The 112,489-nt window shown below is 41.5% G+C and carries 123 protein-coding genes, 1 pseudogene and 1 riboswitch (2 of these 125 running past the window's edge); of the genes and pseudogenes, 27 read left to right on the top strand and 97 right to left on the bottom strand.

The genetic code is table 11. The features are described 5' to 3' along the window. Both P8P68_RS08180 and P8P68_RS08175 read left to right on the top strand, forming a co-directional pair. Positions 1 to 948: the 3' portion of a tyrosine-type recombinase/integrase gene (locus P8P68_RS08180; protein ID WP_001291561.1), read on the top strand. 270 nt of this gene lie to the left of the window's left edge; 948 of the gene's 1,218 nt are visible here — the last part of the coding sequence; its start codon lies off the left edge, out of view; it ends in the stop codon at positions 946 to 948. Between the two features lie 269 nt (positions 949 to 1,217). Further along, positions 1,218 to 2,096 carry an AraC family transcriptional regulator gene (locus P8P68_RS08175; protein WP_070569312.1) on the top strand — a complete coding sequence of 293 codons (879 nt, stop codon included), beginning with the start codon at positions 1,218 to 1,220 and terminating at the stop codon, positions 2,094 to 2,096. Between the two features lie 596 nt (positions 2,097 to 2,692). Here the strand turns inward: P8P68_RS08175 and P8P68_RS08170 are convergent. The 3 genes from P8P68_RS08170 to leuS all read right to left on the bottom strand — a co-directional run bounded on the left by P8P68_RS08170 (position 2,693) and on the right by leuS (position 6,512). Then, a complete protein-coding gene (locus P8P68_RS08170; RefSeq protein WP_278275858.1) occupies positions 2,693 to 3,109 on the bottom strand; it encodes a GNAT family N-acetyltransferase in 417 nt (138 codons plus the stop codon). Positions 3,110 to 3,120: 11 nt separating this feature from the next. Then, positions 3,121 to 3,816, bottom strand: coding sequence for a GNAT family protein (locus tag P8P68_RS08165; RefSeq protein WP_084945075.1), 696 nt, complete (start codon positions 3,814 to 3,816; stop codon positions 3,121 to 3,123). A 194-nt stretch (positions 3,817 to 4,010) separates the two neighbouring features. Then, a complete protein-coding gene (gene leuS / locus P8P68_RS08160; RefSeq protein ID WP_000011730.1) occupies positions 4,011 to 6,512 on the bottom strand; it encodes a leucine--tRNA ligase in 2,502 nt (833 codons plus the stop codon). Positions 6,513 to 6,830: 318 nt separating this feature from the next. Between leuS and P8P68_RS08155 the strand changes: the two genes are divergently transcribed. The 3 genes from P8P68_RS08155 to P8P68_RS08145 are packed head-to-tail and all read left to right on the top strand — an operon-like array spanning position 6,831 to position 10,623. Beyond that, a complete protein-coding gene (locus P8P68_RS08155) occupies positions 6,831 to 7,871 on the top strand; it encodes an ABC transporter substrate-binding protein (RefSeq protein WP_000753272.1) in 1,041 nt (346 codons plus the stop codon). 12 nt (positions 7,872 to 7,883) lie between these two features. Beyond that, positions 7,884 to 8,975, top strand: coding sequence for an ATP-binding cassette domain-containing protein (locus tag P8P68_RS08150; RefSeq protein ID WP_001289677.1), 1,092 nt, complete (start codon positions 7,884 to 7,886; stop codon positions 8,973 to 8,975). Further along, positions 8,965 to 10,623: an iron ABC transporter permease gene (locus P8P68_RS08145; RefSeq protein ID WP_000676642.1), complete on the top strand. Its 1,659-nt coding sequence runs from the start codon at positions 8,965 to 8,967 to the stop codon at positions 10,621 to 10,623. The genes P8P68_RS08150 and P8P68_RS08145 overlap by 11 nt, the downstream gene beginning before the upstream one ends. Positions 10,624 to 10,723: 100 nt before the next feature. On the opposite strand, the gene P8P68_RS08140 is transcribed toward P8P68_RS08145, so the two are convergent. The 51 genes from P8P68_RS08140 to P8P68_RS07890 form a co-directional block, all read right to left on the bottom strand. Beyond that, entirely contained in the window at positions 10,724 to 11,416 is a 693-nt protein-coding gene (locus P8P68_RS08140; protein ID WP_000049290.1) for a histidine phosphatase family protein, read from the bottom strand. A gap of 236 nt (positions 11,417 to 11,652) precedes the next feature. Then, a complete protein-coding gene (locus tag P8P68_RS08135; protein ID WP_000354885.1) occupies positions 11,653 to 12,990 on the bottom strand; it encodes a PFL family protein in 1,338 nt (445 codons plus the stop codon). A gap of 9 nt (positions 12,991 to 12,999) precedes the next feature. Next, a complete protein-coding gene (locus tag P8P68_RS08130; protein ID WP_000644133.1) occupies positions 13,000 to 13,266 on the bottom strand; it encodes an ACT domain-containing protein in 267 nt (88 codons plus the stop codon). A gap of 263 nt (positions 13,267 to 13,529) precedes the next feature. After that, positions 13,530 to 13,916, bottom strand: a complete 387-nt coding sequence (rplQ, locus tag P8P68_RS08125; RefSeq protein WP_000331493.1) for a 50S ribosomal protein L17 — start codon at positions 13,914 to 13,916, stop codon at positions 13,530 to 13,532. An 11-nt stretch (positions 13,917 to 13,927) separates the two neighbouring features. After that, complete coding sequence (locus P8P68_RS08120; protein ID WP_007520800.1) at positions 13,928 to 14,863, bottom strand: DNA-directed RNA polymerase subunit alpha; 936 nt, start codon at positions 14,861 to 14,863, stop codon at positions 13,928 to 13,930. Positions 14,864 to 14,905: 42 nt separating this feature from the next. After that, on the bottom strand, positions 14,906 to 15,289 hold the full coding sequence (rpsK, locus tag P8P68_RS08115; RefSeq protein WP_001118385.1) for a 30S ribosomal protein S11: 384 nt from the start codon (positions 15,287 to 15,289) through the stop codon (positions 14,906 to 14,908). A 17-nt stretch (positions 15,290 to 15,306) separates the two neighbouring features. Beyond that, entirely contained in the window at positions 15,307 to 15,672 is a 366-nt protein-coding gene (rpsM, locus tag P8P68_RS08110; RefSeq protein WP_000090781.1) for a 30S ribosomal protein S13, read from the bottom strand. 17 nt (positions 15,673 to 15,689) lie between these two features. Further along, positions 15,690 to 15,806: a 50S ribosomal protein L36 gene (gene rpmJ, locus P8P68_RS08105; RefSeq protein WP_001808836.1), complete on the bottom strand. Its 117-nt coding sequence runs from the start codon at positions 15,804 to 15,806 to the stop codon at positions 15,690 to 15,692. A 24-nt stretch (positions 15,807 to 15,830) separates the two neighbouring features. Then, positions 15,831 to 16,049, bottom strand: coding sequence for a translation initiation factor IF-1 (infA, locus tag P8P68_RS08100; protein WP_001029883.1), 219 nt, complete (start codon positions 16,047 to 16,049; stop codon positions 15,831 to 15,833). A gap of 116 nt (positions 16,050 to 16,165) precedes the next feature. Beyond that, entirely contained in the window at positions 16,166 to 16,804 is a 639-nt protein-coding gene (locus P8P68_RS08095; RefSeq protein WP_001050433.1) for an adenylate kinase, read from the bottom strand. 145 nt (positions 16,805 to 16,949) lie between these two features. Next, positions 16,950 to 18,260, bottom strand: coding sequence for a preprotein translocase subunit SecY (gene secY / locus P8P68_RS08090; RefSeq protein WP_000465385.1), 1,311 nt, complete (start codon positions 18,258 to 18,260; stop codon positions 16,950 to 16,952). Between the two features lie 12 nt (positions 18,261 to 18,272). Continuing rightward, positions 18,273 to 18,713 (bottom strand): 50S ribosomal protein L15, encoded by a 441-nt coding sequence (rplO, locus tag P8P68_RS08085; protein ID WP_000766089.1) that lies wholly within the window; start codon positions 18,711 to 18,713, stop codon positions 18,273 to 18,275. A 144-nt stretch (positions 18,714 to 18,857) separates the two neighbouring features. Beyond that, entirely contained in the window at positions 18,858 to 19,040 is a 183-nt protein-coding gene (gene rpmD / locus P8P68_RS08080; protein ID WP_000057241.1) for a 50S ribosomal protein L30, read from the bottom strand. A 13-nt stretch (positions 19,041 to 19,053) separates the two neighbouring features. Further along, positions 19,054 to 19,548 (bottom strand): 30S ribosomal protein S5, encoded by a 495-nt coding sequence (rpsE, locus tag P8P68_RS08075; protein ID WP_000874204.1) that lies wholly within the window; start codon positions 19,546 to 19,548, stop codon positions 19,054 to 19,056. Between the two features lie 17 nt (positions 19,549 to 19,565). Continuing rightward, positions 19,566 to 19,922 (bottom strand): 50S ribosomal protein L18, encoded by a 357-nt coding sequence (gene rplR, locus P8P68_RS08070; RefSeq protein ID WP_004251098.1) that lies wholly within the window; start codon positions 19,920 to 19,922, stop codon positions 19,566 to 19,568. 83 nt (positions 19,923 to 20,005) lie between these two features. Further along, a complete protein-coding gene (rplF, locus tag P8P68_RS08065; RefSeq protein WP_000086626.1) occupies positions 20,006 to 20,542 on the bottom strand; it encodes a 50S ribosomal protein L6 in 537 nt (178 codons plus the stop codon). 62 nt (positions 20,543 to 20,604) lie between these two features. Further along, positions 20,605 to 20,784, bottom strand: coding sequence for a hypothetical protein (locus tag P8P68_RS08060; RefSeq protein ID WP_000648250.1), 180 nt, complete (start codon positions 20,782 to 20,784; stop codon positions 20,605 to 20,607). Between the two features lie 164 nt (positions 20,785 to 20,948). Beyond that, on the bottom strand, positions 20,949 to 21,347 hold the full coding sequence (rpsH, locus tag P8P68_RS08055) for a 30S ribosomal protein S8 (protein ID WP_000245504.1): 399 nt from the start codon (positions 21,345 to 21,347) through the stop codon (positions 20,949 to 20,951). Positions 21,348 to 21,631: 284 nt separating this feature from the next. Next, a complete protein-coding gene (locus tag P8P68_RS08050; RefSeq protein WP_001085697.1) occupies positions 21,632 to 21,817 on the bottom strand; it encodes a type Z 30S ribosomal protein S14 in 186 nt (61 codons plus the stop codon). A gap of 17 nt (positions 21,818 to 21,834) precedes the next feature. After that, a complete protein-coding gene (gene rplE, locus P8P68_RS08045) occupies positions 21,835 to 22,377 on the bottom strand; it encodes a 50S ribosomal protein L5 (protein WP_000013542.1) in 543 nt (180 codons plus the stop codon). Between the two features lie 23 nt (positions 22,378 to 22,400). Continuing rightward, positions 22,401 to 22,706, bottom strand: a complete 306-nt coding sequence (rplX, locus tag P8P68_RS08040; protein ID WP_000497691.1) for a 50S ribosomal protein L24 — start codon at positions 22,704 to 22,706, stop codon at positions 22,401 to 22,403. 92 nt (positions 22,707 to 22,798) lie between these two features. Beyond that, a complete protein-coding gene (gene rplN / locus P8P68_RS08035) occupies positions 22,799 to 23,167 on the bottom strand; it encodes a 50S ribosomal protein L14 (RefSeq protein ID WP_000616545.1) in 369 nt (122 codons plus the stop codon). Positions 23,168 to 23,192: 25 nt separating this feature from the next. Beyond that, entirely contained in the window at positions 23,193 to 23,453 is a 261-nt protein-coding gene (gene rpsQ, locus P8P68_RS08030; protein WP_000440801.1) for a 30S ribosomal protein S17, read from the bottom strand. A 24-nt stretch (positions 23,454 to 23,477) separates the two neighbouring features. Further along, entirely contained in the window at positions 23,478 to 23,684 is a 207-nt protein-coding gene (gene rpmC, locus P8P68_RS08025; protein ID WP_000772918.1) for a 50S ribosomal protein L29, read from the bottom strand. Between the two features lie 9 nt (positions 23,685 to 23,693). After that, a complete protein-coding gene (gene rplP, locus P8P68_RS08020; protein WP_000960946.1) occupies positions 23,694 to 24,107 on the bottom strand; it encodes a 50S ribosomal protein L16 in 414 nt (137 codons plus the stop codon). 3 nt (positions 24,108 to 24,110) lie between these two features. Then, on the bottom strand, positions 24,111 to 24,764 hold the full coding sequence (rpsC, locus tag P8P68_RS08015; RefSeq protein ID WP_000529936.1) for a 30S ribosomal protein S3: 654 nt from the start codon (positions 24,762 to 24,764) through the stop codon (positions 24,111 to 24,113). Between the two features lie 12 nt (positions 24,765 to 24,776). Continuing rightward, positions 24,777 to 25,121 (bottom strand): 50S ribosomal protein L22, encoded by a 345-nt coding sequence (gene rplV, locus P8P68_RS08010; RefSeq protein ID WP_000818137.1) that lies wholly within the window; start codon positions 25,119 to 25,121, stop codon positions 24,777 to 24,779. 11 nt (positions 25,122 to 25,132) lie between these two features. Then, positions 25,133 to 25,414, bottom strand: coding sequence for a 30S ribosomal protein S19 (gene rpsS / locus P8P68_RS08005; RefSeq protein WP_000533766.1), 282 nt, complete (start codon positions 25,412 to 25,414; stop codon positions 25,133 to 25,135). Positions 25,415 to 25,517: 103 nt separating this feature from the next. Continuing rightward, positions 25,518 to 26,351, bottom strand: coding sequence for a 50S ribosomal protein L2 (gene rplB / locus P8P68_RS08000; RefSeq protein ID WP_000512910.1), 834 nt, complete (start codon positions 26,349 to 26,351; stop codon positions 25,518 to 25,520). A gap of 17 nt (positions 26,352 to 26,368) precedes the next feature. After that, complete coding sequence (locus tag P8P68_RS07995; protein ID WP_001055347.1) at positions 26,369 to 26,665, bottom strand: 50S ribosomal protein L23; 297 nt, start codon at positions 26,663 to 26,665, stop codon at positions 26,369 to 26,371. Further along, positions 26,665 to 27,288 (bottom strand): 50S ribosomal protein L4, encoded by a 624-nt coding sequence (gene rplD, locus P8P68_RS07990; protein ID WP_000024537.1) that lies wholly within the window; start codon positions 27,286 to 27,288, stop codon positions 26,665 to 26,667. Before rplD ends, P8P68_RS07995 begins: the two co-directional genes overlap by 1 nt. Positions 27,289 to 27,312: 24 nt before the next feature. Further along, on the bottom strand, positions 27,313 to 27,939 hold the full coding sequence (gene rplC, locus P8P68_RS07985) for a 50S ribosomal protein L3 (RefSeq protein ID WP_000160197.1): 627 nt from the start codon (positions 27,937 to 27,939) through the stop codon (positions 27,313 to 27,315). A gap of 82 nt (positions 27,940 to 28,021) precedes the next feature. Continuing rightward, complete coding sequence (rpsJ, locus tag P8P68_RS07980; protein ID WP_001284513.1) at positions 28,022 to 28,330, bottom strand: 30S ribosomal protein S10; 309 nt, start codon at positions 28,328 to 28,330, stop codon at positions 28,022 to 28,024. 265 nt (positions 28,331 to 28,595) lie between these two features. Beyond that, on the bottom strand, positions 28,596 to 29,222 hold the full coding sequence (locus tag P8P68_RS07975) for a phosphoribulokinase (RefSeq protein ID WP_151399972.1): 627 nt from the start codon (positions 29,220 to 29,222) through the stop codon (positions 28,596 to 28,598). Further along, positions 29,219 to 29,815, bottom strand: a complete 597-nt coding sequence (gene nrdG / locus P8P68_RS07970) for an anaerobic ribonucleoside-triphosphate reductase activating protein (protein WP_151399971.1) — start codon at positions 29,813 to 29,815, stop codon at positions 29,219 to 29,221. The genes P8P68_RS07975 and nrdG overlap by 4 nt, the downstream gene beginning before the upstream one ends. A 4-nt stretch (positions 29,816 to 29,819) precedes the next feature. Further along, positions 29,820 to 30,320 (bottom strand): GNAT family N-acetyltransferase, encoded by a 501-nt coding sequence (locus P8P68_RS07965; RefSeq protein ID WP_000423430.1) that lies wholly within the window; start codon positions 30,318 to 30,320, stop codon positions 29,820 to 29,822. A gap of 44 nt (positions 30,321 to 30,364) precedes the next feature. Further along, the gene (locus tag P8P68_RS07960; RefSeq protein ID WP_000521624.1) at positions 30,365 to 30,505 is read right to left on the bottom strand and encodes a hypothetical protein; all 141 of its coding nucleotides are present in this window, start codon (positions 30,503 to 30,505) and stop codon (positions 30,365 to 30,367) included. Between the two features lie 11 nt (positions 30,506 to 30,516). Beyond that, on the bottom strand, positions 30,517 to 32,724 hold the full coding sequence (nrdD, locus tag P8P68_RS07955) for an anaerobic ribonucleoside-triphosphate reductase (protein WP_000636179.1): 2,208 nt from the start codon (positions 32,722 to 32,724) through the stop codon (positions 30,517 to 30,519). A gap of 129 nt (positions 32,725 to 32,853) precedes the next feature. After that, positions 32,854 to 34,371: a hypothetical protein gene (locus P8P68_RS07950; RefSeq protein WP_001103715.1), complete on the bottom strand. Its 1,518-nt coding sequence runs from the start codon at positions 34,369 to 34,371 to the stop codon at positions 32,854 to 32,856. A 35-nt stretch (positions 34,372 to 34,406) separates the two neighbouring features. Next, positions 34,407 to 34,550: a hypothetical protein gene (locus P8P68_RS07945; RefSeq protein WP_000933183.1), complete on the bottom strand. Its 144-nt coding sequence runs from the start codon at positions 34,548 to 34,550 to the stop codon at positions 34,407 to 34,409. Between the two features lie 75 nt (positions 34,551 to 34,625). Further along, positions 34,626 to 36,158 (bottom strand): cardiolipin synthase, encoded by a 1,533-nt coding sequence (gene cls, locus P8P68_RS07940; protein ID WP_278275857.1) that lies wholly within the window; start codon positions 36,156 to 36,158, stop codon positions 34,626 to 34,628. A 284-nt stretch (positions 36,159 to 36,442) separates the two neighbouring features. Further along, the gene (locus P8P68_RS07935; RefSeq protein ID WP_000190388.1) at positions 36,443 to 37,594 is read right to left on the bottom strand and encodes an iron-containing alcohol dehydrogenase; all 1,152 of its coding nucleotides are present in this window, start codon (positions 37,592 to 37,594) and stop codon (positions 36,443 to 36,445) included. Between the two features lie 184 nt (positions 37,595 to 37,778). Further along, positions 37,779 to 38,234: an SP_0198 family lipoprotein gene (locus P8P68_RS07930; RefSeq protein ID WP_000853130.1), complete on the bottom strand. Its 456-nt coding sequence runs from the start codon at positions 38,232 to 38,234 to the stop codon at positions 37,779 to 37,781. A 90-nt stretch (positions 38,235 to 38,324) separates the two neighbouring features. After that, a complete protein-coding gene (locus P8P68_RS07925) occupies positions 38,325 to 39,575 on the bottom strand; it encodes a folylpolyglutamate synthase/dihydrofolate synthase family protein (protein ID WP_278275856.1) in 1,251 nt (416 codons plus the stop codon). A 310-nt stretch (positions 39,576 to 39,885) separates the two neighbouring features. Then, complete coding sequence (locus P8P68_RS07920) at positions 39,886 to 40,191, bottom strand: DUF1292 domain-containing protein (RefSeq protein WP_000017624.1); 306 nt, start codon at positions 40,189 to 40,191, stop codon at positions 39,886 to 39,888. Positions 40,192 to 40,206: 15 nt separating this feature from the next. Further along, on the bottom strand, positions 40,207 to 40,626 hold the full coding sequence (ruvX, locus tag P8P68_RS07915) for a Holliday junction resolvase RuvX (RefSeq protein WP_002876031.1): 420 nt from the start codon (positions 40,624 to 40,626) through the stop codon (positions 40,207 to 40,209). A gap of 3 nt (positions 40,627 to 40,629) precedes the next feature. Continuing rightward, entirely contained in the window at positions 40,630 to 40,896 is a 267-nt protein-coding gene (locus P8P68_RS07910) for an IreB family regulatory phosphoprotein (RefSeq protein WP_000507059.1), read from the bottom strand. Between the two features lie 86 nt (positions 40,897 to 40,982). Next, entirely contained in the window at positions 40,983 to 41,552 is a 570-nt protein-coding gene (locus tag P8P68_RS07905) for an SP0191 family lipoprotein (protein WP_000734686.1), read from the bottom strand. A 66-nt stretch (positions 41,553 to 41,618) separates the two neighbouring features. Further along, positions 41,619 to 42,017 (bottom strand): transcriptional regulator Spx, encoded by a 399-nt coding sequence (gene spx / locus P8P68_RS07900; RefSeq protein WP_000591165.1) that lies wholly within the window; start codon positions 42,015 to 42,017, stop codon positions 41,619 to 41,621. A 134-nt stretch (positions 42,018 to 42,151) separates the two neighbouring features. Beyond that, positions 42,152 to 44,812 (bottom strand): magnesium-translocating P-type ATPase, encoded by a 2,661-nt coding sequence (gene mgtA / locus P8P68_RS07895; protein WP_049489450.1) that lies wholly within the window; start codon positions 44,810 to 44,812, stop codon positions 42,152 to 42,154. A gap of 195 nt (positions 44,813 to 45,007) precedes the next feature. Then, positions 45,008 to 45,159, bottom strand: a riboswitch (M-box (ykoK) riboswitch). A gap of 55 nt (positions 45,160 to 45,214) precedes the next feature. Next, complete coding sequence (locus P8P68_RS07890; protein WP_044021487.1) at positions 45,215 to 46,276, bottom strand: Xaa-Pro peptidase family protein; 1,062 nt, start codon at positions 46,274 to 46,276, stop codon at positions 45,215 to 45,217. 147 nt (positions 46,277 to 46,423) lie between these two features. Here P8P68_RS07890 and P8P68_RS07885 point away from each other — a divergent pair, with 147 nt between their 5' ends. Further along, positions 46,424 to 47,179 carry a hypothetical protein gene (locus tag P8P68_RS07885; protein ID WP_044021488.1) on the top strand — a complete coding sequence of 252 codons (756 nt, stop codon included), beginning with the start codon at positions 46,424 to 46,426 and terminating at the stop codon, positions 47,177 to 47,179. Between the two features lie 37 nt (positions 47,180 to 47,216). Here P8P68_RS07885 and uvrA read toward each other — a convergent pair whose 3' ends face one another. After that, positions 47,217 to 50,042 (bottom strand): excinuclease ABC subunit UvrA, encoded by a 2,826-nt coding sequence (uvrA, locus tag P8P68_RS07880; protein WP_044021490.1) that lies wholly within the window; start codon positions 50,040 to 50,042, stop codon positions 47,217 to 47,219. Positions 50,043 to 50,178: 136 nt separating this feature from the next. On the opposite strand from uvrA, the gene P8P68_RS07875 reads away from it, so the two are divergent. The 5 genes from P8P68_RS07875 (at position 50,179) to P8P68_RS07855 (ending at position 53,740) form a co-directional block, all read left to right on the top strand. Beyond that, the gene (locus tag P8P68_RS07875) at positions 50,179 to 51,123 is read left to right on the top strand and encodes a magnesium transporter CorA family protein (protein WP_000815617.1); all 945 of its coding nucleotides are present in this window, start codon (positions 50,179 to 50,181) and stop codon (positions 51,121 to 51,123) included. An 11-nt stretch (positions 51,124 to 51,134) separates the two neighbouring features. Further along, the gene (locus P8P68_RS07870) at positions 51,135 to 51,812 is read left to right on the top strand and encodes a DUF1129 family protein (protein ID WP_278275855.1); all 678 of its coding nucleotides are present in this window, start codon (positions 51,135 to 51,137) and stop codon (positions 51,810 to 51,812) included. Positions 51,813 to 51,827: 15 nt separating this feature from the next. Then, the gene (locus tag P8P68_RS07865) at positions 51,828 to 52,175 is read left to right on the top strand and encodes a TfoX/Sxy family protein (protein ID WP_000331822.1); all 348 of its coding nucleotides are present in this window, start codon (positions 51,828 to 51,830) and stop codon (positions 52,173 to 52,175) included. A gap of 161 nt (positions 52,176 to 52,336) precedes the next feature. Continuing rightward, positions 52,337 to 53,371 carry a S66 peptidase family protein gene (locus tag P8P68_RS07860; protein WP_084856520.1) on the top strand — a complete coding sequence of 345 codons (1,035 nt, stop codon included), beginning with the start codon at positions 52,337 to 52,339 and terminating at the stop codon, positions 53,369 to 53,371. A 105-nt stretch (positions 53,372 to 53,476) separates the two neighbouring features. Next, the gene (locus P8P68_RS07855; RefSeq protein ID WP_000166112.1) at positions 53,477 to 53,740 is read left to right on the top strand and encodes a SemiSWEET family transporter; all 264 of its coding nucleotides are present in this window, start codon (positions 53,477 to 53,479) and stop codon (positions 53,738 to 53,740) included. Positions 53,741 to 53,822: 82 nt separating this feature from the next. Here P8P68_RS07855 and P8P68_RS07850 read toward each other — a convergent pair whose 3' ends face one another. The 3 genes from P8P68_RS07850 to P8P68_RS07840 are packed head-to-tail and all read right to left on the bottom strand — an operon-like array spanning position 53,823 to position 56,234. After that, on the bottom strand, positions 53,823 to 54,386 hold the full coding sequence (locus P8P68_RS07850; RefSeq protein ID WP_084856518.1) for a DNA-3-methyladenine glycosylase I: 564 nt from the start codon (positions 54,384 to 54,386) through the stop codon (positions 53,823 to 53,825). Between the two features lie 9 nt (positions 54,387 to 54,395). Further along, entirely contained in the window at positions 54,396 to 54,989 is a 594-nt protein-coding gene (ruvA, locus tag P8P68_RS07845; protein ID WP_084856516.1) for a Holliday junction branch migration protein RuvA, read from the bottom strand. 12 nt (positions 54,990 to 55,001) lie between these two features. Then, entirely contained in the window at positions 55,002 to 56,234 is a 1,233-nt protein-coding gene (locus P8P68_RS07840; protein WP_049484717.1) for an MFS transporter, read from the bottom strand. Between the two features lie 172 nt (positions 56,235 to 56,406). On the opposite strand from P8P68_RS07840, the gene P8P68_RS07835 reads away from it, so the two are divergent. Continuing rightward, entirely contained in the window at positions 56,407 to 56,904 is a 498-nt protein-coding gene (locus P8P68_RS07835; protein WP_084856514.1) for a helix-turn-helix transcriptional regulator, read from the top strand. Positions 56,905 to 57,044: 140 nt separating this feature from the next. Here the strand turns inward: P8P68_RS07835 and mutL are convergent, their stop codons facing one another. Beyond that, positions 57,045 to 58,994: a DNA mismatch repair endonuclease MutL gene (gene mutL, locus P8P68_RS07830; RefSeq protein ID WP_000018196.1), complete on the bottom strand. Its 1,950-nt coding sequence runs from the start codon at positions 58,992 to 58,994 to the stop codon at positions 57,045 to 57,047. Between the two features lie 208 nt (positions 58,995 to 59,202). Between mutL and P8P68_RS07825 the strand changes: the two genes are divergently transcribed. After that, on the top strand, positions 59,203 to 59,643 hold the full coding sequence (locus P8P68_RS07825) for a LytTR family DNA-binding domain-containing protein (RefSeq protein ID WP_049500056.1): 441 nt from the start codon (positions 59,203 to 59,205) through the stop codon (positions 59,641 to 59,643). Then, positions 59,640 to 60,098 (top strand): DUF3021 domain-containing protein, encoded by a 459-nt coding sequence (locus P8P68_RS07820; RefSeq protein WP_049500057.1) that lies wholly within the window; start codon positions 59,640 to 59,642, stop codon positions 60,096 to 60,098. The genes P8P68_RS07825 and P8P68_RS07820 overlap by 4 nt, the downstream gene beginning before the upstream one ends. A gap of 41 nt (positions 60,099 to 60,139) precedes the next feature. On the opposite strand, the gene mutS is transcribed toward P8P68_RS07820, so the two are convergent. After that, entirely contained in the window at positions 60,140 to 62,674 is a 2,535-nt protein-coding gene (gene mutS, locus P8P68_RS07815; protein ID WP_049500060.1) for a DNA mismatch repair protein MutS, read from the bottom strand. A gap of 50 nt (positions 62,675 to 62,724) precedes the next feature. Further along, a complete protein-coding gene (argR, locus tag P8P68_RS07810; RefSeq protein ID WP_049500062.1) occupies positions 62,725 to 63,171 on the bottom strand; it encodes an arginine repressor in 447 nt (148 codons plus the stop codon). Between the two features lie 154 nt (positions 63,172 to 63,325). On the opposite strand from argR, the gene argS reads away from it, so the two are divergent. The 3 genes from argS (at position 63,326) to P8P68_RS07795 (ending at position 66,978) form a co-directional block, all read left to right on the top strand. Further along, on the top strand, positions 63,326 to 65,017 hold the full coding sequence (gene argS, locus P8P68_RS07805; RefSeq protein WP_049500064.1) for an arginine--tRNA ligase: 1,692 nt from the start codon (positions 63,326 to 63,328) through the stop codon (positions 65,015 to 65,017). A 254-nt stretch (positions 65,018 to 65,271) separates the two neighbouring features. Further along, positions 65,272 to 65,517 (top strand): hypothetical protein, encoded by a 246-nt coding sequence (locus tag P8P68_RS07800; RefSeq protein WP_000084865.1) that lies wholly within the window; start codon positions 65,272 to 65,274, stop codon positions 65,515 to 65,517. A gap of 198 nt (positions 65,518 to 65,715) precedes the next feature. After that, positions 65,716 to 66,978 (top strand): NRAMP family divalent metal transporter, encoded by a 1,263-nt coding sequence (locus P8P68_RS07795; protein WP_049550190.1) that lies wholly within the window; start codon positions 65,716 to 65,718, stop codon positions 66,976 to 66,978. An 81-nt stretch (positions 66,979 to 67,059) separates the two neighbouring features. On the opposite strand, the gene nrdI is transcribed toward P8P68_RS07795, so the two are convergent. The 5 genes from nrdI to P8P68_RS07770 form a co-directional block, all read right to left on the bottom strand. Further along, positions 67,060 to 67,530: a class Ib ribonucleoside-diphosphate reductase assembly flavoprotein NrdI gene (gene nrdI / locus P8P68_RS07790; RefSeq protein ID WP_042903018.1), complete on the bottom strand. Its 471-nt coding sequence runs from the start codon at positions 67,528 to 67,530 to the stop codon at positions 67,060 to 67,062. A gap of 76 nt (positions 67,531 to 67,606) precedes the next feature. After that, the gene (locus P8P68_RS07785) at positions 67,607 to 68,140 is read right to left on the bottom strand and encodes a hypothetical protein (protein ID WP_000740039.1); all 534 of its coding nucleotides are present in this window, start codon (positions 68,138 to 68,140) and stop codon (positions 67,607 to 67,609) included. Between the two features lie 58 nt (positions 68,141 to 68,198). Beyond that, the gene (locus P8P68_RS07780; protein WP_049519237.1) at positions 68,199 to 69,485 is read right to left on the bottom strand and encodes a response regulator transcription factor; all 1,287 of its coding nucleotides are present in this window, start codon (positions 69,483 to 69,485) and stop codon (positions 68,199 to 68,201) included. An 11-nt stretch (positions 69,486 to 69,496) separates the two neighbouring features. Continuing rightward, positions 69,497 to 71,167, bottom strand: a complete 1,671-nt coding sequence (locus P8P68_RS07775) for a sensor histidine kinase (protein ID WP_080978827.1) — start codon at positions 71,165 to 71,167, stop codon at positions 69,497 to 69,499. Further along, positions 71,145 to 71,759 (bottom strand): DUF624 domain-containing protein, encoded by a 615-nt coding sequence (locus P8P68_RS07770; protein ID WP_049519238.1) that lies wholly within the window; start codon positions 71,757 to 71,759, stop codon positions 71,145 to 71,147. The genes P8P68_RS07775 and P8P68_RS07770 overlap by 23 nt, the downstream gene beginning before the upstream one ends. Positions 71,760 to 71,892: 133 nt before the next feature. Here P8P68_RS07770 and P8P68_RS07765 point away from each other — a divergent pair, with 133 nt between their 5' ends. Beyond that, a complete protein-coding gene (locus P8P68_RS07765) occupies positions 71,893 to 72,462 on the top strand; it encodes an MptD family putative ECF transporter S component (protein WP_049519239.1) in 570 nt (189 codons plus the stop codon). Positions 72,463 to 72,636: 174 nt separating this feature from the next. Here P8P68_RS07765 and dltD read toward each other — a convergent pair whose 3' ends face one another. The 12 genes and pseudogenes from dltD to P8P68_RS07705 all read right to left on the bottom strand — a co-directional run. Beyond that, entirely contained in the window at positions 72,637 to 73,809 is a 1,173-nt protein-coding gene (gene dltD / locus P8P68_RS07760; protein WP_049519240.1) for a D-alanyl-lipoteichoic acid biosynthesis protein DltD, read from the bottom strand. Positions 73,810 to 73,856: 47 nt separating this feature from the next. Further along, positions 73,857 to 75,011 carry a D-alanyl-lipoteichoic acid biosynthesis protein DltB gene (gene dltB, locus P8P68_RS07755; protein WP_049477566.1) on the bottom strand — a complete coding sequence of 385 codons (1,155 nt, stop codon included), beginning with the start codon at positions 75,009 to 75,011 and terminating at the stop codon, positions 73,857 to 73,859. Between the two features lie 158 nt (positions 75,012 to 75,169). Then, positions 75,170 to 75,862, bottom strand: a complete 693-nt coding sequence (locus P8P68_RS07750) for a methionine ABC transporter permease (RefSeq protein WP_000137507.1) — start codon at positions 75,860 to 75,862, stop codon at positions 75,170 to 75,172. 1 nt (position 75,863) lies between these two features. Continuing rightward, a complete protein-coding gene (locus P8P68_RS07745; protein ID WP_000085691.1) occupies positions 75,864 to 76,925 on the bottom strand; it encodes a methionine ABC transporter ATP-binding protein in 1,062 nt (353 codons plus the stop codon). Beyond that, positions 76,918 to 78,291 (bottom strand): M20/M25/M40 family metallo-hydrolase, encoded by a 1,374-nt coding sequence (locus P8P68_RS07740; protein ID WP_000231793.1) that lies wholly within the window; start codon positions 78,289 to 78,291, stop codon positions 76,918 to 76,920. The genes P8P68_RS07745 and P8P68_RS07740 overlap by 8 nt, the downstream gene beginning before the upstream one ends. Before the next feature lie 118 nt (positions 78,292 to 78,409). Continuing rightward, positions 78,410 to 79,264, bottom strand: a complete 855-nt coding sequence (locus tag P8P68_RS07735) for a MetQ/NlpA family ABC transporter substrate-binding protein (RefSeq protein WP_000694527.1) — start codon at positions 79,262 to 79,264, stop codon at positions 78,410 to 78,412. 154 nt (positions 79,265 to 79,418) lie between these two features. Next, complete coding sequence (locus P8P68_RS07730; RefSeq protein WP_000724972.1) at positions 79,419 to 80,261, bottom strand: amino acid ABC transporter substrate-binding protein; 843 nt, start codon at positions 80,259 to 80,261, stop codon at positions 79,419 to 79,421. 102 nt (positions 80,262 to 80,363) lie between these two features. After that, the gene (locus tag P8P68_RS07725) at positions 80,364 to 80,687 is read right to left on the bottom strand and encodes an AzlD domain-containing protein (protein WP_000253913.1); all 324 of its coding nucleotides are present in this window, start codon (positions 80,685 to 80,687) and stop codon (positions 80,364 to 80,366) included. Continuing rightward, on the bottom strand, positions 80,677 to 81,372 hold the full coding sequence (locus P8P68_RS07720; protein ID WP_000659756.1) for an AzlC family ABC transporter permease: 696 nt from the start codon (positions 81,370 to 81,372) through the stop codon (positions 80,677 to 80,679). Before P8P68_RS07720 ends, P8P68_RS07725 begins: the two co-directional genes overlap by 11 nt. A gap of 140 nt (positions 81,373 to 81,512) precedes the next feature. Next, positions 81,513 to 82,121 (bottom strand): hypothetical protein, encoded by a 609-nt coding sequence (locus P8P68_RS07715; protein ID WP_025172597.1) that lies wholly within the window; start codon positions 82,119 to 82,121, stop codon positions 81,513 to 81,515. Between the two features lie 91 nt (positions 82,122 to 82,212). Beyond that, positions 82,213 to 82,839, bottom strand: a complete 627-nt coding sequence (locus P8P68_RS07710) for a hypothetical protein (protein WP_000673207.1) — start codon at positions 82,837 to 82,839, stop codon at positions 82,213 to 82,215. Positions 82,840 to 83,101: 262 nt separating this feature from the next. Beyond that, positions 83,102 to 83,224 (bottom strand): annotated as a pseudogene (locus P8P68_RS07705) (MutR family transcriptional regulator); the annotation flags it as partial. Positions 83,225 to 83,660: 436 nt separating this feature from the next. Between P8P68_RS07705 and P8P68_RS07700 the strand changes: the two are divergent. Next, positions 83,661 to 85,949 carry a hypothetical protein gene (locus tag P8P68_RS07700; protein ID WP_000551495.1) on the top strand — a complete coding sequence of 763 codons (2,289 nt, stop codon included), beginning with the start codon at positions 83,661 to 83,663 and terminating at the stop codon, positions 85,947 to 85,949. Between the two features lie 134 nt (positions 85,950 to 86,083). On the opposite strand, the gene tsaD is transcribed toward P8P68_RS07700, so the two are convergent. From tsaD to P8P68_RS07680, 4 genes are all read right to left on the bottom strand, one after another. Then, on the bottom strand, positions 86,084 to 87,094 hold the full coding sequence (gene tsaD / locus P8P68_RS07695) for a tRNA (adenosine(37)-N6)-threonylcarbamoyltransferase complex transferase subunit TsaD (protein ID WP_000655082.1): 1,011 nt from the start codon (positions 87,092 to 87,094) through the stop codon (positions 86,084 to 86,086). Beyond that, positions 87,084 to 87,521, bottom strand: a complete 438-nt coding sequence (gene rimI, locus P8P68_RS07690; RefSeq protein ID WP_000569855.1) for a ribosomal protein S18-alanine N-acetyltransferase — start codon at positions 87,519 to 87,521, stop codon at positions 87,084 to 87,086. Before rimI ends, tsaD begins: the two co-directional genes overlap by 11 nt. Continuing rightward, the gene (gene tsaB, locus P8P68_RS07685; RefSeq protein WP_000865681.1) at positions 87,518 to 88,201 is read right to left on the bottom strand and encodes a tRNA (adenosine(37)-N6)-threonylcarbamoyltransferase complex dimerization subunit type 1 TsaB; all 684 of its coding nucleotides are present in this window, start codon (positions 88,199 to 88,201) and stop codon (positions 87,518 to 87,520) included. Before tsaB ends, rimI begins: the two co-directional genes overlap by 4 nt. A 254-nt stretch (positions 88,202 to 88,455) precedes the next feature. Next, complete coding sequence (locus P8P68_RS07680; protein WP_000492029.1) at positions 88,456 to 88,671, bottom strand: hypothetical protein; 216 nt, start codon at positions 88,669 to 88,671, stop codon at positions 88,456 to 88,458. A gap of 1,000 nt (positions 88,672 to 89,671) precedes the next feature. On the opposite strand from P8P68_RS07680, the gene P8P68_RS07675 reads away from it, so the two are divergent. Then, a complete protein-coding gene (locus tag P8P68_RS07675) occupies positions 89,672 to 89,905 on the top strand; it encodes a DNA-dependent RNA polymerase subunit epsilon (RefSeq protein WP_000639581.1) in 234 nt (77 codons plus the stop codon). 1 nt (position 89,906) lies between these two features. Continuing rightward, on the top strand, positions 89,907 to 91,586 hold the full coding sequence (locus tag P8P68_RS07670) for a ribonuclease J (protein WP_000331972.1): 1,680 nt from the start codon (positions 89,907 to 89,909) through the stop codon (positions 91,584 to 91,586). A 37-nt stretch (positions 91,587 to 91,623) separates the two neighbouring features. Here the strand turns inward: P8P68_RS07670 and mnmG are convergent, their stop codons facing one another. The 10 genes from mnmG to P8P68_RS07620 all read right to left on the bottom strand — a co-directional run bounded on the left by mnmG (position 91,624) and on the right by P8P68_RS07620 (position 102,708). Continuing rightward, a complete protein-coding gene (gene mnmG / locus P8P68_RS07665; protein ID WP_000221917.1) occupies positions 91,624 to 93,537 on the bottom strand; it encodes a tRNA uridine-5-carboxymethylaminomethyl(34) synthesis enzyme MnmG in 1,914 nt (637 codons plus the stop codon). Continuing rightward, complete coding sequence (locus P8P68_RS07660; protein ID WP_000989470.1) at positions 93,527 to 93,958, bottom strand: NUDIX hydrolase; 432 nt, start codon at positions 93,956 to 93,958, stop codon at positions 93,527 to 93,529. Before P8P68_RS07660 ends, mnmG begins: the two co-directional genes overlap by 11 nt. 8 nt (positions 93,959 to 93,966) lie before the next feature. Further along, on the bottom strand, positions 93,967 to 94,422 hold the full coding sequence (locus tag P8P68_RS07655) for an NUDIX hydrolase (protein ID WP_000193660.1): 456 nt from the start codon (positions 94,420 to 94,422) through the stop codon (positions 93,967 to 93,969). A 149-nt stretch (positions 94,423 to 94,571) separates the two neighbouring features. Continuing rightward, positions 94,572 to 95,003 carry an SseB family protein gene (locus tag P8P68_RS07650; RefSeq protein ID WP_000485110.1) on the bottom strand — a complete coding sequence of 144 codons (432 nt, stop codon included), beginning with the start codon at positions 95,001 to 95,003 and terminating at the stop codon, positions 94,572 to 94,574. A gap of 21 nt (positions 95,004 to 95,024) precedes the next feature. Continuing rightward, on the bottom strand, positions 95,025 to 96,146 hold the full coding sequence (mnmA, locus tag P8P68_RS07645; RefSeq protein WP_007520866.1) for a tRNA 2-thiouridine(34) synthase MnmA: 1,122 nt from the start codon (positions 96,144 to 96,146) through the stop codon (positions 95,025 to 95,027). 161 nt (positions 96,147 to 96,307) lie between these two features. Next, complete coding sequence (gene argH / locus P8P68_RS07640) at positions 96,308 to 97,699, bottom strand: argininosuccinate lyase (RefSeq protein ID WP_001125690.1); 1,392 nt, start codon at positions 97,697 to 97,699, stop codon at positions 96,308 to 96,310. A gap of 27 nt (positions 97,700 to 97,726) precedes the next feature. Beyond that, a complete protein-coding gene (locus P8P68_RS07635; RefSeq protein WP_278275854.1) occupies positions 97,727 to 98,923 on the bottom strand; it encodes an argininosuccinate synthase in 1,197 nt (398 codons plus the stop codon). A gap of 15 nt (positions 98,924 to 98,938) precedes the next feature. Continuing rightward, positions 98,939 to 99,745, bottom strand: a complete 807-nt coding sequence (locus tag P8P68_RS07630) for an ABC transporter substrate-binding protein (RefSeq protein WP_001045245.1) — start codon at positions 99,743 to 99,745, stop codon at positions 98,939 to 98,941. A gap of 228 nt (positions 99,746 to 99,973) precedes the next feature. Next, positions 99,974 to 100,603 carry an ABC transporter ATP-binding protein gene (locus tag P8P68_RS07625; protein ID WP_000593110.1) on the bottom strand — a complete coding sequence of 210 codons (630 nt, stop codon included), beginning with the start codon at positions 100,601 to 100,603 and terminating at the stop codon, positions 99,974 to 99,976. Next, the gene (locus tag P8P68_RS07620; RefSeq protein ID WP_000724248.1) at positions 100,600 to 102,708 is read right to left on the bottom strand and encodes a bacteriocin-associated integral membrane family protein; all 2,109 of its coding nucleotides are present in this window, start codon (positions 102,706 to 102,708) and stop codon (positions 100,600 to 100,602) included. The genes P8P68_RS07625 and P8P68_RS07620 overlap by 4 nt, the downstream gene beginning before the upstream one ends. Positions 102,709 to 102,870: 162 nt before the next feature. Between P8P68_RS07620 and P8P68_RS07615 the strand changes: the two genes are divergently transcribed. Next, positions 102,871 to 103,734 (top strand): helix-turn-helix transcriptional regulator, encoded by an 864-nt coding sequence (locus P8P68_RS07615; RefSeq protein WP_001268185.1) that lies wholly within the window; start codon positions 102,871 to 102,873, stop codon positions 103,732 to 103,734. 51 nt (positions 103,735 to 103,785) lie between these two features. Here the strand turns inward: P8P68_RS07615 and P8P68_RS07610 are convergent, their stop codons facing one another. Next, on the bottom strand, positions 103,786 to 104,421 hold the full coding sequence (locus tag P8P68_RS07610) for a LysM domain-containing protein (protein WP_070695958.1): 636 nt from the start codon (positions 104,419 to 104,421) through the stop codon (positions 103,786 to 103,788). A 241-nt stretch (positions 104,422 to 104,662) separates the two neighbouring features. On the opposite strand from P8P68_RS07610, the gene sdaAB reads away from it, so the two are divergent. From sdaAB to P8P68_RS07595, 3 genes are read left to right on the top strand one after another with little or no spacing between them, the layout of a single operon-like run. Next, complete coding sequence (sdaAB, locus tag P8P68_RS07605; protein WP_000555868.1) at positions 104,663 to 105,334, top strand: L-serine ammonia-lyase, iron-sulfur-dependent subunit beta; 672 nt, start codon at positions 104,663 to 104,665, stop codon at positions 105,332 to 105,334. 8 nt (positions 105,335 to 105,342) lie between these two features. Continuing rightward, positions 105,343 to 106,215, top strand: coding sequence for an L-serine ammonia-lyase, iron-sulfur-dependent, subunit alpha (gene sdaAA, locus P8P68_RS07600; RefSeq protein ID WP_049490500.1), 873 nt, complete (start codon positions 105,343 to 105,345; stop codon positions 106,213 to 106,215). 27 nt (positions 106,216 to 106,242) lie between these two features. Then, positions 106,243 to 106,872: an HAD-IA family hydrolase gene (locus P8P68_RS07595; RefSeq protein ID WP_278275853.1), complete on the top strand. Its 630-nt coding sequence runs from the start codon at positions 106,243 to 106,245 to the stop codon at positions 106,870 to 106,872. Positions 106,873 to 106,959: 87 nt separating this feature from the next. Here P8P68_RS07595 and P8P68_RS07590 read toward each other — a convergent pair whose 3' ends face one another. The 4 genes from P8P68_RS07590 to P8P68_RS07575 all read right to left on the bottom strand — a co-directional run bounded on the left by P8P68_RS07590 (position 106,960) and on the right by P8P68_RS07575 (position 110,578). Next, the gene (locus P8P68_RS07590; protein WP_000759535.1) at positions 106,960 to 107,175 is read right to left on the bottom strand and encodes a hypothetical protein; all 216 of its coding nucleotides are present in this window, start codon (positions 107,173 to 107,175) and stop codon (positions 106,960 to 106,962) included. Then, a complete protein-coding gene (locus P8P68_RS07585; RefSeq protein ID WP_000947294.1) occupies positions 107,150 to 107,572 on the bottom strand; it encodes a DUF805 domain-containing protein in 423 nt (140 codons plus the stop codon). The genes P8P68_RS07590 and P8P68_RS07585 overlap by 26 nt, the downstream gene beginning before the upstream one ends. Before the next feature lie 248 nt (positions 107,573 to 107,820). Next, the gene (locus P8P68_RS07580; protein WP_278275852.1) at positions 107,821 to 109,671 is read right to left on the bottom strand and encodes a nucleoside-diphosphate sugar epimerase/dehydratase; all 1,851 of its coding nucleotides are present in this window, start codon (positions 109,669 to 109,671) and stop codon (positions 107,821 to 107,823) included. Between the two features lie 76 nt (positions 109,672 to 109,747). Continuing rightward, a complete protein-coding gene (locus P8P68_RS07575) occupies positions 109,748 to 110,578 on the bottom strand; it encodes a glycosyltransferase (protein WP_001114309.1) in 831 nt (276 codons plus the stop codon). 221 nt (positions 110,579 to 110,799) lie between these two features. Here P8P68_RS07575 and P8P68_RS07570 point away from each other — a divergent pair, with 221 nt between their 5' ends. Together P8P68_RS07570 and P8P68_RS07565 are read left to right on the top strand one after the other, a co-directional pair. After that, the gene (locus tag P8P68_RS07570; protein WP_261049971.1) at positions 110,800 to 111,966 is read left to right on the top strand and encodes an MFS transporter; all 1,167 of its coding nucleotides are present in this window, start codon (positions 110,800 to 110,802) and stop codon (positions 111,964 to 111,966) included. A gap of 297 nt (positions 111,967 to 112,263) precedes the next feature. After that, on the top strand, positions 112,264 to 112,489 hold the 5' end (the start) of the coding sequence (locus tag P8P68_RS07565) for a retron Ec67 family RNA-directed DNA polymerase/endonuclease (protein ID WP_000160018.1). Its footprint extends 1,814 nt past the window's final position; 226 of the gene's 2,040 nt are visible here — the first part of the coding sequence; it begins with the start codon at positions 112,264 to 112,266; its stop codon lies off the right edge, out of view.

Genomic DNA, 112,489 nt, shown 5'->3' with positions numbered 1-112,489 from the left:
CAGAACGCTCAAAGACCAAAGGTTAGAAAAAACACTGAAACTGGACGCAAATATCTTATGGATATTTTGAAGAAAGACAAGTTAGGTGTAAGAAGTATTGACAGTATTAAGCCATCAGACGCTAAAGAATGGGCTATTAGAATGAGTGAAAATGGTTATGCTTATCAAACCATCAATAACTACAAACGTTCTTTAAAGGCTTCATTCTATATTGCTATACAAGATGATTGTGTTCGGAAGAATCCATTTGACTTTCAACTGAAAGCAGTTCTTGATGATGATACTGTCCCTAAGACCGTACTAACAGAAGAACAGGAAGAAAAACTGTTAGCCTTTGCAAAAGCTGATAAAACCTACAGCAAAAATTATGATGAAATTCTGATACTCTTAAAAACAGGTCTTCGTATTTCAGAGTTTGGTGGTTTGACACTTCCAGATTTAGATTTTGAGAATCGTCTTGTCAATATAGACCATCAGCTATTGAGAGATACTGAAATTGGGTACTACATTGAAACACCAAAGACCAAAAGTGGCGAACGTCAAGTTCCTATGGTTGAAGAAGCCTATCAAGCATTTAAGCGAGTGTTAGCGAATCGAAAGAATGATAAGCGTGTTGAGATTGATGGATATAGTGATTTCCTCTTTCTTAATAGAAAGAACTATCCAAAAGTGGCAAGTGATTACAACGGCATGATGAAAGGTCTTGTTAAGAAATACAATAAGTATAACGAGGATAAATTGCCACACATCACTCCACATAGTTTGCGACATACATTCTGTACCAACTATGCAAATGCAGGAATGAATCCAAAGGCATTACAGTACATTATGGGACATGCTAATATAGCCATGACGCTGAACTATTACGCACATGCAACATTCGATTCTGCAATGGCAGAAATGAAACGCTTGAATAAAGAGAAGCAACAGGAGCGTCTTGTTGCTTAGTAGTACAAATGAATTTACTACTTATTTACCACTTCTGACAGCTAAGACATGAGGAAATATGCAAAGAAACGTGAAGTATCTTCCTACAGTAAAAATACTCGAAAGCACATAGAATAAGGCTTTACGAGCATTTAAGAAAATATAAAAAGATAATTAGAAATTTATACTTTGTTTATATGAAAAAGAAAGCTTAAAACTCGAAAACTTCCTAGATAAGGAAGTTTTTTTGGTATAATAAAAGTAGTAATAGAATATTGGGAGGATTTACCATGGCAGACCGTTCACGTTTCTTACGAGATAACCCATCTGACTTCCCATATGATTTTGAAAAACAAATCTTATCCAAAACATCTCCTGACACAATCTATCATTGTCATCCTGAGCTAGAGATTATTTATGTTACAAAGGGTTCTGCCATCGTTCATATCAACTCAGAACGCTTTGAAAGTCGTGAAGGAGATATTTTTCTTATCCAACCGACCTCTCTCCATGCTATCTATTCTCACAAAGATCAAGAACTATTTTCTACTAGCTTTCGAATTCATCTAGATTATCTTGGGAGAAGTCAGATTGACAGCTTTAGCCAACGCTATATCCAACCCCTCCACTCTGGTCACTTTTGCCTAACTCCTCAAATATCACCAGGAGATAAGGCCTATGATCAAATTCAATCCTGCCTTCTTTCACTCTTTTCTATCCTTGAAGAAAAAGGCATATACTACGACCTACTCATAAAATCTAAACTATACGAATTGCTTCATCTTCTCTTTAAGTATAGATACGTCAATCGACACTATACAGATGATACCTACCAAAAATACCAAAAACTAAAAGAAGTGATTTGCTACCTTGAACAGCACTACTCAGAAGCCATTCATATTGAGCAACTGGCTGCAACATTTGGATATAGTAAAAATCACTTTATGAGTATTTTCAAGCAACATACTGGAGCCAGTTGTATGGACTACCTGCTCCAGTTACGTCTTGAGAAATCCTGTGAGAAACTCGTCCAAACCAACCTCAGTATTCAAGAAATTGCAAGCCAGGTCGGTTTCACCAACCTTTCAAACTTCAACCGTCAATTTAAGCAGCACTATTACCTAACACCTAGACAGTATCGAAACCAACAACTAAAAAAGAAAACATAATTCTTTCTCCTTAGTCTTTTCTAAGGAGTTTTTTCAAACAAAAAAGCCACCTGATTGGGTGGCCTCTTTAGGGAGATTATTATGAAAAAGAAAAGTTTAGGATTTCATTAAATAAAGGGTACTCAATGAAAATCGAAATCAGACTAGGCAGATAGACGCAAGTATAACTATAGTTAGCTAAGTCGACTCTAACGAAGTATGGTGAGATTTTCGAAGAGTATTAGGAGGTCTTTATTTAATGGTTATATAATACAAGATGAATCTTAAAGCTAACTTAACTTTTTCTCTGATTTATCATTTTTTTAAAAAATTCTTTTCAAATGGAATTTTCCTCTCCAAGCCACAAAAAAGCCACCTGATTGGGTGACTTCTTTAGGAGATTATGATGAAAAAGAAAAGTTTGGGATTTCATTAAATAAAGGGTACTCAATGAAAATCGAAATCAGACTAGGCAGATAGGCGCAAGCATAACTATAGTTAGCTAAGTCGACTCTAACGAAGGTTGATGAGATTTTCGAAGAGTATTAGGAGGTCTTTATCTAATAACTATATAATACACGAGGAGACTTAAACTTTACTTAAGAAAAATAATTTTTTTATCTTTTTCGATCCACCCAAATCATTCCTGTACAATCATAAGTAGATAAGGTTTCAAATCCCAGAGATCGATAGAATCCCAAGTTTTTTTCTGTCTGTTCGGTCACTAGTTGGACTTGATAGGTATCTTTGAAGTCACCTAAAGCCTCTTTCATCAAGTTGCTACCAATCCCTTGGCGCTGATAGCTAGGCAAAACGATCAAATCCTGGACAAAAATTGATGAAAAACCATCTCCGACCAAACGGACCAAGCCCACCACGGCATCACCATCAAGTGCCAGATAAATCGCTAAGGAGTGAGACAAGGCCTTCTCCAGCATCTGAGGTTGATGGGTATAATTTGTCCATCCAACTGCCTGATAGAGATGCAAAACATCCTCTAACTTGACAATTTCTTGCTTTTTAATAGTGATCATGTCAACACCTCTTAAAGTTCTCTCAAGCTCTTGTACTGTCGTCCATTTTTATCAAAATTTTCAGGAGCCAACCATGTTTCTAAACGATCTTTGACTTGAGGCCAGTCCTTATCAATCATAGACAGCCAATCCGTATCACGTGTACGTCCCTTATAAACAACTGCCTGGCGGAAGGTTCCTTCATAAACAAAGCCCAAACGCTCCGCAGCTCGTCTTGATGGCAGATTTAGAGCATCGCATTTCCACTCATAGCGACGATAGTTAAGCTCCTCAAAAACATAGCGAGCTAGGAGATATTGAGCCTCTGTCCCTATACGTGTTCCCCTTAATTCTGGAGAAAAAGTGACGGCACCCACTTCTATTACTCGGTTATTCTGGTCAATACGCATGAGAGAAAAAGTCCCCAAAGCCTTACCAGTTGCCTTGTCTATAATCGCATAGTAAAAACGGTCCTTACGAGCCAACATCTGATTTAAGACGGTAACCAGTTCCTCCATATCTGCCACCGGCTCCTGAAAGAGGTAGGTCCACATCTCCCGAGGAGTATCTGGACCATAAACAGCTAATAAATCCTCCGCATGCTTTTCCACCGAAAGAGCCTCTATCCGAGCGTAGCGCCCTTCTAAGAAATCAATGGAAGGCAATTCTCCTGGAGTATAACCTTCCATTGACTCACCAATCATCTGACCATATTCGTTTACTGGCATCGTTTTCTCCTTGATTCACTTTTCAAACTTTATAATTGCACATAGTATATCATACTTTCATGAAAAAATTCAAAAAATCCTTCAGATTCTACTCTGAAGGATTCATTTCTTATTTAATAACGATATTAACAAGTTTGGTTGGCTTCAATAGTCCAGTGTACTATTGAAGGTGGCAGATAGAGCTAATAAACTCGTTATTTCACAACAATATTAACCAATTTATTTGGTACACTAATCACCTTCACGATTTCCTTGCCGTCAATGTCCGCTTTGACTTTTTCGTCAGCCAGAGCAATTTCTTGCAATTCTTCGCGTGACAGGTCTTTAGCGACCATGAGTTTGGCACGGACTTTTCCTTTGATTTGGATGACGATTTCGATTTCGTCTTCAACCAATTTACTTTCGTCCCAAGTTGGCCAAGCCACGTAAGAGATGGATTCACCTGTTGCTGTAACTGTTTGCCAAAGTTCTTCTGCCAAGTGAGGTGCAAATGGGGCAATCAATTGGATAAAGCCTTTGGCGTAGTCCACATAGAGTTTGTCTTCCTTGTTAGCAGCGTTGACAAAGACCATGAGTTGGGCAATAGCTGTGTTGAATTTCATGGATTCGATTTGCTCAGTTACAGCTTTAACGGTTTCATTGTAAACCTTGTCAAGAGCACCATTGTTTTCCGCAACAATTTCTTTACTTGTGATCAAACGGTAAACACGGTCAAGGAATTTACGGCTTCCTTCCAGACCTTCTTCTGACCAAGCGATGGAAGCATCGAGTGGCCCCATGAACATTTCATAAACACGAAGGGTATCGGCACCATATTGTTCCACCACATCGTCTGGGTTAACAACGTTCTTGAGCGATTTAGACATCTTAGCAGGTGCTTGCTCCAGTTCTTCTCCTGTTTCCACATGGAAGAAAGAACCGTCACGTTTTTCAACCTTGTCAGTCGCTACAAGAGCTCCACGGTGGTCACGGTAGCTTGTTCCCAAAATCATCCCTTGGTTAAAGAGTTTTTGGAATGGTTCTTTAGTTGGAACAACACCGAGGTCATAGAGGAATTTGTGCCAGAAACGAGCGTAAAGCAAGTGAAGAACGGCATGCTCCGCACCACCTACGTAGATATCTACTGGCAACCATTGTTTGAGGAGGTCCTCATCAGCCAATTTCTCAGTATTGTGTGGATCGATATAGCGGAGGTAGTACCAACTTGAACCAGCCCATTGTGGCATGGTGTTGGTTTCACGACGACCTTTAACACCATCTTCACGCGTCACTTCAAGCCAGTCGGTCAAGTTAGCCAATGGGCTTTCCCCAGTACCTGAAGGGCGGATATCCTTGGTGACTGGCAAGACAAGTGGCAATTCACTTTCAGGAACAGCTGTTGAAGTCCCATCTTCCCAATGAATGATTGGGATTGGCTCACCCCAGTAACGTTGACGGCTAAAGAGCCAGTCGCGGAGACGGTAGGTAACCTTCTCTTGACCGCAACCTTTCTCTTCCAACCAAGCCACAATCTTAGCAATAGCGTCTTCTTTGTTCAGTCCATCAAGGAAGTCTGAATTGACATGAAGACCATCTTCTGTGTAGGCAGCGTCTGCTACATTTCCACCTTCAAGCACTTCTACGATTGGAAGGTCAAATTGTTTGGCAAATTCCCAGTCACGTTGGTCGTGGGCAGGAACAGCCATTACCGCACCTGTACCATAGCTAGCAAGAACATAGTCGGCAATCCAGATTGGGATTTCTTTGCCATTGACAGGGTTGATGGCATAAGCGCCCGTCCAAACCCCTGTTTTTTCCTTGGCAAGATCGGTACGAGCCAAGTCAGACTTGAGACTAGTTTGGTGTTTGTAGTCCGCAACTGCATCAGCTTGTTCTGGACTTGTAATCGCATCAACCAAGTCATGCTCAGGAGCCAAGACAGTGAAGGTCGCACCGAAAAGAGTATCAGGACGAGTGGTAAAGACGGTGAATTCCTTGTCAATCCCTTTCACTTTAAAGGTGACATTGGCACCAGTTGATTTCCCAATCCAGTTGCGTTGCATGTCCTTGATAGACTCTGGCCAATCCAACTCATCCAAGTCATTAAGCAAGCGCTCTGCATAGGCCGTGATTTTAAGCATCCATTGACGCATCGGTTTGCGGACAACAGGATAGCCACCACGCTCAGAAGTTCCGTCAGGAAGGACTTCTTCGTTGGCGATAGCTGTTCCCAATTCTTCTACCCAGTTTACTGGTACTTCGGCTTCATAGGCCAAGCCTTTTTCGTAAAGCTTGGTGAAGATCCACTGAGTCCATTTGTAGTAGTTTGGATCTGTTGTGTTGACTTCACGGTCCCAGTCGTAAGAGAATCCAAGCGCATTGATTTGACGTTTGAAGTTGGCAATGTTTTCTGCTGTAAATTCTGCTGGGTCATTCCCCGTATCCATAGCGTATTGCTCAGCTGGCAAACCAAAGGCATCCCAACCCATTGGGTGAAGGACATTGTAACCTTGGGCACGTTTGTAACGGCTAAGGATATCAGTCGCTGTGTAGCCTTCTGGGTGTCCTACGTGCAATCCAGCTCCTGAAGGATATGGGAACATGTCGAGAGCATAAAACTTCGGTTTTGATGCATCTGTTCCTGTCTTAAATGTATGATGTTCTGCCCAGTAGCCCTGCCACTTAGGCTCAATTTCTTTATGATTGTAAAAACTCATGGTCTCTCTCCAATTTTGTGATGTTACTATTATACCATTTTTGGGGGAATTTGAAAGACGAGAAATGTTCTTTTAGACTTGGATAACAAGAAATACTGAGTCGCAAATCCAACTTATTTAACAGGAAAAAAATTAGCTCCTAATCGGAGCTAACTTCTATTGATTATTTGTCTCTTGTAGCTACTTCCCCTAACTTCTTTAACTCATATTTCTCGTTTTAGATTTCTTTAAGGTTTTTATTATATGATGTAGAACTCTGTAATTGAAAACATTAGGTAAACAAACAGAGAATAATGTTCGTAAAAAAGGAGAAAAATTATGAAAAAAACACTATCACTTCTCTATTTCAGCTGGATATTTCTACTTTTGTCAGGATGTTCTTCAACAACAGAAGCTGAAACTAGCATTGAAAATGATACGGATAAGACTTTAGTTGTTTATTCGCCTAACCCTGAAGATCTTATTGAAGAAACAATCCCAGCTTTCGAAGAAAAATATGGTATCAAGGTTGATTTAGTCCAAGCTAGTACTGGTGAATTATTCAAGAAAGCTGAGGCTGAGAAAGAAGCTCCTGTAGCCGATGTCATTTTCGGAGGTTCCTACGCACTCTTCTCTTCTAACGAAAAGCTCTTTGAGCCGTATACTTCCCAAGAAAACGACCACATTATCCCTGAATATCAAAATAAAACCGGATTCTACACCCCTTATACACTTGACGTCAGTGTCATCATTGCCAATTCAGCTCTTACAAAAGACATTAAAATTGAAGGCTACAATGATTTACTCAATCCCAAATTAAAAGGAAAAATCGCTACTGCTGATCCAAGTAATTCTTCTAGTGCCTTTGCTCAATTAACAAACATGCTTGTGGATCAAGGGGGCTATGAAAATGAGCAAGCTTGGACATATGTGAAAAATCTATTTAGCTTAGTAGATGGGAAAATTGCTTCTAGTTCTTCAAATGTCTACAAATCAGTCGCTGACGGAGAAATGGCTGTCGGACTCACCTATGAAGATCCTGCATTGAAACTCTTAAACGATGGCGTTGATGTAAAAGTCATTTATCCAAAAGAAGGAACCGTCTTTTTGCCTGGTAACGCAGCTATTATCAAAAATGCCAAACACATGGAAAACGCTAAAAAATTTATCGATTTCCTTCTTTCTCAAGACATTCAGGATAAACTAGGAACTGAAACAACCATTAGACCCATTCGAAAAAATGCTAAAATCAATAAAAATATGAAAGCAATGACAGAAATCAATATCGCTACTGAAGATTCAGATTATGTCATCCAAAATAAATCAGCTATTCTTAAAAAGTACAATGATATTTTCACTAATATTCAATCGAAACAGTAAAAGAGGTTCACTATGAGTGAGATCAAAATTATTAACGCAAAAAAAATCTACCACGACATTCCTGTCATTGAGAATTTAAACGTTACGATTCCAAAAGGAAGTCTTTTCACCATTCTTGGACCTTCAGGTTGTGGAAAAACGACCCTTCTTCGAATGATTGCAGGCTTCAACAGTATTGAAGGCGGAGAATTTTACTTCGATGATACTAAAATAAATAATATAGAACCCAGCAAACGCAACATCGGCATGGTTTTCCAAAACTACGCTATTTTCCCACATTTGACTGTCCGAGATAATGTTGCTTTTGGTCTTAAACAAAAAAAGGTTCCAAAAGATGAATTAGTTCAACAAACTAATAAATATCTGGAACTAATGCAAATTAATCAATACGCAGATCGAAAGCCCGATAAACTCAGTGGTGGACAACAACAACGTGTCGCCTTAGCACGTGCATTAGCTGTTAATCCAAGTGTTCTCCTCATGGACGAGCCACTTAGTAACCTGGATGCGAAACTTCGCTTAGATATGCGCCAAGTTATTCGAGAAATTCAACACGAAGTGGGAATTACAACTGTATATGTGACCCACGATCAAGAAGAAGCGATGGCTATTTCAGACCAGATTGCCGTTATGAAAGATGGGATCATCCAACAAGTCGGACGACCAAAAGAACTCTATCATAAACCAGCTAATGAGTTTGTGGCAACCTTTATTGGACGCACAAATCTCATCCCAGCCAAACTACAAAAAAAGAGCGACAGTGCTTATATCGTCTTCTCAGATGGCTATGCCCTCCCTATGCCAGCTCTTGATCAAGCTAAGGAACAAGCTGTTCTTGTGAGTATCCGTCCCGAAGAGTTTATCAAAGATGAATCTGGAGATATTGAAGGAATCATTTCCGATAGTGTTTATCTTGGACTCACCACTGAATATTTTGTAGAGACTGCATTTTCTTCAAAAATACAGGTCAGCGAAGAATCAACTTTTGAAGAAGATCTTCAAAAAGGGGATCGAATTCGTCTACGAATCAATACTCAAAAGTTAAATGTCTTTTCTGCAGATGGTTCCCAAAATCTTATTACAGGAGTTGGCTATGAAAGGTAAAAAACTAAATATTTGGACAGCCTCCTCATTCTTCATCTTTCTTACCTATCTTATTTTTCTTGTTTATCCAATTATTATTGTACTCAAGCAAGCACTCATACATGAAGGTCAATTCTCACTCGCTAATTTTGAAGATTTCTTTAGTAAATCCTATTACTCTGAGACACTAGTAAACAGTTTTAACGTCTCCATTACTTCTACTGTAACTTCCCTAGTTTTAGGGACTTTATTAGCTTACCTCTTTTCTATATATGACTTCAAAGGAAAGAAATTTTTACAGATATTGATTATCATAGCATCCATGTCAGCTCCCTTTGTAGGTGCCTATTCTTGGATTCTACTTCTTGGTAGAAACGGAGTTATTACAAAATTTCTAACCAACACACTCCATTTGCCTGCTTTTGATATTTATGGCTTCAAAGGAATTGTACTTGTGTTTACACTTCAGCTATTCCCATTAGTTTTTCTATACGTGGCTGGAGCAATGAAAAGGATTGACCATTCCCTTCTTGAAGCCGCTGAAAGTATGGGGGTAATCGGATTCAAACGTATGGTAACAGTTGTTTTGCCTCTTTTAGTTCCAACTTTACTTGCTGCTACGCTACTTGTATTTATGAGAGCATTCTCCGACTTCGGAACTCCTATGTTAATTGGTGAAGGATATCGGACTTTCCCTGTTTTAATTTATAATCAATTCATTAGTGAGGTTGGCGGAAATTCTGCATTTGCATCTGCTTTAGCAATCATGGCGATTATCATTGCTTTAACAATCTTCCTCATCCAAAAATATATTTCAAATCGCTATAGTTTCAGCATGAATTCGCTCCATCCAATTGAGCCGAAAAAAACTACAAAAGGAAAAATGGCTGCTATTTATGCAACAGTCTACGGAATTATCTTGTTCTCTGTTCTACCTCAAGTCTACTTGATTTATACCTCTTTCCTAAAAACATCAGGTATGGTATTTGTCAAAGGCTATTCTCTAAATAGTTACAAAATTGCCTTCAATCGTATGGGATCTGCTATTTTTAATACGATTCGCATTCCTTTGATTGCTTTAATTCTTGTTGTTTTATTTGCAACGGTTATCTCCTACCTAGCTGTTAGAAAACGAAATTTGTTTACAAACTTAATTGATAGCCTTAGTATGGTACCTTATATTGTGCCAGGAACTGTTCTAGGTATTGCCTTCATTTCTTCATTCAATACTGGTCTTTTTGGAAGCGGATTTCTGATGATTACAGGAACAGCCTTTATATTGATTATCTCCTTATCTGTCCGAAGACTCCCTTATACAATCCGCTCATCTGTTGCTAGCTTGCAACAAATAACACCTAGCATTGAAGAAGCCGCTGAGAGTTTAGGAAGTAGCCGTCTCAATACTTTCAGTAAAATCACTGTTCCAATGATGTTACCCGGTATTATTTCTGGATCTATTCTATCATGGGTAACAATGATTTCAGAACTCTCTACTTCTATCCTGCTATATAATTCCAAAACAAAAACTATGACCGTAGCAATCTATACAGAGGTTCTCAGAGGAAATTATGGTGTAGCCGCAGCTTTATCCACGATTTTATCTATCCTAACAGTCGCTTCCTTACTATTATTCATGAAAATCTCTAAAAGCAATAACATTACACTCTAATTTTTCCCTATCAAAAACAGCCGAAAGGATGATCCTAGGCTGTTTTTCTAATCTCTTATCACAATACATGACCCGAAGTTCTGATGAACGTATTTACTGATTAAATAGAATTTTCTTCCATCTTCTCACGTCCCAGTTCCCGATAGCTACGGTCACCGACGATTTCAACAGTAAACTGACCGTTCTCGTATTCTAGAATGGTCACACTACCATTATCTAGACCATGCGGATGCATGCCATTAATGAGATAAACCATCGTACCAATGGTCATCCCGTGGCTAACAACCAAGGCATTGCCACCACCTTGTTCTTCCATTTCTTTGGCAATCGTTTCAAAACCTTCTCTAATTCGGCCACTAAGTTTTTCCCAACCTTCAGCCCAACCAGCAGTATCAACCTCTACCAAACCTTCAGCTAGCTCTGCATAGGATAACTGATGAACATGATCCACCTTGAAAACACGAGGAATGACCCCCATAAAGAGGTCTCCATCATAGGCCCCATCAAAACTACCAAAGCACCACTCACGGATTCGCTTATCCATGCGGTAAGGGATTTTCCCTTGTAAACCCAGTTCTTCTAGGATAATTCCCATGGTCTGAATGGTACGCCCTGAATCACTGGAATAAGCTCGGTCAAACTGCAAACCAGACTCTCTCAAGCCAATTCCCAACTCATGAATTCCCAACTCACCTTCTGCAGTTAGAGGCGTATCACTCCATCCTTGAGCACGTCCAATCGTGTTAAACATGGTTTTCCCATGACGGACTAAGTACAATCTTACTTTAGACATTTTCTATCCTCCATTTTCTTCTATTATATCATGGATCAAAGAAATATTTGGCTTTCAAAAGCAAAGCTCCTTCTCCTAATTTTGCCACAAGAAAAGCTACCCTCACGGTAGCTTCCCTAGGAGATTATTATGAAAAAGTTTAGGATTTCTATTAAATAAAGTTAGGAGGTCTTTATTTAATGATTATAGTATACACAGTCATCCTTAAACTCAACTTAAATCCTCTCACTTTTTTATTAATTTTTAAAACTATGGATTGGAGCTGGGATTTGGCCACCACGAGAGATGAAATCAACAGACGAAGCTCCGTTGACCTTCATAACTGGAGCTGTTCCTAGCAAACCACCAAACTCAATCATATCGCCTTCTTTGCCCTTTGGAATAATACGAACAGCCGTTGTTTTCATGTTAATCACACCAATGGCCGCCTCATCCGCAATCATAGCTGCAATGGTTTCAGCAGGCGTATCTTCTGGAATGGCAATCATATCCAGCCCAACAGAACAGATAGCCGTCATGGCTTCTAGTTTCTCTAAATTCAGAGAGCCATTTTGCACCGCAGCAATCATTCCCTCATCTTCAGAGACAGGGATAAAAGCCCCTGACAAGCCACCAACCTGGTTACAAGCCATGACTCCGCCCTTCTTAACTTGGTCATTCAAAAGAGCAAGGGCAGCCGTCGTCCCATGCGTACCAACTGTTTCTAGGCCCATTTCCTCAAGGACACGAGCCACAGAATCGCCAACTGCAGGAGTTGGTGCCAAGCTTAGGTCTACAATCCCAAAGTCAACTCCAAGTCTCTCACTAGCCATCTGACCAACTAATTGACCGATACGAGTAATCTTGAAGGCCGTTTTCTTGACTGTTTCCGCTACTACATCAAAGCTCTGTCCACGAACCTTTTCCAAGGCACGCTTGACCACACCAGGACCCGAAACCCCGACATTGATGATAACATCTGCTTCCCCAACACCATGGAAAGCCCCTGCCATAAAAGGATTGTCCTCAACAGCATTAGCAAATACGACCAACTTGGCCGCACCCATATCTGATAAGTTCGCTGTTTCCTTGATGATACGTCCCATATCTGCAACTGCAGTCATGTTGATGCCTGACTTAGTTGAGCCAATGTTAACAGACGAACAAACCTTGTCGGTCTCAGCTAGAGCGCGTGGGATAGAATTGACGAGAATCTCATCTCCTTTTTGGTAGCCTTTTTGTACCAAGGCAGAGAATCCACCAATAAAGTCAACACCAATCTCCTTGGCAGCCTTATCAAGAGCCTTTGCCAAAACAAGATAGTCTGTCGCATCAGTCGCAGCACCAATTAAAGAAATCGGAGTCACCGATACCCGTTTATTAACAATAGGAATCCCAAGTTCTGCAGCAATTTCATCTCCTACAGCCACTAGATTTGCAGCTTTAGTGGTAATTTTTTGGTAAATCTTTTCAGCAGCATGATTGATATCTGGATCAATACAGTCCAAAAGGGAAATCCCCATGGTGATGGTTCTGATATCGAAGTTCTGCTCCTCGATCATGGCAATGGTTTCTGTAACTTGTCTAATATCCATAGCCACCTCCTAGATATTATACATAGCGTCAAAAATCGCCGCACTTTGAATATTGATTTTGACATTCAAGGTCTGACCGAAAGTTTCAAACTCATTTCGTAGATAAGTGAAATCCTGTTTTTCGTCACTAGAAACGACCGCCATCATAGTAAAGTATTCATCTAACACCGTCTGAGAAATATCGTCAATATTCAAACCCAACTCTGCAATCTTAGTAGACACGCCAGCAACAATCCCAGACTTGTCCTTACCAACCACTGTAATAATAGCCTTCATCCTTATACCCCATTTCTATGATTTTTAGAAAACCTGAACGTTTTTGATTTTCTTTTTTCCTAGTATAGCATATTTCCATAGAAAATACTAAAAAACGCCTGCTTACGAAATTGTTCTTAAGAAAAAAACAATTTCGTAAACAAGCGTCTACCCTATCAAATGATGATGAGTGTTCCCGCTAGGACCGAAGTCCCAGCGGTAGACCAGAGCTAGACTAAGAGCACAAGACTCCATCATCATAACACTCAACAAAATTGATGATTTTATACTAATTCGATGATCGCCATTGGCGCAGCATCACCACGACGTGGTTCAGTTTTAAGGATACGAGTGTATCCACCGTTACGTTCAGCATAACGAGGTGCGATTTCTGAGAACAATTTTTGAAGTGCTGTAGTAGAAGTGTACTTATCAGTTGCTTCATCATAGTTTTCAGATGCGATTTCATTACGTACGAAAGCAGCTGCTTGACGACGTGCATGCAAATCACCACGTTTACCTAGAGTAATCATTTTTTCAACAGTTTTACGGATTTCTTTAGCACGAGCTTCAGTTGTCACGATTGATTCGTTGATCAAAAGGTCAGTTGTCAAATCGCGAAGCATTGCTTTACGTTGTGAGCTAGTGCGTCCTAGTTTACGGTAAGCCATGTATTCCTCCTTTATTTATCTTTTAATCCAAGACCCAAGTCAATGAGTTTGAGTTTCACTTCTTCCAAACTCTTGCGTCCAAGATTTCGTACTTTCATCATCTCTGCTTCAGATTTTTCTGTCAAATCATGCACAGTGTTGATACCGGCACGTTTCAAACAGTTGTATGAACGCACAGACAAGTCCAGTTCCTCAATCGTACGATCCAAAATACGATCGTCAGATTCAGTATCAGCTTCTTTCATCACTTCAGTTGACTTAGCAATCTCAGTAAGATTTGTAAACAAATCAAGATGTTCTGTCAAGATACGTGCTGAAAGCCCTAAAGCATCTTCTGGAATAATTGTTCCATTAGTCAAGATTTCAAGGGTTAATTTGTCAAATCCATCATTGCTACCTACACGAGCAGGTTCAACTTGATAGTTGACTTTTGTAACTGGTGTATAAATAGAATCTACAGCAAGTGTTCCAACTGGTGCATTATCTTTTTTGTTTTCATCAGCAGGTACATATCCACGACCACTGTTAACAGTCATTGTCGCTTTTAGAGAAGAACCTTCACCGATTGTAAAGAGATAATGATCTGGATTTACAATCTCAACATCACTGTCAGTCAAAATGTCTCCAGCTGTAATTTCAGCAGGACCTTCAACGTCAAGTTCAATGATTTTTTCGTCTTCAACGTATGATTTCACTGCAATCCCTTTAATGTTCAGAATGATTTGCATCACGTCTTCACGAACACCTGGAACTGTGTCGAACTCATGCAAGACACCTTCAATGTTGATAGATGTCACTGCTGCTCCTGGTAGAGAAGCTAGTAGTACACGACGAAGAGAGTTACCAAGAGTTGTACCGTAGCCACGTTCAAGTGGTTCGATTACAAACTTGCCATAATCTTTATTTTCATCAATTTTTGTTATATTTGGTTTTTCAAACTCAATCATTTAGTTACTCCCTCTTAAACGAAAAGCAGTGTAATGCGATGATTATACACGGCGACGTTTTGGAGGACGAGCACCATTGTGTGGCACTGGAGTCACATCACGAATTGCTGTTACTTCAAGACCAGCGGCAGCAAGCGCACGAATAGCTGACTCACGACCAGAACCTGGACCTTTTACAGTAACTTCAACTGATTTAAGACCGTGTTCTTGTGCAGATTTAGCAGCAGCTTCAGAAGCCATTTGAGCAGCGAATGGTGTAGATTTACGAGAACCTTTGAAACCAAGAGCACCAGCTGATGACCAAGCAATTGCATTACCATGCACATCAGTAATCATAACAATAGTGTTATTAAATGTAGCGTGAATATGAGCAATACCAGATTCGATATTCTTTTTCACACGACGTTTACGTGTTGGTTTAGCCAAGACTTTTACCTCCTATATTATTTTTTCTTACCAGCAATCGCAACAGCTTTACCTTTACGAGTGCGAGCGTTGTTTTTAGTGTTTTGTCCACGGACAGGAAGTCCACGACGGTGACGAATACCACGGTAAGAACCGATTTCCATCAAACGTTTGATGTTCAAGTTTACTTCACGACGAAGGTCACCTTCAACTTTGATTGCATCCACTTCACGACGGATAGCATCCTCTTGATCTGATGTAAGGTCACGTACACGAACATCTTCTGAGATTCCAGCAGCAGCCAAAATTTTCTTAGATGTTGCAAGTCCGATACCATAAACGTAAGTCAATGAGATTACTACGCGTTTGTCATTTGGAATGTCAACTCCAGCAATACGAGCCATTTTTTCTCCTTTCTATCTTATCCTTGACGTTGTTTGTGTTTTGGATTTGCTGGGCAAATTACCATAACACGACCATTACGACGAATTACTTTACAGTATTCGCAAATTGGTTTGACCGATGGTCTTACTTTCATTTCTTATCCCTCCAAGTTTTTCGATTATTTAAAGCGGTAAGTGATACGTCCACGTGTCAAGTCATATGGACTCATCTCGACAGTAACACGATCTCCCGCTAAAATACGAATATAGTTTTTACGAATTTTACCAGAAACTGTTGCTAAAATCTGATGTCCATTTTCAAGTTCAACCGTAAACATTGCGTTAGGCATTGTATCGACTACTTTGCCTTCAACTTCAATCACATCGTCTTTTGCCACGCAAAAGCACCTCCATAAATTTCGATTCGATGCCTCTGAAAACAGAGACAACAATTATAAGTCAGACTATCTCAGTATAACATTTGTAGCGATTTTTTGCAAGTGTGAAAAACGCTTTATTTCAAATTTGTCAATACTTTTTCGATGTCTTTGAACACATCATTGATATCTTGATTTCCTTCGATATCGTGGACCAATCCTTTGGCACGGTAGTGAGCAATGATTGGTTCACCTTGGGCGATATTCACATCCAAACGACGCTTCACTGTCTCAGGTTTATCATCTTCACGTTGGTAATAATCTTCCTCTTTATAGTCAACTGGTGGGTTGAAAACTTTGTGGAAGGTTTCACCTGTTTCGCGGTGGATGATACGACCACTCAAACGTTCCAAGAGACAATCTGGGTTCACTTCGATATTGATCACGCCTTCTAGTTCGATACCAAGTTCCGCCAATGTTTTGTCCAAGGCATGAGCTTGTTCAATCGTACGTGGGTAACCATCCAACAAGAAACCTGTTTCCTTGATGTCGTCCTGAGAAAGGCGTTCTTTAACAATTCCATTTGTAACTTCATCCGGAACCAACTCACCTTTGTCAATATATGACTTGGCAAGTACACCCATTTCAGTTTGATTAGCCATAGCAGCACGGAACATATCTCCAGTTGAAATGTGTGCCACGTGGAATTGCTCCACAATTTTAGCTGCTTGCGTTCCCTTACCTGCTCCAGGTAAGCCCATAATCAAAAGATTCATGATAGGATCTCCTTATTTTGTATTTAAATAGAAGCAGAAATTCGTTTCAACCCCTATTTAAAAACAAAATAGAAGAGGGGAGACGAAAATCTCTCTGATAGATAGACCTTCATACTCCACTCTCTAAGCAAAAATAATTTTGCTTTTATTCTGTTTTATCCATGAAACCAACATACTTACGTTTCAATAGGTAACCTTCAAGTTGTTTGATTCCTTCGATACCGGTTGAGATAATGATCAAAAGACTAGTTCCCCCAAAAGCAACAGCTTCTGAAAGACCAAAGACATCTTTTGCCACAATCGGCAAGATTGAAATCACACCAAGGAAGATTGATCCGACAGTCGCAAGGCGACGAAGAAGTTTCGACATGAACTCTTCAGTTCCCTTACCAGGACGGACACCATGAATGTAGGCTCCACTCTTTTGCAAGTTTTCTGCTGCTTTCTCTGGATTGATCTGTACAAATGTATAGAAGAATGTAAAGAGAATGATCAACAAGGCATACATAGCAACACCTGTCGGAGATGTTGTAGATAACATTTCCTGTGCTGTACGTACCCAAGCCCAATCATGACCTGTAGCACTCAAAAACTGAAGAATGGCTGCAGGTGCTGCTGTAATGGAACTTGCAAAGATAACTGGGATAACCCCCGCTGGGTTTACCTTCAATGGAAGGTATGAGCTTGATGGGGCTCCTTGAGCAACTTTTGTATATTGGATTGGAATTTTATATTCTGCCTGTTGAACAAAGGTTGTAAAGTAAACAATCAACAAGACAGCGATAATCAAAATAACGACAAAGATAATAGATGAAGTCAAACGGCTACTTGGAATATTGACGAAGTAGTCAACATAGATGCCTTTAATCATCTCAGGAATTGAAGCAACAATACCTGCAAAGATGATCATAGAAACACCGTTACCGTATCCCTTATCTGTAATTTGTTCCCCGAGCCAAGTTACAATCATACTACCTGCTGTGAGGATAATACCGATAGTAACAAAGACTTGTGGTGTTAACGCTGTCGTTAATAATTTTGCTCCAGATAGAGTGTTAAATCCTGCTGTAATCCCGATAGATTGAACAAATGCAAGCACAAGTGCAATATAACGAGTAGCTTGGTTTAGTTTTCTCCGTCCTACTTCCCCTTGTTTACCCCATTCTACAAACTTCGGTAAAATATCCATTTGTAGCAATTGAACAACGATGGAAGCAGTGATATACGGACTTACTCCGAGTGCAAAAACGGAGAAGTTCTTCATGGCATTCCCTGAAACAAGACTAAGCATGTTCAAGAAAGATAAACCACTGAGAGCTTCCAAACTTTTTGCATTCACACCTGGAACAGTGATACTTGTCCCAATACGGAAAACAAGAATGATAAAAATCGTAAAGAGAATTTTTGATCGAACTTGTTTAACCTTGAGCGCTTCTTTTAGTAATTTAAAAAACATGGGTCACCTCTCTTAGATGACTTCTACAGAACCACCTTTAGCAGTGATAGCTTCCTCAGCTGATTTAGAAAATTTAGCTGCTTTCACAGTCAATTTCTTAGTCAACTCACCGTTACCAAGAATTTTAACTCCTGATTTTTCAGCTTTCACAATTCCTGCTTCGATAAGTACAACTGGAGTTACTTCTGCACCGTCTTCAAAGACGTTCAATTGGTCAAGGTTTACAATTGCGTATTCTTTAGCGTTGATGTTAGTGAATCCACGTTTTGGAAGACGACGGAACAATGGAGTTTGTCCACCTTCAAAACCAAGGCGAACTCCGCCACCGCTACGAGCTTTTTGACCTTTTTGACCGCGACCAGATGTTTTACCGTTACCTGATGAAGTACCACGACCAACACGGTTACGTACTTTACGAGAACCTTCTGCAGGTTTCAATTCATGAAGTTTCATTATTATTTTCTCCTCTTTTGTAAAATGCTAGCGCCGATAAGAGAGAAAAGGTTGTCTCCCTTATCAACTCGCCTATACATTGTCATCTTAGATGACTATATCTAGTTTTAGGGGATGAGTATTGCCACATCCCCTAAAAATTCATTAGTTTACTTCTTCAACTGTTACCAAGTGAGATACTGCAGTGATCATACCACGGATAGCAGCGTTGTCTTCTTTGATAACAGAGCTGTTCAATTTGCCAAGTCCAAGTGCTACAACAGTTTTACGTTGTGATGGAATGCGTCCGATTGGAGACTTAGTCAAAGTAATTTTAATTTGAGCCATTTTATCCCCTTTCTTATGCCAAATCAGAAACTGAAATACCACGAAGGGCAGCAACTTCTTCAGCGCGTTTCAATTGTTTCAAACCTTCAACAGTTGCGCGAACAATGTTGATTGGAGTGTTAGAACCAAGTGATTTAGATGTAATATCTGCCACGCCTGCCAATTCCACAACGGCACGAACTGCACCACCAGCGGCAACTCCAGAACCTTCTACAGCAGGTTTCAACAATACTTTAGCTCCACCGAATTCTGAAAGAACTTCGTGTGGGATTGTTGTTCCAACCATAGGAACCTCAATCAAGTTTTTCTTAGCATCTTCTACTGCTTTGCGGATTGCTTCTGGAACTTCTTGAGCTTTACCAGTACCAAATCCTACGCGACCGTTGTGGTCACCAACAACAACAAGAGCTGCGAAACGAAGACGACGTCCACCTTTAACAACTTTTGTAACACGGTTGACAGCAACTACGCGTTCTTCTAATTCAACTGCATTGTCTTTAAATGCCATTTTCTAGTGTCCTCCTATTAGAATTTCAATCCGTTTTCACGAGCTGCATCAGCCAAAGCTTTCACACGTCCGTGATATAGATATCCACCGCGGTCGAACACCACTTCTGAAATACCTTTAGCACTTGCACGTTCTGCAACGAGTTTACCGACAGCAACGGCTTGTTCAGTTTTAGTTCCTTTTGAAACTTCTTTGTCAAGAGTTGAAGCACTTGCGAGCGTTACACCCGCTACGTCATCAATCACTTGAGCGTAGATGCCTGTATTAGAACGAAATACGTTCAAACGTGGGCGATCAGCAGTTCCAGAGAGTTTTCCGCGAACGCGACGGTGGCGTTTTTGGCGGAGTTTGTTTTTATCTGGTTTAGAAATCACAGTTTTCACCTCTTTAGTTTTAAATCGTGTGCTATGCACTAAGTTGGAAAATAGGTTGGTGGTTAAAAATCAACCACTCAACATTATTTACCTGTTTTACCTTCTTTACGGCGAACGAATTCACCAACGTAACGGATACCTTTACCTTTATATGGTTCTGGTGAACGAAGGCTACGTACGTAAGCAGCCGTTTGACCAACTACTTCTTTTGAAATTCCGCTAACAACGATTGTTGTTGGGTTTGGAAGTTCAAAAGTAATTCCTTCTGGAGCTTCAACTTCGTCTGGATGAGATTTACCAACAGCCAAAACAAGTTTAGATCCTTGAAGTTGTGCACGGTAACCAACCCCGCGCATTTCAAGTTCTTTCTTGAATCCTTCTGATACACCAACAACCATGTTGTTCAAAAGGGCACGAGTAGTTCCGTGGATTGTTTTCATTTCTTTTGAATCGTTTGGACGGTGAAGAGTTACTTCAGTACCTTCCACACGAATTTCAATATCTTTTGAGAACTCACGAGTAAGTTCTCCTTTAGGTCCTTTTACAGTTACAACGTTGTCATTGTTAGTGATTTCAACACCAGCAGGCAACACGATAACTTTATTACCAATACGTGACATGTTTATTTTCTCCTGTTAAATTGTCAGGCCAGAATGGCCAGTTTTCACGGGGGGCATTCGGATTAGAGCAAACCTAGTTTCTTTCGAAAGGCTTTGACAAACTCCTGATATTCTGTCAATACATCAATAGCCGCAGGACTATAACCAATTTCACATAAAAGAGATACAAGGTCATCTTTTGACAATTCAGCCAAAGCGTCTTCTGCAACAATAAGTTTTTCATTCAATTCAGTAGCTTTCATCTTTTTCTCCTAAACTAATTTACTCTCTATTTAGCTGATCAGTAAATCAGCTAAATTGAACACGCTCTAAGAACTGTGCAAAATAGATAAGTTGGCTTGTTTGTAAACAAACTTCTCCAACTTCCTAATTTTGCTTTGTTCTTTACGAGCTTTGTATCTTGATTTTACCAAACGTAAGCGATAACTTCTCCACCAACATTCTTTTGGCGAGCTTCTTTATCAGTAAGCAAACCTTCAGAAGTTGAAAGGATAGCAATTCCAAGTCCGTTAAGAACTTTTGGAAGATCTTCACGTTTTTTGTAGACACGAAGTCCTGGTTTAGAAACACGTTTCAAGTTAGTGATAACTTTTTCACCGTTTGGTCCGTATTTAAGGAATACACGGATGATGCCTTGTTTGTCATCTTCGATGATTTCTACGTTCTTAACAAAACCTTCGCGTTTAAGGATTTCAGCAATCCCTTTTTTGATGTTTGATGCAGGCACTTCAAGTACTTCGTGTTTCGCTTGGTTAGCGTTACGAATACGGGTTAGGAAGTCTGCGATTGGGTCAGTCATAACCATTTTGTTTTTCTCCTCTTACTAGTAGTTTGCAAGTCGCACTTGCTAGTTAATACATGATACAAAGAGCGTGACAGCAAGAGCAAAAATAGGCAATTTGATGTAGGAGCGATGCTCCAAAACAAATTGGTCTTTTTTGCCAAAGCTGTAGCTCGTGTTCAAATTGGAAAGCCCAACTGAACCCGGGCTAAACTCTGTGTGAAAAAGATAAACTTTCCTAGAAACTTCAGTTTCTTCGTCAAGTTACCTATTTTCACTTGGAGTTTTTACGCCCTTGATATCTTAAATTACCAAGATGCTTTTGTTACACCAGGAATTTGTCCTTTGTAAGCTAATTCACGGAAGCAAACACGGCAAAGTTTAAATTTGCGGTAAACTGAATGTGGACGACCACATTTTTCACAACGAGTATAAGCTTGAGTAGAGAACTTCGCTGGACGTTTGTTCTTAGCAATCATTGATTTTTTAGCCATTAGATTTACCTCCTATATTATTTTGCAAAAGGCATTCCAAGGCCTGTAAGCAATGCACGTGACTCTTCGTCAGTGTTAGCAGTTGTTACGATAACGATGTCAAGACCACGAGTTTTGTCAACGTCATCAAAGTTGATTTCTGGGAAGATCAATTGTTCTTTCACGCCAAGAGTGTAGTTTCCGCGTCCATCAAATGATTTTGTTGGAACACCGTGGAAGTCACGCACACGTGGAAGTGAAACTGAAACCAATTTGTCCAAGAATTCGTACATACGTTCACCACGAAGGGTAACTTTTGCACCGATCGCTACACCTTCACGAAGACGGAAGCCGGCGATTGATTTTTTAGCTTTAGTGATAAGTGGTTTTTGACCTGAGATAAGTGCCAATTCTTCAGCAGCTTTTTCAAGACTTTTAGCGTTTGATACAGCTTCACCAACACCCATGTTCAAAACGATCTTATCTACTTTAGGCACAGCCATCACTGATGAGTAGTTGAATTGTTCTGTCAAAGCAGGAACTACTTCATTAAGATATTTTTCTTTTAAACGATTTGCCATTATACTTCTCCTTTCCTTCGTGATTAATCAAGCACTTCGCCTGATTTTTTGTTGTAGCGAACTTTTTTACCGTCTACAAATTTGTAACCAACACGACCAGCTACACCATTTTTGTCCAAAACTTGAACGTTTGATACGTGGATAGCTGCTTCTTTCTCGATGATACCACCTTGAGGAAGCTCGTTAGTTGGACGTTGGTGTTTCTTAACGATGTTAACACCTTCAACGATAACTTTGTTTACTTTTGGAAGGGCAGTAAGGACAACAGCTTCTGTTCCCTTATCTTTACCAGCAATTACGCGAACTTTGTCGCCTTTTTTTACAAACATTAGGTTTCTCCTTGATTTTTCTTACGCCCATAAGGGCACCCTAGCCTGAAGCTAGGGGACTAGTTTGTTTGTTTTTGCTCTGCGAAAATCAATTAAAGTACTTCTGGAGCAAGTGACACGATCTTCATGAAGCCACCTTCACGCAATTCACGTGCAACTGGGCCAAAGATACGTGTTCCGCGAGGAGTTTTGTCTTCACGGATGATAACTGCTGCGTTTTCGTCAAATTTGATGTATGAACCATCAGCACGACGAGCACCTGATTTAGTACGAACGATAACAGCTTTTACAACGTCACCTTTTTTAACCGCACCACCAGGAGTAGCTTGTTTTACAGATGCCACGATAACATCACCGATGTTTGCAAATTTACGTCCTGAACCACCAAGAACTTTGATAGTCAAGATTTCGCGCGCACCGCTGTTGTCTGCGACTTTCAAACGAGTTTCTGTTTGAATCATTTCAGTTTTCTCCTTTCAGGTTTGATTAGATGATGACCGCTTCTTCAACAACTTCTACAAGACGGAAACGTTTTGTAGCTGAAAGCGGACGAGTTTCCATGATACGTACGATATCGCCTTCTTTGGCAACATTGTTTTCATCATGTGCTTTGTATTTCTTAGAGTAGTTAATACGTTTACCATAGACTGGGTGGTTACGTTTTGTTTCAACTACAACTGTGATTGTCTTGTCCATTTTGTCAGATACAACACGTCCAACAAGAACTTTACGATTATTGCGTTCCATTGAAATTTCTCCTTCCCTAGTCTATTATTTCGCTTCAGATTGAACTGTTTTGATACGAGCGATTTGTTTTTTAACTTCTTTCAAGCGAGCTGTTTGTTCCAATTGACCAGTAGCAGCTTGGAAACGAAGTTCAAACAATTCTTTTTTCAATTCGTTTTCGCGCTTCGCGAGTTCTTCTTGAGAAAGACCACGAAGTTCTTTAACAAATTCTTTTACTTCATTAAGTTTCATGCCTTCTCCTTATTCTGCTTCACGTTTTACGAATTTACATTTAACTGGCAATTTGTGGCTTGCAAGACGAAGCGCTTCGCGAGCGATTTCTTCAGATACACCAGCGATTTCGAACATCACTTTACCACGTTTAACTGGTGCTACCCAACCTTCAGGTGCCCCTTTACCAGATCCCATACGCACACCGATAGCTTTAGCAGTGTATGATTTGTGTGGGAAGATTTTAATCCAAACTTTACCACCACGTTTCATGTAACGAGTCATGGCGATACGAGCAGCTTCGATTTGGCGGTTAGTGATCCAGTGGCTAGTTGTGGCTTGAAGACCGTATTCACCGAATGCTACTTCTTTTCCACCTTTTGCTTCACCGCGCATTTTTCCACGGAATTCACGACGGTGTTTAACACGTTTAGGTACTAACATTGGTTATTTACCTCCTTTAGTGTTTTTACGAGCTGGAAGAACTTCACCACGGTAGATCCATACTTTAACACCAAGTTTACCGTATGTAGTATCTGCTTCTTCCCAAGCGTAATCGATATCTGCACGAAGTGTGTGAAGTGGAACAGTTCCTTCAGAGTATCCTTCAGCACGGGCGATATCTGCACCGTTCAAACGACCTGATACTTGAGTTTTGATTCCTTTAGCTCCAGCACGCATTGCACGTTGGATTGCTTGTTTTTGTGCACGACGGAAAGCAACACGTTGCTCCAATTGACGAGCAATTCCTTCACCTACAAGGTGAGCATCCAAATCAGGTTGTTTGATTTCGATGATGTTGATGTGTACTTGTTTTCCAGTCAATTTGTTAAGTTTTGCACGGAGTGCATCAACGTTAGCACCACCTTTACCGATAACCATACCTGGTTTAGCAGTGTGAAGTGAAACGTTAACTTTGTTTACTGCGCGTTCAATTTCGATAGTTGAAACTGCTGCGTCAGCAAGTTCTTTTTGAACGAATTTACGGATTGCAAGATCTTCATGAAGGTAATCCGCGTATTCTTTTTCAGCATACCATTTGGCATCCCAATCACGGATGATGCCGACACGCATACCAATTGGATGTACTTTTTGACCCACGATGTTACCTCCTTATTTTTCTGCAACAGCCACAGTGATGTGAGCTGTACGTTTGTTGATTGGTGAAGCTGAACCTTTCGCACGTGGACGGAAACGTTTCATAGTTGGTCCTTCGTTTGCGAATGCTTCAGATACTACCAAGTTAGCTTTGTCCAAACCAAAGTTGTTTTCAGCGTTAGCTACAGCTGAATTCAAGACTTTCAAGATGATTTCAGCAGCTTTGTTTGGTGTGAATGTCAAGATTGCAATAGCATCGGCTACGCTTTTACCACGGATGTTGTCAAGAACAAGACGTGATTTACGAGGTGAAACACGTACTGTACGAGCCATTGCTTTAGCTGAAGTAATTTCTGCCATTTATGTTCTCCTTATTTTCTACGTGTTTTCTTGTCGTCTGCAGCGTGACCTTTGTAAGTACGAGTTGGTGCAAATTCACCAAGTTTGTGACCTACCATGTCCTCTTGGATGTAAACAGGTACGTGTTTACGTCCGTCATAAACTGCAATAGTGTAACCAATGAAACTTGGGAAGATCGTCGAACGACGTGACCAAGTTTTGATAACTTTTTTCTTTTCGTCGTTAGCTTGAGCTTCAACTTTTTTCATCAAATGCTCATCGACGAAAGGTCCTTTTTTAAGACTGCGTCCCATTTTTATATTTTCTCCTTTAAATGTTGTACCACAGCGGCTTGCGCTCACATGGAGCGCTACCGAGCTGGCGGATTTCCTAGTTGCTTAGGCGACTAGTTTACTATTATTTCTCGTTGCGACGACGAACGATAAGTTTGTCAGATTTCGCTTTCTTGTTACGAGTTTTAAGACCAAGAGCAGGTTTGCCCCATGGAGTAGATGGCGCTTTACGACCAACTGGTGCTTTACCTTCACCACCACCGTGTGGGTGATCGTTAGGGTTCATTACAGAACCACGAACTGTTGGGCGGATACCTTTCCAACGGCTACGTCCTGCTTTACCAAGGTTCACAAGTCCATGTTGTTCGTTTCCGACAACACCAACTGTTGCACGACAAGTTCCAAGAATCATACGTACTTCGCCAGATTGAAGACGAACAAGAACATATTTACCTTCTTGACCCAATACTTGAGCAGAAGCTCCAGCTGCACGTACCAATTCTCCACCACGACCTGGTTTCAACTCGATGTTGTGGATCAAAGTACCAACTGGGATGTTAGCAAGTGGAAGTGCGTTTCCGACTTTGATATCTGCTTCTGGACCTGAAACGATACGTTGACCAACTTCAAGACCTTTTGGAGCGATGATGTATGCTTTCACACCGTCAGTGTAGTGTACAAGGGCGATGTTTGCAGAACGGTTTGGATCGTACTCGATTGTTTTAACAACAGCTTCAACGTTGTCTTTGTTACGTTTGAAGTCAACCAAACGGTAGAAACGTTTGTGTCCACCACCTTGGTGACGAACAGTGATACGACCGTTGTTGTTACGACCAGCCTTGCTCTTCAAAGCAACAAGCAATGATTTTTCAGGAGTGCTTGTTGTGATTTCAGCGAAATCCAAAGAAGTCATATTACGGCGACCGTTTGTTGTTGGTTTATAAACACGAATTCCCACGATATTTCCTCCTTAGATTATTCAGCTTCAGCAGCAAACAACTCGATTGCTTTTGAATCAGCTGTAAGTGTGATGATAGCTTTTTTAGTTTTGTTAGTAAAACCAGTGTAACGTCCAACACGTTTAGCTTTTGGTTTTACGTTGATTGTGTTAACGTTGGCAACTTTAACACCTTCGAAAGCAGCTTCAACAGCTTGCTTGATCAAAAGTTTGTGTGCACGAGTGTCAACTTCAAATACATATTTCCCTGCTTCAAGTTGAGCCATTGAGCTTTCAGTGATAACAGGTTTTTTGATAACATCATACAAATTCATTATGCAAGAACCTCCTCGATTTTAGAGATAGCTGCTTGTGTGACAAGAAGTTTGTCGCTATTTGCGATGTCAAGAACACTTGCAGTTGTAGCAGTTGCAACTTTCACGTTTGGAAGGTTACGAGCTGAAAGAGCTGCGAATTCATTTCCTTCTTCAAGGATAACAAGAACTTTTGAATCGATGCTCAATGCTGCAAGAACTTTTGCAAATTCAGCAGTTTTTGGAGCTGTAAATGAAAGAGCGTCTACAGCTACGAATTTGTTTTCAGCAACTTTTTCAGAGTAAACTGATTTAAGAGCTAGGCGACGAACTTTTTGTGGAAGTTTGTAGCCGTATGAACGTGGAGTTGGCCCGAAGACAACACCACCACCACGCCATTGTGGTGAGCGGATAGAACCTTGACGAGCACGTCCAGTTCCTTTTTGACGCCATGGTTTGCGTCCACCACCTGATACTGCAGAGCGGTTTTTAACAGCGTGTGTTCCTTGACGAAGACTTGCGCGTTGGCTGATGATCACATCAAACACAACTGATTCATTTGGTTCGATACCAAATACTGCATCGTTAAGAACAACTTGGCCAGCTTCTTTACCAGTTTGGTCAAATAATGTTACGTTTGCCATTGTGACTGATTTCCCCTTTCTTTATTATTTACCAGCTTTAACTGCTGATTTGATAGTGATAAGAGATTTCTTAGCACCTGGTACGTTACCTTTGATAAGGATAACGTTCTTTTCTGGAACAACTTGTACAACTTCAAGGTTTTGAATTGTTACGCGGTCGCCACCCATACGTCCTGCAAGGTTTTTACCTTTGAACACGCGGTTAGGTGCAACAGGTCCCATAGAACCTGGACGACGGTGGTAACGAGAACCGTGAGCCATTGGTCCACGTGATTGTCCGTGGCGTTTGATAACACCTTGGAAACCTTTACCTTTAGAAGTACCAGTTACGTCAACAACGTCTCCAGCTGCGAATGTTTCAACTGTGATTTCAGCACCAACTTCCAAGCCTTCAACGTTTTTGAATTCACGAATGAAGCGCTTAGGAGCCGTGTTAGCTTTCGCTACATGTCCTTTAGCAGGTTTGTTGCTCAATACTTCGCGTTTGTCATCGAAACCAACTTGGATAGCGTTATATCCGTCTGTTTCTACAGTTTTAACTTGAAGAACAACGTTTGGAGTTGCTTCAATAACTGTTACAGGGATCAATTCGCCAGCTTCAGTGAAGATTTGAGTCATTCCCACTTTTTTCCCTAAGATTCCTTTTGTCATGAGAAAATAGTTCCTTTTCTATATTTTTTATTCAAAAAGTTTTTAACGAGCGTTTTTCATGCTCAAGGTTTCAAGCTTTGGATTAAAGCTTGATTTCTACGTTTACACCACTTGGAAGATCCAATTTCATCAACGCATCAACTGTTTTTTGAGTTGGGTTAACGATATCGATCAAACGTTTGTGTGTACGCATTTCAAATTGTTCGCGAGAGTCTTTGTATTTGTGAGTCGCACGAATGATTGTGTAGAGGCTACGTTCAGTTGGAAGTGGGATTGGACCCGCAACTTGTGCACCTGTACGAGTAGCTGATTCTACGATTTTTGCAGCCGCTGTGTCAAGCGTACGGTGTTCGTATGCTTTCAAACGGATACGGATTTTTTTGTTTGCCATCTTTTTCTCCTTTTCGTCTATTTAAGATAATAGGCTAGCTCCACAAGAAAACCGACGCGCGTTGCGTGGCAATGCAACCGAGCGTGTCGCAACCTCTTGCATCAAAGCTAAGGCTGTAATTTACAGCACCATAATAGAATAACACAAAGCCCCTGCGATTGCAAGGGATTTGTGAGCTTTTTTTCGTTTTTTTAGGATGAAACTGTTTTCTCTTTTCATCTTTCCAAGATTACGGATTTATATCTATAAAAAACTACCTTTTCTTCTATATAATGTGTGTCATTTTGACCTTGAATGTATCTTCTGATTGATCTACTAAAATGTCCGCTTTAGACTCGGTTTCTCTATAGTATCGCAGATACTGCTCCCGTCTCATCTGATGGCTAGCTAATACAAAAGATGCATCGCGATTTCTCATAGTCGTATCTCGAGCTAAGCGCCTCTTTAATTCGGTCTCCTCATCCGTGTAGAAACAGATGGTTTTGTCAAAGAGTTTCTCGGGTAGAAAGCCCACAGACATCCCTTCAACAATCAGAATTGGCTTTGCTCCAGACAAGATTTCACTAGCCTTCCACGGTTCATCGATTGTCAGGACATCCATACCTGCCTGCAAGGCGAGAATATCTCTCTGTAAACTTGCCAGTTCATGCGACACTGGCAGACAAGCTGTCACCTTTTGATCTGGTGCTTGCTTTGGTACTACCAGGTGACGTTCCGAGGTGATATAGGGATCTGTTTCTAGCAAATTTACTGTAGTAGAATCTAGGGTTTGATATAATTCCTGTGCAAAGGTTGACTTACCTGAAGCCCCATGACCGTAGATTCCTAGTGTCCTAACTTTTCCCGTTTCGATCTCTGAAACCAGTTGTTCTATCAGGTCTTTTTTCTTCATTCTCTCTTCACCTGTTCATAGCTTTCTTTTCCGTCATTAAGCTTGTCCCAAATCACCGCTTGCCCACTTTTGAGAGATTTTTGCACATCGATAATCCGTTGATTGGACGAACCTCGAAACTGGAGCATGAGATTGCGTTTGCTTTTATCATACCGTCCATCGACAAGGATGTCAATCAATGATAAGAGTTCCAGTTTATCTGGAGTCTCCAGCATCATTTCTTCCCAAGTATAACCCGTCCAGGACCAGATGTCTTTTTCTGGTAATTCCTTTCGAATGCGCTTAACGAGAGGCAAGAGAATGCCCGTATTAAGAAAGGGTTCTCCTCCTAGCAGGGTCAATCCTTGAACATAGGGTTGGGCAAGGTCTTCCATGATTTGTTCTTCTAATTCTGCCGTATAGGGAATGCCTGCGTTGAAAGACCAAGTCGCAACATTATAGCACCCCTCGCAGTGAAACATGCAACCTGATACATAGAGAGAGTTTCGCACACCTTCTCCATCGACAAAGTTAAAGGCCTTATAATCAATGATCCGCCCTTTACTAAGCTCCTCACTTTTCCATTCACCTGGTTTTGGTGTATTCCATGTCATCCTTTTACTCCAAATCTATCCAGTAACGTTCTACACCATTGCGAACATCCTCAAACACCCCGCCATTTGCCACAATCACTGCTCTACTAGCAGGGTTTTCTGTGCTACAGGTCACAAGCGCTTTTTTGATGTTCTTTCCCTTGGCGACTTGCAAGCCTTGTCGGAGAGCTTCTTTGGCATAACCTTTGCCTCTTTCAGAGGGGCGAACGGAATAGCCGATATGCCCACCATTTTCTAGTAAGTAGTCATTTAATCGGAGACGAAGGTTGAGAAAGCCAAGAGCCTGGCCTGCTATGTCAAAACTAACCAGCTGGATAGCAGGAACCCAGTTTTCAGGAATATTGAGTCCCGCTTCCGCTTGAAGATTTTCTTCTAACCACTCTTCATAAACAAAATTCTCAGCATCCCAAAATCCACCGTCGTGAGGGGACTGTGCTTGTTCAAACTCTGCCATCATCTCTAAAATCGCTTCTTTATCTTCCAAACTTGGTCTGCGTAGTTCCATATTTCCCTCCCACCTAAGAGAAAAGTGAGAGCAGACTCTCACTTTTATTTTTTCTTTTTCTTGTTTAAAAACTGTTCTCTGAGGTTGAGCAAGCGTTCTTTTTTACCTGTTCCACCTTTCGAGTGTTTCTCGTGATAACGGGTCACTTGTGCGCGTCCCTTATCGTCTAATTGGTATTTCCCCATTCCATTTCCTTCTAATTTGTTACTTCATGTCCAGCTGTTTTGATAGTAGAGCCATTCATGTGTTTGACACGCGCAGCGATTTCCTTGTGGCGTCCATTAACCATCGGACGCGCTTGAGGATTTCCCAGATAACCACACGTACGTTTGACCACGTCTACTGTTTTAGGGTCGCTATTGCCACAGTTGGGACAAGCGAATCCTCGCTCAGTTGGTTCAAAATCCCCTTCAAAGTCGCACTTGTAGCAACGATCAATCGGAGTATTGGTCCCTAGATAACCGACACGGTCATAGGCATAGTCCCAAACAGCTTCCAAGGCTTTAGGATTTTGTTGAAGAACTGGATACTCACAATAATGGATGAAACCACCTGACGCACCTGCTTCTGGGTAAACTTTCTCAAAGTCTAATTTTTCAAACGGTGTTGGATTTTTACGAACATCGTAGTGGAAAGAGTTGGTGTAGTATTCCTTGTCCGTGATGTCAGGAATAGAGCCGAACTTCTCTGTATCCAAGCGACAGAAGCGGTCTGTCAGACTTTCAGACGGTGTGGAGTAGATAGAGAAATGGTAACCATATTGGTCAGACCACTCTTCCACACGACGTTTCATATCACGAATAATATCCAGTGTGAATTCCTTGGCTTCAGGATTGCTTTCCCAGCTATTTCCAAAGAAGACTGTAGCCACTTCGTACAAACCGATGTAGCCCAGCGAAACTGTCGCACGGCGATTCTTAAAGAGTTGGTCAACACTTTCTTCTTTTCCGAGACGGCGACCGAAGGCTCCGTACTGATAGAGGATAGGGGCATTCGCTGGTGTTGCTTCCTTGGTCCGTTCAACACGGTAAACCAGAGCATCTTCTGCGATATTCATCCGCTCATTGAAGATTTCCCAAAACTTATTCAGATCCCCTTCAGACTCGAGGGCGATACGAGGCAGATTGACCGTCACAACACCTAGATTCATCCGACCTGAATTGACCTCAACACCATTTTCATCTTTCCAGCCTTGGAGGAAGGAGCGACAGCCCATAGGAACCTTGAAAGAACCTGTCAGCTCGATAATCTTATCATAGGACAAGACATCAGGGTACATCCGCTTGGTTGCACACTCGAGAGCCAACTGTTTGATGTCATAGTTCGGAGTCCCTTCTTCCAAGTTAAGGCCTCTTTTCAACGTAAAGATGAGTTTAGGGAAGATGGCTGTACGATGTTCTGATCCAAGACCCTTGATACGAATGGTTAAAATAGCTTTTTGAATTTCACGCTCAAAACGATTGGTTCCCAGACCAAAACCGAGCGAAGTAAAAGGTGTTTGGCCATTTGAAGTGAAGAGAGTGTTGATTTCATACTCGAGAGATTGCATGGCATCGTAGATGTCTTTTTGGGTTTTCTTCCAAGCATAATCTTCCCGTTTGTCAGGCAAGACCCACTCTTCCGCATCTTTGAGGTGTTTTTGGTAATTCTTCTCCGCATACGGAGCCAAGACTTCATCGATACGGTCAGCTGAGCAACCCCCGTACTGGCTAGAAGCAACATTGGCGATGATTTGTGAAATTTGAGCTGTCGCAGTCTGGATAGACTTGGGACTCTCTACCTCTGCATTTCCAATCTTAAAACCATTTTCCAGCATGCCTTTAAAATCAATCAAACAGCAGTTGGTCATCGGAGTGTAGGGGCTGTAGTCCAAGTCATGATAGTGGATATCCCCTTTTTGGTGAGCATTAGCTACGTGCTTAGGAAGCATTTGTAGCCCGATTGATTTCCCAACAATCCCTGCTGTCAAATCACGTTGGGTGTTGAAGACATCGCTGTCTTTATTAGCATTTTCATTAACAACTGCTTGATCTTTATTGAGAAGTTTATGGATACTAAAGTTGATATCTGTCGCTTTTGAGCGCTCAAAATCCCTTTGTGTCCGATAAGTGATATACTCCTCAGCCAGCGCATACTCTTTGGCTTCAAGGAGTTCATGTTCTACGACATTTTGAATTTCGTAAATCTTGACACCTTGAGGGAAGCGGCTGTGAATTTCCGTCACGATTCTTTCAACTAGACCATTTAGGCGTTTTTCTACTAGAGGCGTAACGTCCATAACCTTTTCCGCCGCCTTGTGGAGAGCCTTGTCAATCTTGTCTACATCAAACACCACACGTCTACCATCTCGTTTTTCAACGAACAAGGTGGGAACGGTTGCAAGCTTTTCTTCTAATACAATCATATCCATGCTCTTTTCTAAAATATTGTTGAATTGTTTATATTCAGTATTATACCACTCTAAAAATAAAAATCAATATCTTGTGTTAAAAATCCTAAAAATTTTAAAATTCCACAAGATATTGATTTTTTGTTATTTTGATTTATATAGTTTGAACTCGCTAGTATCTGTCTGAACAAGCTCATAGTTTTCACTGATCCAGCTCTCTACATCTGACCACAAGGCAACTTTTTGATTGACCACAATCATCTTCGGTTGATTCTCTTTCAGGTCATTCATCAGTTTAGTTTTATTTTCATCGCTTGCAGTATAGAGTGTTGGAGTTGATAGAGAAGTTGGCGCCAAGCGCTCACTGGTACGGTAGAAATCAGGACGATCATCCCAAGCATAGACACGATCCTCAGAACTCGTTTGTTGTTTAACCACGCTAGCAAGACGGTCTCTCTCCTGATAAGTCGCTGGGTGCGAAAGGTAGCGACTCACGATAGGAAGAACAATAAGGTAGGCAAGGGCAATCAGTGGTAGATAGAAATTTCCTTTAAGGAAAGAAGTTTGTTTCTCACGTCTTCTTCTACGACGACCGCCTCCATCCGAAACATCTTCCTTGATTCCTGTCAGAAGGAGCAAGACCAAGAAAGGAATTAGCACCACAAGACGAGTACCGTTGATAGGTTCTTTGGAGAGAATCAAGATTCCCAAAGAAACCAACAATCCCAAGCTAGCAGCAATTGAGAGGGCATATTGCTTGGCTGGTTTTGACTGGAACAAGCCTGTAAAGAGCAAGACAAGGGAACCTAATCCAATAGCAAGCAAACCGTAGAAGGCTGCATTTTCAAGCAAATGCGAATTTGAAAAGAGGCTAAGAGTATTTACCGGATACAAGGTCTGGCTAATGGCATCTCCAAAACTACCTGTCCACACTGTATAGTAGCCTAAAGGATAGAATAAGAGTGAAAATCCTAGGGCTGACGCAAAGAACTGATATAAGCCATGAACAAAGTGACCTTTAGCTAGATTATAGCCGATGATGCCCAAGGCCAGTACAGCCGCAAACAAGACGGTTGGGATTGGCGCAAGGAAGAAAGCGAGAGCAAGGCTCATCCCCACTCGTACAAATCCTTTATCATCCTTTGGAAAAGCTAGATAATTTGTAACGATACTCAATGAATAAAATAGGAAAGGCAGGGCTAGCAAGAGAGCATAACCGCCACCAAAAGCGAGGCCCGCTACAAGCAAGTATAGAATAAAGACAACTCGCTTCGCTTCATTTTCTTGGCCGACAAGAGTATCCGCAGCCTTAAAAAGAAAAACACCTGCTCCAAACAAAGCCAACCACTCAACCAAAGCAATCAGAATACTGCCTTGAAAAAGGTAGGTTAGCACATAATAGAGCAATCCCTCCGTCCCAAAATAATCTGTATACATTTGACCATTTTGATGCAAGGCCCAACCGGTATAAAGATCCTGGGTTTGTTGCGGACTGACTAAACCAAAAATATTAGGTAGGGCAACCGAAATGGCTGTGGCCACTAAACTCCAAAGCAAAATACTAAAAAAGGGAATGGGAGCTCCTTCTCGTTTCTCTGGCACTGACCAGTCTTGGTAATGAGATTCTTCTTGTTTCTCATCTATTTTCCCGTATACGTTCATTCAATTTCTCCTCTAAGTTTATCTGTTTTAGTATATCAAAATCTTACAGGAATGTCAGCTTGGGATTGATATTTGCTGAATTTCTTATTCAATATCGCAAAGCGTTCGATTTCACGAAAACGGTGAAATCGGCTGTTTCTATACTCTCTGATAAAATCATCATCTTCTAGATTAAGCATGGTTTTCTCCTTTACTTATCTATTCGTAAGAAGACAAAAATAAGATCCAGCCTTGGGCTAGATCTTGGTTGATTGTCAAAGCATAGGTGCAAACAACTGGACAATTTCCTTGATCAGGCTTTGATACCAGCTTGTTTTGATGGTGTGGGGATAAATTTCTTGAGAAACTTTAAAAATCTCTTCGAAGTCCCTTTCAATATCGATGATAGACTGCGTTCTATAAAGTAAGACGGCATTTTCATAGTGGTGAAGCAAGCTACGATAGTCAAAATTGATGGTCCCCACGGTGGCTGCCTCTCCATCGACAAGTATTTGCTTGCTATGAAGGAATCCCGGACTGTACTCATAAATACGAACCCCAGCAGATAGCAAATCTGGATAGGCTCCCCGAGTAACTAACTGAATAACCTTCTTATCTGGGATACACGGCGTCACAATTCGCACATCTACCCCTCTCAGAGCTGCATTTTTGATACTTTCGGTGAGATCATAGTCCGCAATCAGATAGGGAGTCGTGATGTAGACGTAATCTGTAGCTTGATTGATAAGATTTTGATAGACCGTTTTTCCAACCTGGGCTCGGTAGATGGGTTTTGGTCCACTACTATAGGGAATACAGAGCCCCATCCCATCTTTTGGTTGATTTTCGAGATGGTATTGGTCAAAGTCACTAATCTCCCCACGGTTGATATACCATGCAGATAAAAAGAGTCTGGTAAAAGCCTTAACTGCCGGTCCATCCAGACGAATACCGCTATCCTTCCAATAACCAAAGCGTTCGATATGGTTGATATACTCATCGGCCAGATTGACACCACCTGTATAGGCAATTTGACCATCTATAATCATGATTTTACGGTGATCACGGTTGTTATAAGCAACGGTCAAACGTGGAATCACCTTGTTAAATTTGTGGGCTTCAATCCCTCGACCACGAAGCTGGATGGTGTAATCTCCAGGCAAGGTTGCCATACAACCAATATCATCATAGAGAAGCTTCACTTCTACACCTTGAGCTACCTTTTCTTCCAAAATCTCCAAAATACTATTCCACATCAAACCTTCTTCGATGATATAGTATTCGAGAAAGATAAACTTCTCAGCTTTCTTGAGATCCTCTAGCATCTGATGCCACATGCTTTCACCAGATGCAAAAAATTGTGTATCCGTTCGATCATAGACATCGGCATTCGTGTCCATGCTGAGGAGTGATTTGATAACGCCGTAAGCCGACTTGTCTTGTTCCTTTAACTCCAAACGGAGAGCTCTGCTATTGTCCTCTCGATCAACCATTGATTGGAGCTGCTTTAGCTGCTTTATTTCTTTTTTAGATAAACGGCGCTCTCCAAACATGATATAGAGTAAGGGGCCAAACACTGGCACAAAGGCTACTAACAGCCATGTTACCTTACTCTCAGGATTCATGGACCGATTAACAATCGATACAATGGTCGCTAAACTCACTAAAATGACTAGGATAATCCAGACAATTGGAGCCATCTGCCCTAGATAGAGAAATAAACCAAAGATGATAAACAACTCTGCCAACATGATGGTAATACTGAAACCATATTTGGACATGAGTAGCTGCATTTTTCTAGCTGTCATACATCCCCCTTCCTTTTCTAACATTCTCCTTAACTGCTTGATAAACTACTGTTTCTACTAGTATACCTCAGTTCAGGGGTAGATGGCAACCTTTTACCTTTTTCTATTCAAACTATTCCAAGAACTGCAAGATTCTTAAATTACTCCTTCACTATATGACGTGCTATCCCTTTTTATCTTTTTAACTAGGGTATTAAGAAACTTAAAAAGAACTACCAAAATGATAGTTCTTTCCAATATTATTTATATGTTGGGGAATACGTCCCTTCCACTCTACTTGATTTTTAGAAGAGTTCTTTGTAGAGAGCAATGGTTTCTTCTAAAGTTGGCATAAATGGATTGCCTGGCGCACATGCATCAATCAAAGCATTCTTAGAAAGGTAGTCAAAGTCAAAGTCTTTTTCTTGGATACCGAGTTCGGTGAGTTTCTTCGGAATACCTACTGTTTCAGACAGTTTTTCAATTTCAGCGATAGCATAGTCAGCGCATTCCTGGTCTGTTTTCCCTTCAACATGGAGTCCCAAGGCCTTGGCTACATTGCGGAAAGCTTCTGGTACACGTTTAGCATTTTCACGCTCTACAACTGGAAGAAGCATGGCACAGCAGACACCATGTGGCAAGTTATAAACTGCACCGAGTTGGTGAGCCATAGAATGAACATAGCCCAAACCAGCATTGTTAAAGCTCATACCACCGAGGAAGATGGCATTGACCATCGCCTCACGCGCTTCAATATCTTGGCCATTTGCCACAGCACGAGGAAGATACTCCTTGATGAGTTCAATCGCTCCGATAGAAAGTTTCTTGGTCACATTATAAGCACCTGGTGTTACCAAGGCTTCGACAGCGTGAGTAAGAGCATCCATACCTGTCGCTGCTGTCAATCCTTTCGGCTTTGAAAGCATGAGTTCTGGATCATTGACAGAGATAAGGGCAAGGCTGTTCTTATCAACCATTACCATCTTGACCTTGCGCTCTTCGTCAGTAATAACATAGTTAATGGTGATTTCTGCAGAAGTTCCAGCTGTTGTATTGATCGCAACCACTGGCAACCCTTTTTTAGTAGACTTGTGGAGACCTTCGTAGTCCTGTGGTTTTCCACCATTTGCAGCAATGATAGAGATACAACTAGCCGCATCCTGAGGAGACCCTCCTCCAAGACTGATGATGAAGTCACATCCATGCTCTTTCAGAGCAGCAACCCCATCTGTAACGTTCTTGCAAGTCGGATTTGGCTCCACATCGCTAAAGATTACATAGTCGATCCCTTCAGCATCTAACGGTTTTAGGACTTTGGGTAAAATATCACTACCTTCGATGAACTTATCTGTCACCAAAAGGGCCTTCTTATACCCCAGTTCCTTGATATACGGACCTACTTCATTTACAACACCTTTACCAATAAGGTTAACTGCCGGAACGTAAAATGTAGCCATATGCTTTTCCTCCTGCGCCTTTGCGCTATTTGATTATTTACTATAAGTATACGACCTTATAAGAAGTTTTACAAATATTTGTAAGCGTTTTAAGTAAAAAGTTAGTAAAGAACAGCCAGCCACTTTTTCAAGAAAAAAGCTCCAAAAAGATGGATTTCATCTCATTGGAACTTTTACTTAATCATTATTGCTTAGTTAATACCACTCGGTCAGATGTCTCTCGGTCCATATCGTCGATAATCAATTGATTACCATTAACCGTGTAAATTTTGACATCATCACCGATAATGACACGTTGATTTTCTGGTTCAAAGCTGACTTGCTTGATTTCCTTATCTCCATCTGGCTCGACCTCAGTCCATGTACCAGTTTTACCTGTTACAACAAGAGTGATTTGGTCATTCTCATCTTTTCCAGTATAGGTACCATCGATATTCGTAGGTTGAGCTACAGTAGTGTCCTGACTTGAGGACGCCTGTGGTTGACTAGCACTTGTCGCAGCGCTAGAAGATGATTCTTGTTGAGAAGATGATTGCTGAGCAGATTGCTGGGTAGGGGCTTGTGCCTTAGGTCCACAAGCTGCTAAAAGACTAAGAATTGCTAGGGAAGCAATAGAAAGTGTGAATGTTTTCGTTTTCATAGCGATTTCCTTTCTTTTGTGCCAATGTTTTGCTGGAATCGTTTCCAGATATACCTCCTACCTCAAGTATAACAACTTAAGCCTATAAGGTCAACTAATCTCGTCGCTTCCAACCAAACTCGCTCGGACTTCCGAGATAAAGTAGAGCGAGCCCGTCACGAAAAGCAAGTCCTGATCTTTGGCCTTTTCTTCAAATTCTCTGATAAAACCGCCATAGGAAGAAATCAAATCGTAACCCGCCACATCCTTTTCATCCAGAGAGCCTTGGTAGTCAAAGCCTGTTACCTTAAGTTCCACCTCAGGCAACTGCTTAGATAGATAGCCTAACATCCCCTGATAATCCTTGCGTTTAAGTGCTCCAAAAAGGATGCGAACCTGGTAACCTTGCTGGATTTTCCCTTGGATAAACTCGACTAGACGAGTCAAGGCTGGCAGATTGTGAGCCCCATCTAGGTAGATTTGTGGACGAATCCGTTCCAATCGACCTGCCCAATGTGTCTCCTTCAAAGCCCGTCTGACAAACTCTTCTTCGACCCTTTCACCTCTTGACGCCATAAACAGAAGAAAAGTTTCTAAAGCCAAGGCGGCATTTTCTTGCTGATAAGCACCTTCTAAACCGATTTCAAGCTGTGAAAAGTTTGCTAGCTTACTTGAAAAATCCCCAGCATTCAAGGTGAAGTCTCGCCCAGCTTGATAAAGTTCGACAGCTAACTCTCTCGCTTTACTTTGACAGACAAGCTCCGCTTCTGGAGTAAGCTTGGCAATGACTGCCTTCTTGCCAGCCTTGAAAATACCAGCTTTCTGCTCGGCTATTTCCTCCAGACTATCGCCCAAGGTCTCCTGATGATCTAGCCCAATCGAAGCAATAACTGCAATCTCTCCTGTTACGACATTAGTGGTATCAAGCAAACCACCAATCCCCACTTCTAGCAGAACCAGATCCACTCCCTTCTCTTTAAAGTAAAGCAAAGCAATCAGAGTCAGTAATTCAAAAAAGGACAACTGGTCATAGGTTTGCAAAAGCGTCTTTTCCATCTCATTGACCTGCTCCGCCAAACGGATAAAATCTGCATCAGCAATCGGTTGCCCATTAATACAGATTCGATCATGGATACTGACGATATGAGGAGAGGTGAAAGTACCAACTTTTTTACCATGAGCAACAAACAACTCCCTCATGAAGGCAATAGTTGACCCTTTACCGTTAGTACCTGTTACGTGGATAATAGGATAAGTCTTCTCAGGATTCCCCAGCAAATCCACAGCTCGCTGCATTCGTCCAAGTCCAGATCTAAAGTTTAAACCAATCCGACTATGCAGCCATTTTTCTACTTCAAACATACATGTCTCCTTAACAAAAGTCCAATCAACTACCGCATCAAAGTATGATTACAAATAAAAAACGAGGTCGGGACTAAAATCCCGACCTCTTACCTGGTTAGCTAATCACTAGCTACTATGAATTTCAACGTGAGCTAAAAACATCCACTGGATGTTCCAACTCTTTCTAGTTTCTAGGAGTTGGGGTGATACAGTCTCCCAGACATACCAGTTCTCTCTTATTTTAAGGAACTGGGCTAAAAACGTTCCCCGGACGTTCCAACTCTCTCCAATTTCTGGGAGTTGGGCTGATACAGTCTCCCAGACTGTATCACTCCTCCATAAAGCTGTTGAAGACTTCTTCAATCATGTTCCATTCGTCTTCTGAGTCTTCTGGAATTGGTTGCAATTCGCCTTCTGTTCCGTCTTCATTTTCGATGAATGAGTAAGCTTGAATTTCAACTTCACCATTTTCATCTTCTTCTGCATTAACTGGCACTAGCAGAACATAGTTTTTACCAAATTCTTCTTTCCCGTCGATGGTCAAAAGAATTTCAAACAAGGTTTCATTTCCTTGCTCATCTACTAGTGTAATCAATTCACGTTCTTCGTGGTCATGGTTGTGATCGTGTGACATAGTTTCTCCTCTGTCTTAAAATTTTCTATCTAAATAATTTTGCAAAATCAGCTGAGCAGCCAACTTATCAATAACTTTCTTGCGTTTGTTACGGCTGATATCTGCTTGTTCAATCAACATACGCTCCGCAGCGACCGTTGTCAAACGCTCATCCTGATAGTCTACTGGCAAACCAAAGAGTTCTTCTAGCTTGGCACCATAGGCTTGACTGGCTTCTACTCGCGGACCACTGGTATTGTTCATGTTCTTTGGCAAACCTACTACAAAGCGTTCTACCTTATAGCTGTCAACCAATTCCTTGATGCGGTCAAAACCAAACTGGCCCTGGTCCTCATTAATCTGGATGATTTCAAGTCCCTGAGCGGTGAAACCGAGCGGATCGCTAATAGCCACCCCTACTGTTTTTGAACCGACGTCCAATCCCATAATTCTCATAGATTATAGATCGACTCCTTGTCCTTTTAGGTAGTAGCGTACCAATTCTTCAACAATTTCATCACGCTCATACTTACGGATTTGATTTCGTGCATTGTTATAACGAGGAACGTAGGCAGGGTCTCCACTCAATACATAACCGACGATCTGGTTAATCGGATTGTAGCCCTTGTCATTCAAAGAAGCATAAACATCTGTCAATGTTTCGCTAATTTCTTTCTTATTGGAATCATCCAATTTAAACCGTACAGTTTCTTCAGTAAATCCCATTCTAACACCCTCTTTCCTTAGAATAGTACTATTATAGCACATTCCCTGACGTTCTACAAATAAGTCAGTCTATTAATTTGGATTTTCTATTGTTCTGTCGCCCCATTTGCCACTCTATCTGCAATATATTGGCTAGGTTCGTTTTTTAAGAGATTTTCAAGGCCGATATTTTTTAAATATTCCAGCTGAGATGCCTTTTTGACATCCAATACTTGAAAATCATAAGTCGTTGTCGTCTGGATTTCTATCTCGCTGAGTAGCTTGGTTTCCAGTTTGAATCCTGCTAGTTTGCGTGCCTCTTGGATGGTCTCATCCTTTTCTTCCGCTTCTAGAAGCGCTTTTTGCGTCTCCTCTAGGCCATTTTCAGAGATAAAGGTCTTGAGTTCATCCCCGACAGGTCGTTTTTGCTGGATGGTCAAGGTCAAAAACTGATTGCCTTTATAAGTAATGGTCTGAATCTGCTGCGTTCCATTTTCTGACTTCGGCATCAGCAAGGTCTTGGTGACAACCGTATTCTTTTCGGCATTGTCCAAAACGGGAAGGTTGGATTGGAGAGGTTCAGATGCTGTTGTAGAAGCAGCAGGGGTTTCCTTTTTTTGCCCACATCCCGCAAGCAAAAAGAGGAGAGCAAAACTAGCAATTAGTAACTTTTTCATAATTCCTCACATGATTTTAAAACAAAAGAGCAAACAAGGCTAGGAGTCACTCCCAGCCTTGATGTTTTATAGAGCTGCACGTAGACGTGCTTCTGCATTTTCTACATTACGGACAGAGCGTGGCAAGAAGGCACGGATATCATCTTCTTTATAGCCGACTTGTAGGCGCTTCTCATCAACGAGAATCGGACTCTTTAAGATCCGTGGTGTTTCCATGATTAAGTTGAGCACTTCATTGACACTCAAATCCTCGATGTCAACTCCAAGTGCCTTAGCGTAGCGGTTTTTTGACGAAACGATACTGGCAATTCCATTATCTGTTTTCGTGAGAATATCTAATAACTCTTCTCTTGTAATTCCTTCTTTACCGAGATTTTGTTCTTTATAACTTAACTGGTGGGCATTGAGCCAGGTTTTCGCTTTTTTACAGCTAGTACAACTTGAGACTGTATAAATTTTGATCATGTACCTACCCCTTTCGCTACATGTTACTATCAGTTTAGTCTATTATACCATAAAAAACATCCGACTTGCGACCTATTTTTAAAAAAAATTAACTTTTTTCGCGATTTTCGTACTTTTTTCTTGACAAAATCAATTTATAACCAACTTTTAAATTTTTTGATATACAATCGTTTTACAACTGTAACACTTATCATATAGAGAACGATAATCAAAAGCAAAAAGAGGAAATAAATTGGTTCCAAAGGGGTTAAATGAAGCAGGCTAGCAATTGAAGAGTAGGGAAGGAAGGTCACAAAACTAGCTGCTAGCAAGGTTGTTCCAAGAACAAACCATGATGGACGACTTTGTAAGAAAGGAAGTTTTGCTGAACGAAGCATATGGATAACCATGGTTTGGGACCACATGGATTCAATGAACCAACCTGTCTGGAACAAAATGATAAAGCCCGTTGCAGACTCTGCTCCGTGAGCATAAGCTTGACCTGTCGCCATTGGAACAATGACAAAATAGAGCAAGATAAAGGTCAAAATATCAAAGGCAGAAGAAATCGGACCCATCCAAATCATAAAACGAGTAATAGACTTAGCTTCCCACTTATGGGGATGCTTCAAAAAGTCTTCATCTACATTATCAAATGGCAAGGCAATGCAAGAAAGGTCGTAGACGAGGTTTAACACAATCAAGTGAATCGGAGCCATAGGAAGGAAAGGTAAAAAGATACCAGACACTAGCAGAGAGAAAATGTTCCCGAAATTAGAGCTGACCGTCATCTTGATATATTTGGTCATGTTGGCATAGACTTTGCGTCCTTCAACCAGCCCTTTTTCAAGCACCATCAAATCCTTATCTAGCAAAATGACATCAGCCGTTTCTTTGGCAATATCTACTGCTGTATCAACCGAAATCCCCACATCGGCCACTTTCATAGAAGGGGCATCATTGATCCCATCTCCCATATAGCCGACACAATGTCCATTCGATTTGATTTGTAAAATGATTCGTGCTTTTTGATCCGGAGAGAGTTTGGCAAAGACCGTCACTTTCTCAACTGCTTGAGCCAACTCTTCGTCCGTCATGGCATCAATATCAGAACCCAACAAGATTTGATCAACGTCTAAACCAACTTTTTCGCAAACTGCTTGGGTTACCTTCTCATTGTCTCCCGTCAAGATCTTTGTTTGAACACCGTGTTCTAACAAAGCTTGGATAGCAGGTGCTGCTGATGGTTTTGGTGGATCTAGAAAGGCAAGATATCCTGTTAGAATCATCTCTTTTTCATCTTCAACTGAGTAAGCAAAACCTTCTTTTAGGCCTGTTTTATAAGCGACTCCCAAGACTCGCAATCCCTGTTGATTAAGTTGATCTACTTCTTTTAAGATTTCCACTCGGATATCATCCGTCAGAGGGCTAATCTCACCTTGATATTCCACATGGGTTGAGATCGCAAGCATTTCCTCTAGGGCACCCTTGGTTACCAAACTAACAACTTCGTTCTCATCCTTGACGATGACACTCATCCGTCTGCGTTCAAAATCAAAAGGTAATTCATCTATTTTTTGGAAGCTAGTATCTAAATTTTGTAGAATAGCGTGTTCTTTAGCTTCTTTTTCAGTTCTACTGATAATAGCACGGTCCATTAAGTTTTTCAAACCGGTTTGAAAATAGGAATTGAGGTAGGCCCGTCTCAACACAGACAAATCCAAATCTCCGTGTATATCCAAAGGATATTCAAGGACAATTTCGTCTTGGGTAAGGGTTCCGGTTTTATCCGTGCATAAGATATCAATAGCACCTAGGTCCTGTATGGCATTGAGTTTTTTGATGACGACTTTTTCCTTGGCCATGATAATGGAGCCTTTTGCTAAACTAGCCGTGATGATCATAGGAAGCATCTCAGGTGTCAAACCAACACCAACACTCAGTGCAAATACGCCAGCTTCCAGCCAGTCGCCATCTGTCAAGCCATTGGAGAGAAAGACGATGGGAACCATGACCAACATCAAACGGATCAAGAGCCAAGAGATGCTGTTCATCTCCCGTTCAAAAGAGGTCGGTTCGTCATAGGTATTGAGAGTCTGCTCGATTTCTCCCATCATGGTATCATCACCAACCGCTAGAATCAAAGCCTTGGCACTTCCTGATATCACGTTGGTTCCCATAAAAGCGAGCGCTTCTGCTTCTAGCAGACTATCGAAGTTTGACTGACTCATTTTTGACAAGGCTAGTTTTTCAACCGAGTCACTTTCACCTGTCAAACCAGACTGTTGAACAAAGAAATCGCGTGATTCAATTAAAATGAGGTCTGCTGGTATCATATCCCCAGCACTTAACTTGACTATATCTCCAACGACCAAATCTTCAATTGCGACCTCTAAACTCTGGCCTTCGCGAATAACTGTGGCAGTGTTCACAATCATTTTTGATAGATTGGTCGCAGCCTTGTCACTCCGCAGTTCTTGGACAAAGCGTATGCCACCAGAAATCAATACGAGAACGACGATGATGATAGAGGTCGTCGGATCTTCTTGTCCAGGCTTCGCCAACCAGACATTGGTCACCATGGAGATCATAGCGATGACCAGCAGGATGATTGTAAATGGATTGATAATAGATTCGTAAATCTTTTTGAGGATACTGTCTTCTTGACCCTTGGTGATGGTGTTTTCGCCATATAGGTCACGATTTTTCTCCACCTGCTCCTCAGTCAAGCCTGTTAGACTTGTCTTATAAAAAGATAGAGTTTCGTTTAAGGGTGTGTGAATAGCTGTTGCTAATCTTTCTTTTGTAGTTTTCATTGGTTTCTCCTATCTGTATGAATGATGTGTTTCATACACAGAGACCAATCACTTTATAAGGGCAGAACGACACAAATCAGCGATTGGCTGTGTATGTGCGGTTCTGGATGATCGTCAATTTGCATCGTTTGTCTCCTTTCCTTGTTCTAAAACAGTAGAAAATCCCACCATAAAATGGCAGGATTAAAAAACTAATTATCTGTTTTTTCGTTCAAGCTTTAACTCCATAGGGCGATGTAATGAGCTTAGTCTTGGCCTTCGCGACCAGGACTGTTGACCAACGAGTAGTGTCTCCACTGCTTTGCGGTAGTCATCCGTATCCCTATGGTAGCCTCACCTACCGTTTTCGTCTATCAGTATAAACCTTTAAAATATAAAAGTCAATGATTTATCTTAATTTTCTTAAATAACAATTAATTCCTTTGGAGCAAGGGTCAATAATTCGCAACCTGTATCCGTAATCAAGATATCATCCTCGATACGCACCCCGTATTTTCCATCCAGATAAATACCCGGCTCATCGGTCAAGACCATGCCAGCCTTGATTGGCTCTTCTGACTTGCCAAAGTAAGGAATTTCATGGATATCCAAACCAATCCCATGTCCAATCCCGTGGCTGAAGTAAGGACCGTAGCCTGCATCGTTAATAATCTGGCGCGGAATCCTGTCAAAATCAATTCGACTGAGACCAGCCTTGGCTGCATCTATGAGGGCTTGATTGCTGCGCAGGACAATATCATAAATCTCCCGCTCTTCATCTGTCACCTGCCCCACATGAACTGTCCGCGTCATATCGCTGACATAGTGGTTGTAGTAGCAACCAAAGTCCATGGTCAGGGTTTCACCCTTTTGAATGACCTTGTCACTAGCCACGCCATGTGGCATAGCAGAGCGGTAGCCCGAAGCGATGATAAAATCAAAAGAAGCACCTGAAGCACCTAGCTGGCGCATACGGGCATCTAAAAAGTTCATAACGGCTAGCTCAGTCGTCTCACCGGGCTTGATAAAATCCAGTACATCTAGGAAGGCTTGGTCAGAAATCTGGCAGGCCCTACGAATGGTTGCGATTTCTTGCTCATCCTTGATCATCCGCAGATTTTCAATAAAACCAGTCATTGGAACCAGCTCATGACCAGCAAACACACTTTCCAGCATCTTGAAGTAAGCATAGGAAATCTCGTCATCAAAGCCAATTTTTTCCAGCTTGTCGTCCGCTATAATTTTAGCAATTTCACCAACCGCATCGCGCGTTTCCACAATGTCAAAGCCCTCAACCACGCCCTTGGCAATAAGAGTATAACGAGAATCCGTCAGAAAAATCCGGCGCTTTTTACTGATGAAAACTGTCGCCTCTGTCCCGCTGAAACCAGTCAGATAGTAAATATTCTTCAGATTGGTTACTAAGACAGCATCACACTCTGTCTGTTTTAAGGCTACTTCAAATTTTTCAACTCTTGATAACATGAGAAAACCTCCATAAAATGATTTAATTTATTATAGCAAAAAAATATCGAAAATAATACAATCTATATAGCTAAGATTAGATAAAATTGACATTTGAAAGCGCTTAATGTATAATTTCTGTTAAACAAGAAAGAATGAGGTATCGATATGAATAAAACAGAATTGCTGTTACAAAGACTAGATGAGATTGGTCAGTCTCTAAAAGATTCGAACCAAGCACTAGCTTTGCTGGCGCTTGGTTCTTGCGGAACAGAAAGAGAACGATTGGATCAGTACTCAGATTTAGACTTCTTTGTTATTGTAAAAGATGGCTACAAGCAGACCTATATCCAAGACCTAACCTGGTTAAGTAAGCTAGAACCAATTGCATTTCACTACCAAAATACAGTGGACGGACATAAAGTTCTATTTGAAGATGATGTTTTTTGTGAATTTGCTGTCTTTGAAGCTCACGAACTAGTAAACATTCCCTTCTCTGAAGGCAAGATTATCTGGAAGGAGGTCGGTTTTGATGAAACAATCTGTCAGCCACAAAGACTGCCATCAAAAGAAAACAGAGATCGTGAATGGCTGTTGGGAGAAATTTTATGTAATCTATATTTAGGGCTAGGTCGCTATCAGCGAGGCGAAAAATTAGCTGCTTATGATTTAATACAAAACAGATCCGTCAAGCTTTGGACTGAACTAATCAGTTTGGAAACAACTTCTAAATCTAATTTTATAGATATCTTTAATACCAACAGACGATTTGAAGAAGGTTATCCAAAGGAAGCCAAGCAATTACCTCACTTTTTGCAAGGTTACGAACGCATTTCTGAGTCTGCTCAAGCACTCCTAGAATATCTGGATAAACACTATTCTCTTAACCCATTTATAAAAGAAAAAATTCGTAATTTATTATAAAAAAGACTCTGCCTAAAAAAGCAGAGCCTTTTAAATCTTATTTTAACTTTCCTTTCAAATAGTGTCCTGTGTAGCTGGCTTCGTTGGCCGCTACTTCTTCTGGGGTTCCTGTTGCGATGATGGTTCCACCACCGACACCGCCCTCAGGACCCAAATCGATGATATGGTCTGCTGTCTTGATAACATCTAGATTGTGCTCGATGACGAGGACTGTATTTCCATCGTCGACAAAGCGAGCCAAGACTTTAAGCAAGCGAGCGATATCCTCAGTATGAAGCCCTGTCGTTGGCTCATCCAGAATGTAGAAGGATTTTCCTGTCGAGCGTTTATGGAGTTCACTAGCCAACTTCATACGCTGAGCTTCTCCTCCAGAAAGGGTGGTAGCCGGTTGCCCTAGCGTTACATAGCCCAGCCCCACATCCTTGATGGTCTGAAGTTTGCGTTGAATCTTGGGAATGTGTTGGAAGAATTCCACCGCATCGTTGACGGTCATGTCCAAGACCTGCGAGATATTCTTTTCCTTGTAGTGAACTTCAAGGGTTTCACTGTTATAGCGGGTCCCGTGGCAGACTTCACAGGCTACATATACATCTGGCAAGAAGTGCATCTCGATCTTGATGATTCCGTCACCCGAGCAGGCTTCACAACGACCTCCCTTGACGTTAAAACTGAAACGGCCCTTCTTATAGCCTCGTATCTTAGCTTCATTTGTCTGGGCAAAGAGGTCACGTATATCGTCAAAGACCCCCGTATAGGTAGCCGGGTTGGACCTCGGCGTTCGTCCAATTGGGCTCTGGTCAATATCAATCAAGCGGTCTACATGCTCAATCCCTGTAATCGTCTTAAACTTACCAGGTTTGTCTGAATTGCGATTGAGCTTCTGGGCAATGGCTTTTTTGAGAATGCTGTTGATTAAGGTCGATTTCCCTGAACCTGATACACCTGTCACTGCGATGAATTTTCCTAGCGGGAAGCGAGCGGTGATATTTTGCAAGTTGTTCTCACGCGCTCCTGTCACCTCGATAAAACGACCATTTCCGGAACGGCGCTCTTCTGGTACTGGAATCGCTCGTTTTCCTGATAAGTACTGGCCTGTAATAGACTTACTGTTACGGGCCACCTGCTTGGGCGTTCCTGCAGCAACAATCTCGCCACCAAAAACACCGGCACCTGGACCAACGTCAATCAGATAATCCGCCTCGCGCATGGTATCTTCGTCGTGTTCCACCACGATGAGAGTATTGCCCAAGTCACGCATCTTTTTCAGACTGGCAATCAAGCGGTCATTATCCCTCTGGTGAAGACCAATCGACGGCTCATCCAGGATATAAAGGACACCTGATAGGTTGGACCCAATCTGGGTTGCCAAGCGAATACGCTGACTCTCCCCACCTGAAAGGGTTCCTGCCGAACGTGACAGAGTCAAATAGTTGAGTCCCACGTTATTGAGGAAGGTCAAGCGATCCTTTATTTCCTTGAGGATAGGACGGGCAATGATGGCTTCATTTTCAGACAGGGTCAGCTGGCTCACTAATTCCAAATGGTCTGCGATAGACAGGTCCGAAATTTCACCGATATGTGGCCCTTGCTCCCCACCCACACGGACAGACAAGGCCTGATCGTTGAGACGGTAGCCGTGGCAAGTTCCGCAGGTCAGCTCATTCATGTAGAGGCGCATCTGGGTGCGCGTGTAATCACTGTTAGTCTCATGGTAACGACGCTTGATATTATTGACAACCCCCTCAAAAGGAATGTCAATATCGCGCACTCCACCAAATTCATTTTCATAGTGGAAATGGAATTCCTTGCCATCTGAGCCGTAAAGAATCAAGTTTTTATCTTCTTCTGACAAGTCTTCAAAAGGCTTATCCATATCTACTCCAAAGGCTGTCATGGCCTGCTCTAGCATGTTTGGATAGTAGTTGGATGAGATAGGATTCCAAGGTGCCAAGGCTCCCTCACGCAAAGTTTTGCTGGTATCAGGAACCACCAAGTCAACATCCACCTCTAGCTTGATGCCCAAACCGTCACACTCACTACAAGATCCAAAAGGAGCATTGAAGGAGAAGAGTCGAGGCTCTAATTCTGGGACAGTAAAACCACAAACTGGACAGGCATAGTGCTCAGAAAAGAGCAACTCCGAATCGTCCATAGTGTCGATAATCACATAACCTTCTGCGATACGAAGGGCAGCCTCAATGGAGTCAAAGAGACGGCTACGGATGCCCTCCTTGATGACAATACGGTCGACCACAACATCGATATTGTGTTGCTTGCTCTTGGATAACTCTGGCACTTCGGTCACATCATAAACTTCCCCATCCACACGAACACGAACATAGCCATCTTTCTGAATCTTTTCAATGACGCTCTTATGTTGCCCTTTTTTCTTACGAATGACAGGAGCTAATATTTGCAGGCGCTGACGTTCTGGCAATTCCAAGACCTTATCCACGATTTGCTCTACAGAAGAAGCCTTGATAGCCCCGTGCCCGTTGATACAGTAAGGCGTCCCCACACGTGCGTAGAGGAGACGCAGATAATCGTTGATTTCAGTCGTGGTTCCCACGGTCGAACGAGGGTTTTTGCTGGTGGTTTTCTGGTCGATGGAAATAGCTGGGCTGAGACCATCAATGGCATCCACATCTGGTTTTTCCATATTGCCCAAGAATTGTCGAGCATAGGCTGATAGACTCTCTACATAGCGACGTTGCCCCTCCGCATAAAGGGTATCAAAGGCCAGACTGGATTTCCCAGACCCTGACAAACCAGTCACAACGACCAGCTTGTCTCGCGGAATCTCCACATCAATATTTTTTAAGTTATGGGCACGTGCCCCATGAATCACAATTTTATCTTGCATCTTTGTTCTTTCTAGTCCATTATTGCTTTCCATTATACCAAAAAATGTGAAATTCTATTACCCAAAAAGCTGTTTTTATAGTATAATAGTACGGTGCAAAAAATGAATCACTGAATAGTAGGAAAGGATAGGGGATATGAAACAAGTTTTTCTCTCAACAACAACGGAATTTAAAGAGATCGACACGCTTGAACCAGGTACTTGGATCAACCTCGTCAATCCTACACAAAATGAATCGTTGGAAATCGCTAACGCCTTCGACATTGACATTGCCGACCTTCGAGCACCGCTCGATGCGGAAGAAATGTCCCGTATTACCATCGAAGATGAGTACACTTTGATCATCGTGGACGTTCCCATCACAGAGGAAAGAAACAATCGTACCTACTACGTTACGATTCCGCTGGGGATTATCATCACAGAGGAAACCATTATCACCACCTGCTTGGAACCCCTCCCCGTTCTCGATGTCTTTATCAACCGTAGACTGCGCAACTTTTACACCTTCATGCGTTCACGCTTTATCTTCCAGATTCTCTATCGCAACGCCGAACTTTACCTTACGGCCCTTCGTTCGATTGACCGTAAGAGTGAACAAATCGAAAGTCAACTTCACAAATCCACTCGAAACGAAGAGCTGATTGAGCTCATGGAATTGGAAAAGACCATCGTCTATTTCAAGGCCTCACTGAAGACGAACGAGCGCGTGATTAAGAAATTGACTAGCGCAACTAGCAATATCAAGAAATACCTAGAAGACGAAGACCTACTCGAAGACACTCTGATTGAAACCCAACAGGCCATCGAGATGGCAGATATCTATGGAAATGTCCTTCACTCTATGACAGAGACCTTTGCCTCTATCATTTCCAACAACCAGAACAACATCATGAAGACCCTGGCTCTCGTGACCATCGTTATGTCTGTCCCAACCATGATCTTCTCAGCCTACGGGATGAACTTTAAGGATAATGAAATCCCTCTAAACGGTGAGCCTCATGCCTTCTGGTTAATCGTCTTTATCGCCTTTGCTATGAGTGTTTCGCTCACTCTCTATCTCATCCATAAAAAATGGTTCTAAGAGGAATCCCTATGTCTCAGATTGATTTACAAAAATTAACTAAGAAAAACCAAGAGTTTATCCACATCGCTACCCAACAATTTATTAAAGATGGTAAAACAGACGCTGAAATCAAGGCTGTCTTTGAGGAAGTCATTCCTAAAATCCTTGAAGAGCAAGCCAAGGGGACGACTGCACGTTCCCTCTACGGGGCTCCAACCCACTGGGCTCATAGCTTCACTGTCAAGGAGCAATACGAAAAAGAGCATCCAAAAGAAAATGACGATCCAAAACTCATGATTATGGACTCAGCCCTTTTTATCACCAGTCTCTTTGCATTGGTTAGCGCTCTGACTACCTTCTTCTCTACAGATCAGGCTATTGGCTATGGCTTGATTACCCTCTTGTTGGTTGGACTTGTAGGAGGACTTGCCTTCTACTTGATGTACTACTTTGTCTACCAGTACTATGGACCAGACACAGATCGTAGCCAGCGCCCTCCTTTCTGGAAATCAATCCTCGTCATCCTCGCTGCTATGCTTCTTTGGTTGGTTGTCTTCTTTGCAACAAGCTTCCTACCAGCCAACCTCAATCCAGTCCTTGCTCCATTGCCTTTGGCTATCCTGGGAGCTGCCCTTCTCGCTCTTCGCTTCTATCTCAAGAAACGTTTCAATATCCGAAGTGCAAGCGCGGGCCCATCACGTTATTAAGAAAAGTGAAAAGCTATGGCATATAGTCAATCTTTAGCTCAGCAGATTCGAAAAATTCTAGCACTCAAACTTCCTCCCCAAATTTTCGAAGAAGAGCTAGAAGAAAAGAAACTGTTTGGTGGCCTTGCCTTTATGATTCGTGGGAAAATGGTCCTTACAGTCAGTTCCAGAAAGGACGAGCTGGTTATGGTGAGAATTGGCAAAGAAATAGAAAAGCAAGTTCTACCCCGAACAGGAGCTCATACTACATTGATGAGAGGGAGACCTTATCATGGCTATATAGACCTAGATATCGAAGGTCAAAAAGAACTTCCTTACTGGATTGATTTAGCTCTCTCCTATAATCAAGAGTTGACCAAGTAACTCATATCTAGCGAGATTAGAAAAACGAAAAGCAACTGCATAGGGGGTTGCTTTTTTTCCTGCTTTCTTGAGATTCAATAGCACTTCTGAGTCTCATTATTGTAGTTTTCTCTCACCTTTTGTGATAAAATAGGCTCAATCAATTTCTAGGAGGATGAGGTATGGTTTCTACTATTGGTATTGTTAGTTTGTCTAGTGGTGTTATCGGAGAGTATTTTGTCAAACATGAAGTGGAGCTAGGTATCCAGCGTCTCAAGGATCTTGGACTCAATCCTGTCTTTTTGCCCCATTCGCTAAAGGGCTTGGACTTTATCAAGGATCATCCCAAGACGCGTGCAGAGGATTTGATGCAGGCCTTTTCGGACGATAGCATCGACATGATCCTATGCGCCATCGGTGGGGATGATACCTATCGCTTGCTACCCTACCTTTTTGAAAATGACCAACTACAAAAAGTTATCAAACAAAAGATTTTTCTTGGCTTCTCGGATACCACTATGAACCACCTTATGTTGCATAAACTAGGAATCAAGACTTTTTACGGCCAATCATTTCTAGCGGACATTTGTGAGTTAGACAAAGAAATGTTGCCCTATAGCCTCCACTACTTTAAAGAATTGATCGAGACTGGGAGAATCTCAGAAATCCGCCCTAGCGACCTTTGGTATGAGGAACGGACTGATTTTAGTCCCAAGGCCCTGGGAACAGCTCGTATCAGTCATGTAAATGCAGGTTTTGACTTGTTACAAGGAAATACCCAGTTTGAGGGAGAAATTCTCGGAGGTTGCCTTGAATCTCTCTATGATATCTTTGACAATTCTCGATACGCAGACAGCACGGAGCTCTGCCAAAAGTACAAACTCTTCCCTGACTTATCCGACTGGGAAGGAAAGATCCTCTTGCTAGAAACAAGTGAAGAAAAACCTGAACCTGAGGATTTCAAAAAAATGTTGCAGGCTTTGAAAGAAACTGGGATATTTAAGGTCATCAGTGGACTCTTGGTCGGGAAACCAATGGATGAAACCTTCTATGACGACTATAAGGAAGCACTATTGGATATCATTGATAACAATATCCCGATTGTCTATAATCTAAATGTCGGCCACGCAACGCCAAGAGCCATTGTTCCCTTTGGCGTTCACGCCTATGTAGATGCACAGGAGCAAGTCATTCGCTTTGACGATAACAAAAAATAAACAATTTCTCCATTTTTGTGCTTTGGTATTGATTTTCGTTACAATTTGTGTCTGAATTTATTGCATTTTGCTTATTTCTATGATATCTTTTTAAAGGAGGTGTATATGACTAAACAAAAAATAAATCAAATTGTCGGTTCAATCGGGGCCTTTATCGGGATTATTGTATTTATCGCCTACATCCCACAAATTTTTGCCAATTTACAAGGCAACAAAGCTCAACCATTCCAGCCTTTATCCGCAGCAGTATCTTGTTTAATTTGGGTTATTTACGGATGGACAAAAGAGCCTAAGAAGGATTGGATACTAATTATTCCAAACTCAGCTGGCGTTGTCTTAGGTGGACTGACATTTCTTACTGCACTATAAAAGTTACTAGCATATAATCAAAAAGCTGAGATAATTTTCTCAGCTTTTTCTATTTTCTCAGATAGTTAGACGCTTGGACTCACTAATTTCCGTTTTTCCACTCACAATCATTTTCGTGGTCGTCAATCAAACCTGCTGCTTGTAGAAAAGCCAAAACCGCAACTGGACCTGTGAATTTGAAACCACGTTTTTTGAGATCCTTGGATATTTTCTCAGATAAAGACGTTTTAGCTGGGGCTAAGCGATAGTCGGGGACATCATTGATGATGGTTTGTCCATTGACAAAAGACCAGAGATAGGCATCAAAGGAGCCATATGCTTCCTGAACTTGTAAAAATGCTTGGACATTGGAGCGTGTCGCAAAGAGCTTGGCACGATTTCGGATGATGGCTGGATTCTCTAACAAGGCTTCCAACTCCCCATCTGTCATTTCCGCGACCGCTTGAATTTGATAGCCATGAAATGCTTCTCGGAAAGCCTGGCGTTTGTTGAGTACCGTTTCCCAAGACAGACCAGCCTGATAAGTCTCCATACAGAGCAGTTCAAAAAGAGCGCGGTCATCATGAAGGGGTTGCCCCCACTCCTCATCATGATAGGCTACATATAAGGGATTATTCATTTTTACCCAACCACAGCGTTTTGGCATATTATACTCCTATTTGACCAACATCTTAAGGGCCGACTTGATATAGTTCTCTGCTGTATCCGTCGTTCCTTCAAAGAATTTCTTGATTTTCTTAAGTTCAGTCGCCTTGTAGCCCAGTGCCAGCATGGCTTCCATAGCTTCTTCCAGTTCTTGGTTTTCAGCGCTGGTTTGCACTGCGACCTTGGAAGGAAGGTCATCACTAGCCACGACTACCTTGCCTTCCAAGTCCAGCACCATCTGCTGGGCTGTTTTCTTGCCAATTTTAGGGAACTTGGTCAAGTAGGTGATGTTCTTAGTCTCGATCGCTTGAACCAAGCCAGCATTGTCATCAGCTGCGATGATAGCAAGAGCTGACACAGGACCAATCCCTGAGACCGAGATCAGACTGAGAAAGAGCTTTTTCTCATCTTCTGAGCGAAAACCGTAGAGCAGATGGGCATCCTCACGAACAACTTGGTGCACATAAATCTGAGTTTCTTGATTGACCTGACCTGAGTAGGCATAGGGATTGGCTACATGCAAGATATAACCGATAGAGTTGACTTCCAATACGATGTACTTGGCTGTAATTTTACTGATGATTCCTTTAAAATATTCGTACATTATTTTCACTTTCTATAATTGATTTGCAATTCCGTGTAAATGCGCTGCTCTGATGATAAGAAGCAGCCCAAGTACTGCACACACAATAAAAACGAGCCAAACACCTACAGCACCTGTTGCAGCGCTGATAGAAATCATCGCCCCCGCTAAAATAGACGCTAAAGGCTGCGCCATATTAAGGAAACCTGAGTAGGTTCCGAGCTTATTCTCATTCATCATTTCCGCCCGCAAAACTTGGCTTGGCGGCATGCAGATGAGTTCCCCCATAGTATAGAGAATGGCTAGCAAAAACAGAGCCCAGAAACTCCTGAAGACAATGGTGAAAAGCATACCCAAGTCAAAGATAATACTTCCCAATAAAAACTGCGGTATGATCTTCATTTCCTTGGTCAAACGATTGGCAGTCGTTATGAAGCAAACAATAATCAGGGTATTGATAAAAACCATGATACTGAGCATCTTAGCTCCTGAAATATGAATACCGAAAACACTACTCGCGATGAATGACTCTTTCAAATGAACGGGTATATAATTGTCAATTTGCAACCAGATAACACCATTAAATACAGTCCCTAACGTATAAAGTAGGAAAATTTTGTCCTGAAAAACAGAAACATAATTTTTCACAGTTGCCAAAGGACTGCTACCATGCTCAAAGACCAGATTAGCTGGCTTGCTTTCTGAAAAATATTTCCAAGCGAGGAAAAAATTCAAGAAGCTAATCACCGTCAAAACCAGAAGCAGCTCAAAAAAATGGTGGTCGTAAAAGAAACCTGCAAGCCCTGCTCCTAACATAACGGATACATTGACAAACCAATAACTAATCGTATAAACGAAACGGCGATTTTGCTCGTCGGTCAAATCAATAATCATCGCATCAATAGCCGGCCAAGAGAAAGTTCCTGCGGTCTCTGCCAGCAACATTCCGACAAAAGTCAAAAAGGGAAAAATATGATTAGGCATATTTGCCAGCAGCACAAGAAAGTAGCCACTAGCAAGACCAAAGTTTCCCCAGTCAATGACTTTCTTACGTCCCCAAAGATCCGCCAAATGTCCACCATACAGTCCAGCTAAAAAACCAATGAGTTTGGTTGTGATCATCAATAACCCCGCCCAAAAGGCTCCAAAATATTGAACATAGTACATGGCCATAAAAGGAGTAATGGCACTCTCTAAAATCCGTGCTACAAAGCTCATCCATTCCCGCATTTGAATTTGCTTGGGGAGGGCAAAAAATTCTTTCATCTTTCATTCCTTTTTCATAATTTCTTCGCTTTTTCTTACCTAGTATATCATATTTCCCCGAGACAGACTGCAACAAAAGGTGCACCCTCTGGTTGACAAATAGTACAAGAGATTGTATTCTCATTATAAGTAAAAATTGTTAGGATAGAGGTAGAAAAAGGAGGATAGAATCATGAAACTCGCAGAAAAACTATTTGAGCTCCGAAAGGAAAAAGGTTGGTCCCAGGAAAAGCTAGCAGAACAAATCAATGTCTCTCGGCAAAGTATCTCCAAGTGGGAGTCTGGTCAAGTTCTTCCAGAAATCGAAAAAATCATTGAATTAAGCAAGATTTTTCAAGTGACAACTGACTATCTACTACTAGATGAAAACTCTGAAAAAACTTCTACAGAAGTGATTTTGGAGGAAGATAAGGACAAATACTATAAAGAAGTTAAATCTTTTGGCCTCTGGCAGGTGATTTATATTTTCGTCTTAGCTCTGGCTATCTATCTCTTTTTAGCTGGTTCTAGTTTTCCAGCCGAGTTCACCGCCTGGATTTGGCTGACCTTCGTTCTTTTGATTGCTTCAGCGATTGCTATCAGCAAGACTCTCAAAACCAAACAACGTTATCTTGATAAAGTGATTGGTCTTGAGAATCCCTCAAACCAAGACGACTCTATGAAACCTTGAGTCAATTGAATCATATTTCTCATTACTTTTTCTTGTCAAGCAAGTGTAAACCTCATGGCAAGTTGCCATGTCCATTCAAAATTCCCACCATAGAAAAGCTAAAAAGCCTTGTTTGGAAAAAACAAAGGCTTTTTGTGTTCTTAATATTTCCCCAACTCACGGAGACTCGTATGATTTTCCTGAATGCGTCGGAACATTTTTTCCATATCCGACTTGGTAAAATGCACCAAAACAGGACGTCCGTGGGGACAGTTGTAAGGATTGTCACATTGAGAAAGCTGATAAAGGAGTTGTCTGGCTGAGTGGTCATCGATGCGATGGTTGGCCTTGATAGACCGTTTGCAGGACATCATGATAGCCAGCTCTGCTCGGTATTTCTTGATCGAAACTTCCTTGGTCAAAAGGAGCATATCACACATTTCATAGATGCCTGACTCAATCTCCTCTTCTGCCATCCAAATAGGATGTTCACGCAGGATAAATTGATTTTCTCCATACTCTGCTAGAAAAACACCTACTTCCTCTAGGAGAGGCATTCTTTCTCTAAGACGAAGGGCATCATCCGCAGGAAATTCAAAGATGTAGGGCACTAAGAGTTGCTGCTGACTCTGGTCAACATTGCCGATGCTTTCACGGTATTCCTCGTACTTAACCCGCTCCTGAGCTGCATGCTGGTCAATGATATAGAGTCCATCTCGCCCCTGGGCAAAGAGATAAGTCCCGTGCATCTGTCCGAAAAATTCCAATTCTGGAAAGCTTGATGATTCTTCTCGCTCCAGCTTATCATAGGCTTTATCGAGACTAGCAAGGTCCAACTCTGGATGGTCTAGTTGGTCATAGCTAGCTGGCTTTCTCTCTGCAAAATGCAGTTTTGCAGGCTTGGTCAACTGGTCCAAGGTTTCCTTGGCAAACAGGGTTAAATCCTGTCTTTCTTCAGTCAAGCCTACTTGATGGTCTGAAACCTCAACTTGAGTCGGTCTTGTTACTTCTGTTTGTTCATAGTAAAGCGTATTTTCTTTGAGTGGGAGAATGGTCTGCTCTACCTTTTGACGATTACGCACGGTCGACTTGGCAAGATTTTCTAAAGCATCAGGTATCAAGGTCTGTTCCTTAAGACTCTTTGCGATAGCTTCTGAGACAAGTGCCATCAGCTCTCTTTCCTTAGAAATCCGCACCTCTTGCTTGGTTGGATGAACATTGACATCAGCCAGATAAGGATCGATATGGATGTGAATGACAGCCAGTGGAAAACGCCCTACCATGAGCTTGCTTCCATAACCGTCAAGAATAGCACGGTTGAGTAGAAAGTTCTTGATATAACGGCCATTGATGAAGAGGCTGATATAGTTACGATTTGCTCGTGTCAATTCAGGCAATGAAACAAAACCTGAAATTTCGAAATCTAGATCAGAGTTCTCAATTTCAATCATCTTCTTTGCACTCGCCAAACCATAAATTCCTGCGATGGCTTGTCGCAGTTGACCAGTTCCTGCTGTCCGTGTCATTTCCTTGCCATCACTGATCAAACTAAAAGAAATCTCAGGATGAGCCAATCCCAGACGGTTAACAATATCAATGATATGAGACAACTCCGCTTGCTGGCTCTTCATATACTTGAGACGGGCAGGTGTATTGAAAAAGAGGTCCTCAACACAAACTTTGGTCCCCACAGGACTAGTCGCTGGGATGACTTCCTCAACTTCTCCCCCACGCGCAACGAGCTTGGTCCCATGACTCGCACCATCCACCGCCGTCAACAGAGTCAAGACACTGACAGAAGCGATAGAGGGCAGGGCTTCACCACGAAAACCAAGCGTCCGAATCCGAAAGAGGTCTGCTTGATTTTTTATCTTACTGGTCGCATGTCGACGCAAGGCCAACTCAACCTCATCGTGGGCAATTCCATGGCCATTATCTGTGATTTGAATCTTCTTAAGACCAGCTTCCTCAATCTCAATGATAATCTGGCTAGAACCCGCATCAATGGCATTTTCTACCAACTCTTTGACCACACTGGCAGGACGTTCAATGACCTCTCCTGCCGCGATCTGGTTTGCCAACACTTCTGGCAATTCAATAATATGAGACATCTTTCAGCCCCTTTCTGTATCTATTTTCCTAGAAATTGATTAGTGCTATTATACCATATTTCAGATGTTACCAGAAAAAGCAAATACCACATAGACTCCAAATCTCTCCACATAGACAAAAGCTCTTGCCATGGGTCGTAAAATAGTGTTTAATAAAGGTGTACAGGAAGTGATCACAATTTTGTATGAAATGTAAGGAGGGAAATTTATGAAAGTAGAACTACAGATTAAGGAGACTTACGAGGAAGAAAAGCTGATTGTCCAAACTCCTCAGCCGACCGAAAAAGTCCAGAAAGTCATCGAGTTCGCTGAAAATCTTGACCAAAAAGAAACAATCAAAGGAAAGATTGAAGATCAGGTCTATCTAATTAAGGTTAGTAAGATTCAACGCTTCTATATCGAGAATCGCAAGGTTCTAGCAGAAACTGCATCTCAGGCCTATACCATTGATTTGCGACTCTATCAGGTTCTTGAAATGCTGCCGACCACTTTTATCCAAATTTCCCAATCTGAAATCGTCAATATCGATTCCATCTCTCATCTCAAACTCACTCCCAACGGCCTGGTTGAAATTTTCTTAAAAAACGAAAGCTTCACTTACTCTTCACGCCGTTACCTAAAAACCATCAAGGAGAAATTAGAACTATGAAAAAACAAATCTTTCACGATGCAGCCGCTGGTGTACTTATCGGCCTCATCCTCTCTATCCTCTTTTCACTCATTTATGCACCAAATACCTATGCCCCACTAAGTCCCGAGTCTCTTATCGGCCAAGCGATGGCTCAACATCAGGTTCACGGTGCTCTAGTCTTGCTCTACTGTATGGTCATCTGGTCAGCTATCGGTGTTCTCTTTAGCTTTGGCAGCCGCTTATTCAGCCGTGACTGGAGCCTGCTCCGTGCCACACTTTCCCATTTCTTCCTCATGCTGATTGGCTTTGTTCCACTAGCAACTCTGGCTGGTTGGTTCCCCTTCCACTGGACCTTCTATCTCCAGCTCATTCCAGAGTTTGCGATTGTCTACCTCATCATCTGGGCTATTCTCTATAAAAGAGAAGCTAAAAAAGTAGACCACATCAATCAACTTTTGGCCCATAAAAAGTAATAGAGAAAAATCCCACTCACAAAAATGTGAGTGGGATTTTTTTATAACTTTTGTTTGAGCTCAACCAAGACATTCATAGCCTGCATCGGTGTCATATTGTAAACATCCAGTTTAGCTAATTCTGCTAGGATAGGATGCTCTGCAGGGGTATCAAAGAGTGACATCTGTTCAGTAACAGCACTTGTTTCTCTCATTGGAGCAGGACTTTCCGTCTCTTGATTCTCCAGTTGAGTCAATATCTTATCCGCTCTTGATAAAAGTTCTGCTGGTAAGCCAGCAATCTTAGCAACGTGGATACCGTAGGATTTGTCAGCTGGTCCTGGTTCGATCTTGTGAAGGAAGGTAACCTGCCCATCCTGCTCCAAGGTCGCCACATGGACATTGACCAAGTTTTTCAAGCTGGACTCCAGACTGGTCAACTCATGGTAGTGGGTCGCAAAGAGGGTTTTGGCTCCGATATGTTCATGAATGTATTCGATGATGGACTGGGCAAGAGCCATCCCATCATATGTTGCCGTTCCCCGTCCCAATTCATCGAAGAGAATGAGAGAGTTCTTGGTCGCATGCGAAATGGCATTGTTGGCCTCCATCATCTCTACCATGAAGGTTGATTGACCTGAAACCAAGTCATCTGCTGCTCCGATACGGGTAAAGATAGCATCAAAGATCGGCAAATGGGCGCTCTCCGCCGGCACATACGAGCCCAGCTGGGCCATAACCGCAGTCATGGCTAACTGGCGCATGTAGGTTGACTTCCCACTCATGTTGGGCCCTGTAATTAGCTGAATACTCGTATCTTCTGCCATCTGGATACTATTTGGAATATAGGTCTGAGCTCCCATGACCTTTTCGACGACAGCATGGCGCCCTTTCTGGATATTGATTTGTGAATCATCCCCAAACTCTGGTCGAATCAAATGCTGAGTTTCAGCCACAACTGCTAGACTTTGCAAGACATCAACCGTTGCAATTCCTTGGGCTAGAGCCTGCAAACGCTGGATGTACTTGCTGACTTCCTCACGGATACGCATAAAGATTTCATATTCTAGGTTGGCTGACTTCTCACGCGCCTCCAGCATATCCCCCTCGATACGGGCTAACTCCTCTGTCCCAAAGCGTTCCGAGTTTTTCAGTGTTGCCTTGCGGAAAAAGTGGGATGGCACATTTCCCAGTTGCGAATTGGTCACATGGAAATAATAGCCATCTTTTTTATTGTAGTCAATCTTAAGCGTGCTGATGCCAGAGTTTTCTCTCTCCTTAGCCTCAATCTCAGCAATCCAGCTAGTCCCTTCTCTGAGCACACGACGGTACTTGTCTAAGGTCTCATCAAATCCCGTACGGATAATGCCACCTTCCGTAATCACGTGAGGAGCTTCAGGAGCAATGGCAGCACTAATCAAGCTCTCCAACTCAGGAATGGCATCTAACTGTGCGATGAGGTAGGCCAGAGCAGGCTGCTCCATTCCCTCTAAAATCGCTCGAATCCGTGGTACACTAGATAAGGTGGTCGCCAATTGCAAGAGATCCTTTGGATTGGTCTTACCAAAAGAAACCCGACTAGCCAAACGTTCGATGTCATAAACACCCTTGAGGCTATCCGTTAAATCGCTGCGCTCAAAGAAGTGGTCAAGAAAGACCTGCACCACGTCTTGACGTTGGATGATTCGCTCCTTATCAATCAAAGGACGATGGATCCAAGAACGCAAGAGCCGCATGCCCATAGCTGTTTTGGTTTCATCCAAAAGCCAGAAAAGACTCCCTTGCTTCTTGCCTGAACGGGCATTCTCAAGCAAATCCAAACTAGCCTTGGTCGCATAATCCATCTGCAAGAAATCTTTGATTTCATAGCGGATAACTGGTTTGAGGTGGTTCAATTCCCGCATCTGGGTTCGGTGAACATACTGGAGTAGCTTACTAGCTGCCGCTTGCTCCACAGCTGCCAGTCGTGAACCCAATAAATGGATGTCCTCAAAACCTTCTTTCTCATAGGAAATCACCAGATTCATCTGACGACTTAGAATTTGTTCTTCTTCCTCAGGCAAGTCATAACCCAGCACCACTTCACGAGCCTTGAGATTGCGAATTTCCCCACAAACCAACGTGAAATCTAGTAGACCTGTCACATAGAAATCACCCGTCACCAAATCCATATAAGCCAGACCAAACTGATTGCCATCACGATCTAAGGAAACCAAGAAATTATTCTGACTATCCGACTTACTGCTATCAACGACCGTTCCAGGTGTGATGACCTGGACCACCTCTCGCTTGACAACCCCCACTGCTTGTTTGGGATCTTCCATCTGTTCTGCAATGGCAACTTTATAGCCCTGCTCAATCAGAACATCGATGTACTGCTGGGCAGAATGATAGGGGACGCCCGCCATTGGTATCGGATTTTCTGCATTTTTATTCCGACTCGTTAAGGAAATTTCTAAAATTTGTGCTGCATTAATTGCATCTTCATAGAACAACTCGTAAAAGTCACCCATTCGAAAAAGCAAAAAAGCATCTGGGTATTGTTTCTTAATATCCACATACTGTTGCATGCCGGGTGATAGCTTTTCTGTTGCCATTTTTCGTCTCTCCTTGCTAAAAATAAGTCTTGAGAGCAACTCCCAAGACCTTATTTATCTTTCATCAAATCTAGCAAACGATCTTCCATCAGCTTGGCAACGTGCTGGTCTCGACAAATAACCAATAAGGTATTAGCACCAGCAACCGTTCCTAAAATCCATTCATCCTTGTTTGCATCTACAATGTTTGCTAAGACTGCAGCTTCCCCAAGTTTGGTATGCAGTACCAAGGTGAACTCTGCTCTTGCAACACCTTCTAAATGATGAGACAAAAACTCAACTAAATCAATCTTATCTGTCTCATTTGCTAGTACATAATACACCATATCATTTTTCTTAACCTTGGTCAAGCCGATTTCACGCAAATCACGCGACAAAGTCGTTTGTGTCACATAAACATTACGAGCTTCTAAACGATCTTGAATCTCTTTTTGTGTCCCAAGTTTTTCTTCAGCGATCATCTTTTTAATCAACTGATGCCGTTCTCTTTTTCTCATATTATCCTCTTAAGCGAATATTTATAACAAATTTTACATTTATTTTATAACTATATTATACCAAAAAAAATAGATAATTCAAAAAAATTCTTTTCTTTCTCAAAAAATGTAGTAAATTGTGTTAAAATAGTAAAAAAGCCCAAAAGGAGCCCTTATGAATACAAAAGAATTGATTGCTAGCGAGTTGGCTAGCGTCATTGATAGTCTGGACCAAGAGGCTATTTTAAATTTACTGGAAACACCTAAAAACTCAGAAATGGGAGACATCGCCTTCCCTGCCTTTTCTCTAGCAAAGGTCGAGCGTAAAGCTCCTCAAATGATTGCAACAGATATTGCTGAAAAAATCAATAGTCAAGCCTTTGAAAAGGTTGTTGCTACTGGACCTTACGTCAACTTTTTCCTTGATAAATCTGCTATTTCGGCTCAAGTATTACAGGATGTTATTACTGAGAAAGAGCACTATGCTGACCAAACCATTGGCAAGCAAGAAAATGTCGTTATTGATATGTCTAGTCCCAACATCGCAAAACCATTCTCTATTGGGCACTTGCGTTCAACAGTTATCGGAGATAGCTTGTCACATATTTTCCAAAAAATCGGCTATCAAACGGTCAAGGTCAATCATTTAGGAGACTGGGGCAAACAGTTTGGAATGTTGATCGTTGCCTACAAGAAATGGGGAAATGAGGAGGCCGTTAAAGCGCATCCAATCGATGAACTTCTTAAGCTCTACGTTCGCATCAATGCTGAAGCTGAAAAAGATCCTAGCTTGGACGAAGAAGCACGCGAATGGTTCCGTAAACTGGAAAATGGAGATGAGGAAGCCCTCGCTCTCTGGCAATGGTTCCGTGATGAAAGTTTAGTGGAATTCAACCGCCTTTACAATGAATTGCAAGTCGAATTTGACAGCTACAACGGAGAAGCCTTTTACAATGATAAGATGGATGCTGTTGTAGACATTCTCGCTGAAAAAGGACTTCTTGTTGAGTCAGAGGGAGCCCAAGTTGTCAATCTTGAGAAATATGGAATTGAACATCCAGCCCTTATCAAGAAATCTGATGGTGCAACTCTCTATATCACACGTGACTTGGCTGCAGCCCTCTACCGTAAAAACGAATACCAATTTGCAAAATCCATCTATGTTGTTGGTCAAGAGCAATCTGCCCACTTCAAACAACTCAAGGCAGTACTACAAGAGATGGGCTACGATTGGAGCCAAGACATTGTCCATGTTCCGTTTGGATTGGTAACAAAAGAAGGGAAAAAACTCTCTACTCGTAAAGGAAATGTCATCTTGCTAGAGCCTACTATTGCAGAGGCTGTTAGTCGTGCCAAGGCCCAAATCGAAGCGAAAAATCCTGAGTTAGAAAATAAAGACCAGGTTGCCCACGCTGTTGGAGTCGGGGCTATCAAGTTCTATGATCTTAAGACCGACCGTACAAATGGATATGACTTCGACCTTGAAGCTATGGTATCCTTTGAAGGGGAAACTGGACCTTACGTTCAATACGCCTACGCTCGTATCCAATCTATCTTGCGCAAAGCTGATTTCAAACCAGATACAGCTGGCAACTACAGCCTGAAGGATGCTGAAAGCTGGGAAATCATTAAACTACTCCAAGACTTCCCACGCATTATCAATCGTGCAGCAGATAATTTTGAACCTTCTATCATTGCGAAATTTGCGATTAGTTTGGCTCAAGCTTTTAACAAGTACTATGCACATACACGTATTCTAGATGAAAGTCCTGAGCGCGACAGCCGTCTGGCCCTCAGCTACGCAACCGCAGTCGTCCTCAAAGAAGCTCTTCGTTTGCTCGGAGTAGAAGCGCCAGAGAAGATGTAAATCGCCAAAGTTACTTGATTGCGGAGCAATCTAAGTAACTAACGCCAAATCCTATTCGGACTTTGGCTAGGCGCTTCACTAATTCACCTAACCAAATAATATCGATTTGGTTAGGCTCATGTCGTAATCTTTTAAATTACTTGAAAGCAATCCGAACGATTGAGCAAAATAACATTTATATTTTGTTCGGCATTGTAGCATTTCAATGAAACAATTTATTCACTTTTACTATTTATCACACTGGGAGATTCCTTATGAGCCAATATGCTTATATCCTCGTTGTACTTAGCTTGGTTTTCCTTTTTCTGCTCAATAAGTACGAGAAGGAAAGACTTCAAAGACTCTACCAAGAGCAACTCTTGAAGGACGAGACATTTAGGTCTGACATTAAAGAGAAAATTCACACGACTGAAAATATCAATGATGTCATTGCACATATCAATAAAACTTACCATCTGGGAATGTTGCTCTCAAAAGACGTTACAGATCAATTGAAATAATCAAAATCCGAGAAGCTTTCTTCTCGGATTTTTTAGTCTTAACCATATTCTCCTTGGAGAAATTTCATTAATGCATGTAAAGTTTTCTGTAATTTTCTGTATTTTTTCAAAATATTCTTGCATTTCCTTTACGTTTTTTGTAGAATAGTAGCTATCTATTCAGATTATTCTGAAAATTCAAAAATAGGAGTGTTTATTATGTCACAAGTTACGTTATCAAACCAGTCAACCTGGGCAAGCAAACTAAAGGCAATGGGGCCAGGAATCCTAATGGCTTCTGCAGCCGTTGGAGGTTCTCACATCGTATCCTCCACTCAAGCTGGTGGTTCTTATGGTTGGTCACTACTCCTCTTGGTTATCTTGGCCAATGTTTTTAAATATCCATTTTTCCGTTTTGGTGCCGAATATACTGCCGACACTGGCAAAACCTTGGTGGAAGGTTATGCCGAAAAAGGAAAACTCTATCTCTGGATTTTCTTTGTCCTCAACGTCTTCTCTGCCATGGTTAATACAGCTGGAGTCGCTATCCTTTGCTCAGCTATCATCGCTAGCGCTTTTCCAATGATTGGTCTTAGCATCACTCAATGGTCCCTTATCCTTGTTGCAGTCATTTGGGCCATGCTACTCTTTGGTGGCTACAAACTATTGGATGGTATGGCAAAATGGATCATGTCTGCTTTGACCATTGCAACAGTTCTTGCAGTTATTATTGCAGCAATTAAACATCCAGAATACAGCTCTGATTTTGTCGAAAAGACACCTTGGCAAATGGCGGCCCTCCCTTTCATCGTTTCCCTCTTAGGATGGATGCCTGCTCCTATTGAGATTTCTGCCATCAATTCACTCTGGTCTGCTGAAAAGAAAAAGACTGTCAACTTTAATACAGAGGACGCCCTTTTCGACTTTAACGTTGGTTACATTGGAACTGCTATCCTGGCTGTATTCTTCGTGGCACTTGGAGCACTGATTCAATATCCTACAGGACAAGCAGTTGAAGCCGCTTCAGCCAAATACATCTCTCAATTCGTGGGTATGTATGCCTCTGTTCTTGGAGAATGGTCCCGTTATTTGATCACCTTTATCGCCTTTCTTTGTATCTTTGGAACGGTCATCACCGTTATCGATGGCTACTCTCGTGTCAATCAGGAATCGCTGCGACTCTTAATTCGGCAAAAAGAGGATTCTCGCAAATCTTTGAACATCTGGATGACCCTCACAGCTATTATCGGTATCGTCATCATCAAGTTCTTTGCTGGTCAAGTTTCCACCATGCTTCGCTTTGCCATGATCGGTTCTTTCCTGACAACACCATTCTTCGCTCTTTTGAACTATGTATTAGTGACACGTGAGAATAAAAATCTTCCTTCCTGGCTAAAACTCCTTGCTATCGCAGGATTGATTTTCCTCTTTGGCTTTGCTATCTTCTTCATCTATGCACTTGCCATCGGAAAAGCAGGATAGTATATAAAATGGCACCCTTACGGGGTGCTTTTTGCATACACAAAAAGCAGTTGAAAATCTCAACTGCCCCTCAGTACTACTTTATTTTTCTGTTTCTAACTCATACAAGTCCGCGATAATCGCTGCGACTTTTTTAATATCTCCCAACATACCACGCATTTCAAAGTCTGCTAGGACCGGGAAGCCAAAGCGCTGGCTATACTGCTTGGCTGTCAGGCAGTATTGATTGTTAAAATTGCGATTACCAGATCCCACTACCCCAAAACACTTACTAGCATTGTCTCCATAAGCGATAAAGTCGCCCACTGGAGTCGTAAGAATCTCAACATCGCCGTTATCGACACCATTTCCACCTTCCAGATAGGTCGGCAAGAAAGCGACATAGGGATGCTCCATTTCAAAGAATTCTTGGCCTTCCTTGACCAAATCCTTGATATGGATTTTTTGGACCTCAATTTCTTCGTACTGAGACAAGAGATAGTCCTTGAGTCGGGTTACAAAACTCTCTGTATTCCCACTCAGACTGATATACACTAAGGATATTTTTTTCATGTTGACCTCGATTTTTTGTTTACGATTTAAAAAGAACTACCAAGATTGTAACTTGATAGTTCTTTTTTGTCAATACTTAGGCAACTTCTTCTGCTTCGACTTCTTCGGCCAAATCTTTTTGTTGGCGCCACATCTTGTAAAAGACTAAGGCTAAAAAGAGAACATTGATAATGATGAACAAAATATTCGTTCCTTGTGCCAATGCTCCCATTCCTAAGCCGAGAGTAGTATCTTTGATTAATTGAACCGCATCTTGAACGTTCATATAGCTATAAACCAAACCAACAATCGCTAGTAGAACATAGCCAATATAAGCATAGTTTGCGAATTGCACATTTTTACGTACTAGAAATACAAAGGCTACTACAACTAAAATTGCAGATAAAACAATCAACAACGTATTAAAAATAGAGTGCGATGACGCTGTTACTTGGTAAGTATAGTTGACTGTGTCTTCTAATTGCTGAGCAGTAAGCGTCCCGCTATTCGCCAGGCTAGCACGAAGCACATCTTTACTTGGCAATGGACTCAAGATTCCAAATAATGACATAGATGAAATGAGGGCTGATAAGACTAACAAAACCCAAAGATAAATAGGATTCTTTTTCATGTTTTCCTCCAAAAGATATTTTGAACATTATAGCATTTTTTGTACAGGAATACAACTTTTACAAGCTAGTTTCAACTTGTTTCCGATAAGCTTTCGGTGATTTTCCGCACAATTTACGGAAAACCTTATAGAAATATCCAACATTACTATAGCCAACTGCATAGCAAATATCTTCGATGCTATCACTGGTCGACAGTAAGAGTTGCTGCGCTGCCTTAATTCTCTGTTTATTGAGCAATTCCGCAAAGGTTGAGTTGGTTTCCCTCTTGATCAGCTGACCGAGATAGACAGGATTGATAAAGAGATCCTTGCTAATATCCTTAAGTGAGAGCTCTTTCTGATAATCACGCCCAATCACCTCCAGAACGCTCACCACATTTTCATTCATGCGATACTGGCCAAAGAACTTGGTCAAGGTTTCTTTGATATAGGCAACCAATTCTTCAAAGGTGTTAATGGCATGGATAGCTTTGACTATCTCGGTCATATCATCTGCTTTTAGGTGTTCAAACAAATGAAAGACATCCATGACAAACTGAGTGAAGAGCTGCTTCGTGATGGCCACGCGCGGGGTATTTTCCAAGACGACCTTCTCTAGCAGGGTTAATTCTTCGATGATTTGATTGATATTCCCTTGGATAATCACCCGATAAATCGGCTCGTAATAAGCAAACAAACTCTCGGATTTTTCTAGATTAACTGAACCGTAGAAGAGGGCTTTTTCAGCGTTGATCTTCCAATTCTCAAAGGACTGCTGGTAGGGTGCTTCAAATGGTGTCACGATGATGCCATCGAGCTGTTGATCAGAGATGAAAATCTGCCAGTCTTGCCCCAAAACATAGTAAGGAATTGTGAAAGAACCTTGTTTTTCCTTGGAAAGACCTATCCACCAGTTATCTTTACCTGCTAAGAAGTTGACAAAGCCTTCTTCATCCAATTCTTGGCTAAGAGTCTGGCTTTGCTCCACCTTTTCCTGAAGTTGGCTCGCAATTTTTTCTAATAAATTGCCCAACTCCACCTTGTCTACTGGCTTGACCAGATAATCCACGACACTAAGGTTCATGGCTTTTTTAACGTACTCAAACTCCTGATAACCAGACAGCAAGATATAATAGGTATCTGGAAGTAACTCTTTCATTTCCCTAATCATCTCAAGTCCGGTCTTATCTGGCATGTTGACATCGGAAATGACCACATCTACTGGATTTCCCTTGACGTAGTCCAAAGCATCATCTGCGTGATTAGCTGTTGCGACGACTTGCATATCCCATTTTTCAAAGGGGATTAATCGCTTGAGCCCCTCTGTCACCATGTACTCATCGTCTACTAATAAAACTTTATACATTTCTACCCTTTCTATTCATCCTGGATAGTGATATGGTAACGAACACCTTCTTGCTCAGCTGACTCTACACTGATTTGGTAGCGATCCCCAAAGTAGAGAACAAAGCGTTCGTGTACATTTACTATTCCAATTGATTGCCGCTCCCCACTATAGCTTGCCTCGTGTTCAAAACTTCGTTGAGTTAATTTTTCTTGCAAGCTAGCTAGTTTCTCAGCGGGCATTCCTCGACCATTATCTACTACTAGAATTTCAACGCATCCTTGGCCTTTCAAGGCTTTGATACTGATGACATTATCTGTTCTGCGATGATCAACACCATGGGCAAAGTAGTTTTCTACTAATGGTTGGAGTGTAAATTTTGGAATCCTCATTTCTTCCAATTCTGGTGCAATCTTGAAACCATAAGCAATGGATTTAGGATAACGCACCATACAGAGATAGCTATATTTTCGGCAAAATTCCAACTCTTGCTTCAACGTGGTTTCCCGCTCGTCGGAGATATTGTTGCGTAACAAGCTACTAAATTCATAGATAATATCTGCCAGTTCATCCTGACTTTGCATGACAGCATACATCCGTAAAAACTCCAGAGTATTGTACATAAAGTGAGGATTGATTTGAGCTTGCAGGGCTCGCATATTGGCATCTTTTTGACTGAGCTCTAGCTGATAGATATCATGGATATTTTTTTCCAGGCGATCCAACATATCATTGGTTGTTTCTGCAATGAGAAGCAACTCTTGGCCTTTTTCAGATGTATCGATTCGAAGGCCTTCTTCTCCTTGAGCAATCACCTCGATCGAATCTACTAGGTCTACGACCTGCTTTTGGTAATTTGAAAAAGTCTGTCTAAGAGTCACGTACAAAATGATGATAAAGAGAATACTTAGCCCAATAATGACAGCTGAACTCGTCAAAGTTCCTGTAAGAACAAAATTTTTAGGAACAGCAACTCGAACCTGATAACCGTGAGAGGTGACACCTACAAACCAGTTTTCTCGCTCAGCTGATACCTTCTCCCCAATATGGAACATCTCAGTCTCAAAAGGCGAAGTTACTGTTACAGCCATTGGGATATGGCCCCTTGTATTGTCAATAGCTCCATGTAAAACATCCGGGGATAGGGAGATATAGATCACTCCTAAATCCTTGTCAGACACAGGATCAGAAACAGGAATGGCAAAACTATTGGCTGTCGGCTTAAAACCCTCCGCAGGAACTTTCTCCCCACTGCGTTTTTCTCTAGTCGAAACATACACTTCCTTATAGTCCTGAAGAACAATAGCCACTCCAGTCACAAAATCATTCCGAACATAGAGATCATCAATATTTTCATACAGGGAAACCGAGATATAAGGCGAAGTTTTACGTTCTAATTGCCAATAGAAATAGTCTGGTGTGCTGAGACTGAAATACTTGTAAATTCCTTCGATGCGGGCCTGATTTTCAACCAAAGACTGAGCAAGTTGAGTTGACTCTCTGTGATAATATTCCACTTCACTCACTGTCCGAGTGGTCACACGTTCTGCAACCCGTTGGGCCTCTTTCTCACGCGAGTCCCAGTCAGCATACGATAGCATAATCGCAAAACTGGCAATGACCACGATCATAACCAAACTATAAATCCGTAAAAGAGAGTGAAGCCAAAACTGCTTCATTCTATTTTGTCGCCAATTTTTCATGGATACTTTCATAAATAGGTTCCAACATATCACTGATAAAGAAATGCCACATTCCAATTCCTACAAAAAAGAGCAAGGCAGGCATATAATAACCAACTCCTATAAGGAGAGCGGACCCGAGTAAAACCTTGGCAATCGCAGGTAAGCTCATAAAAATACCGATAAGGGACAGTTTCAAGGTATTTTGGTAGGACAAATCAAAGTACACCTGAAGTTTCAAGGAAACAGTATAGGCTAGAAAGACAAGAGCAACTACAAGGACGTTGAGAAAGGTCGCCAAAAGGTGGAAAATCGTCTGGTGGGGCAATTGAACTAGAAGATACAAACCATAAACTAGGACAAGATCCACAAACACGAAACTATAGAAAGCCAGATTACTCTTGACAAAATTGCTCTTATACAATTCCCAAGCTTCCTTCAAATGGTAGGCTCGATAGGTATAACCATGTTCCGCATACAAACTCATCAGGGTAGCACTAGCTGGGGCCAAACCAAAGATCACTCCTCCTGCTAGTGTTAATAGCCAGAAATAAGCCGTCGCAATCATTCCCAAAAAGATACGATTAAAGACGAATTCTAGAAACTTTCCCATGCTACTCTCCTTAAACTAACGATGTAACTATTATATCATATTTCAAGCGTTTTCAAAAATATAGAACTCCCATTTACAATCCTCAAAAAGCGTGATACAATTGGTTTTGTTAATTCGCATCAAGGAGATTCTCATGAAGAAAAATATCTTAACCACCCTCTTAGCTGTCGTCCTCTATTTCCTCTGTGTAGGGATTGGAGTCTTCCTAGGACACCTGGTCGACCAAACAGGCAATATGTTCTACGCACCTGCCTTTGCTGCCCTTGTCGGTGGCAGTGTCTACATGCTTCTTTTGACGAAGGTCCCTCGTTTTGGCGCTATCACCACTCTAGGACTTTTTATGGCACTTTTCTTCCTAGCGAGCAAACATGGCGCTGGTGCCTTTCTCCCAGGACTCGCCTGTGGTCTTGCAGCAGATGCCATCGCTCGTCTCGGAAACTACAGAGATCGAATCAAAAACACCCTCTCCTTCCTCGTCTTTGCTTTTAGCACAAGTGGCCCTATCTTCCTCATGTGGATCCGTCCCAAAGCTTACGTGGCCACCTTACTTGCACGTGGGAAATCCCAAGAATACATTGACCGTATCATGGTCGCTCCAGAGTTGGACAAAATCCTTCTCTTTGTTTCGAGCATCCTCGTAGGTGCCTTGATTGGGGCTTTGGTTGGGCAATTTCTAAGTCAAAAAATAGCTGATAAACTATAAGATAAAAGCCCTGAAGACTAGCTATGCCTAGTTCCAGGGCCTTTTTGTATACAATCTTAGAATTCACTATAGATAAATTCTTGAATATTCGAAAAATCGGTCACAAAACAGTAAATCACGATGCTCAAGATAACCGTATAGAAAAAAAGTGTCCACAAGATTAATCGATGAGTGTTAGTTAGCTTGGTTTGCAAATTTGTAAAGTTCTTTTTCAACTTCCATCCATCCTTTCACTCCAACGTGCATCACGTCAAATAAAAAGTAATCATCATACTCTCTGTTTCCATAGTTTAATACGGTTGCACCATGGCTTTTTGCGACATCTTCTATTTTTTTATAAGTTTTTTCTCGCATCTCTCTTGAGACACCAGTGTAGTCGTTCCATTTCCCGTTTACTGGGAAAATAATAACCTCAACTTCAATGCCCAATTCTTTAGCAACCGTCAAGAAAAGTTCCATATCTGAATATTCAGGTGACTCTAGGTAGCTCAAATCTTTATTGGAATCTTTTAGCGATGCATAGCGATCTTTTAAGTAAGTATTGTAGTAGTTATTATCAACAGCATAGTCATTATTGTCTGTTTTCCTTTTGACCTCTTCCACAAACTGAGCCGTCATCTTTTCCCAATCATAGTCTGGGGTTTTGTCTCCTAGTGAAGGATAATCTGATTTCTCATGATTTTCATAAAATTTTCGTTTGAGCTTAAAGGAATACATCGCGTTATCTAACTCTAATAGTTTTTTATCAACAATGGTTCCTTTTCCATCTATGAAATAACTTTTATATTTTTTGTAGATGTCGTTTTGTTGCTTGTTTCCTTTGGTAATCTCGATAATGCGATTGATTAGTTTTTCTTTCGTTTCTTTACTAATCTTGTCATTATCTAGCATGTGAAAAATATGTTCCTGAGAAGCCTTGTTCAAAAAGGCATCTTGATGGGTCCCATCTTTTTCAAACCACTGAACCGACTCTACTATAGCTACTTTTCGCTTACTCATTGATCCTTCAATAGAGCCCAAGGTCGTAGCCTGAATGATGTTTTGAGAATAACTAGTCCCAATCTGCATGATATTAAAATCGTTGTAGTTAAAAATTTTATTTGGATGATAGTCTTCATTTATCGTCGCAACCAACTCTGAGGAACCCATTAGAACCAGTGTATTGGGGGTGATATTGCTTGTTAGAATATCTCTACTTTTATACTTTTCATACGAGGTGTTATAACGAATACTGTTATCCTTGACTTTATAATAATCATCAATCTTCTTGACATACGTCACATTTAAAAGGGCAAGCGTCGCAATTACGAGCACAAGCGATAGTAAAAATGCTTTTAATTTAATCATCTCGTTTTATCCTATCCCTTCGATCTGTCCGATTTCTTCTCAATCTCTTATCTCTTTAAAGTCGTCAGTAAGATTTTATAGGGTTCACCCGAAAAGATAAAGAAACCAATCATAACCAAATTCATGGTCACAAACCAACTTAGTAGCTTATACCAGTTTTTGTTTTTATTTTTCTTATAAAAATTGCTTTTCTTTTGATACACTTCAAATCCAGCCATCAAGACACCATGATAAAAACCATAGACAATGTAACTAACACTAAGACCATGCCAAAAACCCATGACTAACATATTAATTATATAGGCATAGGTTGCATTGTGTAGTCTATTTTTAAACCATTTTTTCCTGATAACCTGCATCAATACTCTTGAAAATACAAAATCTCTCAACCAGGTCGACAAGGTGATATGCCATCTGGTCCAGAAATCTTTGATATCGACACTCAAGAAAGGTTTGTTAAAGTTCATCGGTGTCTGAATACCTAGAATGTTACTACTTCCAACGGCCATTAGACTGTAGCCTGCAAAGTCAAAGAACAGATACAAGGTATAGAGGTACATATACTTGATTGAATAAACGACTGTGCCAGTATTATTTAGAGCGAGTAACATCTGGTAAACATAGGTTGATAAAACAATCTTGTAAAGGAGGCCTAGAACGATACGATACACACCGTCCCCTGCTAACTCTAGATACTCTTTTCGGGGCATGACCTCGTTTATCTCTTTTAAAAATCTCCTACTCCGATCAATCGGACCAGCACTAACTGTTGGGAAAAAGAGCAAAAACTGTAGATAATCTTTTACAGTGATTTTTTCTTTGATTAAGCCATCCGATATCTCTAACATGATCTGAATGGTCTTAAAGGACATGTAAGAAATTCCAATAAAGGCCAACAAATGCAGAGAAGTCAGGGCAAAGACTTTATTGATCACCAAAGGAAGAATGGAAAGGAAAACCAGTGGTTTCAGCCACTTTGCCTCTATCCGCTGCGCTAGAAAAACCAGAAAATACTGGTAAACGATAAAGGCGAGTAAATAGACAATCATCGCTCGGCTCTTACCATAGATAGCTCCTGCAAATAAGAGGGAGAGCGCCAAAATATAGTAGTCTTTACGTTTTTCAAAAAAGTTTACCACAAAACCAATCAGTAAAACTACAAACAAGAGAAGGAAAAACTCATTCCCCTCGAAATAATTCATACCAGACAAACTCCTTTACATTATCATCTCTTCTACAGCAAACTTTTTGATTTGCTAATTGAGGACCTTTATTTATTATAGCATATTTCTAAAAAGAAGCTTTATCCTTCTTGCATTTCGGTGAGAAAACAAAAAGGAGTCCCTTTGAACTCCTTCCATTATTTATGACTTAATTTCTTGGTCAAGAAATCTCCCAAGAACTGGATCGTAAAGATAATCAAGATGATAATGATGGTTGCCAAGATGGTCACATCGTGATTGTAACGGTTAAATCCATAAGCAATGGCCACGTTACCGATACCACCAGCACCAACTGCTCCCGCCATGGCTGTTTCCCCAACAAGGGAAATCAAAGTCACAGTCGTCACACGAATCAAATCTGGCAAACCTTCTGATAGGTAAACACCCACGATATCCCAGAAGGTCGCTCCGCTCGCTTGAGCCGCCTCAATGACACCGCCATCCAGCTCAGCCAAGACAACCTGCACCTGACGGGCAAAGAAGGCAAAGACTGCAAAAGAAAGGGGGACAAGGGCTGCATTTGGCCCGATGCTAGTCTTCACAATCAAGTGAGAGAGTGGCGACATGATTGCCAAGAGGATGATAAATGGTACCGCGCGGAAAATAGAGGTAATCTTGTCTAAAATCCAGAAGATAACCTTATTTTCCAAGACACCGCCTGGCGCTGTCAAGACGAGGAAAAGACCTGCTACCAACCCCAAGAACCCTCCGATGATGAAAGAAAGAACTGTCATATAAAGAGTTAGGTAGATGGCTGTTCCCCAGCCTGCCTGACCAGCCCAGCCCATCTTATAGACATTTGGTAGATAAGTTTGAATCAACTCTGTCATTTTACTGTCCTCCCTTCAATACTTTTAACTGGACGCCAGCCTGACGGATGGCATCTTGGGCACCTGCTAGTGCTGCTTTTTCACCTGACAAGACCACCACCAATTCTCCGACAGGAGTGCCATCGAGAATTTCGATATTTCCATAGAGGATATTGGCCGTTACTTGGTAATGTTTGTACAATTCATTCAAAAGTGGTTCATCTGTCGAAGCCCCTGCATACTTGAGCTGCACTAAGATACTGTTCTCAGATAAATGTTCTACGATTTCTTGCTTCTCAATCTTGACCATGGCTTCATCAATACCTGTAGCTGTTGAGATAAAGTCCTGTGTCAAAGGTTGTTTAGGGTCTGAGAAGATTTCAAGGACACTGCCTTCTTCAATCAAACGGCCATCCTGCATGACCGCCACACGGTTGGCAATGTCTTTGACAATCTGCATTTCATGCGTAATCAAGACAACCGTCAAACCTAATTTCTGGTTCAAATCTTGCAACAAGGCCAAAATCTGCTTAGTTGTCTTAGGGTCGAGGGCAGACGTTGACTCGTCTGAAATCAAAATTTTCGGATCATTTGCCAAGGCACGCGCAATGGCTACACGCTGTTTTTGCCCTCCTGATAGTTGTGAAGGGTAGTTTTCAGCACGATCCGCCAAGCCAACCAAGTCCAACAACTTAGCTACTTTTGCTTTCTTTTCTTCCTTGCTGAGTCCAGAATGTTTGAGGGCAAAGGCCACATTTTCCTCTGCTGTCTTTTGACTCATTAGGTTGAAATGCTGGAAAATCATCCCGATATCTTGACGTTTGCGACGCAACTGCTCTGCCGTCAAGGTTACCTTGCCATCAAAAATGACGTCGTTATCAATGGTAATTTTCCCAGCAGATGGTTTTTGCAAGAGGTTAATCACCCGTACAAGGGTTGATTTCCCTGCTCCAGAATATCCAACGATTCCGTAGATATCCCCTTCTTGGATGTGAATAGTCACATCCTTGACCGCTGTGATGGTTCTTTTCTTTTGGTGAAAAGTCACATCGATCTGATCTAACTTGATAATATCTCTACTCATAGCTTCTAATCAGCTCCTCTACTAATTCAATATGGGTGTAGTAATCGGCGATTCGCACATTTTCATCTCCACCGTGATCTCGGCTATTGGCATTTCCTAGACCGAAGGCCACCATTGGTACCTCTAGGGCATCAAAGACCGTATGCATAGGTCCTGTTCCCGCTGTGGTCGGCAAGACTGATACGCCTTGTGGATAGAATTTCTTGGCCAACTCGATTACGTTGAGAATGGCTGGCGCGCTCATATCGCTTCGATAGCTCATCTCTCCCAAGGTATAGTATAATTCTACCTTATCAAAGCCATTTTTGTCTAGCTGTTTCCGAATTTTTTCCAGAACATCATGCGGTTCTAGGCCAGGAACCAAACGAACTTCTAGCTTAGCACTGGCTTCTGCTGGCAAAATCGTTTTAACCCCTTGCCCTTGATAACCTGACTGAATCCCTTCGATATTAAGGGCTGGCTCGAAAAAGAAACGTTTTAGGAAGGCTACACGTTCCTCTTGTAAGAGAGGCAATTCCAAGCCATAAATGCGACTGATTTCCTCAGGATTGCGTTGGGCGTAGGTATCCACCAAGGCTAGTTCTCGTTCATTTGGCTCTTGAACATCCTCGTACAAGCCTTCTACTAAGATACGCCCATCTGCTGCACGTAGGCTACTTAAAGCCTGGATAAGATACCATGGAGCTGATTCCACGACACCACCATAACTCGAGTGGATATCCACATCCGCACTTTTTACCTTGGCATCAAAGGTCACAATGCCCTTGTTTCCTCCAGAGATTTCCAGCTGTTCCAAGGCGTTCTTGGTCCCTTGTTCCCAGACTAGTAAATCCGCCCCACGAAGTTTGTCTGCATGTTTCTCTAAATACTTGTCTAAATCCATAGAAGCAGACTCCTCTGCCCCTTCCATGATAAAGCTGATATTGACTGGCAGATCATCGTGGTGCTGCATATACTTTCTCAGAGCACTCAAACGAGCCGTGATATGGCCCTTGTCGTCGTCAACACCACGCCCATACATAAATCCATTGCGGACCGAAAGCGTAAAGGGATTCTCTGTCCACACCTGATCTCCGTCCGCTGGTACAGTGTCATAGTGGTTATAGAAGATCAAAGTCTTAGCATCTGGACGCGAACTCTTGAAATGCGCCATGACAAAGGGAGCCGTATAGCTCTCATCAATCTCCACTTCAGCCCCTACACGCTTGAAAATCTCACCCAGATAGTTTGCGACCTCCTTGAGTCCAACCTGCTGGGCAAAGACTGATTTCTTGGAAATCAAGGTACGCAAAACTTCAAAATAATGCTGGGCCACATGATCCTTCTCAAATTTTTCAATCTGCTCTTGTTCGCTAGGAAAAACCATTTTCTCTCTCTTTCTACTACGTACTTGTGTCCTCAGAACGACCACAAGTGCCTCTTTAAAATCAACTCTCTATACAAAAGTAAGAGGTGGAAACTCTCTCCCACCTCCCTATGTCTTATTACCAAACTGGTTGGTCCAAACCGTCTGATGTTTCTTCGATAACTTTTTTCACTTCATCAGTGTGGTAAGCCGCGATAATTTTCTTGATGGCATCAGCTTTAGGTGATGATTCCCAATCTTTTTTCGCAACGATGATGTTGTACCATTGTTTTGAGTTTTCATCAGCTTGTTCTTTGAAGAGTGCTTTTTTGTAGTCCAATTTTGCTTCTGTAACGAAGGTATTGTTTACAACGGCAGCATCAACTGATGACAATGAACGAGCTGTTTGGCTAGCGTCCAATTCAGTAATCTTCAAGTTCTTTGGATTTTCTGTGATGTTAGCAACTGTTGCAAGTGCAGTTCCAGAAACATCCAATTTGATCAAACCAGCTGATTGAAGCAAGTAAAGCGCACGGCTTTCGTTTGTTGCATCGTTTGGTACGGCGATTTCACCGTTATCTGGGATTTCTTCAACTTTAGTGTACTTGTTTTCTTCCCCATTTTTACCTGAGTAAAGGCGGATTGGTGAGATGTAGGTATCTGCAATCGCTACAAGATCTTTCCCGTTTTCTTTGTTCCAGTTGTTCAAGAAGTTGTAGTGTTGGAAAGCATTCAAGTCTACTTCGCCATCAGCAGTTGCCTTGTTTGGTTGTGAATAATCTGTGAACTCTGTGAATTCCAATTTAATTCCATCTTTTTCAACCAATTCTTGGATTTTATCCCAACGCGCTTCTTCAGAACCGCTACGGTTAACTGTTGCAATTTTGACAACTGTTTCGTTGTCTGCTTTCTTTTCTGAATTTCCGCAAGCTGCAAGAGCCAAACCTGCAACTGTAGCAAGAGCTGCTACACCGAGCCATTTTTTAATTTTCATGATTCTTTCTCCTTTAAAAATAATACCGTAATAGTATCTCATACTTTATTTGAATTAGCAAATTGTTATTAGATAGGCAGACATATAGTTTGAAACTATATACCTGAAAATTGAGAAATCATCCGTCTTTCTCAGACTGGATGATTTCATACGACTATTTAATATCAGCTTCTGCTGGGAGATAAGTGTCCCCGAAGAACTGTTTAGACAATTTTTCAAGAGTTCCGTCTTTGTAGAGTTCTTGGATTCGTTTGTCTACAAATGATTTCAACTCATCTTGACCTTTAGCAAGAAGTGGGTAAACGTAAGGTTGTTGGTCGCTTGGAAGTTCAATGACTTTCAAGTTGTCCAAACCTTGGTTCTTGATAACTGTTTCAACACCGATCTTATCAAAGATCTTGTAGTCAAACTGACCATCGCTCAAACGAGACATGATTTGTTGGAAATCAGCCTTGGTGTAGTTAAGAACAGTTGGATTGTCAGCGTGTTGTTTGTTATAATCTTCTAGCTGTTTAGCTGATGTTGTCCCTTGAACGACCTCAGTAGACTTGCCTCCAATGTCATCAAGTGATTTGATGCTGTCGTCGTCTTTCTTCACAACGAGAACGTTAGGGTTTTTAGCAGTTGGAGCTGCATAAAGGTACTTTTCAGCGCGTTCTTTGGTATAACTGATATTGTTCACAGCCATTTGATAACGGTCGCTATCAAGGCCTGCAAAGACACCTGACCACTCTGTCTTTTCAAACTTGACAGTATACTTGTCTGAGTCTTTAAAGATAGCACGAACAAGCTCAATCTCGTAACCAGTCAATTCACCATTTTCTTCATAGATAAATGGTTTTGGTGAGCCGTTAGTTGCTACAACGATTTCTTTCTTAGCACTTGTTGCATCACCTGATGCCGCATCTTTCTTCTCACCACCTGAGCAAGCTACTAGTACACCTGCGGCAACAAGTCCTAGAGCAGCAAGAGATGAATATTTAACGATTTTTTTCATGTCATTTCCTCCAAAATAGAATACTGTATTATCTTAACAGAAAAAAGGAATTTACGCCATTATATGATATCTATCTCGGTGATAGGTTTTTCTTATGGCTGGCTAAAAGACCAGACGCAAGACTGCAATCAAGACCACTCCAAAGAGAACTGTAGCAACTAGATTGCGGTAGCGAAAGGCTACCCAAACCGTTGGAAAGACTGCCAAGAAGTCCAACCACTTGATCTGAGGAAGGCTGCCAACCTTACCGGTCACTACGCTTGAAAGAATCAAGGCAAAGATGATAGAGACAGGCAAGAACTTCAAAAATCGCTCTACGATAGCTGGCAACCCCTTGTACTTGACCAAGATGAAAGGAATCATACGGGGAACCCAAGTCACTAGGCCCGAAAAGATAATGGCTAACAAAAGATATTTACTGACCATCTAAAAGCACCCCCATCGTACAACCAAGTAGCGTCGCAAACAGAACAGCTAGTGACTGAGACACCACTGTCAAGAGCAAAAAGAAAGACACCGTAACAACTGCTAGGATCTTCAGCAGATTGCGGACAGGAATCCGTCTTTGCATAATCTGGAACTGCGAAGCAAAAATCCCGATAAACATTCCCACAAGGGCAAAATCTAAACCAAAAATTTCTGGATTTGGTAGGAGTCCACCTAGAGCTGTTCCGACTACTGTCCCCACAAACCAAGCTACATAGCTGTTGAGATTGTTCCCATGCATCCACATAGGATTGACCTTGTCTGTATGGGCTAATTCTCCCATCAAAACCCCGTAAGTCTCATCTGTCAAGAGGCTAGACATACCGATATTTTGCCAGAGACTAGTATGACGGAAATAGGTCGATGCATGCAAGCTCAGCAAAAAGAGGCGCAAGTTGATCAAAAAGACCGTCATAGCAATAGCTGCGACAGGTGCTTGGACCGCAATCAATGCTAACATGGCAAACTGGGCGCTCCCAGCATAAACAAAGAGGCTCATCAAGCCCATCTCAACAGGTGTCACATAGGGCGCACCGATAATCCCACAAGCCAGACCAATGCTGACATAGCCAAGGGCAGTCGGCATGGCCGCCTGTACACCTTCCCAAAATCCTTTTTCTTTCATCCTTCTCCTCATATTCTCTCCAATTGAGGCTGTTCGTTATCACAGCCACAGCACGGACTATTATAACATATTCAAATAAGGGAAAAAAGTTTAGAGTTTGAAACTTGAAGCTAGTAAACATTGTAAAAAATGTTACCTGTTTATGGATACATGAGAAATTGATCCACTCGAATCATATACTTGTTGGCTTCAGTTTTTTCAGCATCTTCATCTTCTGTCGGATAGACATCGACCCAGAGTTCCCACTGTTGTCCTTTCAGCTTGACCTTGTAGCGATAACCGTCATCATAGAGTCCTACCGGATCAGTGGTCATGGACTGGTAATCTGGGAGTTCTTCCAATTCTTTTTTTACAGTCTGGGATAGATTGTTGATCACTACTTGTTGCTCCCCTTTTGAAGCTACAGTAATATGAGCTGTCGCTTCTTCCAAGCGATGCGATTTTGAAAATGTGAATCTTACTCGACCTGTATGGCCCTTCAAAGAAATATTTTCGTAATCATAGAAAAGGCGACCTGTTTTATAGAAATAAGGGTCTTCTGCACGCCAAGTATCGCGATAGGCCATTTCCTCTTCTTCCACCACTTGGCTAGCCTCTCCAAATACTTCTTCAAAAGATTTAACAGGCATACCAAACGAAAGGGATTCAAACAAAACTAGTTGCGTCTTGTTGATATTATGGCAAGCTGATAAAAGCATGAGTAAAGCTCCAAGAGCAAGTAAACTACTGATTATTTTTGTAATTTTCATATTTTTACTATACTAAAAAACTCTATCATTTGTCCAAGATAAAAGAGTTAACCATTAACTGACTTCTATTCTAGGGTATAGAAGGAAAGGATTACGATGCATGCCTCCGATATTGACTAATCCCAACCCCATATTTCTTATCTTCAGGTTTCTCATGATAACCTAGTTCTGTTGGATAGACTTCAACCCAGAGTTCCTCCATTTGTCCTTGTAATTTGGCTTTATATCGATAAGAATCTTTCTCGAGTCCTAGCATTTCAACAGTCAAAGACTGATAGTCTGGCAAAGTTTCAATCTCTGTTTTTATAAACTGAGATAAATTGTTGACCAGTTCTTTCTGTTCCACTTTTGAATTGATAGGAAAAGAGACTCTTACTTCTTCTAAAGTATGCCATTTTGAAAATGTGAAATCTGCACGAACAGTATAGTCTTTCCACCTCATGTTTTCGTAATAGTAGAAGAGGCGACCTGTTTTATAAAAATAAGGGTCTTCTGCACGCCAAGTATCACGATAAGCCATTTCTGTTTCCTCAACAACTTTATCAGCTTCTCCAAATACTTTTTCAAAAGATTCTGTGGACATATAAAAGGAAAGAGATTTAAACATGACTAACTGCGTACTAGGAAATTCCAAATTTTTAAAGTTTTGGTAAGATTTTATAAATAAGATTAGCACTCCAATAGCAAGCAAACTACTAATTATTTTTGTAAATTTCATATTTCTACTATACAAGAAAACTCTAGGATTGACAAACTTTGAATTTTTCGATTACATTTTGAGATTTGTTCTCTAAATTTTGAGGAAACAAAGAATTGATCAAAAACTAGTAACAGATAGTCAAAATAAAAAAGACTGAAACTGTACTGCACCCCAAAAGTTAGACAGAAAAATCTAACTTTTGGGGTGCAGTACAGAGATTATCTTTTTCATTCTATTTTCTCCTATACTATGAAACAAAGACAGTATAACACGAAGACTACCCTAACTCAAACTTGGATAACTGAGATGCTGTCAGTCCATCACAAGCTACATCTGACTGCTTGAGTTTTCTAGCCAATCGCAATTCCTTGTAAAATTCTCCCAATGCCATCTTTTCAATCATGACCAAACTCCTGTCCAAAACCCTCTTTACTATTCCATTCGTAAATACTTTTCCTTTTTTAACATGTTATAAAATATGGGAACTATATACCCGTTTACACTAGACACAAGATATAGTGCTTACGAGAATATCAAAAAGGCGACTTACAAACGGAAATCGTCTTTTAATAATGTCTAAATTCTTCGCAGGATTTCAAAATTTTGATATAATAGAAGTAACAAAAATAAAGGAAATTAAGTATTATGAACGCAATCACAGCTCACAGCTCACAGCTCACAGCTCACAGCTCACAGCTCACAGCTCACAGCTCACGCTGATTATGTAATCGGACGTGTTTTTTGTCAAGCATTAAAACAGGCATTTTCACATTTTTGTGAGAAGGCTTTTTATGTTGAGTTTTCTGAGTTATCTTTAGAGAGAAATGGGGAGCTACAATATGCATAACCATTTCTCAAACGAAGTTGATGGACAACTCAAGTTTTATCAAGATTATCTACCTCTTGTTGATAAAACTTTGAAAACAGATGATATTTTAACGGATTATACAGATGGTATTGTATATGGAAATCTGATTGAATTTAAAGTTGTTATCAATGATATTAACTCTGTTCTATTCCAAACCATCAAATATCTATCCGCTCGGAGAATCAAAGGGAAAGAAATCCCTAAAAACATTCTGCTTGTATCGCTAACGAATGAAAAAATCTACGTTTTTGATAGTCAGGAATATTTAACACATATCGAAAAAGTATATTTTGGTGGTGCAAGTGTTAAAACAGCTGGTTTTTCTTCTGATGCTCCTCTTGAGGTTTTAGAATACGGTCAAAGTCAACTAGATGAAAGTCGTCTCATTACTTTACTACGTTCAAAGCAATACACAAAAATTAACATTGACGAAAACTGTATTGTTGGTTGGGCGGAACGTTTTTATCGTGAAAACAAAGGAGCTAAAAAGTCTGATTTTATCGGTGACCAAACTGGTAAAGTTAAAATTATTGGTGAAATTCGGAAACCTGAGAAACTAAAAGAATTTATCAATCCCTATATCGGTGAAACTAATGCACAATTTCACTATTTGATGGATAAACTCAATGATACTTTACAAAAGAAAAACTTAGGAGCTTTCTACACTCCTGAACCTTATGTTGAAAAGTCATTGGAGCTAGTCCGACAAGCTATTAAGCGTGTTCCAGAAGGAAATGATTATATTATTTTGGATAGATGTGCTGGGACTGGAAACCTCGAGAAATTGATGAGCGACGAGGAACTAAGTCACTGCGTCCTTTCTACTATTGAATACTATGAATATAAAGTTCTTGTTGAGTTGCTAGGTGACAAGGTTCGCCACATTATCCCACCAACTGAGAAAGAAGATACGTTTAATATGGGACTAGTCCGAGGAGCTGACGCTCTTAGCAAGGAATACATTAACAATGAAATTATTAAACGCTATATCAACGACCCAAAAGTGACAATTATCATGTACGAGAATCCCCCTTATGCAGAGACTACTTCTATTGAACACCAAAAAGCTGGGACTAGTAAGAAATCATCTGCTTGGAAAAAGAGCTTTTTAGTGACGGAGATGAAAAAAGAGGTTAAAGGACAAGCGACAAACGAACTCGGAAATATCTTTATCTGGTCTGCTTTCAAATATTATTTACGCCAACCAACAGATTCTTATATTGTCTATAGTCCTGTAAAGTATTGGAAAGCTCAGCATCTCATCAATCAAAAATTTTTAGGTGGTTTTGCTTTTAATCGCAAACACTTTCACACTAATATTCATGCGATGATTATGTGTGCTCTTTGGAGTAAAGAAGAAGTTGCACTAGAGTCACTAAAATTAGAAGCCTATGATATTGATAAGGATGGAAATTTACTTCCTGAAAATAATATCATTATTAAAAGGATACATAGCACGTATAGCCAAAAGTACTTTGATAAAAGAAAGTTCATAGATGATGAAAATAATGGACTTTATCTAGGATTAAATGGTAAAGAGTATGAAGGTAAAACTAAGAGTGTTGTTCCTTTATTTAATTCAAACATTCTGGGCTATATGGCAGTATATAGTTCTGGATTTGATAACCCAGATTTACACGCTACCTTAATAATGGCAGGTAGATATGATGGACATGGCTTTTTCCTTCGCTCTGACAACTTCCTAGAAAAACTCCCAATGTTTGCCGCCAGTCGCTACATTACTTATAATCGTCACTGGACACAGCGTGCTAATATTATGAAATCGGCCGATGGCGTTGAACGTTTTAATAAAGCTGTATCAAGTAACAAGATTGAACAAGACTTATTGAAAATTCTTCTATTCACAACACTTGAAACGCAAAATCACATGAGAAGTTTATATGGTTCTGATGGACGATTCTACCGAAATGAGTTGTCATTGGATAACTCTAATGGAGATACGCTAGCAACAGTCAGCTTAGCAAAATTGAAACAAGGTTCTAAAGAGACTGATTTATTTGAACAATGGGGAAAAGTCCTAACAGAAGCTAAGAAAACGAAAAATTATAATTCTAAATTAACGTATTCAGTTTATCAGATTATTGATGAGCTTAACACATCTGAAAAAGATGAAAATGATAAAACAATCTATAACTATCCCGAATTAAACGGACACTTGAATACATTGAAAACAATGGTAAAAGAGTATTATAATTCTGAAATTGTGCCATTCCTATTTGAGTATGAATTTTTGAAATAAGCATGAAAAAGACGATTTCCTCTTGGAAGTCGCCTTTTTGATATTCTTGTAAGCACTATATATTGTGTCTAGTGTAAACTGATATATAGTTACCTAAAATATTTTAGCAAAAAAGCCAGCCTCAAGCTGACTCTTTATTCTATGGTATCAAAAGCGAGACTTGGTTTGGCATTGAGGTCCAGGCCTGCGAAGTTTTCTTTGTTCCACTCGCTGACACTGGCATAGGCAATCATACCTGCATTGTCTCCACAGAGACGCAGGGGTGGAATGATGACTTTGACATCTGTAATTTCGGCTGCTAGGCGTTCTCTAAGACCTTTATTGGCCGCCACACCACCTGCGACAACAAGGGTTTTAACAGGATATTTATCTAGGGCTTTCTTGGTTTTTACCATGAGAATATCCATGACAGCTGCTTGGAAGGAAGCACACAAATCCTCTGTAGACAAGCTTTCTCCCTTTTGCTCAGCATTGTGGTAAAGATTGATAAAGGCAGACTTCAAACCTGAGAATGAAAACTCCAGATTGTCTTCCTTGATCATGGCACGAGGGAAGTCATAAACATCCTGACCTTGATGGGCCAACTCGTCAATCTCGCGACCTGCTGGATAAGTCAAGCCCATGACACGGCCGACCTTATCATAGGCCTCACCAACCGCATCATCTCGTGTCTCCCCAACAATCTTGTAATCGCCAGCCTCTGACACATAGACCAACTCGGTGTGTCCTCCGCTGACCAAGAGTGCCAACAAAGGAAACTCCAAAGGCTCCACACTCTGAGCTGCCATTAGGTGGCCAGCCATGTGGTTGACGGGGATAAGCGGCAGGCCATGTGCCCAAGCAAAGGCCTTGGCAGCTGACAAACCAACAAGCAAGGCTCCGACCAGGCCTGGTCCGTAGGTAACCGCCACAGCTGTTATGTTCTCTTCGGTAATCCCTGCTTCTGCTAGCGACTCCTCAATACAGGCCGTAATAACCTCGACATGGTGACGACTGGCCACTTCTGGCACTACGCCACCAAAACGTTTGTGGCTCTCGATTTGACTAGCGATGACATTGGACAAGAGCTGGTCGTCGTTTTTTAAGACAGCGACACTGGTCTCATCACAAGATGTCTCAAATGCTAAAATATATCTATCCTTCATCTATTTCTCTCTTCATGATAATGGCGTCCTCGACTGGGTCATGGTAGTAGGCCTTTCTCTCAGCGATGACCACCATCTTTTCTTTCTTGTAAAATGCTTGCGCTCGTTGGTTTGACTTTCTGACTTCAAGGAAAATCTCCTTATCTGTCGGCAATTGAGCAAACAAGGCTGACGCAATTTCCTGACCCTGATAGGCTCCTTTGACAGCGATTTGTAGGACTTCTGCTTCAAAGAGATTCTCCTGAACGGCTAGAAAGCCAATCACTTCTCCCCCATCATAAGCCAATGCATACCAGGTCTGATCTTGGGATAGGTCTGCTTGGATTTGTTCCAGCGTCCAAGGGCTGACTGGGTAAACATCTACCATAACAGCATAGATAGCTTGAGCCAAGTCAGGTCGCTGTTGGATTCGTTTGATCTCTATCATAGGCGTTTAATATAAGACTCGCCAGACTCGGTGTGATTCTTGAGCCAGTTTTCCTCGGCTTCGACACGCTTGAGGTAATTTGGCACAAAGTCGTGCAAGGAGTCTGCTTCCTTATCCCAGGCCCAAAGAGCTAGATTAGCTGCATTTGGCAAGGTTTCTTCGTAGTTAGTTTGTGGCAGATGCTCTTGGATTTGTTCCACAAAGGCTCCAACTTCTCCGACAAAGGTCACCTGCTCAGCATCCTTGACCTGCTCTAGCACTTCCGCAAAAGACAGGTGCGCTTCTGGAAAGACAGCCTTGGCATTTTCATAAAATCCTGCATAGACATTGTTGCGACGTGCATCCATGATAGGAACCACCAAGCCTTCTTGCTGACTTGGCACCAGAGCTAAGAGGCTGGACATCCCCACTAACTCAATGTTCAGAGTATGAGCCAAAGTCTTGGCAGTGGCTACCGCAATTCGTAAACCTGTGTAGCTACCTGGTCCCTCTGCCACCACGATTCGATCCAAGTCCTTGGGTGTCAGGTCCAGACTTTCCATCAAAAAATCGATGGCAGGCATAAGGGTGATACTGTGGTTTTTCTTGATATTGATCATAGTCTCGGCAAGAACTTGCTTATCCTCTAAAATGGCTAGAGAAAGAGCCTTGCTGGACGTATCAAAAGCTAATACTTTCATAACACATTCCTATCTTTTTGTCTGCTTACTATTATACTACAAAAGCTGACGCATGGGAATTTTCTTCTTTTTGAAACAAAAGGGCCTGCCACTTAGACAAAAAGAAGTGTAAATAAGTCATATATACCTTAACTCGATTTTCGATGTGAGAAATCATCGTCATAACAATAAAGATAGCACCTAAAAATAGAAAAAGTCCATCCCATCTATCAAGACGAGGTGGATTTTCTGTTTATCTAGAGGAATAATTGACTTTAGGCATTTAAACCAAAGTAGAAAACAAGCCAGACAACATAGGTTACAAGGAGGAGAAAAATTGAATAGAGCGTCACAAAAGCAAGCTTCCAAAGGAACTTTGTTTTGCGGTGTTCCAGATGCACAAACAGGGCATTCCCCCCATAGACACAAGCTACAAAGACTACAAACATCAAGAGGCGAACCCCTACTGCAAATTCAAACAAACTAAACATTCTTAATCCTCCTTTTGGTATTCCTATTTTTATATAAACTGTTGACAATGTTGTTCTATCAATGTTAAAATGTAATTCAACACTGATAGGAAAATCAGGTTGAGTCGTTGACTCTTCGGGTTGCAGTGCTATCCCTGAAACTTTGGTTTCTAAAGAACTGAAATTGCGATTGAACAATTCGCCCCCAGTGTTTGACGGCTCTTGACTTCGGTCAGGAGCTTTTTGATGCTTTTAAAGTTGATTCCCTCAGTAAGTTATAGTAAAGTATAAATATCGAGAGGATAACATAGGGCGACTGGTGACAGAGCGTTCAAAGGTACCAACTTCTGGTACGGGTGTGGGACTGCCCTCAGCTTTGAGCTGTAAAGACCCCTGACTACCATTGGTCCTCTCTTTTTGCTTACTCTTAAATTAAGTGCTTGTCTTTACCTTTTAGTAAGCGCTCCACTCCATGCTATTTCTACATCGTTATACTTATAGATTGACTTCTTAGCCTCATAGATGATAGAATTAAGTAAAAGCTGAGATCGAGTTTGATTTGGTGACAAGTCATTCAAAGGTTGCGATGCATTCGCTTCAGGTAGAGGTGCTGCCATCTGGACTGCTCCAGGAAAATCCCCGAGTTTTGTCTCAGCCTTTTTGGTTGCTCTCGAGATTTCTCAAGAGCTTTTTCTTTTTTCAAAGATATCATTCTGTCCCAACCATCCACTCCAACGATTAATGAAACTAGAACTATATTCTTCCTTAAATCTACTATCTCTTTAGATTCCCCCTTTAATTATAACACCTAAGCGCTCTCCGACCAGATCCTACCTGTCTTTTTGCTCCTTCTTACCCTCCCTACTTTCTCCATTTCCGTCTTTTACTAATTTTTCATTTTGTGGTATAATTGAAATAATTGTAACGAATCAAGGTCAATCTAGACACAAAATGGAATGAAATCAAGCAAATCTCTGCTAAAAGTTTGGAATAAGCTGACCTGTAAATAGAAAGGAACTATATGATTTACAAAGTTTTTTATCAAGAAACAAAAGAACGTAGCCCACGTCGTGAAACAACACGCTCACTTTACCTAGACATCGATGCCAACTCAGAACTTGAGGGCCGTATCGCTGCTCGCCAACTTGTCGAAGAAAACCGCCCAGAGTACAACATCGAATTCATCGAACTCTTGTCTGACAAATTGCTAGATTACGAAAAAGAAACTGGCGCTTTCGAGATTACGGAGTTCTAATATGGCCTACACTCTTAAACCTGAAGAAGTCGGCGTTTTTGCCATCGGTGGTCTGGGAGAAATCGGAAAAAACACATACGGAATTGAATACCAAGACGAGATTATTATCGTCGATGCTGGGATTAAATTCCCAGAAGATGACTTGCTGGGTATCGACTATGTCATTCCTGATTACTCTTACATCGTGGACAATATCGACCGCGTCAAGGCTGTTTTGATTACCCACGGACACGAGGACCACATTGGTGGGATTCCCTTCCTGCTCAAGCAAGCAAATGTCCCTATCTACGCTGGACCGCTTGCCTTAGCTTTGATCCGTGGAAAACTCGAAGAACACGGCCTCTTGCGCAACGCCAAACTTTACGAAATCAATCACAACACTGAGTTGACCTTTAAAAATCTCAAGGCAACTTTCTTTAGAACGACTCACTCTATTCCAGAGCCTTTGGGGATTGTTATTCATACTCCTCAAGGAAAAATCGTTTGTACGGGTGACTTCAAGTTCGACTTCACTCCAGTTGGAGAACCGGCGGACTTGCACCGGATGGCAGCCCTTGGTGAAGAAGGCGTACTCTGTCTCCTGTCTGACTCGACAAACGCAGAAGTGCCAACCTTTACCAACTCTGAAAAAGTCGTTGGCCAATCCATCATGAAGATTATCCAAGGCATTGAAGGACGCATCATCTTTGCATCCTTTGCCTCAAATATCTTCCGTCTCCAGCAAGCAACGGATGCCGCTGTTAAGACTGGACGCAAGATTGCAGTCTTTGGACGTTCGATGGAAAAAGCCATTGTCAACGGTATCGAGCTTGGCTACATCAAAGCTCCTAAGGGAACCTTTATCGAGCCAAATGAAATCAAAGACTATCCTGCAGGCGAGGTTCTGATCCTCTGTACAGGTAGTCAAGGTGAGCCGATGGCAGCCCTCTCTCGTATCGCTAACGGAACCCACCGTCAGGTGCAACTCCAACCCGGCGATACTGTTATCTTCTCTTCTAGCCCAATCCCTGGAAACACCACTAGCGTCAACAAGCTGATTAACATCATTTCTGAAGCTGGTGTCGAAGTCATCCACGGAAAGATTAACAATATCCACACCTCTGGACACGGTGGTCAGCAAGAGCAAAAACTCATGCTCCGTTTGATTAAGCCAAAATACTTCATGCCTGTCCATGGTGAATACCGCATGCAAAAAGTCCACGCTGGACTAGCGGTGGATACTGGTGTCGAGAAGGACAATATCTTTATCATGAGCAATGGTGACGTGCTTGCCCTTACTGCTAACTCAGCTCGTATCGCAGGTCATTTCAATGCCCAAGACATCTATGTCGATGGAAATCGTATCGGCGAAATCGGTGCAGCCGTCCTCAAAGACCGTAGAGATCTATCCGAAGACGGTGTCGTACTTGCAGTCGCAACTGTTGACTTCAAATCGCAGATGATTCTGTCTGGTCCAGACATCCTCAGTCGAGGCTTTGTCTACATGAGAGAGTCTGGCGACTTGATTCGTCAAAGTCAGCGCATCCTCTTCAATGCCATTCGTATCGCATTGAAAAACAAAGATGCTAGCATCCAATCTGTCAATGGTGCTATTGTCAACGCCATTCGACCATTCCTCTATGAAAATACAGAACGTGAACCGATCATCATTCCGATGATCCTCACACCAGATGAAGAATAAAGCAACAAAACAGCCCCGTCTTCGGAGCTGTTTTTCTCTATGCTTTCTTTTCTTGATTCTTAGAAATACTACGATTTTTACCTTCAAGATAGACCATCAAAATAGAAATATCTGCTGGATTTACTCCCGAAATACGGCTGGCTTGGCCGATGGTTTCTGGATTGATGAGTTTGAACTTCTGACGGGCTTCTGTTGCGATCGAGTCAATGTCATCCCAGTCGATATTGGCTGGAATGCGTTTTTCTTCCATGCGTTTCATCTTGGCAACCTGATCCATGGCTTTGGAAATATAACCCTCGTACTTGATCTCTGTTTCAATCAATTCAATGACCTTGTCATCCAAGTCCTCTGCAGCTGGTCCGATAAAGGCCACCACATCTTGGTAAGAGACTTCTGGACGGCGAAGGAATTCCTTGGCTGTCACTGCATCTGTCAGCGGCTTGAATCCCATCGCTTCAACCTTAGCGTTCGTTTCCTTGACTGGCTTGAGTTTGATGCTGTCTAGGCGTTTCATCTCATTGTCAAATTGATTTTTCTTAATCTCAAAACGGGCCCAGCGTTCATCATCAACGAGACCAATCTCACGACCCATCTCAGTCAAACGCATATCAGCATTGTCATGACGGAGGATGAGACGGTATTCAGCACGACTGGTCAAGAGACGATAGGGTTCAATAGTTCCCTTGGTCACCAAGTCGTCAATCATGACCCCGATATAGCCGTCACTGCGCTTCAAAATCAATTCAGGCTTGCCTTGGATTTTTAGAGCCGCATTGATACCAGCGATAATCCCTTGGCCAGCAGCTTCTTCGTAACCTGACGTTCCATTTGTCTGACCAGCAGTAAAGAGTCCTGAGATTTTCTTGGTTTCCAAAGTCGCACGCAACTGGTGTGGCAAGACCATGTCGTACTCAATGGCATAACCTGTTCGCATCATCTCTGCATTTTCCAGACCTTTGATAGAATGAACCAAGTCACGCTGTACATCCTCTGGCAGACTGGTTGATAGACCTTGAACATAAACTTCCTCTGTATTGCGCCCTTCTGGCTCAAGGAAAAGTTGGTGGCGTTCCTTGTCCGCAAAGCGCACAATCTTGTCCTCAATTGACGGACAGTAACGAGGTCCCACTCCCTTGACCACACCTGTAAACATAGGCGCACGATGGAGGTTATTTTGGATAATTTCATGACTGGTACCATTGGTATAGGTCAACCAGCATGGCACTTGATCCTTGACATAGTCCTCATCACGTGAAGTATATGAGAAGTGATTTGGTGCTTCATCTCCTGGCTGAATCTCTGTCACATCGTAGTTGATAGAGGAAGCCTTGACACGTGGAGGGGTTCCTGTCTTGAAACGACCGATTTCGAGGCCCAATTCCTTGAGATTATCAGCTAGGTTAATAGAAGCAAGACTGTGATTAGGACCTGATGAGTACTTGAGGTCTCCGATGATGATTTCCCCACGGAGGGCTGTTCCTGTGGTTACAATAACCGCTTTTGCTCCATACTCTTGATGGGTAGCTGTACGCACACCGACAACCTTGCCATCTTCCACCAAAATTTCATCAATCATGGTTTGACGAAGGGTGAGATTTTCTTGATTTTCAACTGTCTTGCGCATCTCCTTAGAGTAAAGCTCCTTGTCAGCCTGCGCACGAAGGGCACGGACAGCTGGACCTTTCCCAGTGTTGAGCATCTTCATCTGGATGTAGGTCTTGTCAATGGTTTTAGCCATTTCACCACCAAGGGCATCCACTTCACGCACGACAATCCCCTTGGCAGAGCCACCGATAGAAGGATTACAAGGCATGAAAGCCAGCATTTCAATGTTGATGGTCGCAAGCAATACCTTGCAGCCCATACGGCTAGCAGCTAGAGATGCCTCCACCCCAGCGTGCCCCGCACCGATTACAATAATATCGTATTCTTCCGTAAAATTATAAGTCATTTCTTAACCTTTCAAAAATTTCTCGCAAATAAGGAACTAACTTCTCCTCCTCTAGAGCTTGATCCATAGTAACCCATTTAAAGTGTGTATGCTCTTCAGGATCTAATCTGATAATTGGCTTCTCCCCAATCCACTCTGCTTTATAAACTAAGCGAGTAAAAACCGTATCCTTAGAGGTATCCAGTTGACTATCTTCGTGAAGAAGTTTGAGCGAACTGCTATCTAGCCTAACTCCCGCTTCTTCAATGCATTCTCTAAGAGCACCATCTCGCGGAAGTTCACCCTTTTCAACCCCGCCACCAGGAATATCCCAGTAAGTTGGATAAACGTTGGGTTCTCCTCTTTTAATTTCCGAACGCTGAATGAGCAAATAATCACCACCACTATGAACAAGTACATGGGCAATAAGCTTAACCATCATTTTCTCTCCTATTCCTCAAGATGAATGTGTTTTAGTTGGCCGTTCCATTCTGGTAGGGCTGTTTTTAAAAAGGCTGGAACTAGCTGGATATTCTGGAGCTGATCCAAATCAATCCACTCACAAGGTTGCCTTTTCACATCTTCCTGCATGGTCAATGGAGCTTCTTCAAGCAAATTCACCAGGTAATGAAACTCGATGTTGTGATAGGAAACACCGTCCTGTTCAAAACGATTTTCAACCACGAAAGCTAGCTGCCCAGCTTGAGCTTTGACACCTAGTTCTTCCTTCACTTCACGGACTACCGCGTCTTCCGTGCTTTCATTGACTTGAATCGCACCGCCGATAGTGTAATATTTACCCTTGTCTTTAGTAACTAGGAGCTTGCCATTTTGGAGAATCAAGGCTGCCGCCCGAACACCAAAGACCGTGTCTCCCACTGTTGTCCGAAAGTCTTGTTGAGTCATTTTTGTCCTTTCCCTTAAACGACACAAAAACAGTCAAAACTCCAAAGAAGTGCAGGACAAAAAAGCCTGCAACATCCATGAGCTTTGACCATCATTTCTATTGCTTTTATTATTGTAGCAAATTGAGAAAATTTGTCAATCTAAATGTACTATAATTGGCGAATCGCTTCAAAAGCTCCTTTGTCAATCTCGACTGGGTCAGAGAAGGCATCCAGAACAATCCCTCTCACCGGAAACTCCCCTATCTCTTCCGCAACAGATAAACAGTCCGTAAGAGGTAATTGCAACCAGGAAAAACGGTCATAATAGTCCCTGGGAATATCTTGTTCAGTTAAGAAACAAGGATAGAAGTAGTCGTCTCCCTTTCGCAGAATATCCGGTTTTAGTCGTACCCCTTCTTGTTCATCACTCTCATCCAGAAGATTCGGATTGAAGGGGACCCAGACTTTAGCTTGTTTCAATTCCTTGAACAAGGCTTCAATTGACTCTGTCGTTTTCTCTCTCAAATACTCTTTCTTATAGTCAGAGAGGCTCATTGTTTGCTCTTTTTTAGCCGTTTTTTTCTTAAAAAACTGAAACATTCTCTTTCCTCTTAGAAAATCTTAAATGTACTGACAAACCTGTCCATCTCGATAAGCATTATCAATCAAACCGCCACCGAGACACTCATCGCCATCGTAAAAGACAACTGCCTGTCCTGGTGTGATGGCGCGTTGCGGTTCCGCAAAGATGACCTCTGCCTTATCTCCTTTGACATGTACTGTCACCTTAGAATCAGGCTGACGGTAGCGGAATTTAGCCGTACATTCTAGCGTAAATTCCTCTGGCATCTCACGAGTAAAATGAACTTGACTGGCTTCTAGGCTGGTTGACATAAGCGAATCATGGTAAAAACCTTGGCCGACATAGAGGATATTCTTGCTTAGATCTTTTCCGACAACGAACCAAGGGGCATTGTCACCACCGTGTTGGCCACCGATACCGAGTCCGCCACGCTGACCAATCGTATAGTACATAAGGCCGGCATGCTCACCCATATCGCGACCATCCACAGTCATCATGCGACCAGGCTGAGCTGGCAGATAGTTGCTGAGAAAGTTTTTAAAGTTCTTTTCTCCGATAAAGCAAATCCCTGTCGAGTCTTTCTTCTTAGCAGTCGCAAGTCCTGCTTCTTCTGCGAGTCTGCGAACTTCAGGCTTTTCCAAATGTCCCAGTGGGAACATGGTTTTTTGGAGTTGTTCTTGCGAAAGTTGACTGAGGAAATAGGTCTGATCCTTGCCATTGTCCACGCCACGAAGCATGTGAACGATGCCATCCTCATCACGCGCCACTCGAGCATAATGCCCAGTCGCTACATAGTCTGCACCCAAGGTCATAGCATAATCCAAAAAGGCCTTGAACTTGATTTCCTTGTTACACATAACGTCTGGATTTGGCGTGCGCCCTGCACGGTATTCCGCTAGGAAATACTCAAAAACGCGGTCCCAGTACTCTTTTTCAAAATTGACAGAGTAGTAAGGAATGCCAATCTGGTCTGCCACTGCAGCCACATCCTTGTAATCTTCGGTCGCCGTACAGACGCCGTTTTCGTCTGTGTCATCCCAGTTCTTCATGAAGATACCGATCACATCGTAGCCCTGCTCCTTGAGCAAGAGAGCCGTCACCGACGAATCAACACCACCACTCATCCCCACAACAACACGTGTTTTAGAGTTATCACTCATGGTAAGTCTCCCATCTATTCGTTTATTCACGATTGAAGGTCGTGTGTGCTTTAACGATTGAAGGTCGCTTGAGCAGTATTCATTATAACACGCTTGGTTGGAGAAGACAAGAAAGAGGCTGATAAATCATCTCAACCTCTCTTTCTTCCTTTGCAAACGAATCAATTTTCCCCTTTAAGTTCTTTCTTCGCTTGTTCTATCTGGTATTTCACTTGCTCAAAGCCGGTTCCTCCTAAGGAATTCCGTCTCCGAACAGCGGTTTCTGGACGCAAGTAGATATAAATATCCTCTTCAATCAAGGGATGGTAGGCTTGCAACTCCTCCAAATCCCAATCTTGGATGTTTTTACCATGCTTGATAGAGTCTAGAACCAATTTCCCTACAATTTCATGCGCTTCTCTAAAAGGGAGTCCTTTTTCAGCCAAATAATCTGCCAGTTCGGTCGCATTCGAAAAATCATTCTCTGTGGATTGCTGCATTTTGGCCTTATTAACCTGCATGCTCGATAGCATACCTGCCAACACATCCAGAGAATTTAAAATCGTTTCTACTGTATCAAACATGCCTTCCTTGTCCTCTTGCAAATCCTTATTGTAAGCCAGAGGCAAAGACTTCATGACGGTCAATAGCCCAAGCAAGTTCCCGTAAACTCGGCCTGTCTTCCCTCGAATCAATTCCGCCATATCAGGATTTTTCTTCTGGGGCATGATAGATGAACCCGTTGAAAAGCTATCAGACAAGCTAATGTACTGATACTCAAAACTGCACCAATTGATGATTTCCTCACAAAAACGACTCATATGCATCATCAAAATGCTGGCATTTGACAGAAATTCTAAGATAAAATCACGGTCACTCACTGCGTCCAAGGAATTGGTATAGGGTTGTTGGAAACCCAATAAATCACTCGATAATTGACGATCGATTGGAAAAGTTGTCCCCGCTAAGGCAGCCGCACCCAGTGGAGATAGGTCCGTATGTTTCAAGTTAAATGCAAAGCGCTCGCTATCCCTTTGGAACATATTATAATAAGCCATGAGATGATGGGCAAAACTAATCGGTTGGGCATGTTGCAAATGAGTATAACCTGGCATGATGGTTTCCACATGTTTTTCAGCCAAATCCAGCAAAACACTGTTCAGATTCGCCAACTTATCCAAGACATGGCCAAGCTGCTCCTTTAGATATAAGTGCATATCCGTTGCGACTTGGTCATTCCGAGAACGAGCCGTGTGTAGTTTCCCAGCCAGAGGACCAATTTTCTCTGTCAGCAACACTTCCATATTCATATGAATATCTTCATTTGCAATATCAAAATGAAGCTCTCCTGCCTCTAAATCTCGCAACAAAGCTTGCAGACCATCTTGGATCTGCTCTGCCTCTTCCAAGCTTAAAATGCCAGTCTGTCCTAGCATTTGAACATGAGCTAGGGAACCCATCAAATCAAATTTTGCCAGCTGGTGGTCAAAAGAAATACTCGCACCGAACTGTTCTACCCAATCTTCCACAGTGCCTTCAAATCGACCACCCCATAATTTTGTATTTTTCGGCATATCCTGTCGTCCCTTTCTATCGCGTCACTACTCAACATTTTTCTGAACTTCTGAATAAACCTTAGTCGGAAGCCCCCAAAGCTTGATAAATCCAACAGCCGCATCTTGGTCAAAGGTATCCGCACTGGTATAAGTCGCCAAATTTTCATCGTAAAGAGAATTTGGTGATTTCCGAGCCACTACCTGGGCGTTCCCCTTATAAAGTTTAACTTTTGCAGTTCCATTGACGACCTTCTGTGTCTCCTTGATATAGGCAATCAAAGCCTGAGTTGCTGGGCTAAACCACAGGGCATTATAGATGAGATTGGACAACTCATTTTCGATAATAGGTTTGAAATGAGCCACTTCTCTCACAAGAGTCAAGTCCTCAATCTCCTTATGAGCTGCCAATAAAGTCACAGCACCTGGGCACTCATAAATCTCTCTTGACTTAATACCGACTAGGCGATTTTCCACATGGTCAATACGACCAACACCGTGTTTGCCCGCAATTTCATTGAGCTTTTGAATCAAAGTCGCCACTTTCATCTTCTCACCATTGAGGGAGATGGGCACCCCGCAGCTAAACTCAATGTCTATAAATTCTGGACTGTCTGGCGCCTCTTCTGGCGAAGATGTGATTCCAAATGCTTCTTCTGGTGCTTGGTTCCAAGGATTTTCCAAGACACCACATTCATTTGCGCGTCCCCAAAGATTTTGATCGACAGAGTAAGGATTGTCAAGGTCAGCAGGAACTGGGACGCCGTTTTCTTTGGCATATTGGATTTCTTCTTCACGAGACCATTTCCACTCACGAACAGGCGCAACTACTTTTAAATTGGGATCCAAAGCCGCAATAGAGACTTCAAACCGAACTTGGTCGTTTCCCTTGCCTGTACAACCATGGGCAATTGTGGTTGCCCCCGTCTGATGAGCTATTTCAACGAGTTTTTTTGAAATAAGAGGGCGACTCAGAGCAGATACCAAGGGATACTTCTGTTCGTAGTAGACATGAGCCTGAAGGGCCACTAAAACATAGTCATTAGCAAATTCTTCCTTAACATCAATGACATAAGACTCTACAGCCCCAACCTTGAGAGCTTTATCGTGGATGAACTCCAAATCTTTTCCTTCACCCACATCCATACAAACAGCGATCACATCATAGTCTTTTTTTAACCATGTAATAGCAACTGATGTATCCAATCCACCTGAATAGGCTAAAATAACTTTTTCCTTACTCATTTCTCATCCTTCTTTCTATTTTTCGATAGAGGCTTTAAAAGCATCGTCAATCAATTTGTCCAACTCCCCAGAATCCTTCAACTTCTGGATGGTTTTGTCAACCGCCTCTTTTAATTCTTTACTGTCTTTTTTCATCGCAACAGCGTAGGAATCTTCTTTGTCATTGTCAAAATCAAACTCAGCGATGGCTAGGTCTGGATTATTCTCTACAAAGCCTTTCGCCACTGGTTCCTCAAAGATAACTGCATCCAGTTGCCCTGATTTCAAATCTGTTATCAAATTTCCATTTTTAGGAAGTGAAACGAGAGAAGCATTCTGCAAGGTTTCTTTGGCCAGAGTTTCCTGGATAGAGCCTTTCTGCGCTCCAACCTTTTTCTGAGCCAAATCCTTGACTGATTGGTAATTCGTTAATTCAGATTTTCTTACGATAACCTTATTTTTCGAAGTGTAGTAGGGAATTGAAAAATCGTAAACTTGACTTCTCTCCTCCGTTTTAGAAACACCTGATATGGCAAGATCGGCCTTGCCTGAATCAAGACTAGCCAGTACATTGTCAAAACTCATTGGAGAGAACTCCACTTCTACACCTAGTTCCTTTGCGATGGCTTTGGCTAGCTCAACATCTGAACCTACAATCTGATTTTTCCCATCGACCAATTTCTGATATTCAAATGGAGCAAACTCTGGATTTAGGGCCACCACCAATTTTCCTTTAGCCTTAATGGCTTCAACACCTTGGGATTGAGCGTTACTACAAGCAAATAATAAGGGAAACATAAGCAAACCAAACATCGTCATCAACACCTTCTTCACTTTATTCATAGAAGAGCCTCCTTTTATTTTTATACTTTATTGTTGTATAAATAATACTCCTCTCATTTTCGTTTGTCAAGAAAAAACTGTATTTTATTTCATTAAAATCAAGAAAAAGCTTATTATATGATATATTTTTACATATAATAAGCTTATTTATACTATTTGAGTTTTTAAAAATACAATTACCCAATTACAGGTAAGATGAAGAGATCAATGAACTCGCCACATTCTCTTTCACAATTCAATAACTCGATGGCATTGTTGAGCTACATAGGCATCGTGGGTAACGATAATGACCGTTTTCCCTTCCTTGTTCATATCTAAGAGAAAGTTTAAAACCAAATCTCGATTTTCAGGGTCTAGAGAGCCGGTTGGTTCATCTGCTAACAGGAGCTGACTCGGTTTTAAAATGGCTCTAGCAACTGCGATTCGTTGCTGTTCCCCTCCAGATAACTCTGAAACCTTCTGATGTAGGGTTGATGACAATCCCACTCTCTCTAAAATTTCTTCTATCTTTTTGCCTTTGTCCTTCTTGGATAATTTTACATACTTTAGAGCGAGCATGAGATTATACTCTACCGTTTCATTATCAATCAGAGCAAAGTTTTGAAACAGATAAGAGATATGTTCGCGGATAATCGCTTGCGACTTAACAGAATTGACAGGTACATTTTGCTGACCGAAAATTTCATAATGTCCACTGTAATCGCCATCTATCAAACCCAAGAGATTTAACAAGGTTGACTTGCCACTGCCACTTTTTCCAACAATGGCAACTAAATCTCCTTGGTTAATTTTTAGAGATAAGTTCTCCAAAATAACTTTTTTCCCAATGGTTTTCGTAACATTTTCCAACTTTATCATAAGTGATCCCCTTTCAATAACTGCACTACATTTCGTTTTTCCATCTTAGAGCCCAAGAAAAGTACAAACAGAATATCTAAGCCTGTAAATCCTGCGAAAAGCAAGAGCGGGAACAGTGCCTGTGTAAAGAATAGCAGGACTACAAAAGGGAAGCTATATACCAACAATAGAATCCTCAAGAAAGAACGATACCGATCTATCAATTTCCAACCCATGAACTTCTTGGTGATGATATCTGTTCGCTTCAATAAGAAAGTTGTTACTAGTAAGAAGTAGGAAATCATCATACTAAGAAGACCAACCAAAGCAAAGAGTATGTTGAAATTCCGAACAGCATCTCGATAAGAATCTACTTTCTCTTGTTGAATGGCTTGAATAGATGAAAATTTTAAATAATTCCCATCTGATAATTTCTCAACTAACGCTGTCACCTCTTTTTGATGTTGAGCTGTATTTTCGATTTTAATGGGATTATTTAAACCTGTTGTTGACAGGGAAGCTTTTTCATCCCACATCATATCAGAATCATTGACCAAGCTAATAATTGGATTGTAGAGATTTTCCTTTCGCTTCTCGTTATAAGGGAAGAATGACCAATCACCTTCATAGTAAGCAATCTCGATATCCATCTCCTCTATCGTTCGTTTTTGCTGCTCTTCATACTTCATAGAAAGATAGGCAATTAATTTCCCCAAGAGCTGATTTTTATCTTCTTCACCTTTCGTACTTGCTGGCATCAAAATAACTTTTTTAGTGCCGGTATCGGGTAACTTGAATTCCTTGCTCTTTAGAAAATTGCGATTAGCATAGTAAACATCCACCGTATCTGTTAACTGATATTGCTGAATCTGTTCTGATTTGACAAAATTTTTTACAGGAAGACTGCTACTTTGCACATAGCCCGCCTGCGTTTTTTCTACCAAATCCAGATAAAATCGATAGAAATAATCCACTGCTTGCCCTGAGCCTGCCAACTGCTCTTGCCACAGATTATCATTGAGTTGAAAAGTTTCCAAGGTCAGATAATTTCCTTGACTGATCCACTGTTTCTGGTAATCCAACTCTTTGTTTTCTTGCTCCAAACTTTTTCCTACCCCAACTAGCAAGACTGTCAGTAAAATAGTAGTTCCAATTTTCATCAAATAATTAAAGAGTAGACTAAATTTGAAAGATGAAAAACCTTTCAGCAAAGAGCTGATTGTCATTTTTTGAATTAAGAGGTAAGTCAACCAACTGATAAAGAGATAAAGTTGCAAAAGCAAAAAATGCGACAACCATAACATTGGGAACAAATCTTTTGGCTTGTAATCAAGCAAGAAACATACTCCTAGATTGATCACAAGCGCCCCACCTAGGAGGAGGTAGAGGTTGCCTTTCACAACATCAGCTAAAACAGCCCGATCTTGAAAACCCAGTAATTTTTGTACCCCAACTCTTTTCATATCCATCATCGGTTGATACACTGTCACTAACACAAGAAGTAAAATAGCCAAGACAAAAACAATGGCAGATAAAAGCAAATCTCGATTTATGACTTCCACTGCACTTTTATAGGTCGGCTCTAGCAAGGTAGCCTGGTCTATCTTGAAAAAATCGCTCCATTTCTGTACAATCCTATCCTTGTCCATCTCTTGTGTAGAAGTTATCGTATAGCGACCATTTAAACTACGAGATGTATCCTTGATATAGGTTTGAAAAGTCATAAGCTGAATAGGCTTGGCTTTTAGAAAAGTCGGAATCGTACCAAGTTTATTGGAAATTTCTTTATTACTGTAAACTCCCTCACCATCTGTGGTAAAATCAAGAGAAGAAATCCCAAACTCTTGGTAGGGAAAGGTATCTTTATCAAAAACACCAGACTTGACCACCTCATCACCACTGTCTGTTTTGATGATGGAGACTTTATACTCCTTTGATACATCCTCAAAAAATCGAAGAACAGATGCTGCAGGTTCATTAATATCTTTCAAATACAAATCCAAAGAATCTACAGTCTTTCCCATTTCCCGAATCCGCACCACTTCTCGTGTGTAGTTTATATTAAAAACAAAAAAAGTGGTACACAAAAGCAGGAGTAACATACAGAAATTACTGATTTTTTTCATAAAAGTACCTCCTTAGTACTTTATCATCTTAGTCGTAGAATTTATTCCCTTTTTTCACAAATTTATTTTAGATTTCTTTTTTACTTTTTATACTACTATGATACAATATTTTTAATCAGTTTCTATTTTCTGTTAACTTTTTTCACGAACAAGGAGGAGATCATGCGCTACGATTTTGGAAATGTTTATAAAGAAATACGTGAGTCAAAAGGATTAACCCAAGAAGATGTCTGTGGTAGCGTCCTTTCAAGAACCAGCCTATCAAAAATCGAAAGCGGGAAAACAACTCCTAAATATGAGAATATGGAGTTTCTTCTCCGACAAGTCAATATGAGTTTTGAAGAGTTTGAATATATCTGTCAACTTTATCAACCAAGTCAACGCACAGAAATTATGCAAACCTATCTCAATATGAGCTCAATCCTAGGGACTAATGAACTCGAAAAACTATTTCAAAAATGTCAAGACTACCTCAAAACTCACCACGACCTCCCCATCAAAGAGATACGAGATATGCTAGAAATTGTTATCTATATTCGCCAAAATGGGACTAAAAAACTGTCAATCGAAGTTAACAATACTGTAAAGAAGCTATGGAAGAAGATAGAAAAGCAGGACACTTGGTACGAGAATGACTTAAAAATTCTCAATACCATTCTCTTTACCTTTCCTATAGAACATATCCATCTCATCACTGGAAAAATCTTGCAACGCTTAGAAGTCTATAAAAACTATCAACATTTATATGACTTGCGAATGGCAATCCTACTCAACCTCTCCACCATTTACTTATACAATCAAGATAGAAATATGTGTAAACAAATATGCTATACTTTACTAGAAGATGCCAAGAACAAGAAAAGCTACGATAGGCTTGCTATCTGCTATGTCCGTATTGGGATTTGTACGGATGATTCTAAACTTATCCAAAAAGGTTTCTCCCTTCTGGAACTAACCGATGAAACCTCCATGCTATCTCATCTCAAAAAAGAAGTAGAGACCTATCATCAACCAAAGGAAATATAAAAAAGTCGAGGGATTTCCTCGACTTTTACATATTTTTCTGTTAGCTAGTTCTTAATACCAACCGTTGTTAAGCCAGAAGTTCTTGGCAGCTGTCCATGAACCATAACGTCCTGCAACGTAGGCATCTGCTACACGTTCTTGGTTTTCAGCTGAGTAGTCACCGTTCAAGTATGAATCTGTCAATTGGTAACGTCCGATGTAACGTCCGTTTGTAGCAGTGTAGCTACCACCTGATTCTTTTTGAGCGATCCATTCTTTGGCTTCTGCTTCAGAACCACTTACAGTAGAAGCTGCTGCAGTGTTGCTTTCTGCTGCTGGAACCGCTGGTGTAGCTGGCGCTTCATAGGTTGTTGTTTCAGTTACTTCTTCTGCAGTTTCTTCCGCAGCTGCTGGTGCTTCATAAGTTGTTGTTGAAGCTGCAGCGGTTGCAGTTGCTGTCGATGGAGCTGTTCCTTCGATAACCAAAACTTGGTCAACATAGATAAGGTGAATATCTTTGATGTTGTTTTTTGCTGCCAATTTTTCAACAGTTGTGTTGTACTTCTCAGCGATTTCTGAAAGAGTATCACCTGATTTAACTGTGTAAGTTACAGTTTCTTGGGCAGATGCAAGTGATGGAGCAAAGAAAGCAAGCAAAGCTGCTACTCCTGCGATAGTTGTTTTAATTTTTTTAGTTGTTAATGACATATCTAAAAATTCTCCTTCCATTGGATATATCTATGATACCTTTTAAATGTTACCGTTGTTTAACGGTTTTATGTAGAAATATTACAAAAATGTTTTATATTTACCGTTTTAAGTAGGTTTTTGTCACAAAAGACCTTATTTTATACTATCTTTAATCATTTTAAGCTTTTGATAAGGGAAATAAGCGCAGAGGTCCATTCTTTGATATAATAGATATAAGAATCTTTGTAAGGGGAAACAGATGCACTCACTTCGTTTTCAATCTGTCTTTGACATTATCGGACCAGTTATGATTGGCCCATCAAGTAGCCATACTGCTGGAGCTGTTCGCATCGGGAAAATCGTCTCTTCCATCTTTGATGATACGCCGACAGAAGTCGAATTCCAATTATTTAACTCATTTGCCAAAACCTACCGTGGTCATGGAACGGACCTTGCTCTCGTCGCTGGTATATTAGGTATGGATACAGACGATCCCGACATTCCAAATAGCCTAGAGATTGCCCATAAACGCGGTATCAAGATTGTCTGGACCATTCAGAAAGACAGCAACGCTCCTCATCCTAACACCACTAAAATTACTGTGAAGAATGAACACAAGTCCATCAGTGTGACAGGAATTTCCATCGGTGGGGGAAATATCCAGGTTACGGAGCTTAACGGCTTTGCTGTCTCTCTCAACATGAACACACCAACCATTATTATCGTGCATCAGGATGTTCCGGGTATGATTGCCCATGTTACTGAAGCCCTCTCTCGTTTTGATATCAATATCGCTCAGATGAATGTGACTCGAGAAAAAGCTGGAGAAAAAGCCATCATGATTATCGAAGTCGATAGTCGAAGTTGCGAAGAGGCGATTGAAGAAATCCGAAAAATCCCTCATCTCCACAATGTCAATTTCTTTAAGTAGGAGGAAACATGTTTTATTCTATCAAAGAATTGGTCGAGCAGGCGGATCTAGACTTCCAAGGAAATGTCGCAGAACTCATGATTGCGACAGAATATCAACTAAGCGGTCGGGAACGGCCAGAAGTTCTCCTCCTCATGGAACGCAATCTAGAAGTCATGAAAGCCTCTGTCGAGCTCGGTCTCAGTAAAAATAAATCCCGTAGTGGCCTAACGGGTGGAGACGCGGCCAAACTAGACCGCCATCTCAAAAGTGGCAAGGCCTTGTCGGACTTTACCATCCTATCAGCAGCCCGTAATGCCATCGCGGTCAATGAACACAATGCGAAGATGGGCTTGGTCTGTGCCACTCCAACCGCAGGAAGTGCTGGCTGTCTGCCAGCCGTTCTCACTGCTGCTATCCAAAAACTTGACCTCAGCCACGAAGAACAGTTAGATTTCCTCTTTGCTGCTGGTGCCTTTGGATTGGTTATCGCAAACAATGCCTCTATCTCGGGTGCTGAAGGTGGCTGTCAGGCCGAAGTCGGCTCTGCCTCCGCCATGAGTGCCGCAGCCTTGACTTTGGCCGCAGGTGGAACGCCCTATCAGGCTAGCCAAGCCATCGCCTTTGTCATTAAAAATATGCTAGGTCTCATCTGTGACCCTGTTGCTGGTTTGGTTGAAGTTCCCTGTGTCAAACGAAATGCCATGGGAGCTAGCTTTGCCTTTATCGCGGCTGATATGGCCTTGGCAGGTATCGAATCTAAGATCCCTGTCGATGAAGTTATCGATGCCATGTACCAAGTCGGATCAAGTCTTCCAACTGCCTTTCGTGAAACGGCCGAGGGTGGACTCGCCGCCACACCTACTGGTCGCCGCCTACAAAAAGAAATCTTCGGAGAATAAGCTTATCTATATCTATTAGGAGAAACTATGCCCTCTATCTCAGCAATCTTTTTTGATCTAGACGGAACCCTGGTTGACAGTTCCATCGGGATCCACAATGCCTTTACCCATACCTTTAAAGAGCTAGGAGTTCCGAGTCCTGATGCCAAAACCATTCGTGGTTTCATGGGCCCGCCACTTGAAAGTAGCTTTGCGACCTGCCTTCCCAAGGAACAAATCTCGGAGGCCGTCCAGATATACCGCTCTTACTACAAGGAAAAAGGCATCCACGAAGCCCAACTCTTCCCCCGAATAACGGAATTGCTTCAAGAGCTTTCGCAAAACTACCCTCTCTACATCACTACAACAAAGAATACTCCTACTGCTCATGATATGACTAAAAATCTGGGAATCCATCATTTCTTTGATGGCATTTACGGCTCTAGTCCTGAAACGCCACACAAGGCGGATGTCATCCGTTACGCCTTGCAAACGCATCAACTCCCTGCGGACCAAGTCCTCATCATCGGGGATACCAAGTTTGATATGATTGGAGCCCAAGAAACTGGTATTAAAAAGTTTGCTGTTACTTGGGGATTTGGAGAAGAGGCTGATTTACTCAGCTATCAGCCTGACTGGATTGCCCATACCATTGATGATATCATTAGCCAGCTCTAACCATACAAAAATACTCCTAACACTAGTGAACTAGGTTGAGGAGTATTTTTTATATGTTGTTACTATCAGAAGGAATCAACTCCATGCTTAAGCAGTAATTTGATCCTGTTCTTCAGTATCTGTATCTTCATCCTTCTTACTTGGCCAAGCAAGCATGACAATAAGAGCAATCGGTCCAACGAGAGGAACCAAAGCAATGAAGATAAAGGCCCAGTGGAAACCAGCGTCTCGTAAGCAGCGAAGCGACTCAGCCGCTTTAAAATAGAGTAGAAATATCTTAATATTTTCGTACCATTTCTTCAAACTGAGAGTCTTCAGTGTTCTCTTTATTTGTTTCACTATTCTCTATCACTTTTTCTCCAAATCGTTGACTTGGCATAGCGAGCATAACGAGCAGTGTTATTGCACCCAAAGGAACAAATACAATAAAAATATAGGCCCAATGGATACCCACATCTCGTAAGCGACGTACTATCAGTGCTAGTAGAGGAACAAACTCTATTATAAACAAAATAATACACATACTGAAGACCGCAATATTCCTGATGGCTTTATCAGATTCTACTCCAGTAAAAAGTGAGTAGTAGGCGGGCAAGAAAATCACCATATTTAGTAGCCAAACCCACCAAAATTCTGGACGTGTGGAACGACCAGAAAAATTTGCATAGCCTTTGAAAAAACTCCTAATAGCACTCAGCATACAAAAATCTCCTTTTGACTTTAATACTTATTTCGCAAAGTTATGTTACCAGCTTAAAATAGAGGTAGTTTTTAGATTGTCTGAAATCACTCTCCTGATAGATCACATAACATCTTCCCTTGAATAGTTGCGCTTATTAAACCTTTGAAAGATCCGATGTTCTCTACTCTCTATTTATAAAAACCAGCTTTCTGATTCTCTCAGAAAACTGGCGATAGTTGTTTCATTATGAAGGTAGTTGGACACTCTTACTCAGCATGAGTTGTCTCATTCGCAAAGGAAATAATCGCTTCTTTGAGCTCATCTCCGCTGAGTGAACGGAACTCTTCAATCTTTTGATCAATCGCTTCTAGCGGCATGACATTTACCTTACCAACGAAAATCTTATCCATGACTTGGTTATCAACCAATTCGGTCGAAACCAAGAGTTCTTCATAGAGTTTTTCCCCTGGTCGAATCCCGACTTCAACTATTGGAATTTCGCTTTCGGTATGTCCGCTTAGAAGGACCATTTTCTTAGCCAAATCATAGATCTTGACTGGTTTGCCCATGTCAAGGATAAAGACTTCTCCGTCCTTGGCATAAGCACCAGCATGGATTACTAGACGGCTAGCCTCTGGAATGGTCATGAAGTAACGTGTCATACGGAAGTCTGTCACCGTTACAGGACCGCCTTCAGCAATCTGGCGTTCAAAGACAGGAATCACACTACCACGACTACCGAGAACATTCCCAAAACGAACTGCACAGTAGGTGGATTTGCTACGTTGGTTAAAGCCAGTGACAATCAATTCTGCCACGCGCTTAGTTGCCCCCATAACATTCGGTGGATTGACCGCCTTGTCAGTCGAAATCATAACCATCTTAGGTACCTTAGCTGCATCAACAGCCTTAGCAACATTGTAGGTTCCGAGGATATTGTTTTTGAAGGCTTCTTTTGGATTGCGCTCCATCATCGGAACGTGCTTGTGGGCAGCAGCATGGTAGACAATGGCTGGTTTGTACTGTTCAAACACCTGCAAAAGACGATCATAGTCCTGAATATCTGCAATGACAGGAACATAATCAATCCCTTGGAATGTACGGATCAATTCATGATAAACAAGATAGATTGAGTTTTCACCATGTCCAAGCAAGACGATACGCTCTGGATTGAAGCGGCTAACCTGACGACAAATCTCTGAACCAATCGAACCACCAGCTCCTGTCACCAAGATAGTCTTGCCTGTAAGCTCTGCACCCAGACGGGATTCGTCAAGACGAATTTCCTGACGCCCCAAAAGGTCTGTGATGTCAATTTTCTGGAAGCCACTACCTGGTTGGTGAAGCCCCTGAACAACTGTCTCAACCTTGGGCATCTTGTAACATTTGATACCGAGTTTATTACACATCTGCAAGATGCGTTCGTACTCTGATGGGTCAAGCGAAGGGATGGCTACGATGACTCGCTCGATTTGGTGACGTTTGGCCAATTCAGGCAGATTATCATAGGAGCCCAAAACTGGGATTCCACCTAGTTTTTGTCCCTTTTTCTTTTCATCGCTATCCAAAATTCCCACTAACTCGAGGTCACTAGTTGGGTGTTGGTAGCTATTCATAAAGAGAGCACCACCATCACCAGCACCAATCAAGAAGGTCCGACGGTGTTCTCCATCTCCACTACCTTTTTTACGTTTAGAATAAATCAACTGCCAAGTGATACGAGGAAGCAAGATGAGGAAGGTACTCAACAAAATGAAGAGTACGATGAAACGGATAGAAAACAATGGAAGGAAGGCATAGCAGATTCCATAAGAAAGAACACTGCTGAGCATCACTCCGAAAAAGATTTTCATGAAATCCGTAATCTTGCTATAACGACTGATACTAGCATTTAGCCCCCAAAATGCAATCATGATTTGATAGAGGAGGAAGGCTAAAAGAGTGTAGATGACGTAATCCACAGGCGCAGGATTTATAAGGCCATAAAACAAGATATAAGATACGATGATGGAAACCACCATACTCAGAATATCGAATATCCCCCAAAACACTTGTTTTTGCTGTTTATTTAAAATTTCAACCAGATCAATCACATAATCTGTTAGTTTTTTATTCATAGGAATTTACTCCCCCCTTAAAAGAGTCAGATGATACTGTTGTTATGATAATCTGAATCATTCAGTCTATCGGGGCTTACTTTCTCTTTCTTAAAAGTTTGACGAAGATAAACTGACGTACAAAGCCTGGACAAAGTGCAACAATTGCCTGAATGGCCACACTTTTAGCATATTCCCTGTAAGAAATTTGCCCCCGCTCAAGCATCCGTTGGCGAGCTTGACGATAGAGTTTAAGGTAACGCAAGCCACCTCGACGCTCAAACATCCCTGCACCGACACGAACCTTACACAAGATTTGATCTAGGTTTCCAGTCTTGGCACCTGCAGCAATCATATTGAGCCAAAGGAGGTCATCCTCCATGTAAAGGCCATCTTCATAGTTGCCCGCCTTGAGGACCATGTCCTTTTTGAACATGACTGTCATATGGTTAAAGGCACTTCTCATTCTTTGGTAAGCCATAATGTCTGCATGCCGAGTTGGGACACGACGGTAAGAAACAATCTCGTCAGGATTGTCAATAAATTCTGCAATATGTCCACCTAAGAGATCCAGATTTTCCTGTTCCATTAGTTGGACTTGCTTTTCAAAGCGGTCAGATACCGCTATATCATCTGTATCCATACGAGCAATGATATCGTACTGACACTGTAAAACACCGTATCGAAGAGCCAAACCTAAACCTTGATTTTCCTCTAAGGGGCACCGTTTCACTGGAATGTCTGACTGAGCTTCCACTTCTTCTAGCACCTGATAGAGTTCGGGTGTGAGCGGCCCGTCCTCAACAAGAACAAGTTCGCTCGGTTTCAAGGTCTGGTTTTGAACACTTTTGATAGCATCTCTTAAAAACGTCGGATTTTCCTTTACATAGACCGACATCAAGACGCTGATTTTTTGCTTTTCAGGCACAGTTTTTCTCCAATGTATAGATTTCCTTCCACTATTTTATCACAAATTCTCCTAGTTTCCTATTTTTATATCAAATCAAGGAAAATTCTAGTAAAGAAATCTGTCTCTTTTCACTTTATTTTCACTTCCATTGATTGATCTGTCTTGGCTGTCATTACTTGACATTATAAGGAAAAAACCTTAAAATAAGCTGTTATTAAAATCATCCTATCGAGGTTTTTATGAAGAAACAATCACTCTTTTTTGTTCTAGGAATTGTCTTAATCGGGACTGTTTTACGATCTCCCTTCACTGCTCTTCCAACTATTTTAGGAGATATTGCTCAGGGACTAGGAGTGGAGGTTAGCTCTCTTGGGATTTTAACCAGTCTCCCTCTCTTGATGTTTGCTCTTTTCTCTGCTTTTGCAAGCCGCTTGGCACAAAAAATCGGGTTGGAACATCTCTTTACATACTGTCTCCTCCTCTTAACTGTTGGCTCTGTCATTCGGATTTTCAATCTTCCCCTTCTCTATCTAGGGACCCTAATTGTGGGAGCAAGCATTGCGATCTTCAATGTACTCCTCCCAAGTATGATCCAGGCAAATCAGCCTCAAAAGATTAGTTTCCTAACAACGCTCTATGTCACTGCCATGGGAATTTCGACAGCCATCGCTTCTTATCTATCCGTCCCTATCACCCAAGCTAGTTCTTGGAAGGGCCTCATCCTCGTTCTCAGCTTTCTCTGTCTGGTCACTCTGCTAGTCTGGTTGCCAAATCATCGCCACAACCACCACCTAGAAAACCAAAAAGAAAAGCAAGTCAAAGAGAATATTCTAAAAAGTAAAGATGTCTGGGCTATCATTATCTTTGGCGGGCTTCAGTCCTTGCTCTTTTATACAAGTATGACCTGGTTGCCAACTATGGCTGTTAGTGCTGGTATTTCTAATAGTGATGCGGCTCTCCTTGCTTCTATTTTCTCACTCATCAGCATTCCTTTTTCAATGACTGTTCCAAGTCTGACGACTCGTCTATCAGATGGTCACCGTCGAATCATGCTGGCAATTATCTCTATCGCTGGTATGACAGGAATTGCCATGCTCTTGTATCCAACCAATAATTTCCTCTACTGGTTAGTCGTCCATCTCTTGATTGGAACGGCCTGCAGTGCCCTCTTCCCCTACCTCATGGTTTGCTTCTCGCTTAAAACCAGTTCTCCTGAAAAGACAGCTCAGCTATCAGGACTAGCGCAAACAGGAGGCTACATCTTAGCTGCTTTTGGTCCTGCCTTGTTTGGTTATAGTTTTGAACTTTTCCAATCTTGGATCCCAGCTGTCCTTGCCCTTCTAGCCATCGATATCATCATGACCATCTCACTCTTTATGGTGGATCGGACTGATAAGATTCTCTAATTTTCTAAAATCTATCATAACCATAAACAATGCAAAGCCAGACAGAGTCTGGCTTTTTTTGGTCCATACAATAATCTAGTTTAATACACCTTAAAACTAGATTAATATCTTGTTTTGTGATAGAATATGTTTGCGTATGATTAGATTTTTGACTTGTGTGTTCGCAAGTATTAACAGCGATGTTATAGGAATGTTTGGCTTTACCTAGTTTTATTAGCTAGGGATTTTCTTGGATTTCTTCTGGAAATCTTGTTCGCGTAAGAGTTATCATACGCTTTTTTTTATGAGGAAAAAATTATGACTAAATTCAATCAACTACAAACAAAAGATGACTTTGCTAAACTACTTGGCTTGAAAAGTGCTAAATACATCAATTATTTATTGTACAATGTAAAAACTGATAATTTATATAACTCTTTCACTATCCTTAAAAAGAATGGTGGAGAAAGAGTTATACATGCCCCCAAAAAAGAGTTGAAGTTCCTTCAGAAAAAATTGTCTAATGTTTTGTGGGAATGTTACC

It is taken from the genome of Streptococcus sp. D7B5 (genome assembly GCF_029691405.1).
Taxonomy (GTDB): domain Bacteria; phylum Bacillota; class Bacilli; order Lactobacillales; family Streptococcaceae; genus Streptococcus.
This window is presented reverse-complemented; position numbering and strand designations above follow the sequence as displayed.

Bases quoted from the DNA above. Each gene is read 5' to 3' on its own strand.
- P8P68_RS08175 (WP_070569312.1), top strand. From the start codon at position 1,218: ATGGCAGACCGTTCACGTTTCTTACGAGATAACCCATCTGACTTCCCA.
- P8P68_RS08170 (WP_278275858.1), bottom strand. From the start codon at position 3,109: ATGATCACTATTAAAAAGCAAGAAATTGTCAAGTTAGAGGATGTTTTG.
- P8P68_RS08165 (WP_084945075.1), bottom strand. From the start codon at position 3,816: ATGCCAGTAAACGAATATGGTCAGATGATTGGTGAGTCAATGGAAGGT.
- leuS (WP_000011730.1), bottom strand. From the start codon at position 6,512: ATGAGTTTTTACAATCATAAAGAAATTGAGCCTAAGTGGCAGGGCTAC.
- P8P68_RS08155 (WP_000753272.1), top strand. From the start codon at position 6,831: ATGAAAAAAACACTATCACTTCTCTATTTCAGCTGGATATTTCTACTT.
- P8P68_RS08150 (WP_001289677.1), top strand. From the start codon at position 7,884: ATGAGTGAGATCAAAATTATTAACGCAAAAAAAATCTACCACGACATT.
- P8P68_RS08145 (WP_000676642.1), top strand. From the start codon at position 8,965: ATGAAAGGTAAAAAACTAAATATTTGGACAGCCTCCTCATTCTTCATC.
- P8P68_RS08140 (WP_000049290.1), bottom strand. From the start codon at position 11,416: ATGTCTAAAGTAAGATTGTACTTAGTCCGTCATGGGAAAACCATGTTT.
- P8P68_RS08135 (WP_000354885.1), bottom strand. From the start codon at position 12,990: ATGGATATTAGACAAGTTACAGAAACCATTGCCATGATCGAGGAGCAG.
- P8P68_RS08130 (WP_000644133.1), bottom strand. From the start codon at position 13,266: ATGAAGGCTATTATTACAGTGGTTGGTAAGGACAAGTCTGGGATTGTT.
- rplQ (WP_000331493.1), bottom strand. From the start codon at position 13,916: ATGGCTTACCGTAAACTAGGACGCACTAGCTCACAACGTAAAGCAATG.
- P8P68_RS08120 (WP_007520800.1), bottom strand. From the start codon at position 14,863: ATGATTGAGTTTGAAAAACCAAATATAACAAAAATTGATGAAAATAAA.
- rpsM (WP_000090781.1), bottom strand. From the start codon at position 15,672: ATGGCTCGTATTGCTGGAGTTGACATTCCAAATGACAAACGCGTAGTA.
- rpmJ (WP_001808836.1), bottom strand. From the start codon at position 15,806: ATGAAAGTAAGACCATCGGTCAAACCAATTTGCGAATACTGTAAAGTA.
- P8P68_RS08095 (WP_001050433.1), bottom strand. From the start codon at position 16,804: ATGAATCTTTTGATTATGGGCTTACCTGGAGCAGGTAAGGGAACGCAA.
- secY (WP_000465385.1), bottom strand. From the start codon at position 18,260: ATGTTTTTTAAATTACTAAAAGAAGCGCTCAAGGTTAAACAAGTTCGA.
- rplO (WP_000766089.1), bottom strand. From the start codon at position 18,713: ATGAAACTTCATGAATTGAAACCTGCAGAAGGTTCTCGTAAAGTACGT.
- rpmD (WP_000057241.1), bottom strand. From the start codon at position 19,040: ATGGCTCAAATTAAAATTACTTTGACTAAGTCTCCAATCGGACGCATT.
- rpsE (WP_000874204.1), bottom strand. From the start codon at position 19,548: ATGGCATTTAAAGACAATGCAGTTGAATTAGAAGAACGCGTAGTTGCT.
- rplF (WP_000086626.1), bottom strand. From the start codon at position 20,542: ATGTCACGTATTGGTAATAAAGTTATCGTGTTGCCTGCTGGTGTTGAA.
- P8P68_RS08060 (WP_000648250.1), bottom strand. From the start codon at position 20,784: ATGAAAGCTACTGAATTGAATGAAAAACTTATTGTTGCAGAAGACGCT.
- rpsH (WP_000245504.1), bottom strand. From the start codon at position 21,347: ATGGTTATGACTGACCCAATCGCAGACTTCCTAACCCGTATTCGTAAC.
- P8P68_RS08050 (WP_001085697.1), bottom strand. From the start codon at position 21,817: ATGGCTAAAAAATCAATGATTGCTAAGAACAAACGTCCAGCGAAGTTC.
- rplE (WP_000013542.1), bottom strand. From the start codon at position 22,377: ATGGCAAATCGTTTAAAAGAAAAATATCTTAATGAAGTAGTTCCTGCT.
- rplX (WP_000497691.1), bottom strand. From the start codon at position 22,706: ATGTTTGTAAAAAAAGGCGACAAAGTTCGCGTAATTGCTGGTAAAGAT.
- rplN (WP_000616545.1), bottom strand. From the start codon at position 23,167: ATGATTCAAACAGAAACTCGTTTGAAAGTCGCAGACAACAGCGGTGCG.
- rpsQ (WP_000440801.1), bottom strand. From the start codon at position 23,453: ATGGAACGCAATAATCGTAAAGTTCTTGTTGGACGTGTTGTATCTGAC.
- rpmC (WP_000772918.1), bottom strand. From the start codon at position 23,684: ATGAAACTTAATGAAGTAAAAGAATTTGTTAAAGAACTTCGTGGTCTT.
- rplP (WP_000960946.1), bottom strand. From the start codon at position 24,107: ATGTTAGTACCTAAACGTGTTAAACACCGTCGTGAATTCCGTGGAAAA.
- rplV (WP_000818137.1), bottom strand. From the start codon at position 25,121: ATGGCAGAAATTACTTCAGCTAAAGCAATGGCTCGTACAGTACGTGTT.
- rpsS (WP_000533766.1), bottom strand. From the start codon at position 25,414: ATGGGACGCAGTCTTAAAAAAGGACCTTTCGTCGATGAGCATTTGATG.
- P8P68_RS07995 (WP_001055347.1), bottom strand. From the start codon at position 26,665: ATGAATTTGTATGATGTTATCAAAAAACCTGTTATCACTGAAAGCTCA.
- rplD (WP_000024537.1), bottom strand. From the start codon at position 27,288: ATGGCAAACGTAACATTATTTGACCAAACTGGTAAAGAAGCTGGCCAA.
- rplC (WP_000160197.1), bottom strand. From the start codon at position 27,939: ATGACAAAAGGAATCTTAGGGAAAAAAGTGGGAATGACTCAAATCTTC.
- rpsJ (WP_001284513.1), bottom strand. From the start codon at position 28,330: ATGGCAAACAAAAAAATCCGTATCCGTTTGAAAGCATACGAACACCGT.
- P8P68_RS07975 (WP_151399972.1), bottom strand. From the start codon at position 29,222: ATGAAGAAAAAAGACCTGATAGAACAACTGGTTTCAGAGATCGAAACG.
- nrdG (WP_151399971.1), bottom strand. From the start codon at position 29,815: ATGACATGGAATACACCAAAACCAGGTGAATGGAAAAGTGAGGAGCTT.
- P8P68_RS07965 (WP_000423430.1), bottom strand. From the start codon at position 30,320: ATGGAACTACGCAGACCAAGTTTGGAAGATAAAGAAGCGATTTTAGAG.
- P8P68_RS07960 (WP_000521624.1), bottom strand. From the start codon at position 30,505: ATGGGGAAATACCAATTAGACGATAAGGGACGCGCACAAGTGACCCGT.
- nrdD (WP_000636179.1), bottom strand. From the start codon at position 32,724: ATGATTGTATTAGAAGAAAAGCTTGCAACCGTTCCCACCTTGTTCGTT.
- P8P68_RS07950 (WP_001103715.1), bottom strand. From the start codon at position 34,371: ATGAACGTATACGGGAAAATAGATGAGAAACAAGAAGAATCTCATTAC.
- P8P68_RS07945 (WP_000933183.1), bottom strand. From the start codon at position 34,550: ATGCTTAATCTAGAAGATGATGATTTTATCAGAGAGTATAGAAACAGC.
- cls (WP_278275857.1), bottom strand. From the start codon at position 36,158: ATGACAGCTAGAAAAATGCAGCTACTCATGTCCAAATATGGTTTCAGT.
- P8P68_RS07935 (WP_000190388.1), bottom strand. From the start codon at position 37,594: ATGGCTACATTTTACGTTCCGGCAGTTAACCTTATTGGTAAAGGTGTT.
- P8P68_RS07930 (WP_000853130.1), bottom strand. From the start codon at position 38,234: ATGAAAACGAAAACATTCACACTTTCTATTGCTTCCCTAGCAATTCTT.
- P8P68_RS07925 (WP_278275856.1), bottom strand. From the start codon at position 39,575: ATGTTTGAAGTAGAAAAATGGCTGCATAGTCGGATTGGTTTAAACTTT.
- P8P68_RS07920 (WP_000017624.1), bottom strand. From the start codon at position 40,191: ATGTCACACGATCACAACCATGACCACGAAGAACGTGAATTGATTACA.
- ruvX (WP_002876031.1), bottom strand. From the start codon at position 40,626: ATGAGAATTATGGGATTGGACGTCGGTTCAAAAACAGTAGGGGTGGCT.
- P8P68_RS07910 (WP_000507059.1), bottom strand. From the start codon at position 40,896: ATGGGATTTACTGAAGAAACTGTACGGTTTAAATTGGATGATTCCAAT.
- P8P68_RS07905 (WP_000734686.1), bottom strand. From the start codon at position 41,552: ATGAAAAAGTTACTAATTGCTAGTTTTGCTCTCCTCTTTTTGCTTGCG.
- spx (WP_000591165.1), bottom strand. From the start codon at position 42,017: ATGATCAAAATTTATACAGTCTCAAGTTGTACTAGCTGTAAAAAAGCG.
- mgtA (WP_049489450.1), bottom strand. From the start codon at position 44,812: ATGAAAACTACAAAAGAAAGATTAGCAACAGCTATTCACACACCCTTA.
- P8P68_RS07890 (WP_044021487.1), bottom strand. From the start codon at position 46,276: ATGTTATCAAGAGTTGAAAAATTTGAAGTAGCCTTAAAACAGACAGAG.
- P8P68_RS07885 (WP_044021488.1), top strand. From the start codon at position 46,424: ATGAATAAAACAGAATTGCTGTTACAAAGACTAGATGAGATTGGTCAG.
- uvrA (WP_044021490.1), bottom strand. From the start codon at position 50,042: ATGCAAGATAAAATTGTGATTCATGGGGCACGTGCCCATAACTTAAAA.
- P8P68_RS07875 (WP_000815617.1), top strand. From the start codon at position 50,179: ATGAAACAAGTTTTTCTCTCAACAACAACGGAATTTAAAGAGATCGAC.
- P8P68_RS07870 (WP_278275855.1), top strand. From the start codon at position 51,135: ATGTCTCAGATTGATTTACAAAAATTAACTAAGAAAAACCAAGAGTTT.
- P8P68_RS07865 (WP_000331822.1), top strand. From the start codon at position 51,828: ATGGCATATAGTCAATCTTTAGCTCAGCAGATTCGAAAAATTCTAGCA.
- P8P68_RS07860 (WP_084856520.1), top strand. From the start codon at position 52,337: ATGGTTTCTACTATTGGTATTGTTAGTTTGTCTAGTGGTGTTATCGGA.
- P8P68_RS07855 (WP_000166112.1), top strand. From the start codon at position 53,477: ATGACTAAACAAAAAATAAATCAAATTGTCGGTTCAATCGGGGCCTTT.
- P8P68_RS07850 (WP_084856518.1), bottom strand. From the start codon at position 54,386: ATGCCAAAACGCTGTGGTTGGGTAAAAATGAATAATCCCTTATATGTA.
- ruvA (WP_084856516.1), bottom strand. From the start codon at position 54,989: ATGTACGAATATTTTAAAGGAATCATCAGTAAAATTACAGCCAAGTAC.
- P8P68_RS07840 (WP_049484717.1), bottom strand. From the start codon at position 56,234: ATGAAAGAATTTTTTGCCCTCCCCAAGCAAATTCAAATGCGGGAATGG.
- P8P68_RS07835 (WP_084856514.1), top strand. From the start codon at position 56,407: ATGAAACTCGCAGAAAAACTATTTGAGCTCCGAAAGGAAAAAGGTTGG.
- mutL (WP_000018196.1), bottom strand. From the start codon at position 58,994: ATGTCTCATATTATTGAATTGCCAGAAGTGTTGGCAAACCAGATCGCG.
- P8P68_RS07825 (WP_049500056.1), top strand. From the start codon at position 59,203: ATGAAAGTAGAACTACAGATTAAGGAGACTTACGAGGAAGAAAAGCTG.
- P8P68_RS07820 (WP_049500057.1), top strand. From the start codon at position 59,640: ATGAAAAAACAAATCTTTCACGATGCAGCCGCTGGTGTACTTATCGGC.
- mutS (WP_049500060.1), bottom strand. From the start codon at position 62,674: ATGGCAACAGAAAAGCTATCACCCGGCATGCAACAGTATGTGGATATT.
- argR (WP_049500062.1), bottom strand. From the start codon at position 63,171: ATGAGAAAAAGAGAACGGCATCAGTTGATTAAAAAGATGATCGCTGAA.
- argS (WP_049500064.1), top strand. From the start codon at position 63,326: ATGAATACAAAAGAATTGATTGCTAGCGAGTTGGCTAGCGTCATTGAT.
- P8P68_RS07800 (WP_000084865.1), top strand. From the start codon at position 65,272: ATGAGCCAATATGCTTATATCCTCGTTGTACTTAGCTTGGTTTTCCTT.
- P8P68_RS07795 (WP_049550190.1), top strand. From the start codon at position 65,716: ATGTCACAAGTTACGTTATCAAACCAGTCAACCTGGGCAAGCAAACTA.
- nrdI (WP_042903018.1), bottom strand. From the start codon at position 67,530: ATGAAAAAAATATCCTTAGTGTATATCAGTCTGAGTGGGAATACAGAG.
- P8P68_RS07785 (WP_000740039.1), bottom strand. From the start codon at position 68,140: ATGAAAAAGAATCCTATTTATCTTTGGGTTTTGTTAGTCTTATCAGCC.
- P8P68_RS07780 (WP_049519237.1), bottom strand. From the start codon at position 69,485: ATGTATAAAGTTTTATTAGTAGACGATGAGTACATGGTGACAGAGGGG.
- P8P68_RS07775 (WP_080978827.1), bottom strand. From the start codon at position 71,167: ATGAAAAATTGGCGACAAAATAGAATGAAGCAGTTTTGGCTTCACTCT.
- P8P68_RS07770 (WP_049519238.1), bottom strand. From the start codon at position 71,759: ATGGGAAAGTTTCTAGAATTCGTCTTTAATCGTATCTTTTTGGGAATG.
- P8P68_RS07765 (WP_049519239.1), top strand. From the start codon at position 71,893: ATGAAGAAAAATATCTTAACCACCCTCTTAGCTGTCGTCCTCTATTTC.
- dltD (WP_049519240.1), bottom strand. From the start codon at position 73,809: ATGATTAAATTAAAAGCATTTTTACTATCGCTTGTGCTCGTAATTGCG.
- dltB (WP_049477566.1), bottom strand. From the start codon at position 75,011: ATGAATTATTTCGAGGGGAATGAGTTTTTCCTTCTCTTGTTTGTAGTT.
- P8P68_RS07750 (WP_000137507.1), bottom strand. From the start codon at position 75,862: ATGACAGAGTTGATTCAAACTTATCTACCAAATGTCTATAAGATGGGC.
- P8P68_RS07745 (WP_000085691.1), bottom strand. From the start codon at position 76,925: ATGAGTAGAGATATTATCAAGTTAGATCAGATCGATGTGACTTTTCAC.
- P8P68_RS07740 (WP_000231793.1), bottom strand. From the start codon at position 78,291: ATGGTTTTTCCTAGCGAACAAGAGCAGATTGAAAAATTTGAGAAGGAT.
- P8P68_RS07735 (WP_000694527.1), bottom strand. From the start codon at position 79,264: ATGAAAATTAAAAAATGGCTCGGTGTAGCAGCTCTTGCTACAGTTGCA.
- P8P68_RS07730 (WP_000724972.1), bottom strand. From the start codon at position 80,261: ATGAAAAAAATCGTTAAATATTCATCTCTTGCTGCTCTAGGACTTGTT.
- P8P68_RS07725 (WP_000253913.1), bottom strand. From the start codon at position 80,687: ATGGTCAGTAAATATCTTTTGTTAGCCATTATCTTTTCGGGCCTAGTG.
- P8P68_RS07720 (WP_000659756.1), bottom strand. From the start codon at position 81,372: ATGAAAGAAAAAGGATTTTGGGAAGGTGTACAGGCGGCCATGCCGACT.
- P8P68_RS07715 (WP_025172597.1), bottom strand. From the start codon at position 82,121: ATGAAAATTACAAAAATAATCAGTAGTTTACTTGCTCTTGGAGCTTTA.
- P8P68_RS07710 (WP_000673207.1), bottom strand. From the start codon at position 82,839: ATGAAATTTACAAAAATAATTAGTAGTTTGCTTGCTATTGGAGTGCTA.
- P8P68_RS07700 (WP_000551495.1), top strand. From the start codon at position 83,661: ATGCATAACCATTTCTCAAACGAAGTTGATGGACAACTCAAGTTTTAT.
- tsaD (WP_000655082.1), bottom strand. From the start codon at position 87,094: ATGAAGGATAGATATATTTTAGCATTTGAGACATCTTGTGATGAGACC.
- rimI (WP_000569855.1), bottom strand. From the start codon at position 87,521: ATGATAGAGATCAAACGAATCCAACAGCGACCTGACTTGGCTCAAGCT.
- tsaB (WP_000865681.1), bottom strand. From the start codon at position 88,201: ATGAAAGTATTAGCTTTTGATACGTCCAGCAAGGCTCTTTCTCTAGCC.
- P8P68_RS07680 (WP_000492029.1), bottom strand. From the start codon at position 88,671: ATGTTTAGTTTGTTTGAATTTGCAGTAGGGGTTCGCCTCTTGATGTTT.
- P8P68_RS07675 (WP_000639581.1), top strand. From the start codon at position 89,672: ATGATTTACAAAGTTTTTTATCAAGAAACAAAAGAACGTAGCCCACGT.
- P8P68_RS07670 (WP_000331972.1), top strand. From the start codon at position 89,907: ATGGCCTACACTCTTAAACCTGAAGAAGTCGGCGTTTTTGCCATCGGT.
- mnmG (WP_000221917.1), bottom strand. From the start codon at position 93,537: ATGACTTATAATTTTACGGAAGAATACGATATTATTGTAATCGGTGCG.
- P8P68_RS07660 (WP_000989470.1), bottom strand. From the start codon at position 93,958: ATGATGGTTAAGCTTATTGCCCATGTACTTGTTCATAGTGGTGGTGAT.
- P8P68_RS07655 (WP_000193660.1), bottom strand. From the start codon at position 94,422: ATGACTCAACAAGACTTTCGGACAACAGTGGGAGACACGGTCTTTGGT.
- P8P68_RS07650 (WP_000485110.1), bottom strand. From the start codon at position 95,003: ATGTTTCAGTTTTTTAAGAAAAAAACGGCTAAAAAAGAGCAAACAATG.
- mnmA (WP_007520866.1), bottom strand. From the start codon at position 96,146: ATGAGTGATAACTCTAAAACACGTGTTGTTGTGGGGATGAGTGGTGGT.
- argH (WP_001125690.1), bottom strand. From the start codon at position 97,699: ATGCCGAAAAATACAAAATTATGGGGTGGTCGATTTGAAGGCACTGTG.
- P8P68_RS07635 (WP_278275854.1), bottom strand. From the start codon at position 98,923: ATGAGTAAGGAAAAAGTTATTTTAGCCTATTCAGGTGGATTGGATACA.
- P8P68_RS07630 (WP_001045245.1), bottom strand. From the start codon at position 99,745: ATGAATAAAGTGAAGAAGGTGTTGATGACGATGTTTGGTTTGCTTATG.
- P8P68_RS07625 (WP_000593110.1), bottom strand. From the start codon at position 100,603: ATGATAAAGTTGGAAAATGTTACGAAAACCATTGGGAAAAAAGTTATT.
- P8P68_RS07620 (WP_000724248.1), bottom strand. From the start codon at position 102,708: ATGAAAAAAATCAGTAATTTCTGTATGTTACTCCTGCTTTTGTGTACC.
- P8P68_RS07615 (WP_001268185.1), top strand. From the start codon at position 102,871: ATGCGCTACGATTTTGGAAATGTTTATAAAGAAATACGTGAGTCAAAA.
- P8P68_RS07610 (WP_070695958.1), bottom strand. From the start codon at position 104,421: ATGTCATTAACAACTAAAAAAATTAAAACAACTATCGCAGGAGTAGCA.
- sdaAB (WP_000555868.1), top strand. From the start codon at position 104,663: ATGCACTCACTTCGTTTTCAATCTGTCTTTGACATTATCGGACCAGTT.
- sdaAA (WP_049490500.1), top strand. From the start codon at position 105,343: ATGTTTTATTCTATCAAAGAATTGGTCGAGCAGGCGGATCTAGACTTC.
- P8P68_RS07595 (WP_278275853.1), top strand. From the start codon at position 106,243: ATGCCCTCTATCTCAGCAATCTTTTTTGATCTAGACGGAACCCTGGTT.
- P8P68_RS07585 (WP_000947294.1), bottom strand. From the start codon at position 107,572: ATGCTGAGTGCTATTAGGAGTTTTTTCAAAGGCTATGCAAATTTTTCT.
- P8P68_RS07580 (WP_278275852.1), bottom strand. From the start codon at position 109,671: ATGAATAAAAAACTAACAGATTATGTGATTGATCTGGTTGAAATTTTA.
- P8P68_RS07570 (WP_261049971.1), top strand. From the start codon at position 110,800: ATGAAGAAACAATCACTCTTTTTTGTTCTAGGAATTGTCTTAATCGGG.